Origin of the sequence: Aestuariivivens sediminis, assembly GCF_022662105.1 — a bacterium.
Taxonomy (GTDB): domain Bacteria; phylum Bacteroidota; class Bacteroidia; order Flavobacteriales; family Flavobacteriaceae; genus Aestuariivivens; species Aestuariivivens sediminis.
Genome location: NZ_JAKMCP010000004.1, coordinates 173,014 through 285,551, shown reverse-complemented (window position 1 = coordinate 285,551; position 112,538 = coordinate 173,014). Strand labels below are relative to the sequence as shown.

The window sequence follows — 112,538 nt, the reverse complement described above, 5'->3', positions numbered from 1 at the left end:
GGTTGTTGTCCAATAGAGGCTCAGCATAAAACTCGCCCATATATTTCTTCCATATCAACTTGCCCGTTTTAGTACTTTTACAGGCAAGGCTGTCAAAGGGAAAATCTTCTCTTATCTTTCTGTACTCAATCTGATTGACATAGAGCTTCTGCTTTCCCTGCACTACCGGCTGGATGCCCTGGGGGTAAACAAGATATTCTTCATTTCCATCAAATGGTGCATAGCCAGAACTGGAATTCAAAAACTCATTGTTTTTTATGCCCTTTTGCTGAACCCCCGTTTCTTTATTAATATAAACAAAATGCTCGTCGCCTAATCTTGCTTGTGTACGTCTGCTAATCATATTGGCGCCGGCAATGAGAACCGGTGAGGAGGAACGTGGCCCGTAATAACGCGTTCTAAGCCCATTGCCTTTTGGTATGGATTTCCAAATATAATCTCCTGTTTCTGTATCTATACAGTATGCCAGATAGGATACTCCCGGTGAACCTACATAGGCTCTACCCTTATCGAATGCAGGACGGGTGAGCCACATATGTGGAGTTGGATACTTCCAGTGAACTTCTCCCTTCATTGGTCCAGGTTCGGTGGTTGCTGCGGTTAATTGGGGATCTCCTCGAAGAGAAGACCAGTTTATAATCTCGCCATTATTGTCTGACAGATCACGGTTCAGTTCAACAATATATTGATCCTTGTCTTTTGAGAAATCCGTCCACATCTCTTCCAGCATATTGTAGCGGTAATCAATTTCTACAGCTGTTTCAGGGCTATATTCACTTGCTTTCAGTATATATCTACCATTCTCATCAACATCGTTGTAAAAGTAGTGAGCTTTTTCCTTATACTTTTGTGGATCAATAACAACATCCGCTCCGTAAAACATCATGAACCGCATCCATAAAGATAATGTATTAACACGTACATCAAAATTTTCAGAATCAGTTGGTGATACCATGACTTCCTTTCTAACACGGTCTATGTCAGGTTCTCCAAACGGAATAAACTCCTTGTCGAAAGAACATGATAATAGTGCCATCAATAATGCAATAAAAGTCAAGTAATAAAGTGGTTTTAGGTTTTTCATTATTTCTGTTTAATTATAATGTGTGTTTTATTAATTTAATATGATACCTATAAAGGGTTGATTTAGGTTAATTAGTAGTTCCGTTTTAATAAGTTATGCTAATTGTCTATTCTCGGATCATTCAATAGCATATAAATATCCTCCTCCACTCAAAATATAAGCCCGGCCTCTATAAAGAGCAGGTGTTGCTTCTAACAAGCCGCCGGCCATTTTAACCCTGAATAGACAGTCTGTTGTTCCGTCACCATTCCCTTTCTCTTTAAATGCAAAAAAGTAAGGGTTTACACCTGATCCACAGTAAACGTAGCCATTATTTCCAACGACTGGTCCAGTAATACCGGAGGCACCTTTAACAGTCCAATTTTTCTTCCCTGTTTTATCATCTAATGCTATTAATTGTCCATCCCAAATTGAAACAAACCATTGCCCATTATGATATGCTGGTGTACCATTGGTATGACCTATAATTTCAGGTCTCCACAATACTTCAGAAGTTTCTGCATCTATAACTTTAATACCTGTGCCTCCGCTACCACCCCCCGGACAGAGTATTTTGCCATCAAATCCGACGGCCACGCCAGAGTCGGAACCTCCACCCTGAAATTTCCAAACCAGCTTCCCTGTTCTCTTCTCAAATTTATACAAGTGTGAATCCCATCCCCCAAAATATACATATTCCCCCATAACCAAAGGTTCACTGCAAACCGATCGGTCTATGCGGAAACGCCAGATTATATTTCCATTATTAGCATCCAGACAATTAAAATAACCATCAATACCTGGAATGAATACTAAGCCATCAGAAACCGAGGCGGAACCCCAATCCCATCCAATATCCTGCTTCCATATGAGTTCACCTGTTTTAGCATTAAGACAATAAAAATCATCCTCTCCTCCTTGCTGGCCGACATAAATTTTGTCATTATCAAATACTGGAGCTCCTGATATGGCCGCCCCCATCTCGAATTTCCATATCTCTTTACCATTATCGGCATCCATAGCATAAACAAAACGAGAAGGTGTTCCGATGAATACTTTCCCTTCAGCTGCAGTTACTTTAGACTGGTAATAACCCCCGCCTGCTATCTGATCGGTTAGTATTCTGTAACCATCTTTTTGATGAAATCCTTTGAGAATACTAAATCTCCATAAAACATCACCATTTTTGGTGTTAATACAATAACTGTAAAGATCAGAATCATTCAGTATAAGTTTATCCCCTGAAAGGGCAAGATCGGCATAAACCCAGTGGTCTCCAATACGTTTTGTCCATACCTCTTTTGGTTCTTTACCACTGAAATCAATATTATATAAATCGCCGTTCATAGAAGCAAAATAGACGTTGGCTTCTGTTGCCACTGGGCAGGCACGAACCCAATCGCTGGATGCATATTTAAAAATAAGTTTACCACTAGAAGCATCGAGACAATATAGATGCTTATCCGCAGAACCTATAAAAATACGATTACCTGATACTAATGGCGTTGAGAAATGGCGGAATGATTCCGCAATAGGATTTTCAACCGTATATTTCCATACAAGATCTCCGTTCATCTTGTTGAGACAATACACAACTCCATCATTAGCGCCAAAATAAACCTGTTTCGTATCTGTTGCTACTTTTCGGTTTACTGCATCATCTGCTTTAAACTTCCAGTTTATGACCGTCTCCTTTGACATGGCGATCTGATTGCTTCTTTCCTTCTCTAAATCAGACCCATATGCTTTAAAAGAATATACATAACCGTCGTTGGTTCCTACAAACACTTCGTCATCATCCAACAATGGCTCTGCAAATGTTGACCCTATACTGATGTCCCTTAATTGTTTTCCGGTTTTAGTATCTTTACAAATGATACGACTAAATCCTCGTGCTTTAGGAGGTCTAGCTTCAATATCATTATCTGAAAAAGGAAAAACCATGTATTTTTCATTAGCAGCAAGGGGAGCATAACCGGCCCTGTAATCAATTTGACCGGAATATGTTTTTCTTTCCAATTCCCAATTACTTTTATTGATATATGCCACCTCCATTGCATTTGATTTGCTCCCCATTTCGCGCATAAGTACATAATCCTTCAGCACAACAGGTGTTGAAGCATAAGCTGGAGTACCATAAGCTCTGCCTCCAAGTTGTTTCACAGTGTTTATTGCTTCACCAGAATTAATATCAAGAGTAAATAGAATATTATGTATCCCGGGAGATGCTAAGTAAACTTTATTCCCGTTTATAACAGGCTTTGACTCCCATGCAAGACCCACAGGAAACCTCCATGCAATTCTTCCATAAACGGGGCCATCATTTCCGTTAAAACCTTCATTCGTAAGTGTCCCTTGGTAATTAGGCCAAGACTTTTCATTTTTTACCGGTGGAATTACACTTTTATGGTCAGGCACAAGGGGCATTAATCCTTTCCAAGGGTCTTCAATAATTTCATTTTGTATCGAATCGAGAATCAAATATCCCTTGTCAATCAATTTCGAATATCTGTTAATTTCTTGTTGTTTTTCCTTCTCGTTCCTTATTGCTTCAATATTTTTTGGTCTGAAGATTTCAGCAGGAATTCTACCAGTAGTAATAGCGCCTTGTTGCTGTAGGGAACTTCCCCATTGCATTAACATTACTCCTCGCGATTTATAGTTGCTTGCGTCGGTAGGATGAAGTTTAATTTCTTTGCGAATCTGGTCAATTTCGTCGTCCCCACTTTGATATTTAAGGACAACGTTTTCCTGTGCATTTGTTATTGAACTTGTAAGTCCTAAAAAAAAAACAAATGAAAATACGGCTAAAGATATTGAGATTATTTTGTTGAAAATTATCTGAATTTTTAATTCTACATTCATTCAATTCATTTTTTCACTGGTTTTTAATGTCTCTAGGCTAACTTAATGTAACTTTTTTTTAAAAACCATGTTTATTCATTAACATTATTACACGTGTACTGCAAATATATTATTATTATTTTATCATGCAAACTTATTTATAATAATATTATGTTCGATACGGATATTTTTTGCCCAATTTTAGTCCAAACCGTGATAAATCATTCTAATTATTTCGTTCTAAATAGGCATATCTCTGTAGATATCTACTCATTGATGTATTGACATTTATTTTCTATTGAATAGATGCGTTAAAAGAAATTGAGCTTCTGTATTTTAACACTTGAAATTAGTGAAGAACTCCAACAAAAATAATGTATGTAGCAGAACTCAATGAAAAATATTTTATCTATGTTAAATAGTTTAAAAAATGTCAGATCAATCTAAAACTTAGCCAAATAAATGATTCTTAAGGACCACGATTAGTATATTTAAGCAACAAATACCTTTATCTATTTTCAATATACATCGGATAATTCTGATAGACTATCATTATTTAAGATCCCTTTTATTTTAAGTTACCGACGCGTAAAAAAATATAAGGATAAGACTTAATAATGAACATACAGAAATGGATTTATTATTACACGTGTAATTATTGTTGTATGTTTGCAATGATCAATTTAATTATAACATCATGTTAAAAAATATATTTACTGGTATCATTTTAATTCTTACTATAGCATTACAAAAAGGACATTCACAGGAAAAAAGTCCTAATATCATATTTATCCTTGTGGATGATATGGGCTATTATGATTTAACCTGTTATGGAGCCGATGAAATTCAAACCACCCGATTAGACCAATTAGCGGAGGAAGGCATTCGATTGACTGATTATTATGCAGCTGCTCCCATTTGCAGTCCTTCTCGAGCTGGATTACTCACAGGTTGCTATCCAAGAAGAGTAGGTAATAATGTGTGGGTTCATCGTCCAGATTCTAATTATGGATTGAACCCAGATGAACTAACAATGGCTGAATTATTTAAACAAAACGGTTATAAAACAGCTTGTATTGGAAAATGGCATCTTGGATTTGAAGGGCCGCTTTTGCCCAGACAACAGGGTTTTGATCATTATTATGGACTTCTACATAATTTAGATTCCTATGAAACCATATTTTATAAAGATGAAGGGGGTATTCCTATAATCAGTGACGGGGAAGTCGTTGAACGCCCTGCCGATCCTGCAAAATTAACAAGGATGTATACGGAAGAGGCAATTAATTGGATCAAATCCAATGTTAAAGGGGGGAGATCGGGCTTAAAAAAAGAATCTGAACCATTCTTTCTTTATCTTCCACATACGATGCTGCATTCTCCTATTGGTGTTAGTAAGCCTTTTATTGGAACTTCTAATTGGGGAGAATATGGTGATGCCATACATGAGTTAGATTATCATACCGGACGTCTTATGAATACTCTCAAGGATCTTGGTATTGAAAATAATACTATTGTGATTTTTGCATCGGACAATGGCCGTGGACCAGGCAGGAACCAAGGTCAACCCATACGAGGTAGAAAATTAGAAACATTAGAAGGGGGTCTTCGAGTACCATGCATTGTATGGGGACCTGGACTCGGAATTCAAAATGGCGTAAATTCACCTGTCATGACAACTGCTATGGACTGGTACCCAACGCTAGCGTCACTTGCCGGTATCAAAATCCCTGAGAATATTGTCATGGATGGTCGCGATCTTAGCAGTTTGATCACAGGAAAAACCGATAAAATATCTTTTTCGCAAGAAAACTCACTTAATGCAACAATACCTTTAAGGCGGTATTGGAATCCTTCACTTGAATGGGACAAAACCATTGATAAGGAAGAATATTTGAATGCTTTTTTCTATCATGGTGTTTTGGGTGAATTAGCAGCAGTTAGGTCAGGAAAATGGAAACTACAACTCAATCCTGAACCGATTCTCTATAATCTTGAAACAGATCCAGGGGAAAGATCACCTGTACAAGATAAAGTTCTCATTTGGAAATTACGAGGAATGGCTGTGATGTTCCAGGAAGAAATGCGGCTTTTCTCCAGACCTGCGGGCCAGGTTTCGACAAATTCATTTAGATCTCAAGTACCAATTATTAAAAATTAAAATAAAGATTAATTCAAAATGAGTGAAGCTTGAACGAAACATGAGGAATTAGCATTTTTAGTAGATGAAAAAAAACTAATTTCACTCTTGAATTTGTACAATGACTATTAGCATGGTTTAAGATATTACGCAAGATGCATTTATCAAGACTTGGGAATTTCATTTTAGACTAAAAAGTGCACATATTTATTAAACCAAATGATTATTATCTTAAAAAAGGGAAGCTAACCACTCCCCTTTAAGCTACTAATCTCATCGCTGATTTTCCTCTTTACAAACTTACTTTAACTATCAATTACTTGCATTGATTGCATTAACTACATTACTAATTTTTTGCTTTACCACTTTAGCATAGCTATCCTGGGTAATCTTTAAACTAGAATGGCCCCATAATTCACTCACAATCTCCATCGGCACATCATTATAAAGTAACACAGTGCTTGCAAAAGTCCTTCTGGCCATATGGGTGGTTAGCTTTTTATCCAAGCCTATTATAGCACCTATTTCCTTTAGATAAGAATTATATCTTTGGTTACTTATCCTTGGAAAGACATGGCCTTCTTGATTGTAGTGTTCTAAGATTTCCAAAGCTTTAGGTAATATTGGTATTGACAGTCCTTTAGCTGTCTTCTCACGCAACATTTCTATCCACAGATTACCATCAAATCCTTTAATAATATGCTTCCTCTCTAGATTCATAAGCTCTCTATAAGGTAATCCGGTATAACATGAGAAAATAAATAAATCCTGAACCAATTTTAATCTAGGCTGTTTAAACCCATGGTTGTCTAACTTCTCCAATTCCTCTGGTGTTAAATAGGTCATTTCCTTTTTAACATGCTTAGCTCTGAATAACAGAAATGGATCCTTCTCCAAGAAATTTTCAGCAACTGCTACCTTGACCACTTTTCTAAATCGTTGGATCTTTTTATTAATGGTCACCTGCTTAATCTGCTGCTGTGTTTTGAAATAATAGTCCAATTCTGTTAGAAAGTTAGCCTTTAGCTCTTTTAAAGGAATATCATTGGTCTTAAACTTCCATTTAATAAACCTTTTCACATCCTCCTTTATGTAGTAAAACTTATCCCATGTAACCTCCTTGATATCAATTCCTATAAGGGTTTTTAGCCGTTTTAAGTAACGTTCAAAGAACTCCATGACTTTGTACTGTTTCTCTATTTTTTCGCCTTTATAGGTCTTATAAATGTCTTCTACGGTAAAGTCTTTCTCCTGAACTTGCAGCATTAAAAAAGCCTGGCTAAGTTTGGTCTTAATCAGGCTTAATTGTGTGTTCTTTAATTCCGCATCTGGTTCTGGTGGCTCAACATATTGTTGTTTGCTATTCCAGTTTTTAGGATTGATGGATATTCCCGTAGAGAATTGTTTTCTAGACTTATTGAATGTTATTCTACAGATTAAACTTGCATTGTTATCTTTCCTAGTCCTACTAGAAGTAATTACAAATAGTATATTTAGCTTATTCATTTTATTAAATTTTTTAGATTGATTAATTGAAGTTGAAAAACTGCAACCTTTTTAGTTTAGATTGCAACCTTATTTGCAACCTTTTTTAAGAAAAACCTTGGCAAGTTTACCTGCCTTTGGTAGGTTGGCATTTTAAGGACAAAATGCACATAATGCATACAATGCAGTTATTTATAATGTGTAGCTCAGTTTATTGCATAAAAAAAGCACCTACAAATTGTAAGTGCTTCTGTTATTTGCTCCCCGTATTATTGTTTTGTCGAACCTACAACACCTTTATCCGTGACTTCATCAAAATAATTGATTTCGAAAAATCAATACCTTAATAGTTCATCATTTGTCAAGGTGTTAAATGTGTGGGTGGGTGGTAGTAATTAATATTATTAAATAAGTGGAATATTTCTAATTTGTAATGAGCTATTGATTATAGAAGTCATTATTCTATTAATGGTAAAGGTTAATCCCTATTCACTAGTAGTTTCTAATGCGTCATACGTTTGTTCGTAATAGAACGAAAATCAAAACACTAAATTGAACAAAAAAACAATATCAAAAATTTAGATTAAATTAGTTCAAATCCTCTTTTAAATTTTAAATCAAAAAGCTCCAATTTATCTAAAGACTTACATTACCTAAAATAGCAATTGCCTTTATATACATTGGTTCCCACAGCCGATCATACAACATACAAAAAGCTAGCTGATCTGCATTTTTAATTCGTTCCATCAGTACTTTTTTTGATGTTTTGTTGTAAATATTTTTTACAAAAACTTGTTTTCAGCTAGAAAATCTAAACTCCTGATTTACTTATGCCCCCATCAATTAAACGCCATATTACAAATGGATTATTATTTTTTAAGGCATCTGGCAATAAAAATTGAGGATAATTTTGAAAACAAACAGGTCTTACAAAACGTTTCATGGCATTAGTCCCTACAGATGTTGACTGTGGTGCAGTTGTAGCTGGATAAGGCCCTCCATGAACCATAGAATTACACACCTCCACTCCTGTTGGAAATCCATTTATTAAAACACGACCAACTTTTAATTCTAAAATATCGAAAAGTTCTTTGTATTCTTCTAAATCTTTATCCGTTCCATGCACTGTTGCTGTTAAATGACCTTCTAGGTTTCTAGCAATTTCAAATATTTCTTCTTTTGAATTTGCCTCAACCAATATACTTGTTGGTCCAAAATTCTCTTCAGACAATGATTTATTATTTATAAAATTTTCAATAGAGGTTTTAAATACTTTAGAGGTAGCAGTTGTAGTACCTCCATTTAATCCTGAGGCAAAGAGTTCAACCTCACCAATCTGTAATGTGCTTTCTATACCACTATTATATGCTTTTAACATATCTGGTGTTAACATGGTTGCTCCCGGTACTTTACTAATACCATTACCTAATTGACTGTAAAATTTATCTGTGCTTTCAGATTTTTGAATAAATAATAACCCCGGCTTAGTACAAAACTGACCAACTCCAATTGTTATAGATCCTACCATACCTTCAGCAATTTTATCTCCACTTTCTTTAAGGGCAGCTGGTAAAATAAACACTGGATTTGTGCTCCCCATTTCTGCAAATACAGGAATTGGCTCTAGCCTTGCGTTAGCATAATTAAACAATGCTTTACCTCCTCCATATGACCCTGTAAATCCAACAGCTTTTATCTCTGGGTGCTTTACTAAATCTTCCCCTACCTTTCTTGAGTTTCCATGTATTAATGAAAAAGTTCCGTCTGGCATTCTACATTTTTTTACTGCTTTTAAAATGGCAGTAGCAACTAACTCAGCAGTCCCGGGGTGTGCTTTATGTCCTTTAACCACAACCGGACATCCTGCTGCTAATGCTGAAGCTGTATCTCCACCTGCTGTTGAGAATGCAAGAGGAAAATTACTGGCTCCAAAAACTGCTATTGGCCCAAGTGGAATAAGCATATGCCTAATATCGGCCTTAGGAATTGGTATACGGTCTGGTATTGCCGTATCAATCCTAGCATCAACCCATGAACCTTCACGAACAACAGTTGCAAATAATTTTAACTGATTTACTGTTCTTACTCTTTCACCTTGTAAACGAGCCATTGGCAATGCGGTTTCTAAATGACATCTTTCAAGTAATGAATCTCCAAGATTCATTATCTCTTCTGCTATCTGATCCAAAAAATCAGCAATGCTGTTTTTGTCTTTTTTTCTGTAAATTTCAAATGCTTCAGTAGCCTTTTTCACGACTTCATTAATTTTCCCTATAGACGCATTTTGGAACGCGCCTTCTAAAGGTTTTTCAGTAGTGGCATTAATTGCATAAAAGGTATTATTCGTATTCATCTTTAAATTTTTTATCTATAATTTATTTTAATTCAGAAATTATTACATTCTTGAATCTAATGTCTCCTAAACCTACTACTTGTAATCCTATATATCTATCAAATCGCGAATCACTATGGGTATCATTGTTAGTAATTATAAATCCTGTTCTTCTTCAATACTTCCAACGAGTTCATTATTCGAAAAACCCCAATTAGCTGTCCCAATAGCGTACCAATCTTCTAAATTTTGTTAAAATAATCCTTCCTTATTCATGCAATAAGCAAGTATTAAAAACATAATTAAAACAAGGGATAAGTACTCAATTCTGTTTATTATTTTTATATTATTAAACAATTATATTTTCTATTAATACTATATCAACCTATTCTTCATCATCAACTCGTTTAACGCGCCAATAATTTGCTAAGGCTGAACCAGAAATATTCATCCATTTTCCAAAAACAATTGGAGCCAAAGCGGCATTTGCACTCCCTAATGCTTCTAGTGCTAGCCCCATACCCAATCCACCATTTTTCAATGCTACTTCTATAGAGAGCGTTCTACTATCTCTTTTTGAGAGACCAACTAGTCTACTGCATGAATAGCCCAAAATAAATCCAAATAAATTGTGAATAGCCGATGCTGCTACTAGAAATAAACCAACAACTAATAATTTATCCCGATTTAGAGCTACAACGATTGTAACAAAAAGAACAATTGAAAACATTGATAATGAGGGTAATATCTTATCCATCCAATTTTGAGGTCCATTAAAATATTTTACAATTAATTTAGTTAAAGAAACTATTGAGATAAGTGAAAGACCTAGTATCAACCCAGGCTTTATAACAGTTAATGATGTTAAAAATGGAACAGCCAATATTAAAAATACCATTAAGCCTGCCAATATAGCAACCGTCAATACATTGTGCTTCTTTTTAATCCAATCTGAATTTCCGTATAATATTTTATTACAAATTAATCCTGCAGCAATAGGTACAATGATTAGGTTAAAACTTGACAACATCATTTTAATAAACGAAATTTCAATCATTTCATTTGCTAAAAGTTTCATCAAGGCCGGAGTAACTATTGGTGTTACGAGTGTTGTAACCGTAGTCACACTAACAGACAACGCAACATTCCCTTTTGCCAAAAAGGCCATAACATTTGAAGAAGCCCCTCCAGGGCAACACCCAATTAAAATAACACCTATAGCGATATCAGGTGGGAAATTAAACAATTTGACTACGAATACACCTAATAATGGCATAATTCCAAAAGCCATTACAGTACCTGTTATTACCCCTTTAGGCTTAGACAATTCTTCTTTAAAATCACCAAAACTCAATTTAGTCCCCATTCCAAACATTATCAATTGAAGCATTGGAATAACAAGTATTTTAGTATTAAACCCCCAATCTGTAAACAAAAAAGGATAATACATAGCTGCAATTAAAAAGGCAAATACCCAAAAAGTAAACGACATACTTTTTAGCCTTTTATGTACATACCCATAAAGTGCCAAAACAATAAACAGTCCTAACATTGGGATTCCTGCGTTCTGAATACTTCCGATAAATAATTGATATACTGTCGTTATGAGAAAAACAAACAGAACAACTAAGATTAACTTTGACTTCATAAATATAACAGCAATATTTTTAATACAGTTAGGACAAATATATTGAAATAGTAAACTTAAAACCTAATAACTTGTTATATTTATTTACATGTTTAATTTATTAAATGCATTATTTGTGTTTTATTTCAATATATTTGCCTATAATATCAATTTTAAGGTTAATATAATTCATTATAACAATATGATGTAATGTAATTTTACATGATAAATTGAATTTCAAACTAATAATATATAATGCTGGAATCAACAAGAGAAAGATTAAAAAGGACAAGTACTCCTACTATTGCAACCTTACTTTATAAAATGGGGTTAAAAAATCAATTCATACAGGGTGTAAAACCTTTACGCACAGGAAAACCAAATATGGTGGGAGAAGCTTACACTTTGCGCTATATACCTGCAAGGGAAGATTTAAACCCAATCAACATATTTAGAGATCCAAAACATCCTCAACGAATAGCTGTAGAAGAATGTCCAGAAGGCTCTGTTTTAATAATGGATAGCAGAAAATCCGCCAGAGCAGCTTCTGCTGGATCTATCTTAGTTACTAGACTAATGGTTCGCGGTGCTGCTGGAATCGTTACAGATGGCGGGTTCAGAGATTCTGGTATAATTGCTAACTTACCGTTTCCTTCTTTTCACAAAACTCCTTCGGCTCCAACAAACTTAACACTGAATCAAGCCTTAGACATTAATGTCCCTATAGGATGTGGTGATGTTGCTGTTTTTCCAGGAGATATAATTGTTGGTGATGATGACGGAGTTATGGTAATACCAGCAAACGTTGCTGACCAAGTGGCTGAAGAAGCAAGTAAAATGGAATTATATGAGGCTTTTGTAACCGAAAAGGTAATGGAAGGTCGACCAGTTATTGGTTTATATCCTTTAACTTCGGAAGACAATATTAAAGATTTTGAAAGTTGGAAAGCATTGAAAGAGAAATAAATTCCTGCTTAAATTCACGATCAATGTCCATCTTTAAATATTATATTTTACTCTGTTTTAACACTCATGATTCGTTGCTTTATTTTTAACATGTGATATCGCATAGCAAATCGAGCTGCCTCTTGGTCTTGAATTTCAATAGCATCTATTATCCTTTGGTGCTCTTCTAATACTTGCTTATTTCTATTTGGAGAGATTTTACTTAAAACACTTTTTCTGGATAATTCTTGACCAATAGCCATAGTTTTACGTAATCCTATATGAAGGTTCTTTAATAATTGCACAAATAATTCATTATTTGTTGATTGGGCTATTCCAATATGAAACTCATAATCAGCTTGAATCGATAGATTTGACTCTTCAAAATCTTTCTGCATAGCTAACTGCGCTTTTTTAATTACCAATAACTGCTCCTGAGTTCTTCGTAACGCTGCAAGAGCAGCTGACTCTGCCTCTAGGGCAATCCTAACTTCATGGCTTTCTAATATATTTGAAACATCTTGATAAGACACAAACTTACTAAGATCCTTTAAATGGCTGTCTAAAACAAAGGTTCCTATACCTTTTTTTGTAATTACTAAATCTTCTTTTTGCAGTTTTAAAACTGCCTCTCTAACAACAGGTCTGGACACCTGAAAGGATTGACATAGTTCATTTTCTGAAGGAATTTTATCACCTTCTTTTAAGATTCCAGAAATAATCCAATCTATAAGTTGATCATGGAGTTGATCCGCAAGTTTAACATTATTTTTTGGATTTAGCTTTAAATCCATTTCTTATATAACATTATTAATCTAGTGTCTGCAATATACTAAAAGAATGAAAAGTAAAGCTAACCTTGAACATGTAATTATTAATTCATTCGAAATATAAACCTTTTAATACGTACTAGCTAGGTTATTTTTTAGCAATTGAGTGATTTTTGGATAATTGAAAGTGTCCTTGCTGATTCTTCTTTAAAACTTCCTATTTCATGAAACTGATTGGTAAAACCAGGGGAAGCCCATCCACCAATATCCTGACAATCTTTTACATCAAAATTAAGCGATTGTTTACCCTCTAAAAAAATTCCATCGTCTATAACAATTTTGAAATTTGAATCAGGAACTGTAATTGATGTATACATTAACTAGTTTACAGTTAAACAATTTTGAACTATTTCAAATCCGCCATTTGAAAATTGGTTAATTTCCTTTTACCCGCCATTAATACTCTGTCAACAGTAGTAGAATTGATCATCAGATCATTCTGATTTCCTTGCAATACTACCAATTCTACATTTGAGGTCTTCCACTCTTCAATCCAATTATTAACTTGAAATGCCAGTAATATCACGACCATGACTAATACAATCTCTCAAGTGGCATATAATATATTACTTGCCAAACTTAAATTTTGATAATAGTGGTTGGCGTATTTTACGAAAGAATGTAATCAAGGGTTGGCTGTATAGCGAATATCACTAAAGATTATAAAAAAACAGTCCAGATTATTGAAGAAAAAAACCACCCAATTTCTTGAGTGGTTTTCTATTTTGCTCCCCCTAATATTGTTTTATCGAACCATTTTAATGAGGAACTAATGAGGTTTGCTTCATTATAAGGTAATCATTTGTAGACATAATCTACCTGTCCTTTATAGAAAAACATACCACCCTCCATTTAGAAAGGTAGATTGTATGCTTTAATTTAAGTTTCTTATAATTCAACAGATACATACCTAATCGGAAATTCTGCGCCAACCCACAGCTAAACCATCCTTAACTTCCATTCCTACACCTTTAGCTTCAACTTTCTCATTGATTATCCAAGATACATCATAAAAGTCCCCAGCTTTTTCTATTACAAGGTCATACTCATCTGAAAACTTACCATTTTCATAAAAGTATCGTACGTGGTATTTGCCAGCATAACCTGTTGTTCGTGGCCCACCAGTGGCTAGTCCTGGTCCACTATATTTATTAGCATAGTTCCATCTTGCAAACAATGTACCTGGTGTATTTCCCTTTGTATACAGTACGAAACCAATATTTAAAGTCTCCTTGGCATTTGTGTTTGTGTCGTTTTGAGAATTAATCAAAGATGGAATTGCAAAGACTATTATCAGCAAATTAATTTGCAGTGAAATTTTAAAATGTTGTTTTCTCATTTGATTTGACATTTAGTTGGCCTTCTAAAGATAAGAAAATTAAATGCAGCCCGAATACAAAAAAAGACCTACATTTTCATGTAAGTCTTCAGTGAGTTGCTCCCCCTAATATTGTTTTGTCGAACCAATTTAATGAAGAACTATTGAAGTTTGCTTTATTTTCTGAAGAACTTAATCATAAGAAACTGGTTAGTAAACAAATGCGACTGCCCTTACAGGGGAACCATTGCCATTTTTAAATTTTAGAGGAAAACCTATAAAAATAATGTTCTCTTTATCTAGTAAAGCACCAACATTTTCTAAAGCTTCATAAAGAGGTATTTCGTTCTTAAAAATGTTATAATGATTGGGTATTAAATTTTCATTGCCCGTCAAACCTGCATTTATACCTTTATCAAATTGGCTCAAACTCTCTATGGACCATGCATCCGTTGCAATTGCTTTAACAGGTATCGATGTCAAATAATTGCAAGCTTCTACCGATAGATAGGGATAGGAAGGCAAGTCAATATCATTTTGAGGAGGTTTATAATTCGTATACAGAATAAAAATATCCTCTTTGGTCAATTCAAAATCTTTTAGAGAATCTAATGGAATGGGGACATTATTTTCATACTTTGAAGCATCAAAAATTTTAACAGGTCCTAATAATTTTGATAATTCATAATCTTCTATTGACTTCCCTAATGAATCAGTATGATTGGGGGCATCTAAATGAGCTCCACCATGATTGAATACTTCTATATATGAGTTTCTTATAAATGCTGGACTATCCATACCAACATCTCTAAATTCTGTTTCTCCCTTAAATCCCATTAACTCTATAGCAGCCTTCCCCCATAACTTAGTAGGTAAATCACTCGATATAACTGAACTTAAATCAATTATTTCTTTTGGTAAAACATTATCTGGGTTAAATTCCTTTTTTTCTTTTTTTGAGCATGCAATGAGTAATAAACCTAAAAAAATTAAAATGTATTTCATGACTTAATTTTTTAAGAAGTAGATACAATAAGTACGGTGATGATGGGGAATAATATCAATAAAATTAAGAATTTATAAACTAAAAATCCTTACTATTTCTAGTAAGGATTTTGATGGATTGCTCCCCCTAATATTATTTTGTCGAACCAATTTAGTGAGGAACTAATGAGATTTGCCTTATTTTATGGAGGCAAGGTGACAAGTCATTTTCTCCATAGGGAAGACATCAATTCTCGAACCAAATTTTAATTGAGTTTAAGATAGATTTATTGTACGTGCTTGCGTTCTGTCAATATTTAAATTTGCTATTCTTTCCTTATTTCATGTTCTAAGGCCATTATAATTTCATTGTTTAATTCATCCATCTGTTGAAAATTATTAATTAAATAGGACAGATGCAATTTTAATGCAACAAGTATTGATTTAAATTCGTCAGAGATATAATGTTCTTCGAGTTTGTGACTATTTATGATTTCAAACGAATGCAATTGATTATGAATATTTTGCTCATCATCAAATACATTCTCAAAATTATAAAGACCGTTTCTTTCTAAAAATGGACGTGTAAACCCTGTTTTATAATCATTATATTCTTCAATAGCAGAAATTATAAAGCCTCCCCTTAAACGATATCTCGTCATCAAGTCTCGGATATTTTTATTGGATATATGATTAAATGATTCTTGATAAATATCATTTATTTTAGGACGATAACCAATTGTAAATTGCAGATAATTATAAGATATGAGAGAATCATTATTGAATTTTCCTTTTATTTTCTTAGAGATTGCATAATTTATATCATGATTCTCCTTAGTGAAGTCAGTCCAGAATTTTAAAAATTCCGATTCTTTAGTAAAATCAGTAACCAACTTTTTGTAGAATTCGTGCTCGTTAACGAGGAATTTTCTTTGCTCATTCCAATTATTAATACTCAAAGCAATTAAAATACCAACAACCACCAGTACAATCTCACCAATAGCATAAAGTAAATACTTACTAAACCTATTCTGTGAGATTAGTTGTTGACGTATGTTGCGAAAGAATTTAATCATTGATTGTTGGTTAATCTTCTAAAGATACTGAAAATCTGAAGGAAACTTTTGGATACAAAAAAAGACCTACATTTTCATGTAAGTCTTCAGTGAGTTGCTCCCCCTAATATTGTTTTGTCGAACCATTTTAATGAGGAACTGAAGCGTTTTGCCTTACTTTATGAAGGCAAATATAAAAATAATAGTATCTTTCCCTAGCGGGAAAACTTGAATTATCGAACCAAAAAGCTATTATCAGTGACTTCTTAAAAATTATTGATTTTGAAAAATCAATGAGCAATTAAACCGTTTTCTGTGAAAGTAAACAATGTAGGGGTAATAAATACTATTAATATAATATACCGCATATATAGAATTATTTAATTAGTAATGGATTATAGCTATTATCATACTAAGTGCTTTTGTCATTAGGTTTTTGGTGTTGGCATTATATTCTTCTATTGCTGTTCGTTCCCAAAAGGTCTTATAATAACACCTAGGCTAAAAATAAAACCATCCGTTGGAGCATATATCTCTGGAAATTCAGGATTTTCGTGAGGCGGTAAAACCAATGGAGAAAACCTACTTTGTCTTCTGTCCGTAAAATTTTCAAAATTAACGAAAGCACTCCCAAATTTAAAGTTTCTTAGTAAAAGCAATCCCATTGTTACGAAGTCGGTGGTTTCGGTACCGTTCGATAAAAATTGTGTTCCTGTATAAAATGTTTCATATCCTATTCGCCATTTTTCAGATTCGTACATCAGCACACTTCCAGCATTGTGTTTTGCAGTCAGAGGCTTTTGGGGGTTACCTACTAAATAGTTCAATCGTGTGTCGATGAAGGCGTAATTTAAGAACCACCTGAAATCTTTGTATGTAAACTTAATATTGGTTTCCGCTCCCTTGCTTAAAATTTTGTCTGTGGCGTTTTCAAATTTATATAGCCCATTATTCGTGGAGTTTAACAAAAGTGCATTGTCAATAGCTGTGACATAGAACAATTGATTGATTGTAAATCCAATATTCTCAAATAATCGTGTTTGATAATTTATGTCAAAATTAACTCCAAAAGAGCGTTCAGCGTTTGTGGTTTCCTTATCTATTGGAAGCACATTTTCAAAGTTTATGTATTCTGCTTCTTCTGTAAAAATATCAGGGATTTTATATCCCCAACCACCACCTATTCTACTGGAAAACCCTTTATCGTTTTTATAAAGTAGTGAAATTCTTGGAAGTGGAAAAAAGCCAAAGTCATTATTATAATCAACTCTTAATCCTGTTTCTAAAATCCATTTATCTGAAATGTCATAAATATTATTAATAAATGCACCAAAGGTTACATCTTTTTGGTCACGTTGGAGAATGGCATTATCACTTTCATCAAATTTTGACGTATATAGGTTGGCCCCAAAAAGCCAATCTGCTTTTGAAGATTCTTTTTGATAAGTAACTTCTGTAAATGTATTTGTTTGTGTACCATCAAAAAGGAAATCTGAAATCGTTAGATTTCTATCGAAAAAAGAAATGCTATTCTTAATGTTCAAAGAGCTTATGGAATTTATTTCCGTTTTATAAAAGGCTTGACTACTGATTCTTTTTGATATATTCTCTTCTGTATATTGGTGCATTCCATTTTCACCATTTTCAATTTTTGTAATATCTCCACCAATTCTGTCGTCATAGGTTCCGTTTAAACCAATCCAAATCGTGGTTTTTTCAGATGGATAATAAAATAGTTTTGGGTTAATAGAAATGGATTTAGTTTTAGGCAGATTGCTAAATCCATCATCTTCTGGGTCATAAGCTTTTTGATAGTGGCCAGAACCATAAAGAGAAACACCAAATTTTTCTTTTCTTTCACTGTAGAATACATTTGCTGTACTTCCCAATGCATGTGTTTGGGTTAACATGATATCCAAAGCTGGTTCTTCATTTGGTGTTTTTGATACCATATTTACTAGTCCTGCAATCGCTCCACCACCATACAATGTTGAGGCACTTCCTTTGATAATTTCAAATTGTTTCAAATCCAAAGGAGGAATTTGCAGAATACTTAAACCACTCGAAAAACCTCCATAAAGCGGGAATCCGTCTCTTAAAAGTTGCGTATAACGCCCATCAAGACCTTGTATTCTAATGTTTGTATTACCACTACTCAATGAAGTTTGTTGCATTTGTATTCCAGTACTTTCACGAAGTACCATAGAAATATTGGTTGGGTTCATCATTGCTTTTTCGCTCAATTCCTCTACTCCAATAAATTCTATTCTTGTTGGGATTTTCTTAACGGTTCGAGTGCTTCTTGATGATTGTATTACAACTTCATCCAATTCGTTTTCTACACTTTGTAATTTGATAATCATGGCCGAACTACTTGGAATTTGAATAAATGTTTTTAAGGTTTCAAAACCCAAATATGAAATGACGACATAATGTCGTCCATCTGGAATTTCGGTAAAGGTCACAGTTCCATCAAAATCGGTTACTGCTCCTCTTCCTAATGCTTCAAAATAGACTGTCGCTCCTATTAAAGGTTCACTTTCAGATGCTGAAACCACTTGTATTTGTATATCAGATATTTGTGCTTTTGCATAAAAGCACATTGTAATTGTGAGCATTACGCTCAAAATGTATTTATTCATTGAAAATATATAATTGATTAACTAAATAATTCTTTGAAATTTTCTTCTTTTATTAGCTAATCAATTGTGGCGGTTGCCAGATATTGTATTGAAAATTAAATCTATAGATTGATATATGAACAGATACCATTTCTCTTAAAATTTGGTTTTTTAAACCTAAATTGAAAGTTGCAAGAGGTTGGTATGTAATAACTGTACCACAACAATTACAAATGCAAGTTAAAGCACAAGTATCATCACTATCATTTTGGTGATTGTGATTAGTGCTTATTTCGTCTCGGTATTGGTCTTCGGTATTATTTCCGTCAGAACAAGGTATTATTGTTAAAACAAGAACTATCAGCGATAATATTATTGCTATTCCTTTCATAAGTTATTTCAAAGTTACTAAAATGCAATTTATCTACAATTATAATTATTATTGTACTTGTAAAAGCATGGCCATTTATATTTCAGTATTTCTTTTTAGCACTTTTCTGACCTTCAACACGGTTGTTGTGGACTTACCAGTGATTTCAGCCACTTCTCTAACTGTAAGCCCTTTATTTAGCTTTTTAACGATAACGGGGTGACGTTCTAAGAGCCTTGAAGTTGATTGAACAGAGCCAAGCTTACGTCCTCTAAATTTTCCAGAGGCACGGGCAATTTGAATTCCTTCAGCGGTGCGCTCTTTAATTATGTTACGTTGCATCTCTGCAATGGACCCCATTAATGATACCACAATCTTGGCAGTTGGATTTTCTTTACCATCCTTGGTCAAGGTCTCAAATCCTTCCTTAATAGACTTCAGGTTAACGCCATTAGCTGTAAATCGCTCAATAGTCCTCAAAATATCAATGAGATTCCGTCCCAATCTATCAATACTATCAACAACTATTGTTGGTCTTCCGTCACGGTTCTCGGTAACACTATCAAAAAGCTTAGACGCTTCAGGACGCTCAAGAAACGGAACGTTACCTTGAATCTTATCTACATATAAATTTTCAGGATTGAATCCTGTATGCTGTTTGAAATTTGAAACCTGTCTGCTGGTGTTCTGCGATACCGTTGAAACTCTTGAATAAAAATAATACATGGTCTTAAACTTATATCATCAAAGATAATGTATTATTTTTAGACTCACAATTATTTTAATACATTACCTGGTATTTTATTGCGTTATAATGAAGATTAATGTGACATTTTTTGAGTATAGTCTAATTTTAACACAAACAACAACGGTAACGGTCTAATTAGAAAATTTATTAGCTCAATATTATTTACTGACCCACTTGAAGAACTTCACAAGAAGATATCCTAGCAACCAAATAAGATTGAATCCCAGTGATAACAACAAACCAATTACTCCTATGGTATCTTGAAATGATGGTCTATTAGATTCACGCTGCGCTTCATTTACTGCTTTGACCCAGTGACGTGCTTCTTGTGAATACCTGGTAAGGGTCGTGGAACTGTTATCATTTGGTCGCCAGATAAATTGGGCTTCTCTTTCTGCTTGCGTTGGCATAATTATTAGATTTATTGTTTACAACAAGATACGATAATTACATGCCACAACCTCATAAATTCCTGGTTTTCCAGGTGTTAGGAGATAAATCTATCCCAATCAATCTTAGACCATTGAAGCCTATCTGACTTTCGTGGCGGTGGTGTTACAGTTGGTTTCAGGCTCGGTTTTGATTTCTTTGGTGGCTCAGATGGTGAAGGTTTGAGAGATGGCAGAACTGGAGTGTTCTTGGCCCCTTTCATAAACGCCACGACCAGACCTTCCCTATCCCTAAACGCACTCTGTCTAAGAGTGCCGCAGTACTTAGATTTCATATTATAGACCCCATGACCTTTGATGAAACCGATATAGGTCCCAGAAAGGTCATATAGGTCTCGGAAGCTTAACCAACCAACTGTTTTGCCTTGGTTGTTATAAATTGATTGCATTTTTTATATTTTTTAATTAGTTCACCATCTTCCTCTAAGTTATTGCCTAGTAGGTCCCAATACAATCCATTCTGATTATTTTTTACTTCTTTGCATATGTAGAATATGGCCGCCAATTCCATATCATATCGTTGAATATCAATGATGCCGACTGACTCCAGTTCTTTCATCAAATCTCTAATTTGATAGAGTTTCATATCAGACTTGAGGACGAAGTGATTATGGTTCCCATTGCTAACGGAAAAATTCTCGGTTGTGTAGAACATTCTAGTATCACCAGAACTTCTGGATTCTATTTCTTCATAAAGTTCATTCATTAGAATACGGCACTCTTCTTTGTCTTTGGGATTTTTATAGGTAATTGTGCTGAAAAATTCCCAGCTCAGAAAAGATAGATGATGTTCTAATGTATCGTAGCGTTGCATACATTCAATAGTATTGGACAAGCTTCTATTACGCTGAATCAGTTCAAATAGTTGTGGTGACGTAAACTCAGACATCATCTTAAAACTGTACTTATACGGTTTGCTCTTCATCTTAAACCAATCAAGGTAGGGGTATTCATTTAATAGCTTATCACGTCTTCTCTCTAAGGTTCGTGTTGATATCTTGCAGATATCGCTAAATTCTTTGGCAGTATACCAGTTCTTTAATTTCATATCAATTCTAATTTTACTTTAGGGCGCAATGACCCAATACAAGAATTCTTGTAGTTATCATCTTAACCATACGACATAAGTCAATAAAATCAAGTCTTTTAGAGATATTTTCAAGATTATTTTATGGCGACATTTGTCGTAATAATTTTGGAAGTGAAAATCTCCTTTCTAAATAAATATCACTCCGATAGGCAAAAAGTTGACAAATGTTACTCATAGAGGACGGAGAATACGTTAGCAACGTCCAATAACATCATCAAATCACTGATGGATAGTGCAAAAGGGAGGAAATGAGAATGAGAAAAAAATTATAAAAAAGTTGACGGACGGGTCGGACCCAATGGCTAACCATGAACTTTGGTTGTCGTTACGGTGTAAATCTCTCAACACTTCATTTTAATATCAAAATATAAATAAATAAAAACGCCACCAGGATCCTGGTGGCGTTTTCTGTCGGTTGAAAGTCTAATAGCTAATGCTTGTCGTTTAAGATTAATATTCTACCTGTCAGCAAGCAATTCAAGCTGTTTTTGAGTCGTATTTAACATGTGCGTTTCGGTTATTTTTTCTACTCCAAACTTGCCCAAAGCGTAGATATATGCCATGTTTAAATTAAAAATTTCTTCTTGTGTAGCATTATCCTTTTCAGCAATAAGAACTAATTTATCAATATATTCATTACCGATTAATAGAGCAAAGTCTTCTTTAATAATTTCATAACGCCTCATCTCGTTATGACCAATTACTCCACGTTCCGTTACTTCCCAATTTCCGAATCTCATATTCTAAGTTTTTAATTATTATTAACTCGCCTCTCCACCATACAGGTGTCCTTGGAACCCAATAAAGGTATCCCTTATAGATTTGATATCACCAAGCTCACGCTTAGCATCGGTGATGGCTTTATATTTAAGTTCTAAAAGGTCGGGAAGCTTCGCATCATCTAATTCATCCACCCCTTCCTTTACGTATTGTTCAAGTACGAAGTTGAGAAACTCTTGCTGCTTCTGGTTGTAATCTCCGAGCTTAATCTTTGCTTTGTCTGCTCGGTCCAATCTTGGCACCAAATCTTTATGATACGCCACATAATTTAGTACATCATACAGGTCACTATCTTCTCCATGAACCAGTTTACGTAAATCTTCAAGCTGCGCATGCGTATAACCTTTTTCGTTTAGCTCTTCCAATAGCTTTTTTCTGGTTGACGGTAAGCTCCAGAGCTTTCGGAGTTCGTCTTCACTTTGAAAGAGAGCTGGTAAATCTCCAAACAACTGGTCTAGGAATTCTTGAGCAGACATTGGAGCACCAGTTACTGGATTATAAAAGGAAGTCTTAATCATGCTGTCAATTTCTCTGACCTTGTTATCCGCCAGCTTAACCTTTATCATCTTCTTTGGAGGCTCATCACAAACACATGGGTCGTTGTTGCAAACTTCACATGTTGGTTCTGGTTCTTCTATACATTGACATGGTTTTGGCTGACCGCATTTTTTGCAATTTCTTTTTTTCCTTTCACCATTGCCGTATGGTTCTGGTTCCAATGGCTCTCCATCCCATTCGGGGTCTTTAAAATGGTCATGGGCATTAACAAAATCATAAACCGTAAAATACTCCTTACCATCAAACAAGCGAGTGCCTCGACCTACTATTTGTTTGAACTCCACCATCGATTTTACTGGTCTTAATAATACAATGTTTCTTATCTCAGGTGCATCCACTCCCGTACTTAACTTCCTAGAAGTAGTTAATATGGTTGGAATGCTCTTTTCGTTATCCTGAAAATCACGTAGGTGTTTTTCTCCTATTTTGCTATCATCAGCGGTGACACGATGGCAATAGTTTGGATTTTTACTATCTGCATATTGATTGATTAAATCCCTAATGGCTGCCGCATGAACTTGGGTAGCACAGAACACCAATGATTTTTGACTCTGATTAATGATATTCATAAAGGTCTTTACCCTATACTCTTCACGAGCCTTAATTTCAATGATGCGATTGAAATCTTCCTCCTTATATGTACGCCCAACCTCAACCTCTCCAGTTTCCACATCATCATCCTCGGTATACTCATATTCGTCAATAGTAGTTGATATTTCTTTTACCTTGAATGGTGTTAAGAATCCATCGTTAATACCTTCTTTAAGGGAATAGATATACACTGGGTCTCCAAAGTATTTATAAGTATCGCCATTAACATCTCGTTTTGGAGTCGCTGTAAGGCCTAATTGAACCGCTGGTTTAAAATATTCCATTATAGCCCTCCAAGAACTTTCATCATTAGCTCCACCACGATGGCACTCATCAATTATAATGAAGTCGAAAAAGTCTTTTGGATACTCACCGAAGTTTGGGGAATCATTTGGACCAGACATAAAGGTCTGGAAAATGGTAAAGAAAATATTGCCATTTTTTGGAACCTTTCCACGTTTTCTAATCTCATCTGGAGCAATGCGCACCAAAGCATTTTCCTCGAAGGCATTGAAAGCATTAAAAGCCTGGTCTGCTAATATGTTTCTATCAGCTAAGAATAAGATTCTAGGACTTCGTTGGCCATCACGCCTGATATTCCATTTGGCATGAAACAACTTCCAAGCAATTTGGAAAGATATCGCTGTTTTTCCCGTGCCCGTGGCCAGAGTTAATAAGATTCTATCCTTTTTATCTGCTATAGCTTCTAACACCTTCGTAATGGCATTATTCTGGTAATACCGAGGTTGCCAAGTACCTCCTCGGTCCTCAAACGGCACTTCAAATAAACGCTCCTTCCAGTTGGCTATTTCTACCTTATAATCTTCTTTTGGTGCTGGATAGGTCATTTCCCAAAGCTCGTCTGGTGAAGGATATTTGCTTACATCACCTTCAACCGCATAATCCATATCCACTCCGTAAATTTGAAGCCCGTTGGTGGCATAGGTATAACGTATATTTAAACGGTCTGCATAATCTTTAGCTTGTCCTAAACCAGCAGTGTAGTAGGCATCTCGCTTCTTAGCCTCAATTACCGCAAGATTTCTATTTTTATAGATAAGCACATAATCTGCACGTAGCTGGGAATAATTACGCACACCAGGTTTTTCTTTATTAGTTATTGGGAATTGCTTGAATACACGAGACCCTTCCACAACGCCCCATCCAGCTTCACGCAATGCTGGGTCTATATATTGAAATTCGGTTTGTGCTTCGTTCATTATAAAAAATTAAGCATCTGGGTTTTCTTCTAATATTCTATTGAAATCTGCCGCCACATATTTTTCATATTGTGGTTTAACATGTTCTAAGTTTAATTTAGTGTTTTTGCCACTAAACCAAACCGTTCTTTTTCCTTTGTTTTTACCAGATTGATTTTGTCTTGATTCAGTGATGAATTCTTTAGAAGACATTATCCAAATGGTGTCCATACGCTGTGAGTAAAATACAAACCAATAATTGGGCCTATACTCATGTTTTAATGCTGCAAACAAACCAGCAGAACCAAATTTAACGTCATTCGACCTTGCTTTTATCTGAACCTCTACATAACTACCATCTGGTCGTTTTACTACAGCATCAATAGCATCATCGTCAACCAAAGGCAAATAAACATCCAAACCTTCCTTTAGCATCAAACCTACTATATAAAATTCGATTCTTTTACCAAAAGCCGCTGTATGTCTAAATGATGTACTCATACAGCAACCGCTTTATTAGTTAACTCCCCAGCAAAGGCTTTTTGTAGAATTGCTTTTTTGAGTTCTTCTAAGCAATTCAATTCTTCAATATAATTTGATTCTACATTATTTAGCTTTTGCAATAGCGTATCTAACTGAATTTCTATTCTATTTTGATTTTCAATGCTGGTAAAAGGAACTGGAAAAGCTCTTAATTTTCCTAAACCAATAAACCCTTGGGCACTTCCGCTTGAATTATTAGAAACATAATCTTTTGCCTGTGGGCTTTTCAAATAATACAAGAGAAACTTTGACCTATAATTTTCATTGGTCTTGATTAAGCCTACGTTCTTAATGCTAAAAACCCTTTCATCATCAACTATACAAGCCATACCCCTGTTAGCTCCAATCATCGCAAAAAGAATATCATTAAAGGCAACATTTGACCTTCTATAAAAATCATCATGGTCCTCTTTTCTAATAAATTTTGTGTTTTCAAATGAAAGACCTTCATCAAGAATGTTCTTCTGTGTAACGAAAGGTATTCCATTTTCAGCATTAACATATTTTGGTGAATCGTGAGTGCCATCTTTAACCTCACATATTTGATTTAATTTCTTCTCTTCCCAACCCTCACCCTTTTGGCTAAAAATTTGGTTAAGCTTAGATTGAAACAGCTCTTTAGCATTCTCGATATTTTTCTCAATATTGGCTTTGGCTTGGTCTATGGCTTCAAAGGCTTCATCTAAAATAGCAACGATTTGTTGTTGTTCTTGCAGTGGTGGGATTGGGATTTCGACTGAACTTAAAGCCCTAGTTGATAATTCTCTAAATGTAGTACCCGTACCCAAATCGTTTAGTAAATCTACGTTCGATTTTAAAAAGTAAAACAAGTACTTAACCTTCACCATTTCACTTGGAACTATCCCACGGCAACCTTGGTTGGTAGACATTGGTTCCTTATTGATAGCCAGATGACCTATTGGCGCCCTAGTGGATAAAATAATTGAGTTTTCTGGGAATAGCTTAGCAGAAGATTTTTGCAAACCTGCTTCAGTTATTTTCCTTGGTGTAACATATGCATAAATTCCTTCTAGTTGACCTAAATCTTTTGGTGTAATCCAATTAATATCACCATCCCAGAACTCCATAACATTCGTCTTTGGTGTCCCACCACTGATAATATCAGCAACTTCAGCTATTCTAAATTTGCTCCATCCTTTTTTAATCATGGATTTTTGTTTTCCAATTTTCTAATGACAAGCAATAAATTTTTTATTGACCTTTTTAATTCCGTTTGTGTATACTTTTCATTTTTGTTATTCTCTGGATGATGGATTAAATGCCTAACATATGTAGGTAAAGTACAATCAAATTTTTTGCCCTTTAAGGAAACATAATCCTTTTTAATGGTTACAGTAGGATGTAATTCTGAAATTTTTTTATCAAAGTCAGTGCCATTATCTATTCCGCTTAAAACAAAAGCTCTTCCATACAACTCATTGTGATAGTCTGCACTTATAATGTTGAACACATCATAATTAACACTTGCGTAGCTTGATGACTTTTTATCATAAAACGATACTGTTGTGTTTTCTTCAGGCTTTGTTACCTTAATATTTCTATTTAAATAATTTTTATCAATCATATAATTTGAATGAGTAGCAAAAAACACGGTATTATTATTCTTTGATTTAGTAATCTTTATTAATTCATCCAAAAGGTTCTCTTGAGCAGTAGGGTGTAAGTGTGTTTCAGGTTCATCCAATAACAATAAAGTATTCTCTAGTTCATTATTCCTGTTTTCTGCTGAAACCGTTAATAAAAAAGAGATAAACTGTTTAAATCCATCACTCCTTTGGTCCGCAGTTTTAGCTCTTCCTGATGCATTTTCATCTTTTACATGAAAATTTACGTTTCCATCTGAAATGTTAAACGTAATTTTTACAGGGTGTTCTTTCCAAACATTTTTTATATGCTCAGTAACTTTTTTACCTAGTTCTTCAGCCAAATATTCCCTTTCTGTCGATTCCGTCAAAAGTGCTATTTGCCCTTTAATATCTTCAACACCCGCTAAATAAAAACAATTTTTTAAAGGAATTGAAGAATTGGGATTTTGTGAAAAAGCCGCCAATGCGATAGGCTTTGAAATTAAAAATTTGTCATCTGCCTTCCAAAAAATTGTGCGAAAGACATCCACACTAAAAAAAGATACTAAATGCTTATTAATCTGTTCTTTTTCGGAATCTTCAGCTTCAATATTCAAACATGTTACTGTCCTTGTAAAAGCATTTAGATTTGCTACTTGAATTGTTATATTTAGCATTACTTCAGACAAATCTAATTTTGCAAAATCAGTACTGGGCATTTTTGTTTTTAGTAATTCTTTTGCAGATTTAACATCTTTTGAGGACCAAAGGAATTTGTAATTTACTTCGATAGGTTTATTCCTATCATTAAAATCTTTAAGTGTAGGGGTGAAGGAATCAAAATTATCCTTAAATGATAATGCCCTTAAGATTGAAGATTTACCCGCCTCATTTATTCCTATTAATCCATAGGTAAATGAATTATCCTCTAAAGATTTTACTTCTATTGTTAAATCATTTATACTTCTAAAGTTTTTAATATTAACGGTTGTTAAATTCATAAAGCAAATTTTACAGCATTTTTTTTATTTGTTTGATAATTGTTACAGTTTCGTTATCCAAGGCTTCCATTTCAGTTAAAATTTCTTCTGGACTCCGCAGGGGTTCTTCTTCTGGTGTATTGGGATTTTTAACGCTAAGGTCGTAAGTGTCTTTGTTTACATCTACTATCTTAATACTCCAAGATTTCTCGGTTTCAGGTTTGGTGTCCTGTAGTTTAACAAATTCTTCTAAATCGGAATCATTTAGCGGGTTGGTCTTCCCCATATTTCGCCCTGGATCCATTTGGTAAAACCAAATGGACCCAGTTGGCGTTCCTTTTTGAAAGAACAACACCACGGTTTTAACCCCAGCACCCAAAAAGGTGCCACTTGGCATATCGAGTACGGTGTGGAGGTTACAGCTCTCTAATAAATACTGTCGCAAGGCCACCGAGGCATTATCCGTATTACTTAAAAATGTATTTTTTATTACTATAGCGGCACGGCCTCCCGTTTTTAAACTTTTTATAAAATGCTGTAAAAACAAAAAGGCGGTTTCCCCAGTTTTTATACCGAAGTTCTGCTGTACTTCTTTACGTTCCTTTCCTCCAAATGGTGGATTGGCAAGAATTACATGGTAACGATTTTTCTCTTGGATATCTCGTATGCTTTCGGCCAAGGTATTGGTGTGGATAATATTTGGAGCCTCAATACCATGTAGAATCATGTTCATGATTCCAATCACATAGGCCAAATTCTTTTTCTCCTTGCCGTAAAAGGTTTTTTCTTCTAAAGTTGAAAGATTGTCCGTGGTTTTATCCATGCGTTCATACATGTACTCATAAGCCTCGCACAAGAAGCCACAGGACCCCGCTGCGCCATCATAAACGGTTTCACCAATCTTTGGGTCCACTACGTTTATCATGGTCCTAATAAGCGGTCTAGGGGTGTAATACTGGCCCCCGTTACGACCCGCATTACCCATGTTTTTTATCTTGGTTTCGTAAAGCTCACTCAACTCATGTTTATCGGTTGAGGACCTGAATGGAAGCTCATCGGCATACTCTAGAATATCACGTAGTATATACCCGCTTTGAATCTTGTTTTTAAGCTCCGAGAAGATTTCGCCTATTTTGTATTCAATGGTTTGAGGGCTTTCAGCTGTTATTTTAAATCCCGCTAGATACGGAAATAGTTTCTGGTCTACAAATTGGATAAGGTCTGGACCTGTCATGGCTTTGTGATGGTCCAATTTACCATCTGGACCCTTTGGCATCGCCCACTGGGGCCATCGGTACTCAGGCAATAAAATGTATTGGTATTCCTGACCTTTGAGTTCCGCTTCATCGTTCTTATCCTGTTCAAGGTCATCCAGATACTTCAGGAACATGACCCAAGATGTCTGACCGATATAATCTAATTCGCTGTCCGCACCAGCATCTTTATATAAAAGGTCATCTATGTTTTTAAAAGTGTTTTCGAACATTTATTTAATATTATCTCGGTTCAAATTTGCCCCTGGCAAATTGAAGGCCATTAATTGGTTAAACTTAAGGGGAATATAGAAGGTTAAAGGTAAAATAAAGTAAGTTATTTCCGAAAATTTTGGTGCAGAAATAAATTTTTTTGAAAAAAATCGCAAAAACACTTCTAATCTGCTCGATTTCTTAGTATGTTTGACCGTAACGGTACGATTTAGTACCAACACCAATAACTTACTTCTCCCCATAAACCAAGACGAAGACTGGGGTTTTAACACGATGACAAACTAGCGCAATAGCTAAATGTCACTTTTCTGTTTGATATTATCAAAATTTTTTTAACCTGGTGACAGGTGCAGTCAATTTTTGGCTTTTAGTTATTAGGATTCCGACCTGGGCGTAAACGGAAGTATCAATTGCTGATGCAAGTTGATAGACTATAAAAAATAACACACCTCCCGCTCCATCAAAAAAAGAGAGGAATAGAGCGGTAGATTAACATGTTAAGTTTAACAAAATGCAAGAAGACATTAAATAAAAATGGAATAAAATACACTGATGCAGAGATAGAGAAAATACGTCTCTTCCTTTATAACATCGCTGAAATACAACAATCAATTAATAATTAAAAAAGACAAATATGAAAGACACAATAATATACTGTAGAGTTAGTACAGACGACCAAGCTGACAATGGTTACGGAAGGAATTATCAATTAGAAAAACTTCAAATGACCTGTGAAGCAAAAAAGTATGACATTGCCAAAGAGTTTTTAGAAGACCACTCTGCCAAAGATTTTAATCGACCAGAATGGAAAAAGCTTGAAGAATATATAAAAGCAAATCGTAAAACAATAAAAAGAGTAATATTTACTAAATGGGATAGGTTTTCAAGAAACCAGCCCGAAGCTTTGAAAGTAATTGAAAAGTTTAACTCTTGGGGCATAGAACTTAATGCGATTGAGCAGCCACTAGATTTATCAGACCCTAATAGTAAAATTCTACTTGCAATGTATTTGGTTCTCCCTGAAGTAGAAAATGATTATATCTCTATCAGAACAAAAGCTGGGATGTATAGTGCTTCAAAGGAAGGTGCGTTTCTTGGCACACCACCTTTTGGTTTTAAAAGGATGCGAATTGATAAACATGCGACAATGGAACCTGATGAAAATGTTCAGCTAGTAAAAGATATTTTCTATAAAGTTTCCCAAGGCGCAGAATCAGTTGAAGGAATCCGAAAAGAGTTTATTAAAAAAGGATATACAAGGTGTAAACAGAGCTTTTACAACATGCTAAGGAATCAGGCTTATATAGGTAAAGTAAAAGTACCTAAGCACAACAATCAAGAATCCTATTGGGCAAATGGTTTGCATAATAGTATAATTGAAATTTCTATTTTTAATAAGGTCCAAAATGTTTTAGAAGGAAGAAATAGGAACGCAAAACCACCATCAAAAAAAAAAGAATCATTGCCTCTTAGAGGCTTCCTTGAATGTGAATATTGCGGAGGCAATTTAACTGGAAGTGTATCTAAAGGGAATGGTGGCCAATATGGTTACTACCATTGCCGTGGCAACTGTAAAAATAGAGTCTCATCAATTAAAGCTGACAAAATGATTGGTGAGATTTTAGCTGATATAAATTTCAATGAAAATGTTCTAAAGCTATATAGGGATATTATCATCGATATACAAAAAGGCAAACGTTCTAACAAAGCAGTAAAAATTAAAGAAATTCAATCTAATATTGATGGGACACGCCATTTATGGGAAAGTGCCGAGGATAAGTTCAATAGAGATTTAATAAATCCTGAAGATTTTCATCGCATGTCAAATAGGTATGAGGAAAATTTGAGAACATGGAAATTGGAACTGCAAGATTTAAAAGAAGCTATAGAATTACCAGTAAAAATGATTGAAAAGGCAGTAAATGCACTAAGAAACATCCCCCAACTTTATATGGATGGAGATTATGAACAAAAGACTGGTTTGATTGGTTTATTATTTCCAGAAAAAATGATATTTTCAAAAAACGGATGTCGAACCAAAAAGAGAAATATAGTCATTGAGCTTTTGACTAGAGTTAACAAGGCTTCGCAAGAATTAGGCACAAAAAAAGCCATCACTTCTGATGGCTTGTCTAATCTGGCTCCCCCTCTTGGGCTCGAACCAAGGACCCTTTGATTAACAGTCAAATGCTCTAACCAACTGAGCTAAGGAGGAATGTTTTCGCGTTTTGCGAGCGCAAATATATGTTAATTTTTATTTACTACAAATTTAATAATTAAAAATATTAATTAAAAATAGCTTTAAATATATCATTGCCATTGGCAAATAAAACCAAAGCAATTAAAATAAAGAAGCCTATCATTTGGGCATATTCCATAAACTTATCCCCCGGCTTTCTACCCGATACCATCTCATAAAGTAAAAACATGACATGTCCGCCATCTAAAGCCGGAATGGGCAATAAATTGAGGACGCCTAACATGATGGATAAAAATGCCGTTAAATACCAAAAGGCCTCCCAATTCCACTGGGCAGGAAACATATTCCCAATGGCAGCAAACCCTCCAATTTGAGTTGCTCCTTTTTTCGTGAAAATGTATTGAAACTGGCCCAGATAATCCTTTACTTCCCAATAGCCATGACTCAAACCCCCGGTAATACTTTCAGAAAAATTATAATCCCTTTGATTAAACGTAATATAATCCAGGTCTGAAGGTGAGGTAACGATACCCATCACCCTATCTTCACCTAAGGTAATTGTAGTATGCTTTAATTCGTTATCCCTTTCATAAGCAACATCAAAACTGTTCGCTTCCAGATTTTTAATTTCATAGGTCAAATCCGAATAAAACGCAATCGGTTTATCGTTTACAGCCACGATTTTGTCTCCTGCCCTAAGCCCTGCTTTCCCCGCCGGTGCAGTGTCTACCACAGAATCCAATTTAAACGGATATCGCGGTGATAACCCCGGGATATCACCTGCTTCAAACAGCTGAGTGCCAATGTCTTCCGGTAATGCTATGTCTTCAACCACTCCGTTATCATGCTCAACCCTGACATTTTCGACCGTCCTGAACATTAAAATTTTATTGATATCCACCGTAAGCTCCTCAAAGGGCTCTCCATTTACCGAAACAATCTTATCCCCTTGTTGAAAACCATAGTTCTCTAATGTTTTGGAAACGCCATATCCGTACTTTATATCATCTGTATTTGAATAATTCGTTCCCCAGGTAAAAAGCAACATGATAAATAAAAAGAAGGCTAAAATAAAATTCATGATAACCCCGCCCAACATGATGATTAAACGCTGCCAGGTGGGCTTGGATCGAAATTCCCATGGTTGGGGTGGTTGGGCCATTTGTTCGGTATCCATACTTTCGTCAATCATCCCTGCTATTTTAACATAGCCCCCTAAAGGCAACCAACCTATACCATATACCGTTTCACCAATTTTCTTTTTAAACAGTGAAAACTTTACATCGAAAAACAAATAAAATTTCTCAACTCGCGTCTTAAAAGCCTTTGCTGGAATAAAATGTCCCAGTTCGTGTAAAACAACCAATATCGAAAGACTCAATAATAATTGAGCCGCTTTTACTAAAAATACAGACATCTAACTTTTTTTATAATCGCACAAAAGTAAGGTTTTAAACCAAGTTTAAAAAGATATTTATGGCGTGCTCACCGATTTAACATGAATTTAAGTTTATATAAATTTTCAGAGCCTTAACTTTCCTTGTATTTTTGCAGGAAATTTAATGTCTTAAATCACTATAATGCTGTCGTTTTTCAAGGTGTACAAAAAGTTTGCCATTGTTTTTGCAATCCTATCGATTATTATAATTTCAGTTATTTATAACACCCTAAATGTCTATCAGCCACTGCCCATCTATCAACCTGCCCATGTGAGTTCAGAATTAGTGGACAGTACCATTCAATACAAAAAAAAGTATCATAAAATAGGCCATTTCTCACTAATAAACCAAAACGGTCAAACCATTACTGAAGCCCATTATAGCGATAAAATATATGTAGCGGATTTCTTTTTTACCACCTGCCAAACGATCTGTCCCATTATGACAGACCATATGGTTGCCATTCAAAAAGAAATTTTAAATGACGACGAGGTCATGCTCTTATCCCATACGGTAACTCCTGAAATTGATACCGTGGCACAATTAAAACGCTACGCCATAGGGAAAGGCGTTGTGGATAAAAAATGGAACCTGGTTACTGGCGATAAAAAACAGATTTATGACCTGGCCAGAAAAAGCTATTTAGCAGTCAAGGACCACGGGAATGGCGGGCCGTTTGATATGATCCATACCGAAAACTTCATGCTTATTGATAAAAAAGGGCAGATTAGAGGATTTTATGACGGTACCAATCCAGAAGACATACACCAACTCCTTGAGGATATTAAACACTTAAAAAAAGAACCCTAAATGGTCCTTAGGATTGTCCGTTAGCAGACTGCTCCAAGGGTACTTTGATGGCACTAAATGTGCCACTTCTTCGAGGCGGTCACATGCTTTTTCGAAACTTCCGGGACTAAACTTTGAACGAGAAATTTTTTTAGCTTACTTTTGCTTCTTTAAAATCAATCTAAATAAGCTTGAAATATTCTATAGCACATCTTAAACGTGGTGAACGCGGAATCATTACGGATGTTTCTTCCAAGTTGATCCCATTAAAACTCCTGGAAATGGGCTGCTTACCGGGGAATATGGTTGAACTCGTTCAAGTCGCTCCGTTTCAAGACCCCATGTATCTCAATATTAATGGATCGCACCTTGCCATTCGTAAAGAAACGGCTATGCATATTTTAATTGAAAAAGTAACCCATGGGTAAACAAATTAACGTTGCTTTAATTGGTAATCCCAATACTGGAAAAACATCCGTCTTTAATGCCCTTACCGGTTTAAACCAAAAGGTGGGGAATTACCCCGGTATAACCGTAGAAAAAAAGGAGGGGATCTGTAAATTACCCCGTGGTGTTAAAGCCCATATTCTTGATTTACCCGGAACTTATAGTTTGAATGCTTCCTCTCTCGATGAAAATGTTGTTATAGAGTTACTGCTAAATAAAAATGATAAAGATTTTCCCGATATAGCTGTTGTTGTGAGTGATGTGGAAAATTTAAAACGCAATCTGTTGTTGTTTACGCAAATTAAGGATTTGGAAATCCCGACCATATTAGTCATAAATATGGCAGACCGTATGGACTATAAGGGCATTTCACTGGATATTGACTATTTAGAAGAACGTCTTAACACCAAAATCGCCTTGGTTAGTACCAGAAAAAAGGAAGGTATAGAAAAACTAAAAGAGTTAATTGGCGCTTACAAGGACATTTCCGTCAAACCCTGTTTAAATGCTTCTGAAATTGACAAGGCGTATTTTGATAATTTGCGTCAGGCCTTCCCGAATCAATTACTCTACAAGCTTTGGCTCGTTATTACTCAGGATGTTAATTTTGGGAAAACCTCCAGAAAGGAAATCGAAGATGTCTCCAATTTTAAAACAAAAAGTAAAGCCGATTTAAAACGCCTGCAACAAAAGGAAACGATTAAACGGTATCAGTTTATCAACAATGTTCTTAAAGTTGGTCAAACCATTGATCTCAACAACGCCAAGGACTTACGCATTAAACTCGATAGAATCGTGACTCACAAAATTTGGGGCTATCTTATTTTCGGTATTATTCTACTTACCATATTCCAGGCCATTTATGATTGGTCCAGTGTTCCTATGGATTTCATTGACAGTGCCTTTGCCTCATTGAGCGAATGGACCAAAAGGCAACTCCCCGTTGGTTCGTTTACCAATTTGCTCGCGGAAGGTATTATCCCGGGGCTTGGTGGTATCGTAATTTTTATTCCTCAAATAGCCTTTCTTTTTTTGTTCATTTCGGTGTTGGAAGAAAGTGGTTATATGAGTCGTGTGGTGTTTTTAATGGATCGTATCATGCGCCGGTTTGGGTTAAGCGGAAAAAGTGTTGTCCCCTTAATTTCCGGTACCGCCTGTGCCATTCCCGCCATTATGGCAACGCGAAATATTGAAAGCTGGAAAGAACGTCTCATCACCATTTTGGTAACGCCTTTCACGACCTGTTCGGCAAGACTTCCCGTCTATCTCATCATTATTGCCCTGGTGATCCCTGAAGGACGTATTTTTGGATTGGGTTACCAGGCCTTAACTCTCATGCTCTTGTACCTAATTGGTTTTGGCATTGCTGTATTTTCTGCGTATCTCCTAAATAAGATTCTTAAAATTAAAAGCCGCACCTTTTTTGTCGTAGAAATGCCCAATTATAAACTTCCCCTTTTTAAAAATGTGGCCTTAACAGTAGTTGAAAAAACCAAATCTTTTGTATTTGGTGCCGGTAAAATTATTCTAGCCATTTCCATCATTCTTTGGTTTCTGGCGTCCTTTGGTCCGGGTGAAAACTTTAATAATGCAGAACGTATCATTAAAACCGAGTTTGTTGACCAAAATTTACCCCAAGACGACATACAGCAAAAAATTGCTTCCCATAAATTGGAACATTCCTTTATCGGTATTATCGGTCGTACTATAGAACCCGCCATAAGACCCTTAGGCTACGACTGGAAAATTGGCATCGCCATCGTAAGTTCCTTTGCCGCACGCGAAGTATTTGTTGGTACCTTAGCGACCATTTATAGTGTGGGGAGTGACGAAGAAGAAACCATAAAAAACAGAATGGCAGGCGAGGTCAATCCCATTTTGGGCGGCCCCCTGTTTAATTTTGCTTCCGGGATTTCCCTGCTGCTTTTTTATGCCTTTGCCATGCAATGCATGAGTACCCTGGCCATCGTAAAACGTGAAACCAATAGCTGGAAATGGCCCATATTACAATTGGTAATTATGAGTAGCTTTGCTTATATTGTGGCATTAATGGCCTTCCAAATATTGAAATGATAATAATTAATTTACGACATAACTAGTATATGACCCACATTATACAAAACATATTAGTCGCTATTTGTATCGTATTAGCCCTTTTGTTTTTGGTAAAAAAATTCTTCTGGAAAACCAAGTCCAAAAAATCATGTCATGGTAATGATGATTGTGGCTGTCATTAACCCTTTCTAAACATTTTAAAGCACCATTTAGTTTATCTCAAACTTGCATTGCATTAATTTTTTTTGTTACATTTGAAAAATTTTTAAGTCTCCTTAAATTTATTTTAAAGTAACAATAAATGTCTATAGCAATAGAAAATTTCGTAAAAACAATTTACAAAAACGGCAAACGCGACAAGAATGATACAAAGCCAGGGAATATTGCCAAAGAACTTGGCATATCGAATGCTGCAGCCACTGACATGGCACAAAAGCTAGCGGCCAAAGACTTGTTGCATTACGAAAAATACCAGGCACTAAAACTCACGGAAAAAGGCACGAAAATGGCCCTTGCTGTGGTCCGCAAACATCGCCTTTGGGAGTCGTTCTTATTCAAAACCTTCGATATGTCCTTACACGATATTCATCGCGAGGCCGAACTCCTGGAACATCAGACCTCTAATTTTTTAGCCGATACGATAAGTGCCTATTTAGGGAATCCTAAATTTGATCCCCATGGAGACCCCATCCCTAACGCCCAGGGGGAAATCACAACAGTAGATACATCCATAACCTTATCGCAGGCCCTCGAGGGGAAAAGTTATGTCATTTCCCGACTCATGAGCGACGACAAGGAGTTTTTCGATTTTTGTGCGCATCATGGTCTGAAATATGGCAATACCCTGTTAGTATCGAAACAGTTTCTTAAAAACAAAATGACTCAAATTTTAATTAATAATAACACCATTATTCTCAATGAAGATTTCACCTCAATCATTTATGTCAATGCCAATGAATAGAACAGCCATACTGGTTTTATGGTGCGCCTTTTCCCTTTCTGTATTTGCTCAAGATGCAGAAAACACTCCGGGCACGCTCATTACCGACCGCCCAGACGCCACAGAATCTCCAAATACGGTCCCTGTCGGTTATATACAAGTGGAAACCGGAGCCTTCTATGAAAGCTTTAAGGAAAATGGAGTGACATCTGAAACCTATACCTACAATACGACTTTGGTCCGGCTAGGTCTTCTTGAGAACCTTGAATTGAGATTGGGATGGGATTTTTCTGAAGTCAAATTAAGTGATCAAAATACGGTTTTAAGTGGTTTTAATCCGCTTTTGCTCGGAATTAAAACGGCCATTGCCAAAGAAAAAGGAGCACTGCCCGACATTGGACTTATTGGGCATGTTTTCTTGCCTTTTAGTGCCGGAAAGGATTATAAACCTGAAACCACAGGAGTTGATTTTCGTTTTTCTTTTGCACATACCCTAAGTGAAACCTCGAGTTTATCCTACAACATCGGTGCTCAGTGGGGCGACGATTCTCCGGAGGCGGCCTATATATATACCCTGGCCTATGGTTTGGGAATTACGAAAAAACTCGGTGCTTATGCTGAACTCTACGGCGATCTGCCGGAAAACCACAGTGCCAATCATTATTGGGATGCCGGACTTACTTATTTAATGTCCGACAGTGTACAACTGGACGCAACCATTGGATCAAGCATTACAGACGGGCAAGATATTTTAATAAGTGGAGGCCTTAGTTTTAGATTGCCTACAAAAAAGAATTCATTATGAAAAACATTATTTTAGCATTAGCCATAACCATAGCCTTATTTAGCTGTAAAAACAACAAAAAAACCAACTCCAAATTACATGTTGTTACCACAACCACCATGATTACCGATCTGGTTTCAAACATTGGTGGTGACCTCATAGAAATACAAGGTTTAATGGGCAGTGGTGTAGACCCACATTTATACAAAGCGAGCGAAGGAGATGTGGCAAAACTATCTAACGCCGATATTATTTTTTACAATGGATTGCACTTGGAAGGCAAACTCGTTGAGGTTTTTGAAAAAATGAAAACCCAAAAAACCGTGGCGATTTCTGACGCTTTGGACCAAAGCACATTAATTGGTTCTGAATATTTTGCTTCTAATTATGACCCCCATATATGGTTCAATATAGACTATTGGAAACAAGCCACTCAATTTGTGGTTAAAACCCTCTCTGAAGCCATACCGGAACAAAAGGACGTCTTTCAAACTAATGGCCAAAGTTACATCAGCCAACTGGAGGTCTTAAAAGCGAAGTTAATAAGCACCATAGAGACCTTACCTAAGGAAAAGCGTATTTTAGTCACTGCACACGATGCCTTTAACTATTTTGGTAAATCCTTCGATTTTGAAGTGGTAGGCCTTCAAGGACTTTCCACAGCAACAGAAGCAGGGGTTCAGGATGTGCAAAACCTGGCAGCTTTTATCATTGAACATCAAGTAAAAGCTATTTTTGTGGAGAGCTCCGTGCCCAGGCGTACTATTGAAGCCTTGCAGGCTGCTGTTCAATCTAAAGGACATCAAGTGGGTATTGGAGGCACCTTATATTCGGATGCCCTAGGAGACCGAGGAACGCGTGAAGGCACCTATATTGGTATGTTTGAATATAATGTGAGTACTATTGTAAAGGCGCTCCAATAAAATGGCCTTAGGTCATTGAACAGATTCTGATCATCTTTTAACTAAAAAAAGCTCTGCATGAGCAGCGATGCAAAAAAAATGAATCATAAAATTGCCGTACAAGTAGATGATTTAACGGTAGCTTATAACTACAAACCTGTGCTTTGGGACATTGACTTGGAAATCCCCGAAGGGGTATTGATGGCTATTGTCGGACCCAATGGAGCAGGTAAATCAACGCTTATTAAATCCATTTTAGGGATACTAAACCCCATTGCGGGAAGTGTTAGCATTTATGGAAAACCCTATGATAAACAACGCGCTCTTGTGGCATATGTACCCCAGAAAGGAAGTGTAGATTGGGATTTCCCAACAACGGCTCTTGACGTGGTTATGATGGGTACCTACGGAAGTCTGGGATGGATAAAACGCCCCGGGCAAAAAGAAAAGAAAGCGGCACTTGAAGCCCTGGAAAAAGTGGGGATGTTGCCGTTTAAAAATAGGCAGATTAGTCAATTATCGGGAGGACAGCAACAGCGTATATTTTTGGCTCGGGCTTTAGTGCAAAATGCCGCTATCTATTTTATGGATGAACCGTTCCAAGGTGTTGATGCCACGACGGAAATTGCCATAATCAATATTTTAAAAGAATTGCGGAAAGCGAATAAAACGGTGGTAGTGGTGCACCACGATTTGCAAACCGTCCCTGAGTATTTCGATTGGGTCACTTTTTTAAATGTGAAAAAGATCGCCACCGGACCGGTAAAGGACATTTTTAATGACGACAATTTAACGAAAACCTATGGTATAAACTATAAGGTCAGTATACAGGAGTAGCCCCGTAAACCGTTACCCGTTACACGGTCATGTAATGATGAGAACCAAAAACCACAATAGACGTCAACCTGACTTGGACCATAAAGGGTCACATAATCAGTGATGTATTATTCGGATCAACAATATAAAAACCGAGGCGTGGAAAGCATCTCAGCAACAGGGCCCGATTTATTATAAGGATATAGAACATGGATATTACAGAATACATAAGACTTGTTTTTAGTGACTATACCTTACGAACCATTACCCTGGGCACAGCTGTGCTGGGAGCCGTCACTGGTATGTTGGGGAGTTTCGCTGTGTTGCGCAAACAAAGTCTTCTAGGGGATGCCATTTCACATGCAGCATTACCCGGTATTGCCATTGCCTTTCTAATTACAGGTACAAAAGACGGTAATGTGCTGCTTCTTGGGGCTTTGGTAAGCGGGCTTATCGGTACCTTTTGGATCAGGAGCATCGTTAAAAAAACCCATTTAAAATCCGACACGGCATTAGGGCTCATTCTATCCTTGTTTTTTGGGTTGGGCATGCTCTTGCTTACCTTTATTCAGAAACAACCCAACGCCAATCAAGCGGGACTCGACAAATATTTATTTGGACAAGCCGCCACATTGATCGAAAGTGACGTATGGATGATGACCTGGGTAACTGGTATTTGTTTGGTTGTATTGCTACTGTTCTGGAAAGAATTTAAAATCCTGTTATTCGATGCCGATTACACCAAAACATTGGGCTTTAATACTAAATTTATTGATATTTTAATAACCACATTTATTGTAGTGGCTATTGTATTAGGCTTACAAACTGTAGGTGTTGTTCTAATGAGTGCCATGTTATTGGCCCCTGCTGCCGGAGCTCGGCAATGGACCAATAGTCTGGGTTATATGGTCATTATCGCTTCCTTTTTTGGAGCCCTGTCAGGTGTTGTAGGTACGGCCATTAGCGCCAGTCAAAATAACCTCTCTACAGGTCCTGTTATCGTTATTATTGCCGGCATTTTTGTTTTGATTTCCTTTGTGTTTTCACCAAGCAGAGGCTTATTATTTAAACAAATTCGGTTTATCAAAAACAGGCGGGATCTCCAATTGCACAAAACACTGTCGTTTATGTATAACATTGCGAAAACACACGAAGACATAGCACACCCGCATGCGATAAAAATCCTAAATAACTTTCAAGGCTATACCAGGGGAACCCTTCAAAAGTTAGTGAAAAAAAATTATGTGAACCTGGATGGAAGTCTGTGGAGTTTAACAGAAGAAGGCTATAAAACTGCTTCCAATTTATATAATCAGCAAACTAAGAACGATGAGTAATGCCCAATTAGAAATACAAATTATTGCAAGTTTGGTTGCCATCGCTTGTGCCATTCCGGGCACCTTTTTAGTACTCCGTAAAATGGCCATGATTAGCGATGCCATCAGCCATTCTATATTACCGGGAATTGTTATCGGATTTTTTATTACCCAGGATTTAAACTCCCCACTGCTTATCCTCCTGGCCGCCATTACAGGTATCATAACGGTTATTCTCGTAGAGTACATCCAAAAAACGGGTTTGGTTAAAGAAGATACCGCTATTGGTCTGGTCTTTCCAATACTATTCAGTATTGGGGTTATTTTAATTGCCAAACATGCCAATGATGTTCACTTAGACGTCGATGCTGTTCTTTTGGGTGAACTGGCCTTTGCCCCTTTTGACAGATTGATTATTAATGGCGTCGATATTGGTCCAAAATCACTTTGGATTATAGGAGGAATATTATTAACTACCTTAGGCCTTTTATTTGCCTTTTTCAAAGAACTAAAAGTGAGTACCTTCGACATGGGTCTGGCCGCATCTCTGGGGTTTTCGCCGGCAGTCATACATTATGGGTTAATGACGGTATCGTCGGTAACTACAGTAGGGGCTTTCGACGCGGTGGGAGCTATTTTAGTCGTTGCCTTAATGATTGCACCGGCAGCCACTGCATATTTATTGACCAACAACTTAAAACGTATGCTGGTATACGCGATATGTTTTGGCGTCTTTAGTGCCATCTCCGGCTATTGGCTTGCACATGGATTAGATGCCTCAATTGCCGGTTCCATAACAACAATGCTTGGCTTTCTGTTTCTCATCGTGTATTTGTTTGCCCCCAATCGAGGGGTTATAGCCGTTTTATACCGTGAAAAACAACAACGTACCGAAGTGTCATTACTAACCTTTCTACTCCATTTAAAAAATCATGATGAAAAAGCTGAGCGTCATGTTAATCACTTAAATGAGCATATAAACTGGCAAAAAGTACGCAGTAAAACGGTGTTGGACTTGGCTCTAAAAAACAATATGATAGCAATTGACAACCATATTGTGTCACTAACCGATAAAGGGAACGATTTTACTACCCAGGCGATCGACTATATCATAACCAATGAAGATGCCCAAATTGAACACATGAAAGACGATTTCTTCTTATTTAGGGGCTAATGCCCTTAAGAGGGACATCCCATGTAACCAAGAATCCATATTTTAGTATCTTAATTGAATTAAAATTAGATTCTTCAGTCATCCATATATGAATTCGGACTGGGAATCCTTGAAAAAGATCACACACCCTATGGCCCATCACAACCAACTTGGTCAAAAAGGCGAACAGCTTGCTATTGATTTTCTGATTAAAAAAGGCTACACTATTCTTGAACGCAACTACCGTTTCGATAAAGCTGAAGTCGATATTATGGCTCTATTTAAGGATATCCTCGCTGTTGTTGAAGTTAAAACCCGATCTACGGCCGACTTTGGTAACCCCCAGGATTTTGTTAAACCCAAACAAATTAAAAATTTGGTGAAAGCTGTTGATGAATACGTTAATGCAAATCATTTAGATGTGGAGGTTCGCTTTGATATTATTGCCATTGTTGGAACAGACAAGTCCTTCGATATCGTACATCTGGAAGACGCCTTTTATCATTTTTGACGTTTCAGGTGTTTATGGCACCGTTCACAAGATTGAGAGGCTTCCTCTCAACTACTTTTTCCCAAACCATTCTTTTAAAGCATCTACATCTTCCGGTTTGGAAATAATATGCTTATTGGTGTCCAGAATATAATAAGTAGGTGTTGATACAACAGCATAACGCCCAACAATGTCATTATCCCATTTTCCTTTTCCATAAACATGAATAAATTCCGGATAATTTAATTTTAACGCTTTCCATTGAGATTCTTCTTCTTCCAGAGCTATGGCAATAATTTGCGTACTGCCCGAAGCAAGAGTTTTATAATAGGCATACAATTGAGGAATTTCGTCCAAACAATGAGTGCAGGTCGTACTCCAAAAGACAATAATGTAATTCTTATATCCCTTTAATTCACTTAATTTCCGGGTTTTTGTCTTTCCATTCTCAACAATTTGAAATGAAAAGTCCGGCGCTTCATTACCCATAGAGAGGTCCTTGTAAAGAATGAGCTTGTGCAATAGCTTTTGGTCATTCAGGGATACCGCTATGTCCATTAAATAGGTTTCTGAAATATAATTGGCCACTTCTTCTTTACCTAAATCTGCCATTTGTTGCCATAAATCCACAAGCAGAATACGTTTGACTTCAGGTGAAGTAGACTTCATAGCCATACAAAAAGCATCAATATTGTCCTTGTAATTAGTAATTTCATCCTTCGTTTTCGATGTTACTCCAAAGACATAATTCAACATTTTCTCTTCCAAAAGATTCGAACTTTGAAGGGTCTTATTATTAAAATCCATGGAATCGAAATAGTGTGTCTTCAACCCCTCCAGGTATACCTCGGCGGTCACAAAGGTTTTTGGAATATAGGGTTTATTCGCTTTAATGAATTCTAATACAATGGTCCCTTTAGCCGCATTTTCAAAACTGTTCTGGGTTTCTCTTTGTATCTTAAAAATAGTTTTCAAAGCTGTTGTATCGGGACTTTCCTTGCTGTAGAAGTTTCTAATACTTTGCGTGACCTTAGACATGCTTTTGGAATAGGAGGACAACAATTTATTCTCAAAGGATTTTAAAAATACCACCCCTCTCTCCGGGTTAAAATCGAGTTCTATGTCTTCTTTTCCATTATAAATAACATCAAAATTGTAATCTTCCTGAGGAATGGCATAAACAATTTTATATATGCCTTTGGTTAATGTTGAATCCAGCTGAAACTGAAAGCTGCCATCATTTTTTATCTCTGCATTTTTAATATACTTTGACATGGTGGGAGTGGCTTTGTATAACAATACTACCTTATAATCCTTGGCCGGTGAAAAGACCCCATTTATTGTATGCTGAGCTAATAGCAAGCTGGGTAATACAAACACTATGGCAATTAAACGTTTCAATTTTATATGATATTAAATTTTAAAAAAATCATGGCGTCACAATAGGCTGTAACACCTTTAAGGCCTGTTCCACCGTTTTAATATGTTCAAAAGATAGCATTAAGCGCAATCCATTTCTTGTTGTTTTTTCCTTCATTCTGCACAGGTTGGGATGTGATTGTACAAACTGTAAAACCTTTGTAAACGCCTTACTTTGATAAAAATTACTCTGTTGATCGTTCAGAAAATAACCAATAAGCTTGCCTTTCTTCATGACTATCTTTTCAAAGCCTATTTTTGTCGCCAACCACTTTATTTGTACACTTTGCAGCAAATCGATAACTTGAGGTGGTAAAGCTCCAAATCGATCTACTAATGCTGTTTCAAAAGTATGTAATTCTTCTTGGTTTTTAATATTATTAAGTTGTGTATATAAATTTAATCGTTCAGTTATATTATTGACATAATTATCCGGAAATAGTAACTCGAAATCCGAATCAATGGTCACATCCTTAATATATGTTTTTTCTTCTTCGTTATCCTGGTACAGCGCTTTAAATTCATTTTCTTTGAGTTCTTCTATGGCTTCATTTAAAATTTTCTGATAGGTATCGAAACCTATTTCATTTATAAAGCCACTTTGTTCTCCTCCCAATAGATCGCCTGCACCCCGTATTTCCAGGTCCTTCATGGCAATGTTGAATCCGCTCCCTAATTCTGTAAATTGTTCCAAGGCCGTAATGCGTTTTCTGGCATCGTCGGTCATAGCAGAATATTCCGGGGTTATAAAATAGCAAAATGCCTTTTTGTTACTTCGCCCAACGCGACCACGCATTTGGTGCAGATCACTCAACCCAAAATTATTGGCGTTGTTAATAAAAATGGTATTGGCATTGGGGACGTCAAGTCCGCTTTCTACAATGGTTGTACTCACCAATACATCAAAGGTTCCATTCATGAAGGCCAGCATTAGCTGTTCTAATTTTTTACCTTCCATTTGACCGTGTCCAATACTTATTTTCGCATCGGGCACTAAACGCTGCAACAAACCGGCCACTTCTTTTATGTTTTCAATGCGATTATGGATAAAGAAAATCTGACCCCCTCTTTGGATTTCATAACTTATGGCATCCCTGATGGTATCTTCATTAAAACGAATCACGTGGCTTTCAATAGGGTAGCGGTTTGGAGGTGGTGTGGTGATGACCGATAAATCACGGGCAGCCATTAAACTAAACTGAAGTGTTCTGGGGATAGGGGTTGCTGTCAAGGTCAATACGTCAACATTGTCTTTTAGGGTTTTTAATTTTTCCTTTACTGCAACACCAAACTTTTGTTCTTCATCGACAATAAGTAACCCTAAGTCCTTAAACGTTACATTTTTATTTACTAGTTGATGCGTTCCAATAATAATATCAACACTCCCCTTTTCCAATCCTTCAAGGGTCATGCGTTTCTCCTTTGCCGTTCTAAATCTGTTTAAATAATCGACACGAACAGGAAAGTCCTCCAAACGCTGGGTAAATGTTCTAAAATGCTGATAGGCTAATATCGTTGTAGGCACCAATACGGCCACTTGTTTGCCATTATCCACTGCCTTAAACGCCGCTCGAATAGCAACTTCAGTTTTTCCAAAACCAACATCACCGCACACCAACCTATCCATGGGGCGGTCACTTTCCATGTCGGCTTTAATATCTGCCGTCGCGGTACTTTGATCAGGGGTATCCTCATAAATAAATGAGGCCTCCAACTCGTGCTGCATATAGCTATCCGGATGGTATTTGTATCCATTTTCGGTTTTTCGCTTGGCATAAAGTTTTATCAAGTTAAAAGCAATATCTTTTACTCGCGCCTTGGTTTTTTGCTTAAGAGTCTTCCAGGCATTGCTTCCCAGTTTGTAAATCTTGGGAGCTTTTCCATCCTTTCCATTAAACTTTGTGATTTTATGCAGCGAATGGATGCTTAAATACAAAATATCGCGATCGCCATAAATGAGTTTAATGGCCTCCTGTTTTTTCCCCTCAACATCAATTTTTTGAAGGCCCCCAAAGCGACCAATACCGTGGTCAATATGGGTAACATAATCGCCAATATTCAGATTGGTAAGCTCCTTTAAGGTTATAGCCTGCTTTTTAGCATACCCATTTTTTATATGAAATTTATGGTAGCGTTCAAAGATTTCATGATCGGTATAGCAGACCAATTTATTATCGTGATCCACAAATCCTTGATGCAATGATAAAATGACTGTTGTGTACTGTTTAACATTTAAATGGGCATCATCAAAAATATCATGGAACCGTTTTGCCTGTTGTTCGCTAATGCAGGTAATATAATTGTGATAGCCTTTATCGAAATTGGCATTTAAATGTTCAATGAGTAAGTCAAATTGTTTGTTAAAAGACGGTTGGGGTGAAGTGTTAAAGATGATGCGTGAATCTCCATGCTTACGGATTTCCGTTGGACTCCGATTTTCGGTCTCCAGTTCATTTTTCAAATCATCTGTTGCAGGCTGGTTGGTGAGTTTTGCATGGGTTCCAAACTCAATTATTGAAAAATCCTTTAACTGCTCCTCCAATACGCTGGAATTACAAAACAGTTCACTGGGCTTGACATGGGTTATTTCTGATGACAAACTCCTGAATGTTTCCTCTGCTTTATTATAAAAATCATCTATTCTAGAAAACAAGAGATCGGCATTTTTTATAAAGACCATTGTTTTCTGAGCAATATAACTGAGGAAACTCTGCCGCTTCTCTTCTAAAAACTTGTTGGCTACGTTGGGAATGATATTGATTTTAGTTATCTGGTTTAGAGACAACTGTGTTTCTACGTCGAATGTTCTTATACTGTCTACCTCATCGCCGAAAAACTCAATACGATAAGGCTCATCGTTTGAAAAGGAAAACACATCAACAATACCTCCCCTAACCGAAAACTCACCAGGTTCTGTTACAAAATCAACACGTTTAAATTGGTATTCAAAAAGCACCTCGTTAATAAAATCGAGGGATAACTTATCTCCTACCTTTACTCGTAATGTGTTTCGTTCCAGTTCCTTTCTCGTAACCACTTTTTCAAAAAGGGCATCGGGGTAGGTAATAATTAGCGCTGGTTTTTTCTGGGAGTTTATGCGATTTAAAACTTCGGCTCGCAACAAGACATTGGCGTTATCGGTCTCCTCAATTTCATATGGTCTCCTGTAGCTTCCGGGATAAAAAAGTACATCGTTATCGTTTAGAAGCTGCTCCAGATCGTTCAGGTAGTGAGCCGCTTCTTCCTTATCGCTAAAAATCAATAAAAATGGTTTTTTAGCCTCTTTAAAGATATTGGAAACCACAAAGGAAAATGATGATCCGACAAGCCCCTTTAAATGTATTTTTTGTCCGTTTTGGGCAATACGGGTTTGAAGATTTTGCGATTGCAAAGTCTGTAAATAGGAATGAGAGATAAGGGATTTACTCACCTAATTCTGTTTTGGGATGCAAAGATAAGATTTAGAACTAATTATATAACACTTATGATTACCTTATCCTCTTACAATCCTTAAAATGGAGTGCATAATTAGCCGTCTTATTTATGCCACTTTTTTCAGGAAGTCAAAACACGGGCATTTTTTGCAACGCTTAGTTTCGCATTTTTTATATTTTTTGCAACAACTGGATTTTACTTTAGCGTCCGGCAGCAAACCCAATTCCTGCAATTTTTTAATTTTCTTTTTGTGCTTTTTCTTGCCCAAACCTCAACTTAGATTATTGAAATATTAGGCTAAAATAGTTTATTTTTATTAAATCTAAATAAAATTAACTGTTAAAAATTGAGGTAACCCGTCTATATTTTATTCGGGATTGTCATTTGTTGCCGAACTAACGGATAAGTTAACGATATCTCGGTCAAATAAGTACAACCCTCCTTTATCGTTACCAATAAGGTTAATTTTGTCCAAAATGGTTCTAGCCATCGCTTCTTCTTCAATCTGTTCAGACACGTACCACTGCAAAAAGTTATGGGTTGCATAATCCTTCTCCTTTAAGGTTATGTCTACAAGATTATTTATACTTTCCGAAACATAAACTTCATGTTCAAAAAGTTTTTCAAACATTTCTTTAAAGGATTCGAACGTCACGTTGGGTGCTTTTAATTCGGAAATTTTGGCATGTCCCCCACGTTCATTCACAAACTTGATCAATTTGAGCATATGGTCCCGTTCCTCACCGGATTGATCGTACATAAACCCTGCAATTCCTTCTAATCCCTTTACCTCCGCCCAACAGGCCATGGCCAAATATATCTGGGAAGATTCTGCTTCAATTCTTATTTGATCGTTTAAAACTTTTTCTATTGATTTTGATAACATAATACTGATTTTATACAAAGTTAAACAATTATTTAGCTTATTTAAAGCTATTTGACACTCGATATTCACCAAAACCGATAAAACATTTTATCCTAAGGCTATTTTTTAAATTATTAAGGATGACTATCATTGTATCACCGCTGGATAGGCCCATGGAGAGCCGGCCCAAAGGCCTCCAAAAAATTACATTTTCGGTTTAGTTTATTAAAAAAAATATGTACGTTTGCAGCACTATATAAGAATGAAAAAACATGTCTATATCAGATTTATTTGACAGTGGTTTTAAAAAGCGTAATGAAGATCATTTTGCAGCAATTGTGCGTGTGGCTATGGAGGATGGTGTCATTAGTGATGAAGAAAAAGCGTTTTTAGATCGGTTAGCACGTAATTTAGATATTAGCGAATCGGACTATAAGTCTATTTTAAAAGACTACAAGAACCATCCTATCAACCCTCCGGTATCCTACGATCAACGATTGGAACGTTTATACGATTTGGCTCGCATGGTTTATGTTGACCATATCAAAGGAGACCACGAGGAGATTTTACTTAGAAAAATTGCTGTTGGCCTGGGATTTCACGCGGTGAATGCCAAATATATTGTCGATAAAGCATTAACGTTGGTTAGTAATGGTGTTGACCTTGATACTTTTACCGATCAAATAAAACATATGAATAGATAATCTCATAAAACATAGAAAAAAAAAGCGTCCAAAGTTATGGACGCTTTTTTTATGAATCTGGCTGAGACCCATTCATGGGTATACTATTATTTTACATCTTTAACTTGCTCTAAAGTGGATTTACATGATGGTCTTCTGGATCGCTCCTATACATTGGAATGAGCAATGACCCTAAATTACAGGACCAGTATTTTTTTTAATCCCTTATTTCTTCAGTTGAAGCTGAATGCGTTTTCGCGAGACATCCACATCCAATACCCTTACAATAATTTGCTCATGCAGATGTACATGGTCATTTACATCTCTTACAAAACCGTCGGACAGATTGGATACATGGATCAGGCCACTTTCCTTGATCCCAATATCTACAAAACAACCAAAATTGGTGATGTTATTAACAATACCAGGAAGTAATTGCCCTTCTCGTAAATCGGTAATGGTTTTTATAGTTTGGTCGAAGGTAAATACCTTGGCACGCTCTCGAATATCCAACCCTGGTTTTTCCAGTTCTGCAATAATATCCTGAAGTGTTGGGAGACCCACCGCTTCTGAACAGTATTTTTTTAAATCGATGGTTTTCAGTAAAGGGTTATTGCCAATCAAGGATAGAACCGACTGCCCTAAATCTTCCGCCATTTTATTGACTAAGTTATAGCGTTCGGGGTGAACTGCTGAATCATCCAATGGGTTGTCTGCCCCTTTTATTCTTAAAAAGGCAGCACTTTGTTCAAAAGCCTTGTCTCCAATACGGGGTACTTTCTTTATATCTTCCCTGGACGAAAACGGCCCTTTTACACTTCTGTAATTCACCAAATTTTCAGCCAGTTTCGAACCAATCCCGGAGACATAAGCCAACAGGCTTTTACTGGCGGTATTGACATTTACACCAACGGCATTTACACAATGCTCAACAACCGAGTCCAGTGCTTTCTGAAGTTTGGTTTGATCGACATCATGCTGGTATTGTCCCACACCAATAGATTTGGGTTCTATTTTAACCAGTTCGGCTAAAGGGTCCTGTAAACGCCTTCCTATGGATACCGCTCCACGAACCGTAACATCATAGTTTGGAAACTCTTCACGAGCTATTTTTGATGCCGAATAAATACTTGCTCCCGCCTCACTTACTACAAATACCTGAATTTCATTTTTAAATCGTACTTTTTTTATCAATGCTTCCGTTTCTCTGGATGCCGTGCCATTTCCAATAGCGATTGCTTCAATCTTATAGGCATCGGTAAGGGAGCTTATTTTTTTAATGGCAGCAATACTATCATTTTTTGGGGGGTGCGGGTAAATTGTTTCGTTATACATTAGGCCTCCCTGGGCATCCAAACATACCACTTTACATCCCGTTCGAAACCCAGGATCGATGGCCAATACCCGCTTTTCACCTAATGGGGCACCTAATAGCAACTGCTTTAGGTTTTTAGCAAAAACGGCAATAGCCGAATCATCAGCCTTTTCCTTAGCTTGTTGCAAAGCTTCATTTCTTAAGGCAGGCCATAGTAAACGTTTATAGGCATCTTTTATGGCCAACCGAATCTGTATGGCGCATTCACCCTGGGAGCGTATTAAACGGCTTTCCATCTTATCGAGAGACTTATCGACATCAATGGTTATTTTAGTTTTTATAAACCCTTCGGATTCACCTCGTAATAAGGCCAACAGGCGATGGGAAGGAATTCGATTTAAAGACTCGCTCCAACCGAAATAGTCTTTATACTTTTGCGCACCCTCTTCGGTTTCTTTAGCTTTCACTATTTCGGCAGAAATCGTCGCAAAACGCTCTAATTGATAACGGATATTGTTTCTTAGATCCGTGCGCTCATTAATCCATTCGGCTATAATATGACGGGCCCCTTCCAAAACCTCCTCGGTTGAATTCAAGTCCCCTTTCACATACTTTGAAGCAATGGATTCAATAGCATCAGTGTTTTGAGCCATGATCATTTTTGCCAAAGGCTCCAACCCATTCTGTCGTGCTCGCTCTGCTTTGGTTTGTCGGTTTTTCTTAAAGGGAAGATAAAGGTCTTCCAACAGCCTTAAATCCTTTGCATCTCTAATCTTTTGTTCCAATTCCGAAGTCCATACATTTTGCTCGACCAAGGCCTTTAAGATGGCTTTCTTTCTTTTTTCTAATACTTCATATTGCTCCTTGAATTTTACAATATCCCCAATTTGGACCTCATCTAAATTGCCAGTAAGCTCCTTTCTATAACGTGATATAAAAGGAATGGTACAGTCTTCCTTAAGCAAAGCAATGGTATTTTTAACCGATAATCTGGGTAATTGACTGTTGGAAACAATATAGGAAACTATTGAAGACATGGAATTAAATTAGAAAACGAAAATAACAAAAACAAAAAAGGTTACTTTGAAAAGCAACCTTTTTATTATCATTCAAACTAAAGCAAATTATTGCCCTGCTTCTTTTTTAGCCTCCTCCACCATTTTATCATTAGGTAAAATGGCCACATTAACCCGTCTGTTCTTAGCACGACCTTCTACCGTTGTATTATCGTACAAGGGTTGTGTTTCTCCAAACCAGTTGGTTGTTAAACGTGTTGCGCTAACTCCGTTTTGTATGAAATAATTGGAAACAGCAAAAGCCCTGTTTTTAGAAAGTGACATATTATAATCGGCATCACCTGTACTATCGGTGTGTCCCACAACCACTATATTGGTATCTGGAAATTCCTTAAACACCCCTATTAATTTATCTAAAGTCTTTTGCGATGCGCCATTAATGTTATATTTGTTGGTGTCAAAATACACGCCACTACCCTCATCAAAAGTAACGACTATACCATCATCTACCCGCTCCACCTGAGCTCCTGGTATTTCTTCCTCTATCTTCTGAGCTTGCTTATCCATTTTAGCACCAATTAGTACACCGGCCGTACCACCAACTACACCTCCAATAACTGCACCTAATTCACCATTGCCCCCTTTCCCTACATTATTCCCAATAATGGCACCAATTATGGCCCCTCCAGTTGCTCCTATTACGGCGCCTTTTTGTTTGTTATTAGCATTTTGTACGGCTTTACAATGAGTAAAACTGATAACCAATATACCTGCTAATAGTAATATCCCTGACTTTTTAAAAAATGTACTCATATCTTATTGTTTTGTGAAATTCATGTTAATCATGAATGGCTTCCCATCTACAGATACGGTTTGTTGCCATTGCATAGCTGTATCCGACAACCTGGTCAACTTTAATCGGAATCCCTGATTGGTTTCTGATTTTCCTTTAGCGTCCGTTGGTTTCAATAGAAAATCATAAAGCCCGGTTTGTTCATCAATTTCTTGAATAGTAAAGCTGAAATAGCGCATTCCTGTCGAGCATCCTGATTTATCAATACGATAAGTCCCTGTATTATTATTAGGAATAAAACGCCACGAACTCCCTTCAAAACACACTTTTGAGGCATCATTTAACAGGGTCACCTCATATGCCCCTAAAGCACTATATTTAATGGTATTTAGGGCCCAATCCCCTTTGATTACCTTTTTGGATTCCCGTATTGTTTTTGTAGACCCACAAGACAACAGGGCAACGGCTAGAACTAGAAGAAAAAGTGGTCGCATAGTGTTCATTAATTAATTGCTGTGTTTATATACGGATTTTGTTAGGACACAGATGTTACTGTGGGCCCGTTAACCAATAATAAAGGTACTATCATTCCTTTAATAATCCCCATACTTATGCCATAAACATCCGATTATGAGTTCTATCTTGTTTGATGGCTTTAAAATATGTTATGCGACGTTAACTTATAGGTAATCCATTTACCACTTCAGCATTACTATCAGGATTAACAAAAACCAACTTACCATCCGTTGTTTCAGTCATTAAAATCATTCCCTGACTTTCTACACCCCGTAATGCCCTTGGCATAAGGTTTACTAAAACTGTAACCTGTTTCCCCACCACTTCCTCGGCAGTAAAACTTTCAGCAATTCCGGAAACAATGGTACGCACATCAATACCTGTATCTACTTTAAGCTTTAGCAATTTTTTGGTTTTGGGCATTTTTTCAGCTTCTAAAATGGTCCCTACCCGAATATCCAATTTTTTAAAGTCTTCAAAAGCAATCACCTCTTTAAGCGGTTCAACGGTGTTATGAGTAGCCTCATTGGCCTTCTTACTAGCTTCCAGTTTATCTAGCTGTTTTTGGATGGTTTCATCTTCAATTTTAGCAAACAGCAGTTCGGATTCTCCTATTTGATGTCCGTAAGGTAATAATACCTCTTTTGAAGGGATGTCATTCCATGAATTCTCCACTCCCCCAGAACCGATCCTAAGTATGTGCTTTAACTTTACCGAGGTAAAGGGTAAAAACGGCTCACATAAGGTTGCCAACGCCGTAGCAATTTGAAGCGCCACATACATAATGGTCTGCGTACGGGATTCATCTTTCTTAATTACCTTCCAGGGCTCTTCATCGGCCAAATATTTATTTCCCAATCGAGCCAAATTCATCAATTCCTGTCCTGCTTCCCTAAAACGATAACGCTCAATGGAGCTTGCTATAACATTTGGATAGGCTTTTACCGCTAACAAAGTCTCATAATCTACTTGTGAAAACTCAAAAGGTTCTGGTACAATGCCGTTATAATATTTATTGGCCAAGACCACCACACGATTTATAAAATTTCCAAAGATGGCCACTAATTCGTTGTTGTTTCTGGCTTGAAAGTCCTTCCAGGTGAAATCGTTATCTTTCGTTTCAGGGGCATTGGCATTTAAGACATAACGCAATACATCCTGTTGTCCCGGAAATTCCTCCAAATAATCCGGTAACCAAACCGCCCAGTTTTTAGAAGTAGATAGCTTATTCCCTTCCAGATTTAAAAATTCATTGGCTGGCACATTATCAGGTAAAATGTAGCTCCCCTCTGCTTTTAACATCGCAGGGAAAATGATACAGTGAAATACAATATTATCCTTTCCAATAAAATGCACGAGCTTGGTATATTCATCTTTCCAATAGGGCTCCCAATCCTTTTCTTCACGTTCTGCCCATTCTATGGTTGATGAAATGTACCCTATAGGGGCGTCGAACCATACGTAAAGCACCTTCCCTTCTCCCCCTTTTACAGGCACAGGAATACCCCAATCCAGGTCTCGTGTTACTGCACGAGGGCGTAACCCATCATCAATCCATGATTTTACTTGGCCATAAACATTAGGTTTCCAATCTTTTTTGTGTCCTATTAAAATCCACTTCTTTAAAAAGTCTTCATGCTTATCTAAAGGTAAAAACCAATGCTTCGTTTCTTTTAAAGTTGGGGTGTTACCGGTTAAAGTGGATTTTGGATTAATTAAATCCGTAGCATTATGACTTGTTCCACAGTTTTCGCATTGATCTCCATAACTTTCTTCATTTCCACATTTTGGGCATGTTCCTACTACAAAACGATCGGCTAGAAATTGATGGGCCTGTTCATCGTAAAGTTGCTCAGTAATCTCTTCAATAAATTCACCTTTGTTATAAAGTGTTTTAAAAAATTCTGATGCCGTTTTATGGTGTATCGGTGCCGAAGTCCGGGAATAATTATCATATGAAATCCCAAATTCTTCAAAAGATTTTTTAATAATGGCATGATATTTATCGACTATGTCCTGTGGTGACACCCCTTCATTCTTAGCCTTGATCGTAATGGGAACCCCATGTTCGTCACTTCCTCCAATAAAGGCAACGTCATGTCCTGTAAGCCTTAAATAACGTGCATATATATCGGCTGGCACATATACCCCTGCTAAATGCCCAATATGAATAGGTCCATTAGTATATGGCAATGCGGTGGTAATGGTATATCGTTTTGGTTTATTCATATTCAATAATGCTATATTAGGTCCAGACTGCGCCTGAAACGTCAAAACAGGTCAAATTTAATTCTTATAAGGCTGTAAAAGTAAACATTTTAAGAAGGATTTAGAAAAAAATAGAACTTCAAATCACTAAAAAGAGTTCGTCGCATAAAACCAAATAAAGAAACAGATCACACCAAAAATGGGGAGGCATTCAACTACTAAATGACAAGGCCATTAGTTAGCTTCCTTTAAATTGAGATTCATTAAAAAAATGTACATTTACATTATGTCTAGAATCTCATTAACAACTATCTTTTGTTGCGTCATCTTATTATTTGGAAAAGAACTTATTTTAGCACAAGCATTAACACCTAAAAAATTGATTCAACCACCATATTTAAAAGCAGGCGATACCGTTGCCATTGTGGCCCCTTCAGGGATTTTAAAAAACAGAACTCGGGAAATAGAACAGGCCAAAGCTTTATTAATAAGTTGGGGGTTACGACCTATTCTTGGCCAACATGTATTCAATCAAGCCAACCATTTCGCAGGGACGGACGATGAACGTTGTGAGGATCTGCAAAAGGCCATAGATGACCCTAAAATTAAAGCCATTTGGTGTGCCCGAGGTGGTTATGGTACAGTAAGGATTTTAGATAGGCTAAATTGGACTGAATTTAAAGAAAATCCCAAATGGATTATTGGTTATTCAGATATTACTGCACTTCATAACCAAATCCACAATGAGGGGATAGAAAGCATACATGCCATGATGTGTACGAGCTTAGAAGACGATCCAGAAACCATTAAAGAAACGATATCAACTTTTAAGGATGCGCTTTTTGGAAATTCCCTTAACTATTCCTTGAAAGGATCTCGTTACAACCGAATCGGTAAGGCCTCTGGAGAATTGGTTGGTGGCAACCTAACTATGCTCCACACCATGCTAGGCTCTAAAAGCAGTATAGATACCTCGAACAAAATTCTATTTATTGAGGAAATAGGCGAATATAAATATCATATAGACCGTATGTTACAAAGTTTTAAACGTGCTGGGTATTTTGATAATTGTAATGGGCTGATTGTAGGTGATATGACCAAACTAAGAAAAAACACAACCGTTTGGGGAACCTCCATAGAACAGCTTATTTTAGATGCCCTATCGGACTTCGATTTCCCGATTGCTTTTAACATGCCTGCGGGCCATGAAAAAGATAATAGGGCCCTCATTTTGGGAAGAACCATTCATTTGTCGGTTAGCATTGAGGAATCGAAAGTGGTCTTCGAGAATTAATTTTGCTCTTTACCAACGTTAACTCCTTATTTTTCAGTTCCTTTCATCCGATAAAATATTCCGTTTATAGAACATTCGTTGATTGAACGGCATAATCGTGAAATTCAACTACTTTTTTTAAAAGTTGAACCTATATGCTATAATCTTGTAGTGTAATCATTTATAAAAACCCAAATCGTTATGAAAAAATTACAAACTTTAGTAGCAGCAGTTCTTCTTTTACTTTCTTTTAATGTGAAAGCAGACGACATGACCCTTAACACCAACTTAAACTTGTTCAATCCAGATGTCCGTAAATGCTTAGTAGAAACTTCTAAGGCAGATGGATGGGAGTTAAAATCTGTATATTTAAATACCAAAAATGAAATCATTATGATTTTTGATAAAGGTGAAGAAACTAGGATTTATAAAAGTAGATAATTAAATACCGCATAAATAAAAAAATCCAACTGGCGCTTTGCAAAGTTGGATTTTTTTATGGGTTTTACTCTTAAAGATATGTATACCCGATAAATTTAAATCTATACTCACATAATCGAAGTTAAAAGTCGGATTGAGGCTATTAAAACCCGCGTTCCTTCTGCAACTGTTCGTAAGCAGCTTGTACCTTTCTAAATTTTTCCTCTGCCCCATTTCGATGTTCTTCACCTAAGTGAATGACCTTATCCGGATGGTATTTTTTAGCCATTTTGCGATACGCTTTTTTAATATCATCGATCCCGGCATTCTTATCTAATTCCAAAATCTTATACGCATTGTCACTGCTATTATAAAACATCGCTTTAATACTTTCATAATCAGGCATACTAATGCCCAGATACCCGGAAATAATATGAATTTGGTGTTCCTCATCGTCGGTTACGACCCCATCGGCCTTTGCAATGCCGAATAAAAAGTGAATCAGTTGCAAACGCGAAGGGTGCTGCATCATTTGGCGTATTTGCAAACATACCTCACGGGTAGAAATCCGATTTTGTTTGCTTATTTCCTTGAACAACCTGAAGGCATGATTGGCACGTTCTTTTCCATACATACTAACAAATTGTTGCCTCACAAAATCCAATTCGCGTTGGTCTTGCTTTCCGTCCGATTTGATAACTATAGATGCTAAAATGAGCAAGCTCACTTCAAAATCGCCAGGTTTTGTAATAGGATGTTGTTTGTAATCTCTTTGTGATGGCTGCCCAACATAAGTGTCTCCCGAAATAGCATCTGCCATACTCCCTAAAGCGAGCCCAATTATCGCTCCAATTGGCCCACCAAAAGACCATCCCAATGCCGCTCCAATCCATTTTGAAAAACTCATGTAATTATTTCAATTGTTAAACGTCAAACCTACATATAAATTAATTCTCTTAAAAGAAGTAATTTCAATAATTTAAACGATATCATATTTGTTAGTGGATAACCCTACTTATTTGTTACACAATTGATATCTTTGCAGTTTTAAAATGTTAATTATTAAAATTTAAAAATATGTACCCAGAAGAATTAGTAAAACCAATGCGTGAAGATTTAACAAGAGTTGGATTCGAAGAATTACAAACCGCCGATCAAGTTGATGATGCCTTAGCAAAGGAAGGTACAACATTAGTAGTGGTTAATTCGGTCTGTGGTTGTGCCGCAGCCAATGCGCGTCCGGGAGCCAGATTAAGTCTACAGAATATTAAACGCCCGGATCACATAGTAACGGTATTCGCAGGTGTAGACCGGGAAGCTGTAGAAAAAGCAAGAGAATACATGATTCCTTTTCCACCTAGCTCACCAAGTATGGCTTTGTTTAAAGATGGTGAATTGGTTCACATGTTAGAGCGGCATCATATTGAAGGTCGCCCAGCCGAACTTATAGCTGATAATTTAATGGATGCTTATAACGAGTACTGTTAAAAACAAAGACTATTCATTTAATCATTTACCACGCTATTTTTAGACGCAGTCTGGGAACCAGCGTGGTTTTTTTATGTTCTTTACGCAACCTTTATCCGTTATATCCATCATGTTAAAAAATACATAATGAAATCGTCATTAATAAGGATACTTTTTCTTTTAACAGGTCTGGGGTTGGCCGCTTTTCGATGTAATGACAACGAGGATCAAACCTATAATACCGAATTAGCCGAGTTGAATGAACTAAAAACACAAATCCAAAATCTTGCTGAAAGTGCTGTATGCAACAATGATACAACCTGTAAATTTATTGCTTTTGGGAGTAAACCTTGTGGTGGTCCATGGTCCTATCTGGTATACTCAACATCCATAGATACAGATCAAATTGAAAATTTAGTGGCCGCCTTCAATGAGAAAGAAAACCTGTTTAATGCCAAATGGGGCGTGGCTTCAGACTGTGCTTTAACCCAACCCCCGAGGGATGTTATTTGTGAAAATAACAGATGTGTGGCTGTGTACTCACAGTAAGTTTAATTATTTTTAGGGCATGCTAAAACTCTTATCATATCCCTTAACCTGTATTTACTATCTGTTATTTGGATTAACATTAGTTATTTTTCATCCCATACAATGGTTTTGTTTTAATGTTTTTGGCTATCAGGCGCATAAAATAAGTGTTGATGCCTTGCAGTTTTGTGCATTGCGATGTGCTAATGTTTTAGGGACAAGATTTAGTTTTAATAACCCACATACCATATCCACAGAGCAACCACTGATTATCGTGGCCAACCATCAAAGTATGTATGATATATCACCAATTATGTGGTATATGAGAAAACATCATACAAAATTTATTAGCAAAATGGAATTGGGTAAAGGCATCCCCAGCGTATCCTATAATTTACGTCATGGTGGTTCCGTTTTAATCGATCGGAAAAATCCACGTCAGTCCTTACCGGCCATTAGGGATTTTGCAAAATATATTGAGACCACAAATCGTGCCGCGGTTATCTTTCCGGAGGGGACACGCAGTAAAAATGGTGCCCCAAAACCATTCCAGACCAAAGGTCTTGAAATCTTATTTAAATATGTTCCTTCGGCCCTGGTAGTCCCTATCTCAATTAACAATTCATGGAAAATGCTACGTTATGGAACCTTCCCCATGGGGTTGGGTACACATATAAAATTTAAGGTGCACAAACCAATTGCAGTTTCAGAATTTGACCATGTTTTGGACTTAATAGCTCATGTTGAAACCACAATCAAAAAGGATGTTTATATAGAGGATGATTAATAAAGCGGATCAGGACATTATTAAGAGAACAAAGGATTTTGTAAAAAAGAGTTTAACTGATGCTGAAGGCGGTCACGATTGGTACCATACCATGCGGGTATATAATAATGCCTTACTTATTTCCAAAACCGAAAAAGTTAACCTATTTGTGGTACAATTGGCCGCTTTACTTCATGATATTGCGGATAGTAAATTTTATGATGGAGATGACACCGTAGGTCCAAAAATTGCACGTGATTTTCTTTTTAAGCATAATGTGGATTCCTCAATTATTGAGCATGTAGTGAAGATTATTGAAAACCTGTCATTCAATAAATCGTTGGATAACGAGAACCTATTTGTCTCTAAAGAACTCGAGGTGGTTCAGGATGCAGATAGGCTTGACGCCATAGGCGCCATAGGTATTGCGCGCGCATTCAATTATGGAGGATTTAAAAACAGACCTCTCTACCATCCTGAAATTCCTCCGAACCTCAATATGAGTACATCTGAATATAAAACCTCAACAGCCCCAACGATAAATCATTTTTACGAAAAACTTCTTTTGCTAAAGGATCAAATGAATACGCCTTCAGGAAAACATCTGGCAGAAGGCAGGCATGCATTTATGGAAACGTATCTAAAAAAGTTTTATGACGAGTGGAACGGTTTGATGTAATACTTTTAATTTTCCTTAGCCACTTCCAATGCCGTCAATTTGTAGTCTAATACCGCTAATTGTTCGCCGTGTTTTATTATCTCCTCTACCGTAAGATCGTTTTTTGAATTTACAAAATTCACAAGACCATTAACTTTAATGGTATAATATTCTATTGTTTTGTCGATCTTAGTCTTCTTCATAATGGTAAATGGCATATGTTATTGAATGATCTGTTTTATTTCCTTTCTATACTGAGACGCGCTTTTCCCTGTAATATCATTAAACTGCTTGTTGAAATGTGAAAAATTATTAAAGCCGCATTCAAAACAAACGTCGGCAACACTCATCTGACTTTCATTCAAAAGCTTGGTAGCATGAACCACACGATATTCATTGACCAATTGAGTAAATGTTTTACCTGTCGTTTTTTTAAAATACCTGCAAAATGCAGGAACAGTCATGCTTACTTTATCGGCAATTTCATCGAGCGTAATGTGTCTTTGAAAATTGGCGTTGACATATTTATATATGGTGTTGATCTTAACACTATCCTGCGGGTTCGTTTCAAGAGCAATGCCATCGGCATTTAACAAGGAATAATCTTCGGTATTGGCCAAATAATGTAATATTTCTAAAAATTTTAAAACACGCTCAAGACCGTCATACTTGATAAGGTCATTAATTTTAGGGCCAATTACCTCTTTCGTTTCAATTTTAAAACGTATCCCCTTTTTAGCACGATCAAATAAAGCCACCACATTGGCCATTTCTGGAATCTTTATAAAATCTTCTCCAAGAAAATCCTGCTTAAATTGTACCGTGGTTTCCGAACCATTGGCGGTAAGCCTATCAGCAAATCCATTATGAGGTAAATTCGCTCCAATTAAAATGAGTTGGCTATTGTTGAAATACGATAAGTGATTCCCGATATGTGTTTTTCCCTGACCTTTATTAATATAAACCAGCTCCAACTCCGGATGAAAATGCCAAAAGGCATTAATTTTATCAACCTTTTCCAAGTGCTGCCTTATAAGCAACGAACTTCCAAAACTTGGGCTAAGTTTTTCTAAAGTAGGTTTTTTAGTAATCATAACAGATTCATTTTATAACAAAATTACAATTAAATCCGCATTAATTATATATACAATTACCTCAAATATATGTTATTTTAACTTTACATTTAATTAACGTTTATTTAACAGATAAAATAGCATATAAATTAGTAAAATTAGATGTTTTTGAGACCTGTATTTCGTCATATCTTTGTACTGTAATCATTAATTGATCCCAAATCATTAAAAATGATTCAAAAATGGATATAATATTTATTCCAAAGTGAATAGATCTTAAAACACATTCATTAATAATTAGTTTAATGTCTTATTTAGTTTAGTTTAGTTTGAAAGTGGGCTGTGGTGGCCCACTTTTTTTGTTTACAAACGAAGCTGGAACCGAAAATTCGCCGGTCCATAACTCAATACTCCTTTTGACTTTTGTATGTTGAATTGATTAGGATATGTGCTATTTTAACTTAACATTTTATTAATACAGAGATAACGGTTAATTTAGAACATAAATTGACCAAAATCAATGTTTTACAAGGCATAATCCTATCATAAATTTGTGGTGTAGAACGTTAAAAAATCCAAATCATGAAAAATGTATTAACACACACCAAAAAAGTAATCCTTATGGCTGCAGTGTTTGCTGTCACTATAGGTTACGCTAATGAGAATTCTTTAAACACTAACAAAAACAATCTGAGAGCCACAGCATTAACTATTAATAATGTTAAAGAAGGCAACCTACTTTCTATTAAAAGTGAAAATGGTATTATACTGTATAAAGAATCCATAGAAGAAAGCGGGAAATATTCTAAACATTTCGATTTAACGGAATTGCCGGATGGGAACTATTATTTTGAATTGGACAAGGATGTCGCCATTAAAGTCATTCCGTTTACAGTAAAGTTAAACGAAGTAAGCTTCAGCAAAGAAGAAGAAACCACAATTTTCAAACCTTTTTTAAGGGAAAAGGGCGATTTGGTTTATATAACCAAACTGGCCATTAGATCCGAACCCTTAAAGATTACTGTATTTCGCATTGATCATAGCGGTTCTGACCTCTTGCATACTGAAACCATAAAAGGGGTTCAAAATATTGGAAGGGTTTACAAACTTAAAGAAGGTAATTATAAAATTGTATGCCATTCAAACAATAAGGAGTTTACAAAATACATAACTATTTAGCTAAGTTGTCCCTGTCTTATTTTAATTATGTATTTCGGCGGGTTTTCACAACCCGCCTTTTTTATTAAAAGAGGTTTAATTGACCATGCTTATAGTGTTTATGCAATTCGCAATTTAATTTAGGCATGGTCTTGTCCTTAAAATACTTGTGTTTGGCAAGTGTTACGAGTGTATTCATGTGTTCCGCTAATTTACCTTCCCCGTGCATGCGCTTTCCAAATCGACTATCGTTAAGAGCTCCTCCATGACAGCTTTTAATTTGATTTAATACTTTGTCCGAGCGTTCGGGCATAGCTTTTTTAATCCAATCGGTAAAAATCTCACCAATCACACCATTTAATCTCACCATAGTATGGGCCATAGACAGAGCTCCATTTTCTGATGCATGTTTTGCCATAGCTAAAATTTCATGACTATTAATTGAGGGTATTAAGGGGGCTAACATCACAATGACAGGAATGCCATGGGCACTGAGTGATTTAACCGTTTCCAGGCGCTTTTTAATACTTGCCGTTCTGGGTTCTAAAATACGTCTGGTCTTTTCTGATAGTGAGGTTATGGAGATGCTAACATGAACCAAATGGTCTTTACTTAATGCTTTAATGATTTCTAAATCCCTCAAAATTAAAGGGTTCTTTGTAATTATGGCGACAGGGTGTTTATATTTTAAAAATACTTCTAAGCATTTTTTGGTAATTTGAAACTGTCGCTCAGCGGGTTGATAACAATCCGTATTACCCGACAGGACAATGGGATGCGTCTTCCAACTTCCCTTTTGCAACCGTGTTTCCAATAGTTTTGCAGCTTCTTTTTTAACCAAGATTCGCCGTTCAAAATCCAGTCCGGCACCATACCCCCAATATTCATGACTGTTTCTTGCGTAGCAATAAATACACCCGTGTTCACAACCCTGATAAGGATTCATACTGTAACTAAGTCCTAAATCGGGACTATTCACTTTATTGACAATTGTTTTAGGAAAAACAGCTAAGAATTGTGTTTTATTTTTATCCGGAATTTCACCTTCACTATTGCAGAATTCCAGAAAATCATTGCGAATTTCATGCTTTAATTCAGAGAAACGGTTAGGGACATTAAGCTGCGCCCCCTGTCCTTTTATCAGGGTCTTTCGGGTCATTTGATGTAAAATGTTTGTTGAAACGTATGACTGGCTTTCTAAAATTAGGTATTAATTATATTGAAAATTGTTAAAATAGCATCGGGTTATTAACAAATGAATTTTAAAGGTGTTCTTCATTAAGTAAAAAATGTCGAACTTAGTGAGCGTTTGATTAAAAATCCTTCTATTCAAAATTTGACATTGAAAATATTATGAAAAAAATAGCGCTCTTGTTTCTTGTAACATTGGTTTCGTTATTATCCTGTAACGACACTGTTAAAAAAGATGATCCCGTTCAACCTCCAAACATCATATTGGTTTATATGGACGACATGGGATACGGTGATCTGGAATGCTATGGAAACCCCATTATTAAAACTCCCAACCTCAATAAAATGGCCAGAGAAGGCATAAAATTCACCTCATTTTATGCCCCCAGTTCGGTTTGTACACCATCCAGAGCCGGATTACTTACGGGACGATATCCTGTTAGAAATGCACCAAATAACTTCGGGCCAGAATCAACAACGGGTTTGCCTTTAAGTGAAGTTACTATTGCCGATGTTTTAAAAGAATCCGGTTATGCCACAGGAATAATTGGAAAATGGCACTTGGGGCATTTACCAAAATACTTGCCGACCTCTCGAGGGTTTGATTATTTTTATGGCTTACCATACAGTAATGATATGATATTGCCCTGGTGCCCCTGGCTTACCGAAAACGACAGGCTCTTTTTATATGAAAATGACAACCCTATTAAGGAAATAGGAAAGCAACAGGACAGATTGATGTTAGATTACTCCAGTAAAGCCATATCCTTTATAAAGGAACATAAAGATCAACCCTTTTTTCTTTATCTGGCTCATGCGATGCCTCACCTACCGGTAAGTGCACCAAAGGAATTTTTAAATACATCCAAAGGAGGTCTTTATGGTGATGTTATAGAAACCATAGACTGGACCATAGGTGAGCTACTTAAAACCTTAAAACAAGAGGGTTTAGAGGAGCAAACTCTTGTTGTATTTACAAGTGACAATGGCCCCTGGCACAACCTTCCGGAACGCATGCTTGCCGATGGCGTTGAGCGTTGGCATACAGGATCTGCCGGACCATTTAGAGGTGCAAAAATGACTACTTACGAAGGAGGATCGAGAGTACCGGCCATTATGTATTGGCCCAACACCATCCAAGAAAACCAAATTAACAGTGATATTATATCGGGGCTGGACTTATATCCGACATTCGCAGCTCTTGCAGGAGGCAAATTACCTAACCATTACCCTATAGATGGGAAAAACCTGGTAGGCCTGTTGAAAGAACATCACCATTCACCCCGTCATTCATTTATGTATTGCAATGGGAAAACCATTGAAGCCATTCGAGAATATGAGTGGAAACTGCGAATAACAGAAAAGGATGGTATTCAACTTTTTAACCTTTATGAAGATCCTAGCGAATTATATAACAGGGCTACAGAATTTCCGGAAAAAGTAGCCCAACTTAAAGTAAAAATGAATGTTTTTGCCTCTGGAACAGAGTCTTCGATTTATGGTATTCCCAAATAGGGTGAAACACATAGAACCCTTTCTAAAAAGGCACTTAACATAAAAAACACTAACCGGGAAATACGGCTCTGCGTTTTTCTAAAAAGGCCGTAGTACCTTCCTTAAAGTCTTTTGTGCTAAACGCATTTCCAAAGGCATTGATTTCCACTTTAAAGCCATCAATTCCATCTTTATAATTTGCATTAACCGCCTTAATGGCAGCAGCAATGGCCACCGTAGAATTTTGAGCAATCTTATTGGCTAGTTTATGGCAAAAAGACAGTAACTCTTCCTGAGAGGTCACATGATTAACCAAGCCGAAATTTAGTGCCTGACCGGCATCAATCATCCCTGCAGTCATTATAAGTTCCATGGCGCGGCCCTTACCTATCAATTGCGGCAACCGCTGTGTGCCACCATAGCCCGGTATAACGCCTAAGGACACTTCAGGCAGACCCATCTTAGCAGTATCACAAGCCACTCTGAAATGACAGCACATCGCAAGTTCTAGTCCACCGCCAAGGGCAAATCCATTGACAGCTGCTATTACAGGTGTAGCCAAATTTTCAACAAAATCGAACAATAACTTTTGTCCATTTGCTGACAATTGAGTACCCTTTTCAGCATCAAAATGCGCAAATTCACTAATGTCGGCCCCTGCTACAAAAGCTTTATTGCCACTACCGGTCACCAAAATTACTTTAATGGCTTTATTCCGGTTAGCCTTATCAAAAGCATCATGAAGCTCCTTAATAGTCTCTATATTTAATGCATTTAACTTATTTGGCCGATTTATAGTAATGGTTGCAATACCATTACTATGCTCTAAAATAATATTGTTATAACTCATACCCTATGCTTTTGGAAATACAACTTTAAATACGGTGCCATTTTCCTTTTTGGATTCGAAAGAAATGTTGCCCCCGTAAGTTTCTACAATGTTCTTAACCATGGCCAATCCTAATCCCATACCACTGGACTTAGTCGTGAATTTAGGTTCGAACACTTTGTTTTTATTCTCTTCCGATACCCCTATGCCATTGTCGGCTACCGTCACAACCACGTTATCTTGTAACTCACTTACATGGACGATAATTTGAGGGGATTCAATTTTTGAAATGGCCTGAATCGCATTCTTAACCAGATTAGTCACTACTCGAATAAGTTGAGTTCTATCAAATTTAGCAATAATGTCTTCTTTTTCAGTGGTAAAAATGATAAATTCTTCATTAAAAATGTCTAATGCCAGTTTCACAATTTCAACCACATTTAAATTTTCATTTTGTTGCGCAGGCATTTTAGCAAAAGTTGAAAACGCAGAAGCTATGGAGCTCATCGTATCAATTTGTTGAATGAGTGTTTTACTGTATTCATCCACTTTCGAAATGATATTTGGATCTTTTGGATCGAACTTACGTTGAAAGTTTTGAACCGTTAAACGCATGGGGGTTAATGGATTCTTGATCTCATGGGCAACCTGCTTTGCCATTTCTCTCCAGGCCTGTTCCCGCTCACTGGTTGCCAATTTAACTGCGCTTTCTTGCAATTCATCTATCATGCTGTTGTATGAGCTTACCAAGGTAAAGATCTCTTCACTCATATCGTCAATAATGATTTTTTCGTTTCTTTTTTCCAATCGCGTTTCATTGATTTTATCACTAATGGCCTGCAATGATTTGGTAATGTATTTGGATAACCACAGGGCTATACCAATGGCAATAATAAGAACTAACAAATAGGCATATCCCAATCGGACCAAAAATTCATCAAGTTCTCGAGCTAAAAAATCATCCTTCTCCAAATAAGGTAAATTTAAAATGGCAATCGGTTTAAATTTATTATCCGTTAAATACGTATAGGAGGATTGATATGTTTCCCCATTCTCTTCGTGTTTATCTACATACCTGTGAGACGCTGTATTGGATATGCCATTTAAAATTTCGGCACTGAGACATTGGTGTAAGGTGTCTTGTGCCAATACCGCCCTGGAAGATTTTAAAAGGGAGCCCTCCAAATCATAAAGGTTAATTTGCAAGGAATGAATATCTACAATTTTATTCAACTCATCCCTAAAAATTAAGGGAATTTTTTCTGTCGAAACAGGATAGGACGTTTCTTTTATGACATTCATTAAATGACGCTGAATCGCCTTTTCCTTTCGCTCCAACCGTTGCTCATGATAGTCCCTGGTTTCTTCGTTATATTGAAAAATGGATATGAAGGCGATGATTATCGACGCAAATAATACGAGCAATATCATGGCAATAAAAATTCGGGTTCGTAAGGATAGATTTTTTAGCTTCATCTGTTCATAGTTATGTTTTAAAACAGCCAGATGCCGCTTTTAAAAGCCGTTTCATTCAGTACTTATAAAGCATTAACAGGTTCAGTTCAATGGGTTACAGATAACAATAATCACACCAAATCCTTTTGGGTAAATTTTAATTTCACGCTTTATTCAAAACGCTGCTTTTCTCTGATATCCAATTTTACATTCGAGTTACCCAGAGGTATGTTTCTCCCTGATCGATTTGTACATTTTGAAACCCAACATTATTAGAATGCCCAAAACAAGAATCCCTACAATACCATAAATCCAATTAAGGGCATTTTTAAGAATGGCCAAAAATACCACTGCAAATAAAATAAATGTGGCCCCTTCATTCCATACACGCATAAAATTGGATGATTTAGAAATAATGTCCTTTTGCAACTGTTTAAAATACTGATGTGTTTTTAAATGATATATAATAAGTAATACTACAAATGCCAGTTTAACCTGCATCCAGGTTTGTTCTACCCAATAAGGTTGCAATATCAATAACCATATAGCAAAAAAGGTAGCTAATATCGCCGATGGCCAGGTTATAATGTACCATAAGCGATTTGCCATAAGTTTTAATTGTTTCCCTAAAATTTCCTTTTCGGTGGTTGGTTTATAAAAGGCCTCTATTTGATAGACAAAAAGTCGTGGAATATAAAATAATCCTGCAAACCAAGTAATTACGAAAATGAGGTGAAATGACTTTATGTATTGATAATATTCCAAGGCTTAATCAGTAAATCCATGACGGTTAGTTTCCGGCTTCAAGTTCTTAAAAATTTCTCTATTTAAAAAATATCCTGTGACTATTGTGGCCAATATATCGGCCGTTGGGAAAGAAATCCATACCCCAAGTTCCCCATAAAACAATGGTAAAATAAAAATTAGCGGTATAAAGAAAAACCCTTGTCTGGTCAGCGTCAGCAGTAAGGCTTGTTTCGCCTTTCCAATAGCTTGAAAATATGCAGCCCCTATTAATTGAATGGCAATTATGGGCGTTGCCGCAAATACCCATCGCATAGCCGGTGGGGTTTCTAAAATAACGACGCTATCTTTGGTGAAGAGTCGGGTAATGGATTCGGGAAATAACATCAGTAAAATAAATACGATTGTCGCCAAACCAGCAGCATATTTAATGGCCGTAAAAATAGTTTCTTTCACCCGAGTGTATTGTTGAGCTCCATAATTATAGCCTGCAATGGGTAAAAATCCTTGTGTAATACCATAGACCGGAAATAGGGCAAACATAAGCATCCTCCCCACAATAGCATATGCAGTTACCGAGGATTCACCGCCTAGTTCGTACAGGATATTATTCATAAAAAGATAGGTAATACTTACAACAGCTTGTCTTGAAAGCGTTACAAAGCCCAAAGAACCTATCTCCTTAACTATCGGTTTATTAAGTCCAAAATGACATTTATTCAATGTCAGTTCTGAATTTTTCGACATAAAGAACCACACTATGAAACCAAAACACAATAAATAGGATCCGGTTGTCGCCCATGCGGCACCTTCCATCCCCCAATCAAAAAGATTGATGAACACATAATCTAATAACAAATTCCCCAAGGATGGAATCATCATGGCATACATGGCGAATTTTGGTTTTCCTTCAGCCCGTATTACGGTATTTCCCATCATGCAAAGTGCCAAAAAAGGCACCCCATAAAGTACAATGATATAGTAAGTTTTTGCCGGTTCGAAAATAGCCCCCTTGCCCCCAAATGATGGGATGATATCATCAACATAAGCCAAACCAAATACAACCATGGTTATGGTCAATCCCAGGGTTAATGTTAATTGGTTCCCAAAAGTCTTTAAGGCTTTGTCTTTTTGGTTTGCTCCCAATGCCCGAGAGATAATGGACGATCCGCCAACTCCAATTGACATTCCCAGTGCCGCGATAAAAAACGATACAGGGAGCACAACATTAATGGCCGCTATAGCAACCGATCCAATCCAATTACCAACAAATATAGTGTCTACCAATATATTTAAGGACATGACCAAAATACCAATTGATGCCGGGATGGCTTGCTTTACAAGAAGTTTATTAATGGGTAATGTCCCTAAATCTTGAGATGAAATCTTCGTCATTCTGCAACTGTCGTTTCAGTGGAAACCCAAGTGTTAATCCAATTCGACAATAAATTTACAAACTCCTGATCATCATTCAGGCACGGAATAGTGGTAAAGATTTTGCCTCCCATTTCATGAAATATTTCTTGTCCTTCCATCGCAATTTCTTCAAGGGTTTCCAGACAATCGCTAACAAAAGCCGGGGTTACAATAGCCATGTTTTTTATGCCTTGTTTCCCTAATCGCTCAATGGTCCTGTCTGTATAAGGCTGTAACCATGGGTCGAATCCCAATCGGGATTGAAATGAGGTCGAAAAGGTGCCTTCTTTTAATTGCAATTGTTGGGCAACCAAACGGGTGACTTCCAAACACTGATGTCTATAACAAAATTTATGCGCCTCACTGGGTTGCACGCAGCACCTATTGTCAATTTTACAATGCGATTTTGTTACGTCACTTTTTCTAATATGGCGCTCCGGTACCCCGTGGTATGAGAATAATAGGTGTTCGTATGGTTTATTTTCCAAATGGGTCTTGATGGAATTTGAAAGGACATGGATATAATCGGATTTGTTGTAAAATGCCGGAACCGATTCCATTTTTAATTGTGGAAAATGAGTTTGTTTAATTTTTTCTGCTAAAACCAATATGGTTTCGGTTGTTGCCATAGCAAATTGGGGGTACAGTGGGAAGAGTAAGACTTCTTCCACCCCGGCATTAACCAATTCACGTAAGCCTTTCTCCATGGTCATACTGCCATAACGCATAGCTAATGCCACAGGTATTTCAACCTGCTTCTGTATTTTATTTTGCAACCGCTCCGAAATAACGATGAGTGGAGAGCCTTGCTCCCACCAAATTTTTTTATAGGCCGCCGCAGAAGCTTTAGGTCTGGTTTTTAATATAATGCCCCTTACCAGTAATGCCCTAGCGGTATAAGGGATGTCAATAACCCTTTCGTCCATTAAAAACTCACCTAAATATTTTTTGACGTCCTTAGGGTTCGGACTATCCGGGGAACCCAGGTTTACTAATAAAACTCCTTTTTTCATTTCCTATTCCTTTTCAACATCAATTATTCATAATTAAATTTTTGGATATGACTTGATTAATGATTTTTGAATTCTTTCAATCTCTTCTTGATGGTAAAGTTTTGGTCTTTCTTCATTGTAATCACAATCTTGAAAAATTCCACAGGATACCGTTGGTCGCAAGAGCGATTTTCCAGGCTGTTCTTTGGATAAAGCCTCAATTTCTGGGGTTAAAAATTTCATCGTTAAATATAAATAAATTGAACATTTTTATGGGGGTTCCCCCTGAGGATTTCAATCCCTCAGGAATGGAACACGTTATGTCAAGGACATAATATATTTTTTCGGTGTGGTGCCGTACTTCTTTTTAAAAGCGGCTATAAAATGGCTGGCCGTGCTATAACCTATTTTATGTCCCACTTCATTCACATTGTTCTCGCCAGATTCCAATAACTTTCGAGCAACCTCCATTTTATAGTCAAACAGAAAGCTAAACACAGAATCGCCATAAATTTGTTTAAACCCTGCTTTCAGCTTTTTTAAATTCAGTCCGATTTCATCAGACAACTCTTGAAGCGTTGGTGGTTCTGCCATACGGGCAACAATGATATCCTTTGCCTTCCTGATTTTAATGACGTTCGTTTCATCAACCAGAAATGGACATTGCTCTATATTAGCATCTTCACTCCGATTAAAATATAAACTCAAAAGCTCATATGCTTTTCCCTTAAAATACAAACTCTTAATGGACAAATTAAGATTGAAATTAATCAATTGATTTAATACAATGGCCATGGACGGAGAAATAATACCGTCCTTATAATACTTTTTATCTTTGTTGTCCTCATTCAAAAACGAAATATAATCGGCTTCTTGCGAAAATAATCCGTGAAAGGTTTTAATAGAAATTAAAATGGAAACAATCCATGTATTCGGAGTCAATTGCAGATTAAGGGGTAATTCACGTTGTGGGTTGTAAAGCAAAAGGGAATTCTCTTCTTGAATATCCAGCGCATAACGTCCCTGATTAAAAATAAACTTTGCATTACCCTTTACACAGAAATGAAACTGAATAAAATCACTATGTATTTCTTTTACAAGACTTTGAACGACATTTTCTTCATTCTTAAAGGTTAAAACTAAAAAGTCATTATCAATTTTAGTCTCCTCAAAAGTACCTTCAGCGACATTTTTATTTTCCCCGATTTCATTCATTTTTAAAATTTATTTAGATTTGTTCTAAATTAAAATACCTGAAAACTGCTATTTTAAAGGCAAAAATATGACATTTATCATGTTTTTAATAAAAAAAAGTTTAAAAAACTATGAGCGACACTAAAAGTTCTTCCAGCGTTATTTTTTTTAAGGCTATACTTCTACATTTGTTATGGATTATCAGGTATTATTAGCATGCAAAAGTACAATATTTCAAGGAGTAACTACTTTTATGCCATTGGATTAAGCTACAAGAAAGCCGATGCACATATAAGGGGTCATTTTAGTTTGGATGAGGAATCGAAATACAAACTTCTGAACCAGGCTAAAGAAAATGGGATTGAAAGCCTAATAGTCACATCGACATGTAATCGTACAGAAATATACGGATTTGCCCAACACCCTTATCAACTTATACAACTGTTATGTGATAACACCGAAGGTACAGTTGAAGAGTTTCAAAAAGTAGCGTATATTCATAAAAACAAAGATGCCATTTCTCATATGTTTCGCGTTGGCTCTGGACTGGATAGCCAGATTCTTGGTGATTTCGAAATTATAAGTCAGCTCAAAGCTTCTACCAGAATATCAAAAAAACATGGATTACTAAATCATTTTAGCGAGCGTCTGGTTAATGCCGTCATTCAAGCCAGTAAACGCATTAAGACAGAAACCGATATTTCTTCGGGAGCTACTTCAGTATCTTTTGCATCGGTACAGTATATTTTTCAAAATGTAGACGACATATCCAATAAAAATATACTGTTGTTCGGCACGGGAAAAATAGGCAGAAATACCTGCGAAAATTTAGTAAAACATACGAAAAACGAACATATAACACTCATTAACCGGACCAAAAATAAGGCTGAACAAGTTGCCGGAAAATTTAATTTGCTTGTTAAGGATTATGCCAATTTACAGGAAGAAATAAGTAAGTCGGACATATTAATCGTTGCCACAGGTGCACACCGACCAACCATTGATAAACACCTTCTACAGCTTAAAAAACCCCTACTCATATTGGATTTATCGATTCCTAAGAACGTTAATGAAAATGTCGAGGATTTAGAGGAGGTTGCTTTGGTTCACCTTGATCATCTATCGCAAATTACTGATGAAACACTGGAAAAACGTCGTGCCCATATCCCGTTAGCTGAAACCATAATTGAAGAGGTTAAAGACGAGTTTAACAGTTGGTTGGAGACTCGAAAATTTGCACCTACCATTAAAGCCCTAAAGCATAAGTTAAGTGATTTTGCTGCTTTAGAATTGGAAATCCAACGTAAAAAATTGATAGATTTTAATGAGGCCCAAGCCGAATTAATCAGTAATAATATCATTCAAAAAATAACCAACCACTTTGCGCATCATTTAAAAGATGATAACGTATCTACAGACGAAAGTCTTGAGCTTATTAAAAAAGTGTTTCAGTTGGAAGAACTTTCAAAAACCAATGTCTAAAACCATAAGAATTGGTACTCGTGATAGTGAATTAGCATTATGGCAGGCCAAAATTGTACAACAGCAACTTGATCGTTTAGGGTATAATACCCTACTCATACCTGTTAAATCCACCGGAGATATTGTACTGGACAAACCCCTTTATGAATTAGGCATAACAGGAATATTTACGCGTACCTTAGATATTGCCATGTTGAACCACGACATTGATATTGCCGTGCATTCCTTAAAGGATGTTCCTACTATGTTACCTAAGGATATCATCCAAGCTGCAGTATTAAAACGCGGTAACGTTAACGACACCTTAGTCTTTAAAACAAATGAAGAATTTTTGGCTTCCGAACATGCTGTTATCGCTACAGGAAGCTTGCGTCGCAAAGCACAATGGTTAAACCGTTATCCAACTCATACTATCGAAAACCTGAGAGGCAATGTCAATTCAAGATTACAAAAACTCGCGGATAATGCGCAATGGGATGGGGCCATATTTGCAGCTGCCGGAATTGGAAGGATTGGTATCCGCCCGGAACAATCCATCAATTTAAACTGGATGGTTCCTGCACCAGCCCAGGGTGCCATTATGATCACGGCTTTAGAAGAAGATGACTATGTGAGGGAGGCCTGCGCCAAACTAAACCATGAAGAAACTGAGATATGCACGACCATAGAACGTAAATTCTTAAATAAATTAGAAGGTGGATGTACTGCTCCTATTGGTGCTTTAGCACAGATAAAAAACGACGAGGTTTCCTTTAAAGGGGTCCTGTTAAGTAAAGATGGCTCAAAAAAAATAGAAGTTACCAGAGTTGAAAAACTGGGTAAGCATCATGATATTGGCGACTTTTGCGCCAATTATATTATCGAACGCGGAGGCAAACGGTTAATGGATAGCATTAAGCAATCCCATAAGAAAGCCAACGTGTATTCAACCAAATCATTAACCGAAAACCAACGTTTTTTGTTGAATGAAAAGGTGACCATAGAAAGTAGCGATTTTATAAAAATAAGTTTAAATCGTATTCCCCCTCAGATTTTAAAACATCGCATTCAGAATGTTATTATTACGAGTAAAAATGCCGTAGAAGCTCTCATAACAAACTATTCTGCAGCAGAATTACAATTCAAAAACATTTATTGCGTAGGTCGTAGGACCAAACGACTGATTGAAAACAAAATTGGGAAAGTAAAGCACGCCGAAAAGAATGCTAAAAAGCTGGCTGAATATTTGGTTGAATTTATAGATGGTACCGAAGTGACTTATTTCTGTAGTGATATCCGTCTGGATGATTTGCCAAATATACTAGAAAATCATAATATACGGGTTAAAGAAGTGGAGGCGTATCAAACCAAATACGATGGTGTAAAAGTGGATGATGCCGTGGAAAGTGTCATGTTTTACAGCCCATCAACTGTAGAAAGTTATGTTCGTTTTAACAGTAAAGAAATCACTGCCTTTTGCATAGGAGAGACTACAGCAAAAGAAGCTCGAAAACATTTTAGAGACGTGAGGGTTGCCAAAGTACCTACCATAGAAAGTGTAATTGAGTTGGTTAACGAGCATTACATCTAATAGGAGTCATTTCGGCGAAAGTCGGAATTCAATAAAAATTATTAAGTTTCAATACTAAAACAACTTCCTGTATAGAAAGGGATACTAAATATGATTAAAAACGATTTATTTTTAAGAGCACTAAAAGGAGAAACAGTTAACAGACCTCCGGTATGGATGATGCGTCAAGCGGGTCGATATTTACCTGAATTTATGTCTATTCGAGAGAAGTACGATTTTTTCACCCGTTGCCGCACTCCTGAATTGGCCAGTGAAATTACTGTGCAACCCATTCGCCGCTATGGGATGGATGCTGCAATTTTGTTTAGTGATATTCTTGTTATTCCACAAGCTATGAATATTGAGGTACAAATGAAACCTAATTTTGGCCCTTATTTGCCTAATCCCGTGCGAAGTGCTGACGACGTGAAAAATGTTATTGTGCCCGATGTCACCGTAGAATTGGATTATGTTTATAAAGCTATAAAGGCGACAAAGGAATTGCTCAATAATGATATTCCACTCATTGGTTTTGCAGGTTCTCCGTGGACCATATTATGCTATTGCGTGCAAGGTCAAGGAAGCAAAACATTCGATCAAGCTAAAGCGTTTTGCTTTACCAATCCGGCAGCCGCTCATAAACTCCTCCAAAAAATAACAGATACAACTATAGCCTATTTAAAAGAAAAAGTGAAAGCCGGTTGCAATGCCGTACAAATTTTTGATTCCTGGGGCGGTATGTTGGGCCCGGAAGATTATCTGGAATTTTCATGGCAGTACATCAATCAAATTATTGAGGCCCTAAAAGATGATGCCCCTGTAATTGCATTTGGAAAGGGTTGTTGGTTTGCACTTCACACCATGGCTCAATCCAATGCTTCGGCTTTGGGTATAGACTGGACCTGTTCTGCCAGAAACGCGCGTTATTTAACAGGGGGCAACATAACCCTTCAGGGAAATTTCGATCCGGCACGTTTACTATCTCCCCCTTCAGAAATTAAAAAAATGGTGCATCGAATGATTAATGAATTTGGCAAGGACAAATACATAGTGAATTTAGGACATGGCATTTTGCCCAACATTCCATTAGACCATGCCAAGGCCTTTATTGATGCCGTAAAAGAATACAATGCTTAAAGGTATATCCAGAGGAATAAAAGCCTATTTTGGCGCTTTTAATTTAATTTCAAAATTAAAGCTCTGGAAATATTTTGTAGCCCCAATGGGCATTAGCCTAATAACGGCTATTGCCATTTTTGGAGCGGCCTATGGCTTATCCGATAATGTGGGGGATATCATTTCAAAAATTTGGATATGGGAATGGGGAAAAGATACGTTTACGACCATTAGTAAAGTTATTGGCGGACTCATCATAATTATTTTAGGCCTCATTCTCTTCAAACATATCATTATGGCCTTATCGGCCCCATTTATGAGCCCGGTGTCTGAAAAAATTGAAACGCATTTTACAGGCCCCCCATCAGGCGCCCGTAGAGATACTTCATTTATGCATCAACTCTTTCGAGGTATCCGTATTAATGGCAGGAATCTTATTATGGAATTACTTTTAACCCTCCCCATACTAGTATTAAAATTTATTCCCATAATAAATATATTTTCAACCATTTTGTTATTTATGGTACAGGCTTATTATGCGGGTTTTGGAAATATGGATTATACCCTGGAACGCCATTTTAAATACAAACAAAGCATCCGTTTTGTCCAACATCATAAAGGGATAGCCATTGGCAATGGAATGGTATTTTTATTCATTTTATTGATTCCCATTATAGGGGTTATTCTGGTACTGCCGCTTTCGGTTACGGCAGCTTCAAAAAACACTGTAGAAGCTTTAAATTTAAAAAACTTATCCCATGAAACTTCTACTTGATTCCTGTTATATAGGTCCTATTCAAAATTTAGATGCGAATAATCTTTGCGCTTTTGTAGTGGCAAACAAAGATCGTTTAAAACGGTATTTCCCCATAACCTTAAAGGAAAATTTAACCCCGGATCTATCGAAACTATTTGTAGAGCAAAAAAGAAAGGCATTCCAACTAAAAGAAGAATTTTTGTATACCATAAAGGTTTTAAAGACGTCACAATTAATTGGGTTAATTTATTTAAAGGCGATTAACTGGACGGATAAACATGGCGAATTAGCCTATTGTATTGATCGTAAATTTGAAGGCCGGGGCATTACAACAACCGTGGTAAACGCATTATGTGATTATGCCTTTAATTCTCTCAGGTTAAAGACGCTTAAAATTATAGTCCACAAAACTAATTTTGCCAGTATAAAAATTGCTAAAAAATGTAATTTCACTTGGATTAAAACACTTAAAAATGAGCATACCCCTCCTGGAGAATCTGCATTGGATATGGAATTATATGAATTGTATAAGGTTTTAGAATAATGATAAAAGACAAGTTTTACCAATATATACAAGAGCTACAAAACACCATTACATCAAAATTGGAAGCTATAGACGGTATTGCCAGGTTTCGAGAAGATCTTTGGGAACGACCAGAGGGTGGAGGGGGCCGCACACGAGTTATCGAAAACGGCCATGTGTTTGAAAAAGGTGGTGTTAACATTTCTGCCGTGCATGGCAAGCTTCCCAAATCCATGCAAGCCTATTTTAAAGTTGGGGATGTCGATTTTTTTGCATGTGGACTTAGTTTGGTAATCCATCCCAAAAATCCGATGGTCCCTACAGTGCATGCCAACTGGCGCTATTTTGAGATGTATAATGACTCCGGAGATATCGTCGATAGCTGGTTTGGTGGCGGCCAGGATCTTACACCATACTACCTGTTCGAAGAAGACGCCATACATTTCCATTCCGTTTGTAAAGTGGCTTGCGATAGGCATGATATCCATTTTTACCCCGACTTCAAAGCGCATTGTGATGCGTACTTTTATAACACACATCGGAATGAAGCGCGCGGTATTGGAGGGTTGTTTTTCGACTATTGTAAAGCGACGGAGGACATGTCTATGGAAGATTGGTATAACTATGTTACTAGCGTGGGTAACAGTTTCTTAGAGGCTTATATTCCGATTGTTGAAAAACGAAAAGAATTGCACTATACAAAGGCCAACAAGGATTGGCAGGAAATTCGTCGTGGACGCTATGTGGAATTTAATTTAGTCCATGATAAAGGCACTTTGTTTGGATTAAAAACAAATGGTCGTATAGAAAGTATTTTAATGAGCCTACCTCCCCGTGTGCAATGGGTTTATGATCACCATCCCAAATCGGAAAGTGAAGAAGAAAAATTAATAAAGGTGTTAAAAAATCCCATAGATTGGGTGTAACTTTGTCATTCTAAACGAGGCGAAGCATATAAGAAGATGATCTTTAAGATTATCGGCTGCGTTTTGAATGACCCTATAAAAACACATCGTATGTATCCATTAAGAAGAAATAGACGTCTTAGGAGCAGTGAAACCCTTCGTTCTCTGGTTCGTGAATCCATTGTTACTCCAAATGACTTTTTAGTGCCCCTGTTTGTGGTTGAGGGCCATGGGATAAAAGATGAAATACCATCTATGCCTAATTATTTTCGATATAGTCTGGATTTACTGGAGCAGGAAGTCAAAACCCTTAATAGTTTAGGTTTGAAATCTGTATTGCTATTTGTAAAGGTCCCTGATAATTTAAAGGACAACAAAGGAACCGAAGCGTTAAACGCCAATGGACTGATGCAACGCGCCATTAAAACTGTTAAAAATGCATGTCCTGAAATGTTGGTCATGACTGATGTTGCTTTGGACCCATACTCCATTTACGGTCATGACGGTATTGTTCAAAATGGTGAGATACTGAATGACGAAACCGTTAAGGTATTGGCAGAAATAAGTCTTTCACATGCACGAGCTGGCGCCAGTTTTGTAGCTCCAAGTGATATGATGGACGGCCGTGTTTTGAGTATTCGAGAGGCCTTGGACAAGGACGGGTTTATGAATACCGGAATAATGAGCTACTCCGCAAAATATGCCTCAGCCTATTACGGACCCTTTCGTGATGCTTTGGATTCTGCTCCTGTAGATTTGGCAGATGTCCCCAAAACCAAAAACACCTACCAGATGGATCCTGCGAATAGATTAGAAGCCCTGCGGGAAACGGAGATGGATGTTGATGAGGGAGCCGATATAGTGATGGTAAAACCGGGATTATGTTATTTAGATATTGTACGGGATATTAAAAACCTCGTAGAAGTGCCCGTAGCAGTGTACCAAGTCTCTGGCGAATATGCCATGCTTAAAGCTGCAGCTGAAAAAGGCTGGCTGGATCACGATGCGGTGATGATGGAACAGATTATTGCCATTAAACGTGCCGGGGCAGATGTCATTGCATCTTACTTTGCCAAGGATGTTATTCGGATATTGAATAGGTAAGCTCAAGTCTGCCAGGAGCAGCCTTATAGAACTCTATATGGTGGAACAATACATTAGGATCTTGCGAAAGTAACATGAACAGTATTGCACGGCTGTGGGTTAGATCCTAATCAATGTAAACCTAAAAAGGGTGAAATGTATATCTCCATTTGGCGTTGTATGTAAAAAATACTGCTCTAAAACGAAATGGAAGACTCCCCGATGTATTGAATGTGGTTTCCAAATGTTCCCCAAAATAAATTGATTTCAATTTTGTATTTTTCAATACCTTATTTTTGAGCTTATGCGAATCATTGTATTATTATTCTTGTTAGGTTTTGGTGTTGTAAATGCCCAATTGCAATATGCAACGCCAGAATCGGTTGGCTTGAATTCAACATACATTAAACATAAGGTTGACTCCATTATGTATGAGGGTATTCGGGAACAGGCCTTTCCGGGCGCACAACTCTTAGTCGCTAAACAAGGTCATATAATTTTTCATCAGGCCTATGGATTTCACACCTATGATAGCATTCAAAAAGTTCAATTGAACGATGTTTACGATTTGGCTTCGGTAACCAAAATCACAGGTCCATTACCTGCTTTAATGAAACTCTACGAAGAAGGTAAATTAGACCTCGATAAGCCCTTTAGTTACTATTGGCCTTCCTGGAAACACAGAAAAGATAAAAAATTAATTACCCTTCGTGAATTGTTGGCACATCAAGCAGGAATGCAACCCTATATTATTTTTTTAAATGACGTCCTTCGTAAAGGACATCCTAAAAAGCGATTTGTCCGATCCGAAAAACACAAACGGTTTTCACACCAAGCGTATTCAAACCTATACATTAAAGACAGATTCAGTCATAAGATATTCAGAACCATAAAGCGCTCAAAAGTGAGTGCAGACCAATCTTATGTTTATTCAGGGCTCCCTTCATTAATTTACCCACAACTTATTGAAAATATAACAGGGCAAGATTATGTAAGTTATCTTCAAAGAAACTTCTACACCCCATTGGGTTGCGAAACACTTGGTTACCTCCCTTCCACGAAATCGTTTAAAAATACCATTGTTCCAACGGAGTATGATTCCATATTCAGAAAAACACTTACACGGGGTTGGGTCCATGATGAAAATGCCGCCCTGTTTGGTGGAATATCCGGAAACGCAGGCTTATTTGCCACGGCAAAAGATTTGGCTATTTATATGCAGATGTTACTGCAAAAGGGCAGCTATTCAGGCAAGCGCTATTTCAAGGAGGCCACGATAGAAGAATTTACCCGAATTCAATATCCTGAAAACGACAATCGCCGTGGACTGGGTTTTGATAAACCATTGATAGGGAACGACACCCTAAGCCTTAAAGAGGCCTATCCCGCACCTCAGGTAAGCCCTAAAAGTTTCGGGCATTCAGGATTTACGGGAACTTTTATTTGGGCAGATCCAGAAAATGAGCTCGTTTTTATCTTTTTGTCCAACCGCGTTTACCCAAATAGGACACATAGAAATATTTACAACCTAAATATCAGGCCCACGCTGCAGCAAGTATTCTACACAGCAAATAAAACTAGCACCAATTCGCAAAATAATTAGTATTTTAGACCTTTAAACAAGTTATGAGCGCATTAATTATTTGGGCAACAGTGTCTATTTTCTTTTCTTTTTTATGTTCCATACTTGAAGCCGTTTTACTCAGTGTAACCCCCACCTTCATAAACATTAAAAAAAAGGAAAAAAAAGACTATGCATTAACTCTTGAAACCTTAAAAAAAGATGTCGACCAACCTTTAATCGCCATTCTTACCCTTAATACGATTGCCCACACTTTGGGAGCCATGATGGTTGGTATTGAAGCCGAGAAATTACCTTATAAAGTTGAGGTTTTTGGTATTAATACGGTGGGTATTGTATCTGCAATTATGACCTTTTTAATTTTAGTGGCCTCTGAAATAATACCAAAAACCATTGGGGCTACTTATTGGAAAAACTTAGCACATTTCGCCGCCAATTCTTTAATAGTTTTAATATTTCCATTACGATGGACGGGGTTGCTGTGGTTACTGCAACTCACCACAAAACTTATTGGAGGCAAAGGGCATCATGGCAGTATATTAAGCCGTGAAAGCTTTATGGCCATGACCGATATGGCTCATGAAGAAGGGGTGTTCCAGGAAAATGAAAGTGTTATCATTAAAAATCTACTTAATTTTAAACAAGTTTTTGCCAAGGATGTTATGACCCCCAGAACGGTAATGAAAACTGAAAATGAATCCACCACAGTGGAAGCTTTTTTTAAAAAAAATTTAAACCTTCGTTTTTCCAGAATTCCCATTTACAGGGACGATTTAGATAATATCACGGGCCTGGTTTTAAAAGATGAAGTGTTTAAGGAAATGGCTCTGGATAATAGTGCCAAAAAACTGTCTGACATTAAAAGAAGCATTATTGTAGTCAGTCGAAACCTTCCAATTCCAACACTTTTTGATAAATTAGTGGAAAGTCGAAACCATATGGCTTTAGTGGTCGATGAGTATGGCAGCGTAAGTGGATTGGTTACCATGGAAGACGTTATTGAAACCCTATTGGGTCTGGAAATTATGGACGAGAGTGATAACGTTTCGGATCTACAACATTTAGCCAGAAAAAGTTGGGAAATCCGTGCTAAAAAATTAGGTATTTTCATGGGTGAAAATACCAAGGATTAATGCTTAATGTACGTCATGGATTCGCCATTTGGATTCAGTGAAACTACTCAGTTAAACGCATCGATAACTTTCCTTTATCAACAGGAGTCTGAGGTATTGGTCGTGACGGTATGTTAATGCCATACAGGAGCAACTTCTGCATAACACTTTGGTTATTGCCAAAAGATTAACCTTGTACACAGAGCCCATTTTATGGGGTATGCTTATCACTCCATTTTTTTAAAAGAATGAATTAATTTTCCTATATTTAATTCGAGATTATATGCTGCATGTCATTGATTAAAAAAATATTAAAAGGACTGGTACTCCTATTAGTGTTACTTCTTATTACATTATATTTAACCGATACGGATTACCTTATCAAGGCGATAAAAACCATTTACCTGAATGGGTATACGACGGCGTTTTTGGAAGACTATAAGTATTTCGATAATGAAACCGTTAATTACGGTAAACCTCAACCCTGGCCCAATCATAAAAACTATAATGCCATTAGTGAAACAGAACAGCTCAATATTACAAACGAGACTTATGGCACCATTGCATTTTTAATTGTTAAAAACGACAGTATCTGGTTTGAAAACTATTACAATGGATTTGATGAAGACTCACCAACCAATTCCTTTTCCATGGCTAAAAGTTATGTGTCCGGACTTTTGGGAAAGGCCATTATGGAAGGTTATATAAAAAGTCTGGACCAACCTGTTTGTGATTTTATCCCGGAATATTGTGATGGTCTGAGTGCTAAACTCACCGTAGGCGATTTAGCGAGTATGGCTTCCGGAACAAATTGGGATGAAGCGTATTATTCCCCATTTTCCATCACTACCAGGGCTTATTTTGATGACGATTTAAGAACCATGATGCTCCAGAAGGTCAAGGTTGTTGAAGAACCGGGAAAACGCTTTAAGTATGCCAGTGGTGACACACAATTATTAGGCATGGCTATAGAAAACGCTACGCAAAAGAAACTCTACCAATATTTGGAGGACTGCTTTTGGAAACCTTTGGGATGTGAAAATGAGACCTTTTGGCAGATAGACAGTAAACCCAACGATATGGTTAAGGCCTATTGCTGTATTGCAAGTAATGCTAAAGATTTTGCGCGTTTTGGAAAACTTTATAAAGATTATGGCCAATGGAACGGCACACAAGTATTGGACTCAACCTTTGTAGAACAATCGGTTACCCCTCGCTTTACCGAAAGTCCGCAATACGGTTATGGCTGGTGGTTATATGAAAAAGATGGCAAATCCTTTTTTATAATGAGGGGGCATCTGGGGCAAATGGTGATTGTAGATAGAGCGAACAATATCATTGTTGTAAGGTTGGGTCACCGGCGTACACCACAAACTTTTATAGGTGAATTTTCCGAAGATGTTGATATATATATAGAAGAAGCTTACAAAATGTTGGCCCATGTTACACAAACTTAAGCTCGAAAACATACTTTTTATAGACATAGAAACCGTTCCAGAAACTCAGCATTATTCAGATTTGGATGAGACCAAACAGGTCCTTTGGGAACTCAAATCACAATACCAGCGTAAGGAGGAATTTACAGCTGAAGAATTTTATGAACGTGCAGGTATTTGGGCAGAATTTGGAAAAATTATTTGCATTTCTGTGGGATACTTTAGTCATCAGGATAAAACAAGAACGTTTCGGGTGACTTCCTTTCATGGCGATGAAATTTCAATTTTAAAAGAGTTCAAAACACTTTTGATTTCACATTTCAGCCAGGCCAACCATTTGTTATGTGCCCATAATGGAAAGGAATTTGATTTCCCGTATATTGCGCGCCGTATGATTATCCATAATATGGCATTACCGTATAAATTGAATCTTTTTGGTAAGAAACCCTGGGAAGTGCCCCATTTGGACACTATGGAACTTTGGAAGTTTGGAGATTATAAAACATACACGTCCTTAAAACTTTTAACGCATGTCCTTGGCATTCCATCTCCAAAAGATGATATTGATGGCAGCGAAGTTTACCGTGTGTACTATGAGGACAAGGACATAAATCGTATTATCGCGTATTGCGAAAAAGACACCATTGCGGTCGCTCAAATATTTTTAAGACTTAGAGGTGATGCGCTTTTAAATGAGAATGAAATTATTCATGTTTAAATAAAAATATATGAATTATCCTCAGACCGGCTCTCGAGATAATAGTTTAAAGCCCATTACATGTATTACAGGTATCCTAAATTCATCCCTATGAAGAACCCCTTATTAAATATTGAAAACCTGAGTATTTCATTCGGAAACAAAGAGGTTATCCACCATATTTCGTATTCGCTTGAACGCAATGAGATACTTGGGATTGTTGGGGAATCTGGTTCAGGAAAATCAGTATCATCACTGGCCATTTTGGGTTTATTACCCAATAAACTCTCCAGCATCACTTCGGGATCCATTCTTTACGACAATAAAGACTTAACCCAACTATCAAATAAAGGGTTTCGGGGTATTCGCGGTAAAAAAATTGCTATGGTGTTTCAAGAGCCCATGAGTTCCTTGAATCCATCCATGACCTGTGGGAATCAAGTTCAGGAAATACTATTACAACACACCAATTTATCTAAATCAAACGCTAAGGAAGAAACATTGGCATTATTTGAAAAGGTGAAGTTACCCAATCCATCACGAATTTTTGGGGCATATCCCCATGAAATTTCAGGAGGTCAAAAACAACGCGTAATGATAGCCATGTCCATTGCCTGTAAACCCGATATTTTAATAGCCGACGAACCTACAACGGCACTCGATGTCACCGTACAGAAAGACATAATCCATCTTTTATATACCTTACAAAAAGAAACCAGGATGAGTATCATTTTTATTACCCACGATTTGACCTTAATCTCAGAGATTGCCGATCGAGTCCTGGTGATGTATCGCGGCGAAATTGTAGAACAAGGTAAGGTTGAAACCATTTTTAAAAAGCCCAAACACAATTACACAAAAGCACTTTTGAATTCTCGCCCCTCATTAGATACCAGATTAAAGAAATTACCGTCCATTCAAGATTATCTCAATGATAATTTTTCCAAAGAAATTATAACCTCCGAAGAACGCCAGATAAAACATAAAACCCTTTATAGTAAACCGCCTCTTTTAGAGGTTATTAATATTGAAAAAGAATATTTCTCAAAATCAGGTTGGTTTTCCAAAACATCTGCATTCAAAGCAGTAGACCAAGTAAGTTTTAAACTTTACGAAGGTGAGACTTTAGGATTGGTGGGCGAATCCGGGTGTGGGAAATCAACATTGGGTAATGCCATTTTACAACTTGACAAGGCAACTGCCGGAACTATTTTATATAGAGGGGAAGACATTACCCATCTTTCAAACGCCGCCATAAGAACATTAAGAAAAGAAATGCAAATCATTTTTCAGGATCCCTTTTCGTCCTTAAATCCCAGAATACCTGTTGGTAATGCCATTATTGAACCCATGAAAGTTCATGGTATTTATAATTCCTATACCGAACGGAAGGCAAAAGTATTGGCTATTTTAAATCGTGTCGGGCTATCTGAAAACGTATTTAACCGTTACCCTCATGAGTTTTCAGGAGGACAACGACAGCGTATTGGTATTGCAAGAACTATTGCACTGCAACCCAAATTGATTGTATGTGACGAATCGGTTTCAGCTTTAGATATATCGGTTCAAGCTCAGGTTTTAAATCTTTTAAATGAGCTTAAAGAAGATTTTGGTTTTACCTATATTTTTATATCGCATGATCTAGCGGTAGTAAAATATATGAGCGACCAGCTATTGGTAATGAATAATGGTAAAATTGAAGAATTGGCTGATGCTGATGCGATCTACAACAATCCCCAAAAGGCGTATACCAAAAAATTAATTCATGCTATTCCAAAAGGGTTATAGCATGAATACTTTTTTAGTAATGTACAATAATCCTTTAATAAACTGTAGGTATTCGCGAAGCGTTTCCTTGAGCTTACTATCCCTAAATTCTATTTGCTCAGTTAAATTCGGTTCCATGTTTAAAGTAGGTTAAGTTTAATGGTAGCCTTGAGGCAAATCTATAATTCAATTGGTTTATTTGGGGACTGTAAATATGCACATTTTTATGATTAAATCAGACTAAAAACATATATAATCGTTAAAATGCATGTTTTTTTAACATTAGAGTCCTATTCCGGTATTTTAAGAAAGCGAAAACACTTCCTTTATTCCTGGAAGAATACGTATCTTTATACTTCATAAATCAGAATAAAAATGCGCAATAAAAAATTATGGGAGGGTTCGGATGCCTTTAAAGAAAACAGCCATTTATATGAATACAGCAAGTGGTTGTCTTCTACACATGGTCTACAGCTTAATTCCTATAATGCGCTTTGGCAATGGTCTGTCGATCATATTGAAGATTTCTGGAAAAGTATCTGGGATTATTTTAAAGTGATTAGCCACAAGCCTTATAACCGCATTTTAACTCAGGGCAACATGCCGGATGTGGCATGGTTTCCAGGCTCAAAACTAAATTATGCTGAACATATTTTTAGGCACTCGCATTTAATAGAAGAAACCGCCATTATTTTTAAGAATGAACAAGGGGATTATCTCGAACTATCCTGGAATGCCCTTAGAACAAAAGTGGCCTCCATGGCCACCTATTTAAAATCAATAGGCGTAAGAAAAGGCGATTGTGTTGTCGCCTTTCTACCCAATGTCCCGGAAGCTACCATTTCCTTTTTAGCTGTAAATTCCATTGGTGGCATTTGGTCCAGTACCTCCCCGGACTTTGGAAGCGAAAGTGTGATCGATCGGTTTGCCCAAATAAAACCTAAAGTCTTTATTACGGTTGACGGCTATTATTATAATGGTAAACCTTACGATAAATCCAAGGTCTCTAAAACCATTGCCGATGCTCTCCCTACTTTGGAGAAAGTTATTATGTTACCGTATCTCCATAAAAATGCAACATTTAAATTTCCAAAAGAGGTTATAAACATATATGATATTTTCAAGATACCGGGTAATGCCTTAGTTTTTGAACCGGTAGACTTCAGCCATCCTATTTGGGTATTATACTCATCTGGCACAACCGGTTTACCCAAAGCTATTGTGCACTCTCATGGGGGCATTTTATTGGAACATTTAAAGTATTTGGCCTTTCATAACGATGTCCATGAAGGTGAACGTTATTTTTGGTTTACAACAACAGGCTGGATGATGTGGAATTTTCTGCAATCCCCATTATTAATGGGGGCGACTATTGTCCTTTATGACGGATCTCCAACTTATCCGGATTTCTATAAGCTTTGGCAGTTCTCAGAAGATGTAAAAATCACCCATTTTGGCACTAGTGCTCCATTTTTAGTTGCCGGCATGAAGCGTCATATTATTCCAAAAAACAACTGTAACTTAACTTCAATACGGTCTATCAGTTCTACCGGGGCCCCTTTACCTCTGGAAGCGTTCGAATACGTGTATAACAGCATAAAATCTGATGTTTGGTTGTGTTCCATGGCCGGGGGTACGGATGTTTGTACAGCCTTTGTGGGCGGCACTCCTTTTTATGGCGTTCATGCCGGAGAAATACAATGTCGTGCCCTAGGGGTATCGCTTTATGCATATGACGATCATGAGCAATCTGTTGTAGATGAACTGGGTGAAATGGTCATAGATAAACCCATGCCTTCCATGCCTATTTATTTTTGGAATGATCCGGATAATAGTCGCTATAAGGCCAGCTATTTTGAACATTTCCCCGGAAAATGGCGGCATGGTGATTTTATAAAAATTAACTCACAAACACAGGGCATTATCATTTATGGAAGGTCCGACGCTACGCTCAACCGCCATGGTATTCGTATTGGTACCAGTGAAATTTACAGAAGTATCAACAAAATTGAAGCCGTTGAAGACGCTCTTATTGTGAATCTGGAAATGGAAGACGGGAAACACTTTATGCCTTTGTTTGTGAAAATGAGACCGAATATAGAACTGTCAGAGGATGTTAAACAAAGGATTAACGAACAGCTTAAAAAGGAATATTCACCAAGACATGTCCCCGATACAATTATTGAGGTACCAGACATTCCTTATACCATAAGTGGCAAAAAAATGGAAGCTCCGGTTAAAAAAATTTTAATGCACATGCCATTAGAAAAATCCATTAACATAGATTCCATGAAAAACCCAGAATCCGTTGAATTTTTCATCGCATTTGCAAAAAGCATTTAATTGCTATCCCCTTTGGTTTAGGAAACGTATCCCAGGAGTTAATGCCTGCTCTACTTAAGCAAGGAGTTCATAAATGATGGTGGGTATGTGGATTTAGTTAAAATCTAATTCTTCCGGGATACGTTCTTCTTGATCATCATCAACAATAACATTTTGCCCTTCTTCAGAACAATCCACATTTATGGATAGTTCTGAGGGGGCTTCAAATTCTTCCTGGGATACGTTCAAGGTGTCATCCGCATAACAACTCTTCATATACAGGGCCCAAATAGGAAGTGCCATGGCTGCCCCCTGACCATAAGTAATGGAAGCAAAGTGAGCCGCTCGGTCTTCGGCTCCTACCCATACCCCTGTAACTAAGTTTGGCACCATACCCATAAACCATCCGTCACTTTGATTTTGAGTTGTCCCCGTCTTTCCCGCAATAGGGTTCGTAAATTCATAGGGATAACCTGTCACGATTTCCCTGTAGTCTGCCCGGTAGGCATCAGCGCCTTTGGTTCTTAAACGGGCCCCGGATCCATATTGAGTAACCCCTTCCAAAAGTTTCACCGTTACAAAAGCTGTCTCCTCATTTAACACATCACGGGTTTCCGGTTTAAACTGATATAATATAGTTCCGTTTTTATCTTCAATTTGCGTTACCATAACAGGTTTGGTATACACGCCTTTATTAGCAAACGTTGAATAGGCTCCCACCATTTCGTAAACACTTAATTCCGTTACTCCTAAAGCAATAGCCGGCACCGGAAGAATATTGGATTCAACCCCTAACTTTTCAACCAGATCTTTTACAGGTTGCGGCCCAACTTTATCAATTAACCTGGCGGTTACTGTGTTTACCGAATTGGCCAAAGCATTCTTTAAAGTACGCACACCACCATAGTCGTCATCTGAATTTTTCGGACACCATTCATCAGGGTTCCCATACTTGTTCTTTTCTATACAAAACGGGGTGTCCGGAATTTCATCGCAGGGCGATAAATGCAATTGATCAATCGCTGCCGTATATACAAAGGGCTTAAACGTGGATCCTGTTTGGCGTTTACCCTGTTTTACCATATCGTATTGGAAATGCCTATAATTAATGCCACCAACCCATGCTTTAACATGACCTGTTTGCGGATCCATGGACATCATCCCGGTTCTTAAAAACGATTTGTAGTAACGCATGGAATCAATAGGTTTCATGATGGTATCTTTCTCCGATGGTATCCCATCCTTCCATTCAAAAACCGACATTTGAATAGGCTTGTAAAAGGACTCCACGATTTCTTTAGTATCTTTCCTCAGGTCGTATTTCATGTGTCTCCATCGTTCAGATTGTCGAATAGAATTACGCATAAGGGTATCTATGGCTCCTAAGGTTAAATCTAAAAATGGTGCAGTCGGATTACGCCTTGGCGTGTTTTGATGGAAAAATTCGGCTTGTAATCTTGGCATATGTTGTTGAATGGCATCTTCGGCATGCTGTTGCATGCGCGAATCAATAGTGGTATACACCTTGAGTCCATCACTGTTAATATTGTATTTGGTACCATCCGGTTTCGGATTTTCTGCTATCCATTCCTTCATAAAAGCCCTTAAATATTCCCTAAAATAAGTAGCAATACCTTCTCTATGTGATTCTGGAGTATAACGTAAATCCAATTCTGTTTTTTGCAAAGAATCCATGACCTGTTCGGATATATAGCCATATTTTTCCATTTGGGCCAATACGACATTACGTCTGTTTTTTACGCCTACAGGATTTCTTCTTGGATCGTATAATGCCGCATTTTTAAACATGCCTACCAACATGGCAGATTCCTTTAATTCCAGGTCCCGGGGTTCTTTTCCAAAGTAAATGCGTGACGCACTTCGTATCCCATCCGCATTATTTAAGAAATCATAAATATTAAAATATTGAGCTATGATTTCCTCTTTGGTATATTGACGCTCTAAACGGATTGCAATAACCCACTCTTTAATTTTTTGTGTTATGGTTTCAAACAAATTTTTAGATCGAACCCCTACAAATAATTGTCTGGCCAATTGTTGTGAAATGGTACTGGCCCCCCCTTTTTTTCCAAGAAATACGAAAGCTCTTAAAGTTCCTCTACCATCTATCCCTGAATGCTCATGGAACCTGGCATCTTCAGTTGCGATTAGAGCGTCTACAAGATGCTTGGGTAACTCCTCGAAATCTACCGGGGTTCTGTTGTCATTAAAGTAGAATTTACCCAGTGTAACCCCGTCTGAAGAAATAATTTCGGTCGCCAAATTGGTTTTCGGGTTTTCCAATTGCGTGTGATCCGGCATCTCCCCAAACCATCCCCAGGATGCCGCTAAAAAAATAAGGGTAACTGCAAGTGCCCCGGCTACAAACAATATCCAAAACCATCGAATGTATTTTGAAAAGTCCTGAACTTTTTTAGGGGTTGTCTTTTTCTTTTTTGCCATTTAATTTCTTAGATGTTAATTCTTATTTCTGGAGCACCCTAGGGCTTGAATCAATTTAAGTGTCCGTTTTCTGTGTTTGGTTTTTCTATCCTAAAACCAACATCGGTAACCCCTTCCAATTCTACAACCCCATTAACCTTTCCATTTTCACGCATGGCGTGTTGTATATTCACCAGATATTCGCCTGCTTCCTTAAATACGACTTGTTCTTTATACCACAGTTTATTTTCTTTAACACCCATGAGCCCTGTGCCCAACAATTTCCCGCTCGGGTCGGCCATTCTGTATTCTAAGGTATCCTTAACGGTCTTACCATGCGGGAACACGATTTCCACAATTAAAAAGAGATTATTGTATTTGTAAGCATTGGTGTTTCTTATATTAATAAAGAGGTTATAGGGGTTAATAGAATCCGGTGGGTGAACTTTAAAACGGGTTATAGAATCTTTATGCCATGTGTTTGGCACGGATTTATAAACATCGAAAACAAGATTGGAATCGCAAGAAACGACCGTTATAGCAAGCCAAAAAAAACATAAGAATACACTATTTAGACGCATTTTTATTGTTTTGGGGTTTCTTTCTTTTATTTTTGTTTCTACTGTTCCTGCTCCTGTTATTTTTACGTTTACTTTTACGTTTTGGATGATCAAAACGTGTTAAACTATCTTGCCCTACAACGTTTTCAAACTCTGCTTTAGTATCTTCTATGTAATCTGAGGCGTATTCCTCCAAACTGGTTACCGGTTTGTTCTTCTTGTTAAAATCTATAATTTCGTTAGCCTGATCCACTGTAATTTTATGCCAATTCATCCATTCCCCTTCATAGGCATACCACATATGACCCTTAAAAATGTCTATTTTTTGACAAACGGCAATACCCTTTGCGGTGTGCAGCTTTATATCGGTCTTAGGAAATTCTTGCAATGCGTCTAAATAGGTGTCCAGCTCGTAATTCAAACAGCACTTTAATTTTCCGCACTGACCGGCCAATTTTAGCGGATTTAATGACAGCTGCTGATAACGAGCAGCAGAAGTGCTTACAGACCTGAAGTCGGTTAACCAGGTAGAACAGCACAATTCACGGCCACAGGAACCTATACCCCCTAGTCTGGATGCCTCCTGGCGAAAACCAACTTGTTTCATTTCAATTCGGGTTCTAAACTCACGGGCAAATACCTTTATAAGTTCCCGAAAATCAACACGCTCTTCCGCTGTATAATAAAATGTTGCTTTACTGGCATCGCCCTGATATTCAATGTCAGAAATTTTCATTTGCAGGTTTAAGTCTATCGCAAACTGTCTGGCCTTAACCTTCATAGGTTCTTCCTTATCCCTAGCCGCCGACCACACATCAATATCTTTTTGTGTGGCCTTCCGGTATATCTTCAGGGCCTCATCGTCATTGGCATTAATGTTTTTACGTTTCATTTGAACACGCACCAGTTCACCGGTAAGTGTAACCATTCCAACATCATGACCGGTCTGTGCCTGGGTAGCTACAATATCCCCAATGTGTAAGGTTAAATTTTCAGGATTTTTATAATAGTCCTTTCTCCCGTTTTTATAGCGTACTTCTACCCAATTAAATGGTTTATCACCATTTGGAAGCGACATATTCGCCAGCCAATCGAATACCGTTAGTTTGTTACAACTATCCGTACCACAAGTCCCATTGTTTTTACACCCTTTCGGCAGACCATCCTTACCAGTTGAACAACTGTTACAAGCCATATGTTTTATATAATGAATTCGATAATAATTATCTTATTTCGAACTGAAGGTTAATAATTCATTTTCATTTGTAAATATATAATTATTCTCAGTACTTAAAAAAGACCCAACCAATTACTTAAATCTGTTTTACAGAAATGATTTTAACAGGGCAGGCATTTGATGCATTTTCACAGGATTCCAAAATAGTATCCTCTGAAGACTTTAAAGTGAAAAACCCTTTCTTTTCTATGGCATGCAACAAAACGGACTTCCCGTCCTTTTTTGACATCTGAAACTGTCCTGGTGCCAATTCCACACAATAGTTACACCCTATACATTTTTGCCTTTGTAAGGTCACTACAACCATTACTTCTCCACTTTATGATCAACCATTTTGTACAACTTGTCCGATGGTCGAATTCTAAATGGAAGTTTTATGGTAACTGAATCTCCTTTCGTAGCGCTTTCCAGGCGCCGATCGTTCACTAACATCTCTTCCAGTACCATTTCCTTTGCTCCGGTGGTGGGTCCTGTAATCAATAGGGTATCGCCAATGGCAAGGTCATAAGCTTCAATTTTAAACTCTCCTATTTCAGGTTTTGGGTAATAATGTATGCCTTTACCCAAGTACACTTTTTTCTGTGTTGCATGAGAGCCCGATCCCTTACTCCACTCCCCCAATTTTTGTCCTAAATAATACCCACTCCAAAATCCGCGATTGTAAACTTTTTCAAGGTCTTGCATCCAGATCTTCACCTTGCTTTGGTGATATGTCCCGTTGTATAAACTATCGATAGCTTCCCGATAGCATTTAACCACGTGAGCGACATATTCCGGTGCCCGACCCCGGCCTTCTATCTTTAAAACTTTAATACCGGTATCCGCAACCTGATCTAAAAAATCGATGGTACACAAGTCCTTAGGAGACATAATGTACTCGTTATCCAATTCCATTTCAAAACCCGTTTCCTGATCGATTACGGTGTATTTTTTTCTGCAATTTTGTTTGCAAGCTCCCCGGTTTGCCGAAGCGTTTTGCGAATGCAAACTCATGTAACATTTACCGGATATGGCCATACAAAGTGCGCCATGACCAAATATTTCAATTTCCACAAGTCTTCCCGATGGCCCCTTAATTTTTTCCTTTTCAATCTGCTCTGTGATTTTTTTCACCTGGCGCAAACTCAACTCACGACTTAACACCATGGTATCGGCAAATAATGCATAAAACTTTACCGTTTCAATATTGGTAATATTAATCTGGGTAGAAATATGCACTTCCATACCGGCTTCCCTCGCAGCCATAATTACCGCCTGATCCATGGCAATAATAGCACTAATTTGAGCTTCTTTAGCCTTGGTAATTAAGGTCTTTACGATGGATAAATCGTGATCGTATACAATGGTATTCAGGGCTAAATAGGTCTTGACATTATTGGCATGACACCTTCTCGAAATTTCCTGAAGGTCCTCTAAGGTGAAGTTCATGGAGGCTCTCGCACGCATGTTTAATTGCTCAACCCCAAAATACACCGAATCGGCACCATGATCCAAAGCGGCTTGCAGAGATTCAAAATTACCTGCAGGCGCCATTAATTCTATTTTCTGCATGGCCTGCTACGTTTTATGGGGTTTGAAAACTTCGAAAATATTCCTCAAATCCTTTTTATAGGGTAAATGATCTGTACGTCCTTTTTTAAAAATATCGTTACTATTGCCCTGTCCTTTTCGTAAGGCCTTCTGTTCTTCATAAGGCAATTCATGAATTTCTTTACAGGTAGCAGAACAGCAATTGTTCATTTCCTCCTTGCATTGATCACATTGAATGAATAATAAATGGCAGGCTTCATTTGCACAATTAGTATGGACATCAAATGGTTTGCCGCATTGGTGGCAATTGGCAATAACATCGGGGCTAATCCGCTCGGCACGCCTGTCATCAAATACAAAGTTTTGTCCTAAAAACTTGTTTTCAATCCCTTGTTCTTTTACCTGTCTGGTGTAATCAATAATACCGCCTTCCAATTGATACACATTTTTAAACCCTTTGTGTTTAAAGTAAGCACTGGCCTTTTCGCAGCGGATTCCTCCGGTACAATACATTACCAGCTTTTTATCTTCTTTGTGTTCCCTTAAATCGTTTTCAATAATATCCAAAGATTCCCTAAACGTGTCTACATCCGGGGTTATGGCATTTTTAAAATGACCGATTTCACTCTCGTAATGATTACGCATATCCACCACAACAGTGTCGCGATCTTCAATAAGGGTGTTGAATGTCACGGCATCTACATGAACCCCTTTATTGGTAACATCGAAGGTGTCATCATTTAAGCCGTCGGCAACAATTTTGTGCCTTACCTTAACCTTAAGCTTTAAAAATGATTTGTTGTCTTGCTCGACTGCAATATTCAAACGGATTCCTTTTAAAAAATCAATAGCATCCAAATGCGCCTTAAATGCGTTAAAACGGTCTGCAGGAAGCGACAGTTGCGCATTAATTCCTTCGTGTGCGACATAAATCCTGCCCAAGACGTCCAGGGAGTCCCAGGTAATGAACAGATGATCTCTAAACTCCTGGGGGTGAGTAATTTTGGCATATTTATAAAAAGAAAGCGTTAACCGATGTTTTCCTGCACTATCGATTAATGCTGCTCTTTCTTTAGCGCTTAATGTATTGTACAGTTGCATGCTATACTAATGTTTTAAGATTAAAGAAATGATTTTAGACTGCAAAAGTACAACTTTTAACTTGATCCAATAAAAAAGCACTTTATAAAACTTAAAGTGCTTCTTTTGGCTCATTAGTATTAAAGTCGCCTATTGTGGTTAGTCACCATCAGATTATCAGCTGCCATTGGAATAAGGCTAGCGGCTAAACCAAATATTAACAGGTAAAAGTGGTTTAAATGGTTCTTCTTCACAGCAAAAATTTTCCCACTTTAGTAGTTAGATACAAAATGTTTAAAAAGGTTGCGTTATAAAATTGTATTCTGAAAAAACTTGTATTACTTTAGCATGCATAACAAGAGAATTTCAAATAAATGAGTGAAAAAGAAGCAAAATTAAAAGCCCTCAAGCTTACTTTAGATAAGTTAGACAAAGCTTATGGCAAAGGAACTGTAATGAAAATGAGTGATGCCGCAGTTGTCGATGTCGATGCGATCTCCTCAGGGTCTTTGGGATTGGACATTGCATTAGGTGTAGGAGGTTATCCAAGAGGTAGAGTTATTGAAATCTATGGTCCTGAATCGTCCGGTAAAACGACTTTGACCCTGCATGCCATTGCAGAAGCACAAAAAAATGGTGGTATTGCCGCTTTTATTGATGCTGAACATGCTTTTGACAGGTTTTATGCTGAAAAACTAGGTGTTGATATTGACAATTTAATCATTTCACAACCCGACAATGGGGAACAGGCTCTCGAGATTGCCGACAATCTCATCCGCTCGGGTGCTATTGACATTGTCATTATTGACTCTGTTGCAGCTCTAACTCCTAAAAGTGAAATTGAAGGTGAAATGGGAGATTCTAAAATGGGTCTTCATGCGCGTTTAATGTCTCAGGCTCTGAGAAAACTAACCGCTTCCATTAGTAAAACCAATTGTACGGTTATATTTATTAATCAGTTACGCGAAAAAATTGGTGTCATGTTTGGCAATCCCGAAACAACCACCGGAGGTAACGCCCTTAAATTTTATGCTTCTGTTAGGTTGGACATTAGGCGGTCCACCCAAATAAAAAACAGCAACGGGGACGTTTTAGGAAATAAAACTCGTGTTAAAGTGGTTAAAAACAAAGTAGCCCCACCTTTTAAAGCAGCAGAATTTGACATTATGTACGGCGAAGGTATTTCTAAAGTAGGTGAAGTTTTAGATCTCGCGGTCGACTACGAAATCATTAATAAAAGTGGATCCTGGTTTAGCTATGGAGAAACAAAGTTAGGACAAGGCCGGGATGCAGTTAAAACGATAATAAAGGATAATCCGGAACTTTTAGATGAACTGGAGGATAAAATAAAAGAATTCCTCAAACAAGAATAAAACCAAAAAAATCTCGAAATAATTCGAGATTTTTTTGGTTTTAGGCGCAACCTTTTATTTCTCTATTCATCTAATTGAAAAAGATTAGAAGAGAAATTTATGAAAAACATTTTTATTTTAGGATTTGTATTTATGCTATTGGTGTCCTGTAGTATAAATGATGATTCCGACAGTTATGTATTAGAGATATTACCCGTGGAAAGCGTTGATATGCCCGACGAATTCGTGTTAGGTCAAACCTATCCTATCACCGTCTATTATTACCGGCCAACCACCTGTCATACCTTTAGAAATTTTTATTATGTAAAAGATAATAACATACGTACAGTTGCACCGATTACTTATGTATTTGAAAATCATAACAATTGTTCAGACCTTGCAGATGACTTAGTTGAGGCTACTTTTAATTTTATTGTTACGAGCAATGGTTCGTATATCTTTAAGTTTTGGCAAGGGGAAAACATCGACGGTGAAGACCAATATTTAACCATTGAAGTGCCGGTTATGGATTGACCATATAGAAAAACATTAACAGTAAATGCGTTTTAATTTGAGTTTAGAGCAACTCATAGAACATTGCAAAAACCATGATACTAAAGCACAAGAAGAATTATATAAGCTCTTTTCGAGTAAATTATTCTCAATTTGCTTAAAGTACTCAAATAATTATGAGCAGGCGGAAGACAACTTGCAAGATGCATTTTTAACCATTTTTGATAAAATTGAACAATTTAAGCACAAAGGATCTTTTGAAGGTTGGATAAAACGCATTACCATTAATACCGCCTTACAGCATTACAGGACAGAGAAGGTGTTTAATATTGTCAATGAAAATGAAGTAGAAGATTTTAACATAGAGGTTAACGAAGATGCGGTATCGCTGGATTATCTTCTGAAGGCTATACAAGCGTTGCCCGATCGGTATCGCTTGGTTTTTAACCTTTATGTATTGGACGGCTATTCGCATAAAGAGATTGCCAATATGCTTAACATTAGTATAGGAACTTCAAAATCAAACTTATCCAGAGCACGGCAAATTTTGAAACGGACCGTTGAAAATTATAATTTAAGTGAACATATTCAGTCATTATAATGGGTGAAAAGAAACATATAGACAGATTATTTCAAGAAAAGTTTAAGGACTTTGAGGTTAGTCCTCGTCCCGAAGTTTGGAATTCTATTGAATCCCGATTGAGGGATAAAAAGAAAAAACGGCGCATAATTCCAATTTGGTTGCCATATGGAGGTGTTGCTGCACTATTAGCCGTGTTGCTTACCATGGGGTATTTATATTTTAATTCCAGTAAGGATGCACAAAATCCTTTGCCTCAAGTAGTCGACACAGAAAGCACAATTGAAAACAGTTCCCGCAATGAAGCAACCCCGGCAGGACTTTATAACAAACCAAGTAACGAGGCCATATCGGGTACCGAAGAGCAACTGAATCTCAATCAGGAAAAGGGCACTGAAAATAGCGGGCATTCGGAAAGTACAACTCATCCTTTAAGGGTATTACCTCCTTCACCACATTCTGTTGTGGAATCTCCGGTCACCTCAAATGAACATGTGCTTTTAGAGAAATCGCAAACGCCTCATGGGGGTACCGATAACAGTACTTCTGAAGAAATTCTGGCAAAGGAGAATAGCACAAGGCTCGCCAAGGCCACCCGTTCAACATCGCAACAGGATGGGCTGGATAACTTAGGGAATAATCCCGACAACTCAGGAAATCCTAATACGCTTATCGACAACATCACCACCGCCGATTCAACGGTAGTGGCAAAAAATAATTCCAATACTGCTGCGGAAGAACAGGAGGAACTATCTCTTGAGGATATCATCAATACAGACCTCAAAGAACGCATTGAAGAAGAGAAATTTAACAGGTGGAGTGTTGCCCCAAACGCTGCGCCTGTTTATTTTAATAGTTTGGGTGAAGGTTCCTCAATAGACCCTCAATTGAGCAATAATGCCAAAACAGGTGAATTAAATATGAGCTATGGTATAAGGGCCAGTTATGCTGTTAATAAAAAATTACAGATTCGCTCCGGTATCAACAGGGTCCGATTAGGGTATAACACCAACGACGTTGTCGTTTATCAATCGATAGGATCCCGTGAAACTCCCAATTCGGCTTCTTTTGCAAACATAAAATATGATTCTGGTTACTCCTTAACCACTATAAGTTCTGCGAGTACAACATCATTCGCCGGTGCGGACAATATTAATTTTAAAAGTAGTGCGGGCTTACTATCTTCAGCTACAGACACTTCTATTAATCAGGAATTCGGTTATATAGAAATTCCATTGGAAATTCAATACGCCGTTCTGGATAAAAAGTTCGGACTTAACCTAATAGGTGGATTTAGTTCATTTTTCTTAAATGAAAATAAGATTTACTCCGAGAACAATAGTTCTAAAACATTTTTAGGGCGAGCGAACAATATCAATAAAGTGAGTTACAGTGCCAATTTCGGGCTTGGCCTCAACTATAAAATGTCTAAAAGATTAGATTTTAATTTAGAGCCCCTATTTAAATATCAAATAAACACATTTAGCAATACTTCCGGTAATTTTAAGCCTTATTTTATAGGGGTTTATACAGGATTTGCTATTAAATTTTAGGTTTTTGGTTAGATCTGGATATTGATTTTCTATGGTTAAGTCCGAAAATCAATATCAAACAAAACTGCTCTTTTAAAGGGCAGTTTTTTTATTGGCTTTTCAGGGCATTCAAAATAACAGTCCTGGCTTGATGATTTAAGAATTTAGTATCCTCAATAGTTAAATGATCTGTCGATAAAAACTTGTGGACCTTTACTCGCATCAATCCGGGGCCTCCGCTAAAAAGCGAATAAGAAAAGCGTTTTTTGTTGTCAAAAAACGTTATTGGAACTATAGGAATCTTATGGTTTATGGCCAATCTGAATGCCCCATCTTTAAATTCGTCCAAAATAATACGCTCTTCAGGCACCCCGCCCTCCGGAAAGATACAAATGCTAAGCCCTTGCTTTAACCGACGCTGGGCCCTTAAAAACACCCCTTTTCTACTCTTTTCCGAACTTCTATCGACCATGATGCAAGTCCGCTTATAAAAAAACCCAAATAAGGGCAGTCTGGCCAATTCTTTCTTACCGACAAATACAAATGGGCTTTTAACCGAAATCAGCATCAACATAATATCGGCCATAGAGGTGTGGTTGGCAATAAACATATAGCTCCTCCCGGGTTCTGGTTTTTGCTGATACCTGATCTTCACCTTGAAGCCCATCCCAAATAAAATGAATCGCGCCCACAATCGCGCCAGCTTAAAAAAGAAAGGGTACCAGGATTCTTTTGAAATAGAAATGAGAAGTATAGGAAACAATAGGATTATCGGCAATGCTACTAAAACGTAAAACCAAACCCGGTAAAGAATCCAAAACACATATTTAAATGCCCTCATAGATTCCAAAAATACATAATTGTATTGAGCAATTTTATCAAAACAGTTACCTTTGCGCATGGTTTAATCATTTAAAACAATTCCTTTTAACTATTTATTGGGATTCGAGGATACATTATGGCAAGAATTCTTACGGGTATACAAAGTACGGGCACCCCACATCTTGGGAATATATTAGGGGCTATTCTACCCGCCATTAAAATGGCAGAAAAGCCGGAGAACGATTCTTATTTGTTTATTGCCAATTTACATACATTAACGCAAATTAAAGAGGCCCAAACACTTAGAATGAATACCTATTCTACCGCCGCAACCTGGTTGGCTTTTGGCCTGGATATAGAAAAAACGGTGTTTTACAGACAAAGTGATATTCCTCAGGTTACGGAATTATCCTGGTATTTAAGCTGTTTTTTTCCGTATCAGCGACTCACCTTAGCACATAGCTTCAAGGATAAGGCGGACCGACTGGAAGATGTTAACTCGGGTTTATTTACCTATCCCATGCTCATGGCTGCCGATATTTTGTTGTATGATGCCCATATTATTCCAGTAGGAAAAGACCAATTACAGCACATAGAAATGACCCGGGACGTCGCGTCTCGTTTTCATGCCAAAATGGGAGAAACCTTCGTGATGCCCGAAGGTAAAATTCAGGAAAACACCATGCTTGTCCCCGGGACTGATGGAGAAAAAATGAGCAAAAGCAGGGACAATATTATTAATATCTTTTTGGATGATAAAAAACTGCGTAAGCAAATTATGTCTATCCAAACGGACAGTACCCCGCTTGAAGATCCTAAGGATTGGAAAACCTGCAACTGTTTTGCCATTTACAGATTATTAGCAAGTGAGACAGAGGTTGCCCAAATGAAGGCCAATTATGAAAAAGGGGGATATGGTTACGGCCATGCCAAACAGGCCTTATTTGAACTTATGATAACCCGTTTTGCCGAACAACGGGAACGATACCATTACTATATGGCCAATCTCGATGAGATAGATAAGGCCCTCGCCTTTGGTGCAGAAAAGGCCAAGTTAGTGGCTAATGAGGTATTACAAAGGGTAAGGAAAAAAGTGGGTTATTAATGCCCTAGGCCACCTCAAACAATTTTCCCGGTAACGGCCTAACAACGCCTTTCAATTCCATATTTAATAAGGTACTGCTCACTTTAAATATAGGTAGCTTACAGTCTAAAGCAATACGGTCCAATTGTTGTTTTTCCTCTGTCTTAAGGTAATTGTAAATAACCTCTTCCGTCTCATCCAATTCAACAAATAATTGTTTTTGAACGGATCGCTTCGTATCCTCCTCTAATTTCCAACTTAACATATATGGCAGATCCAAAGGTGTTGTTAACATATGTGCCTTATGAAATTTAATCAAATTATTACATCCCACACTTTGTAAATCTGACGTTCTTCCCGGTACGGCAAACACGTCCCGGTTGTATGAATTGGCAATATCGGCCGTAACTAAACTTCCTCCCTTTTCAGCCGATTCTATAACAATCGTGGCTTCACTTAAACCTGCGATAATCCGGTTTCGCTTTAAAAAATTATTCCTATCGAAGGTCGCCGTACTCCAAAAGTCAGTATAAAATCCACCATGCTTTTCTACCTCATAAACATATTTTTTATGGGCTTTCGGATAAATTTGATTGAATCCATGCGCTAAACACCCAATGGTTTGTAAGCCATTTTTAATGGCGGCCTTATGGGCCGTAATATCTGTTCCATAGGCAAAACCAGAAACTATTACGGGGTTATAAGGCTTTATGGTGTTTATTAAATCTTCGCAAAATGCTATCCCATTGGTGGTAATCTTTCGTGTCCCGACAATACTTATAATGGGTTGGTTCATCAGGTTTATGGTTCCGGTTTGGAACAATAAGATAGGGGCATCAATACAATGTTTTAATCGATATGGATAATGGTCCTCTTCAAAATAAGACGTTTTAATATGGTGGTCTTTAATAAAAATCAATTCCTTTTCCGCCTCAATTAAATGCTTGACTTTGTATAAATCGGAAATGGTGGTCTCCCCGATTCCAGAAATCTTAAGCAGATTTTGTCTTTTCTCTTTTAGCACGGCTTCGGCCGAACCGCAATATGCGATGAGGCGCTTAGCGATAATGTCTCCAATATTAGAGACGTGTTGTAAAGCCAGGATGTAATGTAATTCGCTGTCGGACATAAATTTTTATTTATGATGCAAGTAAAGAAATTTTTTAAACTGTTGATAAATACTTCATGTCAAAATTATTCTATATTTATAATTTTTTAACTTTGTTTTCATGCAACTAGAAACCTACATCAGCGATTTACTTTATAGATACGACTGTGTGACGATCCCTGATTTTGGATCGTTTTTAACACAACGCGTATCTGCGACCATAGATGAGTCGTCGCAGGCTTTTTTCCCACCAAAAAAAGTGTTATCCTTTAATGAGCAAATTCAAAAGAATGATGGCTTGTTGGCCCATTATATTGCTGAGGTGGAAAAAGTACCATTTGATGTCGCCAATAAAAAAATAGCCAAACGGGTAAAACTCTTAAAATCATATCTCACCGAAGGAGAGACGCTGACGTTTAAAAATATCGGGGAAATTGTTTTTAACCAGGAAGGCAAAATCCTGTTTGAACCGACCTATCGCCTGAACTATTTAACTGATGCATTTGGGCTGTCTGATTTTGAGTCCCCTGCTATTATTCGAGAAGTGTATAAGGACACTGCAGAAGCCGTTGAACGCGTTGTCCCCATAGGTTTTACTCCGGCAAGGCGCAAAACCAAGTCCTATTTAAAATACGCTGCAGTTGCCTTGATCGCTTTAACTTTAGGTGGCTTTACTGCTTCCAACTATTACGTCAACACCATTGAAACCCACAATCAATTAGCACAGGAACAAGCTAATCAGCAACTTGAAACGAAGATCCAAGAAGCCACTTTTAGTTTAAATCCCCTTCCTGCCATTACCCTGAATGCCATCAAGCAAACAGGAAACTATCACATTGTTGCGGGTGCGTTTCGAGTAAAGGAAAACTCAACTAAAATGGTGCGTCAACTTCGATTACTGGGTTATCCGGCCAGATACATCGGTGTAAACAAATATGGTTTACATGAGGTCATCTATGCGAGTTATGAAACAGGTTCTGATGCGCTTAGTGCGGTTCGAGAAATAAGGAAAACCCACAACAAGGATGCCTGGATCAATATCATTCGAAATCTGGACCAAACGGTGAACGCGAGTCATTCAAATACCAGTACTACACCACCCATTACAAGTTCTCCGGAACCTCAACTGATATCAGCCAAAGGGGATGATAAGGCCGTACGCGAAGATGATCTGACGTTTAGAAAAAGTCCTAATATCATTCAAATTATAAAGGGTGCTGATAACGTAAATAGTGGCTTTTATCTCATTTTAGATGCTTTTAAGGATGCTTTAGAAAAAGATACTTTTATAAAAAGATTAAAATCTGAAGGCTATTCGAACATCCGTTTCTTCTTCGATAACATTAGCGACTATTATTTTGTATATAACGAAGCATTCAGTGATTTAGAATTAGCTTCTAAAGCCATGAAATTGAAGGCAAACAGCCCGCACCATGAAAAAATGTTCATTGTTAGGGTGGCACCTTAAATTAGGGTGTTGTTGTCCCCGTAACCTTACCGCATTGATTTCATAGTTATAAAATTGAGTTGCTTTTTACTTCCTAAAAACTTAAAAGCATAGTACCTTTGCGGTCATCAAATCCTTGACAAAAGATGCAAGTAAAAACGCCAGAACAATCTAAAACCATTCTTACCGATATGGTTTTACCGGGGGAAACCAATCCTTTAAACAATTTATTCGGAGGCGAATTATTGGCCCGTATGGATCGTGCAGCCAGTATTGCCGCCAGAAGACATAGCAGACGCATTGTTGTGACCGCCTCTGTTAACCACGTGGCTTTTACTAAAGCCGTTCCCTTAGGGAGTGTGGTTACAGTTGAAGCTAAAGTTTCCCGAGCGTTTAAAACCTCTATGGAAGTATTTATAGACGTTTGGATTGAAGACCGCGAATCCGGCGAACGCACCAAAGCCAATGAGGCCATTTATACCTTTGTGGCCGTAGATGATACCGGTCGACCCGTTGCCGTACCTCAGGTTGCCCCGGAATCTTCCATAGAGAAAGAGCGCTTTGCTGCCGCGTTACGACGTAAACAACTCAGTCTTTTGCTAGCCGGAAAAATTAAACCCAACGATGCTACAGAGTTAAAGGCTTTGTTTGAATAGTTCTTACACCGTGCTTAAGGGCCCAAAACCCGATGCCGGTTAGCCTCGGCAATTCACATCTTGTAAATCCATGCCGAAGGATCTTGTGTATTGCTTTCCTTGGAAACTACAAAACTTAGGATGGTTTCTCCGGTGGATCTATTGGTTGCCACCTCACCAATAACCTGTTTTGTAGATACATTATCTCCTTCTTTTACATATACTTTTGATAGGTTTTTGTAAGTCGTTATATAATTACCATGACGGACCATCACCAAAGGATTGACATTTTTAAGTGTAATAACACCTATAACCTCACCATTAAAAACGGTTCGAACCTGAGCGCCTTTTTCGGTGGCAATACGAACCCCGTTACTTTTAATAATAAGCGACCTGTTAATGGGATGTGGCTGGGCGCCATAGCGCACTTTTACAAAGCCCTTTTCCACGGGCCATGGTAATTTCCCTTTATTGGCCACAAAATTCGATGCCAGAAGTTTTTCTTCAGCCGTTAAAGCAAAACTGGATGATGATTCGGATTTCCCGGCCCGTTTATTGGACCGTGCGATGGCTTCTTTAATTATTTTTTCAATTTCCCTGTCAATGCGATCTGCTTCCTGTTGTTTTGCCTTTATTTGTGCCGTATATCTGTTAATATTTTTCTTAATGGATTGCATTAAGGTTACATGTTGTTTTTTGGCGGCCTCCAATGACTTCTGGGTAGCCTTATTTTCTGAAATAAGCGCTTCTTTTTCCTCTCTTTGCTTTAACAAATTCTTGTTAATTTCTTGAAGCTCCCGGGTCTTGGATGTAATGGTTTCTCCTTGTTGCTTTTGATGATTGGCATATTGCTTTATATATTGCAGGCGTTTATAGGCTTGTTTAAAATCGTTTGAAGACAGCAAAAACATCACTTTACTTTGCTTGTTTTTACTTTTATAGGACTTTACCACCATATCGGCATAATCCGCCTTGAGCTGCTTTAATTCTTCCCTGAGCACGCTTATCTTTTTTTGATTGTCATTAATTTCCCGGGTTAAATAATTGGCTTGCTGGTTGGTAACCTTAATTAAGTTGTTGAGCACCGTAATTTTATAATTGAAGTCTTCAATCAATGACAATTGCGATTTAGCCTTAGATTTGTTCTCCGCTTGTAATTCATTGATTTTTTGAATTTCCCGACGTAATTCCTGTCGACGCGTTTCCAGTTCTTGCTTTCTATTTTGAGAAAAAGCATGGCTGGTTAGCAAGACCAAAATATACAAGGTCACTCTAAAAATGTATTTTTTGTTTATCATTACAGCTCTATTTCATGATATCCCGAAGGAATTCTAAAAGGAAATCTTAAATCTTCATTTAAGGACATCCCTTTGAATTCCAATCCAACAATGAGCTCTTCATTGGCTTCAAGAGCAATCACTTTTATCCGTTCCGGAAGCCTTTGTTTATCGACTTCCTGATATTGCAAATAGTCAATTTGTAAATGTCTTAACAGTTTCGGCTGTGAGATCTGTTGGGAGTCTATTTTAAAATGTGAAGGATTTAATAGATAAAAAATTTCAATAAGTTCCTGGTCCCTTTTTGGTTGTAGCGCATACTTATTCTGATGGATAAAGGATTTATAGGAATCCCCCTTGAGGTTATATAATGCCTCCCCCAACAGCAGGTTTTGAACCTTTACAAAGTCCAAATGGGTTCCCAATAACTTACTTAAATAAATATAATCCCCATCAAAGTAGGTTTTGTCCAACTTATTATAAAAACTTACTCTGTCCGGCGTAATTAGGGCCTTTACTACCGAAATTGGTGACGAGGTCAACAAAATCCGCTTGTCTTTTTCTATCCGTAGATTCACCGTATAACCCTTGGAGCTATGACCGTCTTCGATATCAATTTTAACGCGGGAAGCCAAGGTTCTAAACTCCGGGGTTTGCTTAAGGTTCTCCCTTATAATTTGCTTTGTCGACAAATTTAAGTTCGCTTTTCCAAGGCTTAAGCTCTTAGACGATTTACATTGAAACACCAGCAGGGCCAGGATTAAGAGTAGAATGTAGGAATGCTTTTTCAAGTCTGTTATGTTTAATTAGAGATTTGTAGTTGTTTCACTTTATCGTTTAACGTTTTAGCTTTTTCAAAATTGCTTTGTAAGGTATAAGCCTTACTGAGCTGGGTGTAAAAATCGATTTCCATTTTTGTGTCATCGATGATGTAGTCCACCCCTTCTTCCAAAACCTCTATCGCCTTATCCAGATCATTTAGTGCCAATGAGGCCGTACCATTGATTAAATAGAACAACGGTTGGGAAGGATATTTTAAAAGGGCCTGAGCACTTTGCTCCCGAACCTGCTCAAACTGTTTTAAATCTAATTTCAGCAATAGCACATTTTGCAGAACGTGGTAATTATCATGGTCTAAATTTAAGACCGATTCAAAGTAACTCAGTGCTTTTTCCTTATTGCCCTTAGCCAGGTAATACTGTCCCAATTCCTCTAAGGTTTTTTGGTCACTATGGTTTTCCGCTAAGGTTATGGCCTCCACCAATTCCGTTTCAAATTCCGGGTGTTTATTTACAAATTTCACAAAATCCGATAACACCTTTAATTTAGCGTCAGGTTTAATCTGAGTACTTTTTAAAACGATCTTCATGGATTCGATAGCCCGTTCCGGATCGTCATCGTCTAAATAAAATTTATAAAGTGCCAAATGAACCAATTGGGAATTCGGGTTCATGTCCAGTAACTCCTTTGCGGTTTCAAACGCTTTTTCTTTTTGATTGTTTTCACTATACCGATAAATAAGGGCGAGGTAGTTTGCTTCCTTATTAGGGTTATCCTCAACACGCTGTTCCAAATTTTCGATTTGGTCCTTTTTTTGGCCTGTGGCCTTATAAATCTTATTCCGTAAAACATCGCGACTCGAAGAAATGCCATAGGCCTTATCCAATTCGTCTAAAAGTTTTATGGCTTCTTTGTAATCTTTAGTCCTGAAGTACAAAGCCGCCAGATCTTCTTTATAATCAGGATGATATTTGACCAATTGTTTTATGGTTTTAATGGCGCCATCATAATTATTTTGAGCGGCATAAAATCCATACAGCTCATCTAAAAACCATTCGTTATCCGGATCCTTATCAACGGCCTTCTTTAAGGACTCCTCGGCTAAACCAAAGTTTTTAAGTTTATTGTAGTTCTTGCCCAGTTCAAAATATAAAACCGCAGGTTCATCATTTAACTCAATACACTTCAAAAGGGCTTCATTGGATCGTTCATAATTTTCAATCCCTTTTTGCTTTAAGGCCTCATAAAAATAGTCCTGAAATTGATCTTCCACATTGCCTAAGTCATCATCCGGCGTTTTGTTAAAATCGACCTGAGCATAGTTCCATTGAGGAAGGAAAACCAATCCAAAAAACAAAAAGAATATGTGTCCTATTTTCTTCATAAAAGTCTCGACTTTTCGGCCTTAACTTGACCTGCTCCTTAAGCCGGTCCTAAGGTGACCTAATCCATTTCAAAAGTCATTCCAAAACCGAATAATCTCCTATGCTAACTGAAATATGATCGCCATTATAGGAGACGTGATTACCAATCATAGCACGGTCTAAATTAGCATTTTTAATAATGGTATGGGTTTGGATTAAGCTATTTTTAACGTTGGCATTTTCTATAATAGAATACGCCCCCACAGACACATGGGGTCCAATGGTGGCATTACTGAGTTTAACGTGCTTGCCAATAAAACAAGGTTCAATAATCTCAGCGTTTTCCAATTGAACGGTTGGGTCTATCAATTGCTCTTTACCATCCTGTTGTAAGAACCCCAACATTTTAGCATTGGTTTCGACCGTAATGGCCTTATTCCCGCAGTCCATCCACTCGTCTACAGTTCCTGTTTTAAAAATAAAGCCTTCAGCCATCATGCGTTTTATACCATCATTGATTTGGTACTCCCCTCCATTGGTAATATTTTCATCTAAAACCTCCTGCAATTTATGCTTTAAAACACCGATATCCTTAAAATAATATATCCCTATTACGGCTTGATTGCTTACAAAGTTTTCGGGCTTCTCTACCAACTCAATAATTTGGTTATTAGGGTTCAATTTCACCACCCCATAGGCTTCCGGGTTGCTTACCTCCTTAGTCCAAATCACACTGTCCGCATGAGGATCCAAATCAAATTCCGCACGGATTAAGGTGTCGGCATAAGCAATTACGGCAGGACCATCCAGGGAGGGTTCTGCACACATAATGGCGTGACCGGTCCCTAAAGGTTTATCTTGATAGTAAATAGACGATTTGGCTCCTAAACGTTCTGCCAATTCCTCTAAACTGGTAACCACATCATCGCCAAACCATGCAGGATCCCCTAAAACAAAGGCCACTTCCTCGATAGGCTGTTTTAAAACCTTGGCGATATCGGTTACCAATCGGTGAACAATTGGTTTTCCGGCAACCGGTATTAAAGGTTTTGGAGTGGTTAAGCTGTGTGGGCGCAATCGGGAACCCCGACCGGCCATGGGGACTATTATTTTCATATTCATTCCCAGCGAAAGCAGGGATCTTTTTTAAATTAAACTTTTTATCTTCTTAATCTTCTATAATTTAGATTCCAATTCATACGCAAATCCATCCAACCCGGGTTCATCTCTTCAATTAACTTTATTTCCAATCTCTTTTCCATTTTTTAAACTGTTTTTCTCTTTTTGACAGCTTTATCACCATTTTCAAATTCTTCAGAATAAATCAATTTATCACAATTGTATTTTGCTGTAAATGATTTTGGATAAATCTTTAGCTTTTGCTCTTTACCCGCCCTTCTATGTTATCCGTTATACCAATATACAAAACATCACTGGGCTTATTTGACATGATGTAAACATACCAAAGTTCCATGTTTATCTTCTCTTCTGTAATGTTATAGGCTCTCCCATATTCTGTATTCATTGACTGTGAGATTCCTGCTTTCCTGCCCGACTGCAGGCGGGTGCAGGAATGCTACTTCACCCCTGTGCTTCCAAAGCCTCCTGCTCCTCTGGAGGTTTCAGATAAAGCGTCGACTTCAATCCATTCGGCACGTTCGTGTTTGGTTATGACCAGCTGTGCTATACGTTCGCCATTTTGTACTGTAAAATCTTCGTTCGACAAATTGACCAGAATCACCCCAACTTCACCCCTGTAATCCGCGTCAATGGTACCTGGTGCATTTAAGACTGTAATGCCTTTTTTGGCAGACAATCCACTGCGCGGACGTACCTGGGCTTCGTAACCCAAGGGCAACTCTATAAATAAGCCCGTCCCGACAATACTTCTTTCTAAAGGTTTTAAGGTTCTTGATTCCGATAAATTAGCTCGTAAATCCATCCCTGCTGAAGCTATGGTCTCATACTTCGGAATATCATGATTGGATTTGTTGATGATTTTAATTTTCATTTTATCTTTTTAACAATTGTTTGATTTGATCTTTTTCCGAAAAAAAAGCAATCCCCAAAAATACTAAAACAAATATGGTATTTAGGTAATAATTACCATGAGTATGGAGTGATAGGACAGAAAGTCCTATGGCAAGAATTAAAAAGAACCCCAATTTCGTGATGTTATATGGTACAGGATAGTGTTTTTGACCCCAAAAGTAGGATAATAACATCATGACTCCATAGGCGGCAAGTGTGGCCCAGGCGGATGCCATAAAACCTATTTTGGGGATCATGACATAATTAAATACGATAGTAATCAATGCGCCAGCCACCGATAAATACATGCCATAACGCGTTTTATCCGTGAGTTTATACCAAATGGCCAAATTAAAATAAACCCCCAGGCATAAGTTCGCAAGAAGTACCACAGGGACAATGTCTATGGCTATCCAATAACTTTCGTCCTTCACTAAAAGCTGTTTAAAAAAATCGAGATAAGCGACAATAAATACCAGCATAAAACTACCAAAAATGACAAAATAATCCATGATTAAGGCATAGGTGCGTTTGGCATTAATTTCCTTTGAGTGATTGAAGAAAAATGGTTCTGCTCCCAGTCTGAATCCTTGAATAAAAATGGTCATAAAAACGGCTATTTTATAACATCCGCTATAGGCCCCGTTAATCGCTTTACCAAGCATTTCCGGCAACAACCATTTATCAAAATTTTCATTAACCACATAAGCTAGACCGGCAACCATTATCGGCCATCCATAGCCCAACAATTGTTTAAAAATTAAAGGGTCGAACTGTAGTTTGGTCTTTAAAAAATAAGGCAATAACAGAAGTAAAGTTACCACACTTGCCATGAGATTTGCTATAAAGATATACTTCACCAAATCGGTGCTGTCATAGTCCAAAAAGGGAATTCCAAATTGGGGTATGGCCCAAAGAAAAAAGAAATTCAATAGCACATAAAGGCCTATATTAGATAGTTTAATTAAGGCGAATTTGACGGGTTTTCCCGTTGCCCGTAAATAGGCAAATGGTGCAACCACGAGGGTATCTAAAACCAATACCCCTAATAATAAATTAAAGTAATTAAGATGGAGATTGACCAGAGAGGCCAGTGTATCGTTAAATTTAAAGACTACTGCAAAAAAGAGTATTGCTGTTGCCGACAAACTTATAAGTGCCGTTGAAAACACCTTATCCTTGTCCTCACTTTTACTAAAAAACCTAAAAAAAGCGGTTTCCATACCATAGGTGAGCAATACATTAAAAAAGGCCGCGTAAATATAGAAGGTGGTATTATCTGAATAACTTGTGGTTTCTAAAGTGCCCGTATGGAGAGGCACCAAAATAAAATTCATTAACCTTGGTAAAACTGTTGCCAGACCATAAATTATGGTGTCTTTAAAAAACGTTCTTAATGCGCCCAAGATTATCGGTTTATATGGCTAAAAATACACTTTTAGAACACACAAAACAAAGATATGTTATGGCTTCTTTGGTGGAGTGCCGGGATAATATAAGGGCTCTTTTTTTATAACCCCGGAAATTTTAAAGTATTTTTTCCTGTGATGTTCTCTATACCCTAAAATGCATTCGTTGTCTTTTAATTCAAACGGAAGGGGTTTTGGGTGTTTTGGCAGTGTATTCCCGTATTCGGCATAAGGGGCGTTGCTCATAATGATATCTGACTTGTTTAAGCTTGAATCCAACCTTCCCCTGAAGAGACCCGGCTGGATTTCTTCCAATTTAGTGCCTCGGTCCCTAAAGTACACACTGTCGAGTATTATGTGATTCGGATTGTTCTTAATTGGAATATATACATCGAATCCAGAGCCCCCTCCCTTTACCCCTGCAATCCAGCTCTGGTAATACGGCTCACCAAGGTCCAAAGCGATGCTGTCTTGCAATTTAGGCGAAGAGGCACACTGGGACATGTGGACTGCCACAAATAACAAGGCACCAAAAAACAAAAACGGTCTTACTATTTTCATCATTCCTTATGTTGTTATAAAAATAGTGAATCAAATAGTATTCCAATACAAAAACCTCACCATCCTGCAGTTGTATTTAGGATCCGTGAGGTTTAAAATCTATGGATTCAAATGGGCCTTGACTACATTGAGGTCCCCTTGAGCCTAATTGTTCAATGCTTCTGCTCCACCAACAATTTCCAGGATTTCGTTGGTAATTGCGGCCTGTCTTGCTTTGTTATAAGATAGGGTGAGTTGATCTTTCAATTCTTTGGCATTATCAGTGGCTTTGTGCATGGCGGTCATACGGGCCCCGTGCTCGCTTGCAAAAGAATCTCGTACCCCCTTGTATAATTGGGTTTTTAAGGACTTGGGGATTAACTGTTCCACAATCTCTGCTTTTCCGGGTTCAAAAATGTAATCGGCCTTCGCAGTGGCAGTCCCTTCCACCGGTACAATGGGTAAAAACTGTTCGGTCATTACAATTTGCGTTGCCGCATTTTTGAATTTGTTATACACCATATCAATTTTATCAAATTCCCCGGCAACAAATTTATCCATGAGCAGTTGCGCAATGTCGGCCACATTATCAAAGGTCAAATCATCAAAAACTTCACTTTTGTTGGCAATAACCTTATTCGTTTTCTTGAAGGCATCGTTGGCTTTCTTTCCAATGACCAAATAGGATACCTTCTTACCGGCATAGGTTTGTGAAGTCATTTTGTTAACTTCTTTAATGATATTGGAATTAAATGCCCCAGCCAGACCTCTGTTAGAGGTTATCGCAACAATTAAAACGTTGTTTACCTCACGTTGTGTTGAAAATTTGCTTCCCGAATCCGCATCGAGTGTAGCGCTTAAATTTTGCAAAAGTTCGGTGAGCTTATCTGCATACGGACGCATTGCTGTAATAGCATCCTGCGCCTTCTTTAACTTGGCAGCCGATACCATTTTCATGGCACTGGTGATCTGCATCGTTGAAGACACCGATGATATTCTGTTGCGTATTTCTTTTAGATT

The 112,538-nt window shown here is 37.3% G+C and carries 102 protein-coding genes and 1 tRNA gene (1 of these 103 running past the window's edge); 43 read left to right on the top strand and 60 right to left on the bottom strand.

Annotated elements, in window-relative coordinates:
- The coding region (locus MR054_RS12820) for a hypothetical protein (RefSeq protein WP_242158226.1) at positions 1-1,084 on the bottom strand (1,084 nt) is incomplete at its 3' end.
- 117 nt (positions 1,085-1,201) lie between these two features.
- Positions 1,202-3,928 (bottom strand): outer membrane protein assembly factor BamB family protein, encoded by a 2,727-nt coding sequence (locus MR054_RS12815; RefSeq protein ID WP_242158224.1) that lies wholly within the window; start codon positions 3,926-3,928, stop codon positions 1,202-1,204.
- A 676-nt stretch (positions 3,929-4,604) separates the two neighbouring features.
- Here MR054_RS12815 and MR054_RS12810 point away from each other — a divergent pair.
- Positions 4,605-6,068, top strand: a complete 1,464-nt coding sequence (locus tag MR054_RS12810; protein WP_242158223.1) for a sulfatase family protein — start codon at positions 4,605-4,607, stop codon at positions 6,066-6,068.
- A 291-nt stretch (positions 6,069-6,359) separates the two neighbouring features.
- Here MR054_RS12810 and MR054_RS12805 read toward each other — a convergent pair whose 3' ends face one another.
- The 3 genes from MR054_RS12805 to MR054_RS12795 form a co-directional block, all read right to left on the bottom strand.
- Positions 6,360-7,553 carry a site-specific integrase gene (locus tag MR054_RS12805; RefSeq protein WP_242158222.1) on the bottom strand — a complete coding sequence of 398 codons (1,194 nt, stop codon included), beginning with the start codon at positions 7,551-7,553 and terminating at the stop codon, positions 6,360-6,362.
- Between the two features lie 790 nt (positions 7,554-8,343).
- Positions 8,344-9,885, bottom strand: coding sequence for an aldehyde dehydrogenase (NADP(+)) (locus tag MR054_RS12800; RefSeq protein WP_242158221.1), 1,542 nt, complete (start codon positions 9,883-9,885; stop codon positions 8,344-8,346).
- A 364-nt stretch (positions 9,886-10,249) separates the two neighbouring features.
- A complete protein-coding gene (locus tag MR054_RS12795; protein ID WP_242158220.1) occupies positions 10,250-11,512 on the bottom strand; it encodes a bile acid:sodium symporter family protein in 1,263 nt (420 codons plus the stop codon).
- Positions 11,513-11,746: 234 nt separating this feature from the next.
- On the opposite strand from MR054_RS12795, the gene MR054_RS12790 reads away from it, so the two are divergent.
- On the top strand, positions 11,747-12,457 hold the full coding sequence (locus tag MR054_RS12790; RefSeq protein ID WP_242158219.1) for a ribonuclease activity regulator RraA: 711 nt from the start codon (positions 11,747-11,749) through the stop codon (positions 12,455-12,457).
- Between the two features lie 47 nt (positions 12,458-12,504).
- Here MR054_RS12790 and MR054_RS12785 read toward each other — a convergent pair whose 3' ends face one another.
- From MR054_RS12785 to MR054_RS12710, 18 genes are all read right to left on the bottom strand, one after another.
- Positions 12,505-13,230 carry a FadR/GntR family transcriptional regulator gene (locus MR054_RS12785; RefSeq protein ID WP_242158218.1) on the bottom strand — a complete coding sequence of 242 codons (726 nt, stop codon included), beginning with the start codon at positions 13,228-13,230 and terminating at the stop codon, positions 12,505-12,507.
- 131 nt (positions 13,231-13,361) lie between these two features.
- Positions 13,362-13,583 (bottom strand): hypothetical protein, encoded by a 222-nt coding sequence (locus tag MR054_RS12780; RefSeq protein ID WP_242158217.1) that lies wholly within the window; start codon positions 13,581-13,583, stop codon positions 13,362-13,364.
- 29 nt (positions 13,584-13,612) lie between these two features.
- Entirely contained in the window at positions 13,613-13,810 is a 198-nt protein-coding gene (locus MR054_RS12775) for a DUF6090 family protein (protein WP_338081526.1), read from the bottom strand.
- A 366-nt stretch (positions 13,811-14,176) separates the two neighbouring features.
- Positions 14,177-14,605, bottom strand: coding sequence for a hypothetical protein (locus MR054_RS12770; RefSeq protein ID WP_242158213.1), 429 nt, complete (start codon positions 14,603-14,605; stop codon positions 14,177-14,179).
- Between the two features lie 189 nt (positions 14,606-14,794).
- Positions 14,795-15,589, bottom strand: a complete 795-nt coding sequence (locus tag MR054_RS12765; protein ID WP_242158211.1) for a cyclase family protein — start codon at positions 15,587-15,589, stop codon at positions 14,795-14,797.
- 305 nt (positions 15,590-15,894) lie between these two features.
- Positions 15,895-16,644 (bottom strand): DUF6090 family protein, encoded by a 750-nt coding sequence (locus MR054_RS12760; RefSeq protein WP_242158210.1) that lies wholly within the window; start codon positions 16,642-16,644, stop codon positions 15,895-15,897.
- A 437-nt stretch (positions 16,645-17,081) separates the two neighbouring features.
- Positions 17,082-19,241 carry a TonB-dependent receptor gene (locus MR054_RS12755; protein WP_242158209.1) on the bottom strand — a complete coding sequence of 720 codons (2,160 nt, stop codon included), beginning with the start codon at positions 19,239-19,241 and terminating at the stop codon, positions 17,082-17,084.
- Between the two features lie 76 nt (positions 19,242-19,317).
- Positions 19,318-19,635 (bottom strand): DUF6660 family protein, encoded by a 318-nt coding sequence (locus tag MR054_RS16745; RefSeq protein WP_338081525.1) that lies wholly within the window; start codon positions 19,633-19,635, stop codon positions 19,318-19,320.
- A gap of 75 nt (positions 19,636-19,710) precedes the next feature.
- A complete protein-coding gene (locus tag MR054_RS12750; protein ID WP_242158208.1) occupies positions 19,711-20,340 on the bottom strand; it encodes a recombinase family protein in 630 nt (209 codons plus the stop codon).
- A gap of 180 nt (positions 20,341-20,520) precedes the next feature.
- Positions 20,521-20,772, bottom strand: coding sequence for a hypothetical protein (locus MR054_RS12745; RefSeq protein ID WP_242158207.1), 252 nt, complete (start codon positions 20,770-20,772; stop codon positions 20,521-20,523).
- 77 nt (positions 20,773-20,849) lie between these two features.
- Entirely contained in the window at positions 20,850-21,200 is a 351-nt protein-coding gene (locus MR054_RS16820; protein WP_420868344.1) for a 4-fold beta flower protein, read from the bottom strand.
- On the bottom strand, positions 21,155-21,736 hold the full coding sequence (locus tag MR054_RS12740) for a hypothetical protein (protein WP_242158206.1): 582 nt from the start codon (positions 21,734-21,736) through the stop codon (positions 21,155-21,157). Before MR054_RS12740 ends, MR054_RS16820 begins: the two co-directional genes overlap by 46 nt.
- A 623-nt stretch (positions 21,737-22,359) precedes the next feature.
- The gene (locus MR054_RS12735; protein WP_242158205.1) at positions 22,360-22,641 is read right to left on the bottom strand and encodes a hypothetical protein; all 282 of its coding nucleotides are present in this window, start codon (positions 22,639-22,641) and stop codon (positions 22,360-22,362) included.
- Positions 22,642-22,662: 21 nt separating this feature from the next.
- Positions 22,663-25,050, bottom strand: coding sequence for an EcoAI/FtnUII family type I restriction enzme subunit R (hsdR, locus tag MR054_RS12730; protein ID WP_242158204.1), 2,388 nt, complete (start codon positions 25,048-25,050; stop codon positions 22,663-22,665).
- A gap of 9 nt (positions 25,051-25,059) precedes the next feature.
- Positions 25,060-25,530: a hypothetical protein gene (locus MR054_RS12725; protein WP_242158203.1), complete on the bottom strand. Its 471-nt coding sequence runs from the start codon at positions 25,528-25,530 to the stop codon at positions 25,060-25,062.
- On the bottom strand, positions 25,527-26,741 hold the full coding sequence (locus tag MR054_RS12720; RefSeq protein ID WP_242158201.1) for a restriction endonuclease subunit S: 1,215 nt from the start codon (positions 26,739-26,741) through the stop codon (positions 25,527-25,529). The genes MR054_RS12725 and MR054_RS12720 overlap by 4 nt, the downstream gene beginning before the upstream one ends.
- Positions 26,738-28,159, bottom strand: a complete 1,422-nt coding sequence (locus MR054_RS12715; protein ID WP_242158199.1) for an ATP-dependent nuclease — start codon at positions 28,157-28,159, stop codon at positions 26,738-26,740. Before MR054_RS12715 ends, MR054_RS12720 begins: the two co-directional genes overlap by 4 nt.
- 10 nt (positions 28,160-28,169) lie before the next feature.
- A complete protein-coding gene (locus tag MR054_RS12710) occupies positions 28,170-29,624 on the bottom strand; it encodes a class I SAM-dependent DNA methyltransferase (RefSeq protein ID WP_242158197.1) in 1,455 nt (484 codons plus the stop codon).
- 635 nt (positions 29,625-30,259) lie between these two features.
- Between MR054_RS12710 and MR054_RS12705 the strand changes: the two genes are divergently transcribed.
- Positions 30,260-31,801 carry a recombinase family protein gene (locus MR054_RS12705; RefSeq protein WP_242158195.1) on the top strand — a complete coding sequence of 514 codons (1,542 nt, stop codon included), beginning with the start codon at positions 30,260-30,262 and terminating at the stop codon, positions 31,799-31,801.
- Here the strand turns inward: MR054_RS12705 and MR054_RS12700 are convergent.
- Positions 31,764-31,840, bottom strand: a tRNA-Asn gene (locus tag MR054_RS12700). The two genes, MR054_RS12705 and MR054_RS12700, sit on opposite strands and share 38 nt — an antisense overlap.
- A 70-nt stretch (positions 31,841-31,910) precedes the next feature.
- On the bottom strand, positions 31,911-33,242 hold the full coding sequence (rseP, locus tag MR054_RS12695; protein WP_242158194.1) for an RIP metalloprotease RseP: 1,332 nt from the start codon (positions 33,240-33,242) through the stop codon (positions 31,911-31,913).
- 163 nt (positions 33,243-33,405) lie between these two features.
- Here rseP and MR054_RS12690 point away from each other — a divergent pair, with 163 nt between their 5' ends.
- The 11 genes from MR054_RS12690 to MR054_RS12640 all read left to right on the top strand — a co-directional run bounded on the left by MR054_RS12690 (position 33,406) and on the right by MR054_RS12640 (position 42,977).
- Entirely contained in the window at positions 33,406-34,074 is a 669-nt protein-coding gene (locus MR054_RS12690) for an SCO family protein (RefSeq protein ID WP_242158193.1), read from the top strand.
- Between the two features lie 170 nt (positions 34,075-34,244).
- Positions 34,245-34,481, top strand: a complete 237-nt coding sequence (locus MR054_RS12685) for a FeoA family protein (RefSeq protein WP_242083849.1) — start codon at positions 34,245-34,247, stop codon at positions 34,479-34,481.
- Positions 34,474-36,573 (top strand): ferrous iron transport protein B, encoded by a 2,100-nt coding sequence (gene feoB, locus MR054_RS12680; RefSeq protein WP_242158192.1) that lies wholly within the window; start codon positions 34,474-34,476, stop codon positions 36,571-36,573. Before MR054_RS12685 ends, feoB begins: the two co-directional genes overlap by 8 nt.
- 29 nt (positions 36,574-36,602) lie before the next feature.
- Entirely contained in the window at positions 36,603-36,737 is a 135-nt protein-coding gene (locus MR054_RS12675) for a FeoB-associated Cys-rich membrane protein (RefSeq protein ID WP_242158191.1), read from the top strand.
- Positions 36,738-36,856: 119 nt separating this feature from the next.
- Positions 36,857-37,516 carry a metal-dependent transcriptional regulator gene (locus MR054_RS12670; RefSeq protein WP_242083846.1) on the top strand — a complete coding sequence of 220 codons (660 nt, stop codon included), beginning with the start codon at positions 36,857-36,859 and terminating at the stop codon, positions 37,514-37,516.
- Positions 37,509-38,300, top strand: a complete 792-nt coding sequence (locus tag MR054_RS12665) for a transporter (protein WP_242158190.1) — start codon at positions 37,509-37,511, stop codon at positions 38,298-38,300. The genes MR054_RS12670 and MR054_RS12665 overlap by 8 nt, the downstream gene beginning before the upstream one ends.
- Positions 38,297-39,202, top strand: coding sequence for a metal ABC transporter solute-binding protein, Zn/Mn family (locus tag MR054_RS12660; protein ID WP_242158189.1), 906 nt, complete (start codon positions 38,297-38,299; stop codon positions 39,200-39,202). The genes MR054_RS12665 and MR054_RS12660 overlap by 4 nt, the downstream gene beginning before the upstream one ends.
- 78 nt (positions 39,203-39,280) lie before the next feature.
- A complete protein-coding gene (locus MR054_RS12655) occupies positions 39,281-40,018 on the top strand; it encodes a metal ABC transporter ATP-binding protein (RefSeq protein WP_242083843.1) in 738 nt (245 codons plus the stop codon).
- A 188-nt stretch (positions 40,019-40,206) separates the two neighbouring features.
- Complete coding sequence (locus MR054_RS12650; protein WP_242158188.1) at positions 40,207-41,334, top strand: metal ABC transporter permease; 1,128 nt, start codon at positions 40,207-40,209, stop codon at positions 41,332-41,334.
- Positions 41,327-42,487, top strand: a complete 1,161-nt coding sequence (locus MR054_RS12645; protein WP_242083839.1) for a metal ABC transporter permease — start codon at positions 41,327-41,329, stop codon at positions 42,485-42,487. Before MR054_RS12650 ends, MR054_RS12645 begins: the two co-directional genes overlap by 8 nt.
- A 130-nt stretch (positions 42,488-42,617) precedes the next feature.
- A complete protein-coding gene (locus MR054_RS12640) occupies positions 42,618-42,977 on the top strand; it encodes a YraN family protein (protein ID WP_242158235.1) in 360 nt (119 codons plus the stop codon).
- A 51-nt stretch (positions 42,978-43,028) separates the two neighbouring features.
- Here the strand turns inward: MR054_RS12640 and MR054_RS12635 are convergent, their stop codons facing one another.
- The 3 genes from MR054_RS12635 to MR054_RS12625 form a co-directional block, all read right to left on the bottom strand.
- Complete coding sequence (locus tag MR054_RS12635; RefSeq protein WP_242158186.1) at positions 43,029-44,357, bottom strand: TlpA family protein disulfide reductase; 1,329 nt, start codon at positions 44,355-44,357, stop codon at positions 43,029-43,031.
- Between the two features lie 28 nt (positions 44,358-44,385).
- Positions 44,386-47,805, bottom strand: coding sequence for a transcription-repair coupling factor (gene mfd, locus MR054_RS12630; protein WP_242158185.1), 3,420 nt, complete (start codon positions 47,803-47,805; stop codon positions 44,386-44,388).
- Between the two features lie 372 nt (positions 47,806-48,177).
- Entirely contained in the window at positions 48,178-48,696 is a 519-nt protein-coding gene (locus MR054_RS12625; RefSeq protein ID WP_242158183.1) for a ferritin, read from the bottom strand.
- A 251-nt stretch (positions 48,697-48,947) separates the two neighbouring features.
- Here MR054_RS12625 and MR054_RS12620 point away from each other — a divergent pair, with 251 nt between their 5' ends.
- Entirely contained in the window at positions 48,948-49,379 is a 432-nt protein-coding gene (locus MR054_RS12620) for a TerB family tellurite resistance protein (RefSeq protein ID WP_242083833.1), read from the top strand.
- A gap of 204 nt (positions 49,380-49,583) precedes the next feature.
- On the opposite strand, the gene MR054_RS12615 is transcribed toward MR054_RS12620, so the two are convergent.
- The 4 genes from MR054_RS12615 to metG all read right to left on the bottom strand — a co-directional run bounded on the left by MR054_RS12615 (position 49,584) and on the right by metG (position 55,227).
- Positions 49,584-51,710 (bottom strand): Tex family protein, encoded by a 2,127-nt coding sequence (locus MR054_RS12615; protein WP_242158181.1) that lies wholly within the window; start codon positions 51,708-51,710, stop codon positions 49,584-49,586.
- An 87-nt stretch (positions 51,711-51,797) separates the two neighbouring features.
- Positions 51,798-52,502 (bottom strand): YiaD family glycine zipper/OmpA-like lipoprotein, encoded by a 705-nt coding sequence (locus tag MR054_RS12610; RefSeq protein ID WP_242158179.1) that lies wholly within the window; start codon positions 52,500-52,502, stop codon positions 51,798-51,800.
- Positions 52,503-52,505: 3 nt separating this feature from the next.
- Positions 52,506-52,976: a lipocalin family protein gene (locus MR054_RS12605; RefSeq protein ID WP_242158178.1), complete on the bottom strand. Its 471-nt coding sequence runs from the start codon at positions 52,974-52,976 to the stop codon at positions 52,506-52,508.
- 181 nt (positions 52,977-53,157) lie between these two features.
- Positions 53,158-55,227, bottom strand: a complete 2,070-nt coding sequence (gene metG, locus MR054_RS12600) for a methionine--tRNA ligase (protein WP_242158176.1) — start codon at positions 55,225-55,227, stop codon at positions 53,158-53,160.
- Between the two features lie 265 nt (positions 55,228-55,492).
- Here metG and MR054_RS12595 point away from each other — a divergent pair, with 265 nt between their 5' ends.
- Both MR054_RS12595 and MR054_RS12590 read left to right on the top strand, forming a co-directional pair.
- Entirely contained in the window at positions 55,493-56,500 is a 1,008-nt protein-coding gene (locus MR054_RS12595) for a S66 peptidase family protein (protein WP_242158174.1), read from the top strand.
- A 180-nt stretch (positions 56,501-56,680) separates the two neighbouring features.
- Positions 56,681-56,920 carry a hypothetical protein gene (locus tag MR054_RS12590; protein WP_242083821.1) on the top strand — a complete coding sequence of 80 codons (240 nt, stop codon included), beginning with the start codon at positions 56,681-56,683 and terminating at the stop codon, positions 56,918-56,920.
- Positions 56,921-57,062: 142 nt separating this feature from the next.
- Here the strand turns inward: MR054_RS12590 and MR054_RS12585 are convergent, their stop codons facing one another.
- Positions 57,063-57,806, bottom strand: a complete 744-nt coding sequence (locus MR054_RS12585) for a TerB family tellurite resistance protein (RefSeq protein WP_242083818.1) — start codon at positions 57,804-57,806, stop codon at positions 57,063-57,065.
- A 170-nt stretch (positions 57,807-57,976) separates the two neighbouring features.
- Here MR054_RS12585 and MR054_RS12580 point away from each other — a divergent pair, with 170 nt between their 5' ends.
- The 4 genes from MR054_RS12580 to MR054_RS12565 all read left to right on the top strand — a co-directional run bounded on the left by MR054_RS12580 (position 57,977) and on the right by MR054_RS12565 (position 60,339).
- The gene (locus MR054_RS12580; RefSeq protein ID WP_242158172.1) at positions 57,977-58,387 is read left to right on the top strand and encodes a BrxA/BrxB family bacilliredoxin; all 411 of its coding nucleotides are present in this window, start codon (positions 57,977-57,979) and stop codon (positions 58,385-58,387) included.
- A 126-nt stretch (positions 58,388-58,513) separates the two neighbouring features.
- A complete protein-coding gene (locus tag MR054_RS12575) occupies positions 58,514-58,915 on the top strand; it encodes a hypothetical protein (protein ID WP_242158170.1) in 402 nt (133 codons plus the stop codon).
- A 19-nt stretch (positions 58,916-58,934) separates the two neighbouring features.
- A complete protein-coding gene (locus tag MR054_RS12570; RefSeq protein WP_242083812.1) occupies positions 58,935-59,681 on the top strand; it encodes a lysophospholipid acyltransferase family protein in 747 nt (248 codons plus the stop codon).
- The gene (locus MR054_RS12565; protein ID WP_242158168.1) at positions 59,674-60,339 is read left to right on the top strand and encodes an HD domain-containing protein; all 666 of its coding nucleotides are present in this window, start codon (positions 59,674-59,676) and stop codon (positions 60,337-60,339) included. The genes MR054_RS12570 and MR054_RS12565 overlap by 8 nt, the downstream gene beginning before the upstream one ends.
- 5 nt (positions 60,340-60,344) lie before the next feature.
- On the opposite strand, the gene MR054_RS12560 is transcribed toward MR054_RS12565, so the two are convergent.
- Positions 60,345-60,521: a hypothetical protein gene (locus MR054_RS12560; RefSeq protein ID WP_242083807.1), complete on the bottom strand. Its 177-nt coding sequence runs from the start codon at positions 60,519-60,521 to the stop codon at positions 60,345-60,347.
- A gap of 18 nt (positions 60,522-60,539) precedes the next feature.
- Positions 60,540-61,412: an AraC family transcriptional regulator gene (locus MR054_RS12555; RefSeq protein WP_242083806.1), complete on the bottom strand. Its 873-nt coding sequence runs from the start codon at positions 61,410-61,412 to the stop codon at positions 60,540-60,542.
- A 561-nt stretch (positions 61,413-61,973) separates the two neighbouring features.
- On the opposite strand from MR054_RS12555, the gene MR054_RS12550 reads away from it, so the two are divergent.
- Positions 61,974-62,570 carry a hypothetical protein gene (locus MR054_RS12550; protein WP_242158166.1) on the top strand — a complete coding sequence of 199 codons (597 nt, stop codon included), beginning with the start codon at positions 61,974-61,976 and terminating at the stop codon, positions 62,568-62,570.
- A gap of 64 nt (positions 62,571-62,634) precedes the next feature.
- Here the strand turns inward: MR054_RS12550 and MR054_RS12545 are convergent, their stop codons facing one another.
- Positions 62,635-63,708, bottom strand: a complete 1,074-nt coding sequence (locus MR054_RS12545) for a PA0069 family radical SAM protein (RefSeq protein WP_242158164.1) — start codon at positions 63,706-63,708, stop codon at positions 62,635-62,637.
- A gap of 194 nt (positions 63,709-63,902) precedes the next feature.
- On the opposite strand from MR054_RS12545, the gene MR054_RS12540 reads away from it, so the two are divergent.
- A complete protein-coding gene (locus tag MR054_RS12540; protein ID WP_242158162.1) occupies positions 63,903-65,255 on the top strand; it encodes a sulfatase family protein in 1,353 nt (450 codons plus the stop codon).
- Positions 65,256-65,304: 49 nt separating this feature from the next.
- Here MR054_RS12540 and MR054_RS12535 read toward each other — a convergent pair whose 3' ends face one another.
- The 7 genes from MR054_RS12535 to MR054_RS12505 all read right to left on the bottom strand — a co-directional run bounded on the left by MR054_RS12535 (position 65,305) and on the right by MR054_RS12505 (position 71,885).
- A complete protein-coding gene (locus tag MR054_RS12535; protein ID WP_242158161.1) occupies positions 65,305-66,084 on the bottom strand; it encodes an enoyl-CoA hydratase/isomerase family protein in 780 nt (259 codons plus the stop codon).
- A 3-nt stretch (positions 66,085-66,087) separates the two neighbouring features.
- The gene (locus MR054_RS12530; protein ID WP_242158160.1) at positions 66,088-67,539 is read right to left on the bottom strand and encodes a sensor histidine kinase; all 1,452 of its coding nucleotides are present in this window, start codon (positions 67,537-67,539) and stop codon (positions 66,088-66,090) included.
- A gap of 195 nt (positions 67,540-67,734) precedes the next feature.
- Positions 67,735-68,283, bottom strand: a complete 549-nt coding sequence (locus MR054_RS12525) for a CopD family protein (RefSeq protein ID WP_242158159.1) — start codon at positions 68,281-68,283, stop codon at positions 67,735-67,737.
- 3 nt (positions 68,284-68,286) lie between these two features.
- Positions 68,287-69,657, bottom strand: coding sequence for an MATE family efflux transporter (locus tag MR054_RS12520; protein ID WP_242083791.1), 1,371 nt, complete (start codon positions 69,655-69,657; stop codon positions 68,287-68,289).
- Positions 69,654-70,691: a ferrochelatase gene (gene hemH / locus MR054_RS12515; RefSeq protein ID WP_242158158.1), complete on the bottom strand. Its 1,038-nt coding sequence runs from the start codon at positions 70,689-70,691 to the stop codon at positions 69,654-69,656. The genes MR054_RS12520 and hemH overlap by 4 nt, the downstream gene beginning before the upstream one ends.
- Before the next feature lie 33 nt (positions 70,692-70,724).
- Positions 70,725-70,913 carry a hypothetical protein gene (locus MR054_RS12510; protein ID WP_242083786.1) on the bottom strand — a complete coding sequence of 63 codons (189 nt, stop codon included), beginning with the start codon at positions 70,911-70,913 and terminating at the stop codon, positions 70,725-70,727.
- Positions 70,914-70,988: 75 nt separating this feature from the next.
- Positions 70,989-71,885 carry a helix-turn-helix transcriptional regulator gene (locus MR054_RS12505; protein WP_242158157.1) on the bottom strand — a complete coding sequence of 299 codons (897 nt, stop codon included), beginning with the start codon at positions 71,883-71,885 and terminating at the stop codon, positions 70,989-70,991.
- Between the two features lie 195 nt (positions 71,886-72,080).
- On the opposite strand from MR054_RS12505, the gene hemA reads away from it, so the two are divergent.
- The 13 genes from hemA (at position 72,081) to MR054_RS12440 (ending at position 88,216) form a co-directional block, all read left to right on the top strand.
- Positions 72,081-73,346: a glutamyl-tRNA reductase gene (hemA, locus tag MR054_RS12500; RefSeq protein WP_242083781.1), complete on the top strand. Its 1,266-nt coding sequence runs from the start codon at positions 72,081-72,083 to the stop codon at positions 73,344-73,346.
- A complete protein-coding gene (hemC, locus tag MR054_RS12495) occupies positions 73,339-74,916 on the top strand; it encodes a hydroxymethylbilane synthase (RefSeq protein WP_242158156.1) in 1,578 nt (525 codons plus the stop codon). Before hemA ends, hemC begins: the two co-directional genes overlap by 8 nt.
- Before the next feature lie 90 nt (positions 74,917-75,006).
- Positions 75,007-76,032 (top strand): uroporphyrinogen decarboxylase, encoded by a 1,026-nt coding sequence (gene hemE / locus MR054_RS12490; RefSeq protein WP_242083777.1) that lies wholly within the window; start codon positions 75,007-75,009, stop codon positions 76,030-76,032.
- Positions 76,025-76,786 carry an EI24 domain-containing protein gene (locus tag MR054_RS12485; protein WP_242158155.1) on the top strand — a complete coding sequence of 254 codons (762 nt, stop codon included), beginning with the start codon at positions 76,025-76,027 and terminating at the stop codon, positions 76,784-76,786. Before hemE ends, MR054_RS12485 begins: the two co-directional genes overlap by 8 nt.
- Positions 76,770-77,312 (top strand): GNAT family N-acetyltransferase, encoded by a 543-nt coding sequence (locus MR054_RS12480; protein ID WP_242158154.1) that lies wholly within the window; start codon positions 76,770-76,772, stop codon positions 77,310-77,312. Before MR054_RS12485 ends, MR054_RS12480 begins: the two co-directional genes overlap by 17 nt.
- Positions 77,313-77,314: 2 nt before the next feature.
- Positions 77,315-78,217, top strand: a complete 903-nt coding sequence (gene hemF / locus MR054_RS12475) for an oxygen-dependent coproporphyrinogen oxidase (RefSeq protein WP_242084484.1) — start codon at positions 77,315-77,317, stop codon at positions 78,215-78,217.
- Positions 78,218-78,307: 90 nt separating this feature from the next.
- Positions 78,308-79,300: a porphobilinogen synthase gene (hemB, locus tag MR054_RS12470; RefSeq protein ID WP_242158153.1), complete on the top strand. Its 993-nt coding sequence runs from the start codon at positions 78,308-78,310 to the stop codon at positions 79,298-79,300.
- Between the two features lie 283 nt (positions 79,301-79,583).
- Positions 79,584-80,882 (top strand): serine hydrolase domain-containing protein, encoded by a 1,299-nt coding sequence (locus tag MR054_RS12465; protein ID WP_242158150.1) that lies wholly within the window; start codon positions 79,584-79,586, stop codon positions 80,880-80,882.
- Between the two features lie 23 nt (positions 80,883-80,905).
- The gene (locus tag MR054_RS12460; protein ID WP_242158149.1) at positions 80,906-81,994 is read left to right on the top strand and encodes a CNNM domain-containing protein; all 1,089 of its coding nucleotides are present in this window, start codon (positions 80,906-80,908) and stop codon (positions 81,992-81,994) included.
- 269 nt (positions 81,995-82,263) lie between these two features.
- Positions 82,264-83,430 carry a serine hydrolase domain-containing protein gene (locus MR054_RS12455; RefSeq protein WP_242158148.1) on the top strand — a complete coding sequence of 389 codons (1,167 nt, stop codon included), beginning with the start codon at positions 82,264-82,266 and terminating at the stop codon, positions 83,428-83,430.
- Complete coding sequence (locus tag MR054_RS12450; RefSeq protein ID WP_242083761.1) at positions 83,414-84,127, top strand: 3'-5' exonuclease; 714 nt, start codon at positions 83,414-83,416, stop codon at positions 84,125-84,127. Before MR054_RS12455 ends, MR054_RS12450 begins: the two co-directional genes overlap by 17 nt.
- A 90-nt stretch (positions 84,128-84,217) precedes the next feature.
- Positions 84,218-85,894, top strand: a complete 1,677-nt coding sequence (locus tag MR054_RS12445; protein WP_242158147.1) for an ABC transporter ATP-binding protein — start codon at positions 84,218-84,220, stop codon at positions 85,892-85,894.
- A 354-nt stretch (positions 85,895-86,248) separates the two neighbouring features.
- Positions 86,249-88,216: an acetoacetate--CoA ligase gene (locus tag MR054_RS12440; RefSeq protein WP_242158146.1), complete on the top strand. Its 1,968-nt coding sequence runs from the start codon at positions 86,249-86,251 to the stop codon at positions 88,214-88,216.
- A 93-nt stretch (positions 88,217-88,309) separates the two neighbouring features.
- Here the strand turns inward: MR054_RS12440 and MR054_RS12435 are convergent, their stop codons facing one another.
- The 6 genes from MR054_RS12435 to trhO form a co-directional block, all read right to left on the bottom strand.
- On the bottom strand, positions 88,310-90,658 hold the full coding sequence (locus MR054_RS12435; RefSeq protein WP_242158145.1) for a penicillin-binding protein 1A: 2,349 nt from the start codon (positions 90,656-90,658) through the stop codon (positions 88,310-88,312).
- Between the two features lie 50 nt (positions 90,659-90,708).
- Positions 90,709-91,218: a gliding motility lipoprotein GldH gene (locus tag MR054_RS12430; RefSeq protein WP_242158144.1), complete on the bottom strand. Its 510-nt coding sequence runs from the start codon at positions 91,216-91,218 to the stop codon at positions 90,709-90,711.
- A complete protein-coding gene (locus MR054_RS12425; RefSeq protein WP_242083752.1) occupies positions 91,205-92,392 on the bottom strand; it encodes a PSP1 domain-containing protein in 1,188 nt (395 codons plus the stop codon). The genes MR054_RS12430 and MR054_RS12425 overlap by 14 nt, the downstream gene beginning before the upstream one ends.
- Before the next feature lie 118 nt (positions 92,393-92,510).
- Positions 92,511-92,741, bottom strand: coding sequence for a ferredoxin (locus MR054_RS12420; RefSeq protein WP_242158143.1), 231 nt, complete (start codon positions 92,739-92,741; stop codon positions 92,511-92,513).
- Positions 92,741-93,985 carry a peptidase U32 family protein gene (locus tag MR054_RS12415; RefSeq protein WP_242158142.1) on the bottom strand — a complete coding sequence of 415 codons (1,245 nt, stop codon included), beginning with the start codon at positions 93,983-93,985 and terminating at the stop codon, positions 92,741-92,743. The genes MR054_RS12420 and MR054_RS12415 overlap by 1 nt, the downstream gene beginning before the upstream one ends.
- Positions 93,986-93,991: 6 nt before the next feature.
- On the bottom strand, positions 93,992-95,065 hold the full coding sequence (gene trhO, locus MR054_RS12410; protein ID WP_242158141.1) for an oxygen-dependent tRNA uridine(34) hydroxylase TrhO: 1,074 nt from the start codon (positions 95,063-95,065) through the stop codon (positions 93,992-93,994).
- Between the two features lie 353 nt (positions 95,066-95,418).
- Between trhO and recA the strand changes: the two genes are divergently transcribed.
- The 4 genes from recA to MR054_RS12390 all read left to right on the top strand — a co-directional run bounded on the left by recA (position 95,419) and on the right by MR054_RS12390 (position 99,042).
- Complete coding sequence (gene recA, locus MR054_RS12405; RefSeq protein ID WP_242083743.1) at positions 95,419-96,417, top strand: recombinase RecA; 999 nt, start codon at positions 95,419-95,421, stop codon at positions 96,415-96,417.
- 99 nt (positions 96,418-96,516) lie between these two features.
- Positions 96,517-96,930, top strand: coding sequence for a hypothetical protein (locus MR054_RS12400; RefSeq protein ID WP_242083742.1), 414 nt, complete (start codon positions 96,517-96,519; stop codon positions 96,928-96,930).
- Between the two features lie 37 nt (positions 96,931-96,967).
- Positions 96,968-97,510 carry an RNA polymerase sigma factor gene (locus tag MR054_RS12395; protein WP_242158233.1) on the top strand — a complete coding sequence of 181 codons (543 nt, stop codon included), beginning with the start codon at positions 96,968-96,970 and terminating at the stop codon, positions 97,508-97,510.
- Complete coding sequence (locus tag MR054_RS12390; protein ID WP_242158140.1) at positions 97,510-99,042, top strand: porin family protein; 1,533 nt, start codon at positions 97,510-97,512, stop codon at positions 99,040-99,042. The genes MR054_RS12395 and MR054_RS12390 overlap by 1 nt, the downstream gene beginning before the upstream one ends.
- Before the next feature lie 88 nt (positions 99,043-99,130).
- Here the strand turns inward: MR054_RS12390 and MR054_RS12385 are convergent, their stop codons facing one another.
- Positions 99,131-99,862 (bottom strand): lysophospholipid acyltransferase family protein, encoded by a 732-nt coding sequence (locus MR054_RS12385; RefSeq protein ID WP_242084481.1) that lies wholly within the window; start codon positions 99,860-99,862, stop codon positions 99,131-99,133.
- Positions 99,863-99,979: 117 nt separating this feature from the next.
- Here MR054_RS12385 and trpS point away from each other — a divergent pair, with 117 nt between their 5' ends.
- Positions 99,980-100,948, top strand: coding sequence for a tryptophan--tRNA ligase (gene trpS / locus MR054_RS12380; protein ID WP_242158139.1), 969 nt, complete (start codon positions 99,980-99,982; stop codon positions 100,946-100,948).
- A gap of 4 nt (positions 100,949-100,952) precedes the next feature.
- Here trpS and dprA read toward each other — a convergent pair whose 3' ends face one another.
- Entirely contained in the window at positions 100,953-102,056 is a 1,104-nt protein-coding gene (dprA, locus tag MR054_RS12375; protein ID WP_242158138.1) for a DNA-processing protein DprA, read from the bottom strand.
- 100 nt (positions 102,057-102,156) lie between these two features.
- Between dprA and MR054_RS12370 the strand changes: the two genes are divergently transcribed.
- A complete protein-coding gene (locus tag MR054_RS12370; protein ID WP_338081524.1) occupies positions 102,157-103,503 on the top strand; it encodes an HU domain-containing protein in 1,347 nt (448 codons plus the stop codon).
- A gap of 125 nt (positions 103,504-103,628) precedes the next feature.
- Positions 103,629-104,138, top strand: a complete 510-nt coding sequence (locus tag MR054_RS12365) for an acyl-CoA thioesterase (RefSeq protein WP_242083738.1) — start codon at positions 103,629-103,631, stop codon at positions 104,136-104,138.
- 53 nt (positions 104,139-104,191) lie between these two features.
- Here the strand turns inward: MR054_RS12365 and MR054_RS12360 are convergent, their stop codons facing one another.
- The 9 genes from MR054_RS12360 to atpG form a co-directional block, all read right to left on the bottom strand.
- A complete protein-coding gene (locus MR054_RS12360) occupies positions 104,192-105,415 on the bottom strand; it encodes a murein hydrolase activator EnvC family protein (protein ID WP_242083737.1) in 1,224 nt (407 codons plus the stop codon).
- Positions 105,415-106,185 carry a lipoprotein insertase outer membrane protein LolB1 gene (gene lolB1 / locus MR054_RS12355; protein ID WP_242158137.1) on the bottom strand — a complete coding sequence of 257 codons (771 nt, stop codon included), beginning with the start codon at positions 106,183-106,185 and terminating at the stop codon, positions 105,415-105,417. Before lolB1 ends, MR054_RS12360 begins: the two co-directional genes overlap by 1 nt.
- An 11-nt stretch (positions 106,186-106,196) precedes the next feature.
- Positions 106,197-107,558 (bottom strand): tetratricopeptide repeat protein, encoded by a 1,362-nt coding sequence (locus tag MR054_RS12350; protein ID WP_242083735.1) that lies wholly within the window; start codon positions 107,556-107,558, stop codon positions 106,197-106,199.
- Between the two features lie 76 nt (positions 107,559-107,634).
- Positions 107,635-108,654, bottom strand: a complete 1,020-nt coding sequence (locus tag MR054_RS12345) for a sugar phosphate nucleotidyltransferase (protein ID WP_242158136.1) — start codon at positions 108,652-108,654, stop codon at positions 107,635-107,637.
- A gap of 256 nt (positions 108,655-108,910) precedes the next feature.
- Positions 108,911-109,063 (bottom strand): GIY-YIG nuclease family protein, encoded by a 153-nt coding sequence (locus MR054_RS12340; protein WP_242158134.1) that lies wholly within the window; start codon positions 109,061-109,063, stop codon positions 108,911-108,913.
- 51 nt (positions 109,064-109,114) lie between these two features.
- Positions 109,115-109,549, bottom strand: coding sequence for a dUTP diphosphatase (gene dut / locus MR054_RS12335; protein ID WP_242083733.1), 435 nt, complete (start codon positions 109,547-109,549; stop codon positions 109,115-109,117).
- 1 nt (position 109,550) lies between these two features.
- Positions 109,551-110,975: an oligosaccharide flippase family protein gene (locus MR054_RS12330; protein WP_242158133.1), complete on the bottom strand. Its 1,425-nt coding sequence runs from the start codon at positions 110,973-110,975 to the stop codon at positions 109,551-109,553.
- Between the two features lie 57 nt (positions 110,976-111,032).
- A complete protein-coding gene (locus MR054_RS12325) occupies positions 111,033-111,542 on the bottom strand; it encodes a hypothetical protein (protein ID WP_242158131.1) in 510 nt (169 codons plus the stop codon).
- Positions 111,543-111,683: 141 nt separating this feature from the next.
- Positions 111,684-112,538: the 3' portion of an ATP synthase F1 subunit gamma gene (gene atpG, locus MR054_RS12320; protein ID WP_242158130.1), read on the bottom strand. 6 nt of this gene lie beyond the right edge of the window; the window shows 855 of its 861 coding nt (coding positions 7-861); its start codon lies beyond the right edge, outside the window — the gene reads right to left on this strand; its stop codon occupies positions 111,684-111,686.

Coding starts and splice junctions, on each gene's coding strand:
- MR054_RS12325 (WP_242158131.1), bottom strand. CDS start 111,542: ATGATGAAAATAGTAAGACCGTTTTTGTTTTTTGGTGCCTTGTTATTT.
- MR054_RS12455 (WP_242158148.1), top strand. CDS start 82,264: ATGTCATTGATTAAAAAAATATTAAAAGGACTGGTACTCCTATTAGTG.
- MR054_RS12425 (WP_242083752.1), bottom strand. CDS start 92,392: ATGGCTTGTAACAGTTGTTCAACTGGTAAGGATGGTCTGCCGAAAGGG.
- hemE (WP_242083777.1), top strand. CDS start 75,007: ATGATTAAAAACGATTTATTTTTAAGAGCACTAAAAGGAGAAACAGTT.
- MR054_RS12540 (WP_242158162.1), top strand. CDS start 63,903: ATGAAAAAAATAGCGCTCTTGTTTCTTGTAACATTGGTTTCGTTATTA.
- MR054_RS12810 (WP_242158223.1), top strand. CDS start 4,605: ATGTTAAAAAATATATTTACTGGTATCATTTTAATTCTTACTATAGCA.
- hemA (WP_242083781.1), top strand. CDS start 72,081: ATGCAAAAGTACAATATTTCAAGGAGTAACTACTTTTATGCCATTGGA.
- hemB (WP_242158153.1), top strand. CDS start 78,308: ATGTATCCATTAAGAAGAAATAGACGTCTTAGGAGCAGTGAAACCCTT.
- dprA (WP_242158138.1), bottom strand. CDS start 102,056: ATGTCCGACAGCGAATTACATTACATCCTGGCTTTACAACACGTCTCT.
- MR054_RS12745 (WP_242158207.1), bottom strand. CDS start 20,772: ATGCCAACGCAAGCAGAAAGAGAAGCCCAATTTATCTGGCGACCAAAT.
- MR054_RS12805 (WP_242158222.1), bottom strand. CDS start 7,553: ATGAATAAGCTAAATATACTATTTGTAATTACTTCTAGTAGGACTAGG.
- MR054_RS12735 (WP_242158205.1), bottom strand. CDS start 22,641: ATGAGATTCGGAAATTGGGAAGTAACGGAACGTGGAGTAATTGGTCAT.
- MR054_RS12610 (WP_242158179.1), bottom strand. CDS start 52,502: ATGAGTACATTTTTTAAAAAGTCAGGGATATTACTATTAGCAGGTATA.
- MR054_RS12795 (WP_242158220.1), bottom strand. CDS start 11,512: ATGAAGTCAAAGTTAATCTTAGTTGTTCTGTTTGTTTTTCTCATAACG.
- MR054_RS12780 (WP_242158217.1), bottom strand. CDS start 13,583: ATGTATACATCAATTACAGTTCCTGATTCAAATTTCAAAATTGTTATA.
- MR054_RS12565 (WP_242158168.1), top strand. CDS start 59,674: ATGATTAATAAAGCGGATCAGGACATTATTAAGAGAACAAAGGATTTT.
- MR054_RS12485 (WP_242158155.1), top strand. CDS start 76,025: ATGCTTAAAGGTATATCCAGAGGAATAAAAGCCTATTTTGGCGCTTTT.
- MR054_RS12450 (WP_242083761.1), top strand. CDS start 83,414: ATGTTACACAAACTTAAGCTCGAAAACATACTTTTTATAGACATAGAA.
- MR054_RS12620 (WP_242083833.1), top strand. CDS start 48,948: ATGTCTATATCAGATTTATTTGACAGTGGTTTTAAAAAGCGTAATGAA.
- MR054_RS12545 (WP_242158164.1), bottom strand. CDS start 63,708: ATGACCCGAAAGACCCTGATAAAAGGACAGGGGGCGCAGCTTAATGTC.
- MR054_RS12670 (WP_242083846.1), top strand. CDS start 36,857: ATGTCTATAGCAATAGAAAATTTCGTAAAAACAATTTACAAAAACGGC.
- MR054_RS12580 (WP_242158172.1), top strand. CDS start 57,977: ATGTACCCAGAAGAATTAGTAAAACCAATGCGTGAAGATTTAACAAGA.
- MR054_RS12390 (WP_242158140.1), top strand. CDS start 97,510: ATGGGTGAAAAGAAACATATAGACAGATTATTTCAAGAAAAGTTTAAG.
- MR054_RS12420 (WP_242158143.1), bottom strand. CDS start 92,741: ATGGTTGTAGTGACCTTACAAAGGCAAAAATGTATAGGGTGTAACTAT.
- MR054_RS12595 (WP_242158174.1), top strand. CDS start 55,493: ATGTCTAGAATCTCATTAACAACTATCTTTTGTTGCGTCATCTTATTA.
- MR054_RS12645 (WP_242083839.1), top strand. CDS start 41,327: ATGAGTAATGCCCAATTAGAAATACAAATTATTGCAAGTTTGGTTGCC.
- MR054_RS12800 (WP_242158221.1), bottom strand. CDS start 9,885: ATGAATACGAATAATACCTTTTATGCAATTAATGCCACTACTGAAAAA.
- MR054_RS12675 (WP_242158191.1), top strand. CDS start 36,603: ATGACCCACATTATACAAAACATATTAGTCGCTATTTGTATCGTATTA.
- MR054_RS12660 (WP_242158189.1), top strand. CDS start 38,297: ATGAAAAACATTATTTTAGCATTAGCCATAACCATAGCCTTATTTAGC.
- MR054_RS12575 (WP_242158170.1), top strand. CDS start 58,514: ATGAAATCGTCATTAATAAGGATACTTTTTCTTTTAACAGGTCTGGGG.
- trhO (WP_242158141.1), bottom strand. CDS start 95,065: ATGCAACTGTACAATACATTAAGCGCTAAAGAAAGAGCAGCATTAATC.
- MR054_RS12655 (WP_242083843.1), top strand. CDS start 39,281: ATGAATCATAAAATTGCCGTACAAGTAGATGATTTAACGGTAGCTTAT.
- MR054_RS12440 (WP_242158146.1), top strand. CDS start 86,249: ATGCGCAATAAAAAATTATGGGAGGGTTCGGATGCCTTTAAAGAAAAC.
- MR054_RS12385 (WP_242084481.1), bottom strand. CDS start 99,862: ATGAGGGCATTTAAATATGTGTTTTGGATTCTTTACCGGGTTTGGTTT.
- MR054_RS12605 (WP_242158178.1), bottom strand. CDS start 52,976: ATGCGACCACTTTTTCTTCTAGTTCTAGCCGTTGCCCTGTTGTCTTGT.
- MR054_RS12555 (WP_242083806.1), bottom strand. CDS start 61,412: ATGATTACTAAAAAACCTACTTTAGAAAAACTTAGCCCAAGTTTTGGA.
- MR054_RS12640 (WP_242158235.1), top strand. CDS start 42,618: ATGGCCCATCACAACCAACTTGGTCAAAAAGGCGAACAGCTTGCTATT.
- MR054_RS12815 (WP_242158224.1), bottom strand. CDS start 3,928: ATGAATGTAGAATTAAAAATTCAGATAATTTTCAACAAAATAATCTCA.
- MR054_RS12530 (WP_242158160.1), bottom strand. CDS start 67,539: ATGAAGCTAAAAAATCTATCCTTACGAACCCGAATTTTTATTGCCATG.
- MR054_RS12360 (WP_242083737.1), bottom strand. CDS start 105,415: ATGATAAACAAAAAATACATTTTTAGAGTGACCTTGTATATTTTGGTC.
- MR054_RS12445 (WP_242158147.1), top strand. CDS start 84,218: ATGAAGAACCCCTTATTAAATATTGAAAACCTGAGTATTTCATTCGGA.
- MR054_RS12615 (WP_242158181.1), bottom strand. CDS start 51,710: ATGTCTTCAATAGTTTCCTATATTGTTTCCAACAGTCAATTACCCAGA.
- MR054_RS12705 (WP_242158195.1), top strand. CDS start 30,260: ATGAAAGACACAATAATATACTGTAGAGTTAGTACAGACGACCAAGCT.
- dut (WP_242083733.1), bottom strand. CDS start 109,549: ATGAAAATTAAAATCATCAACAAATCCAATCATGATATTCCGAAGTAT.
- MR054_RS12585 (WP_242083818.1), bottom strand. CDS start 57,806: ATGAGTTTTTCAAAATGGATTGGAGCGGCATTGGGATGGTCTTTTGGT.
- trpS (WP_242158139.1), top strand. CDS start 99,980: ATGGCAAGAATTCTTACGGGTATACAAAGTACGGGCACCCCACATCTT.
- metG (WP_242158176.1), bottom strand. CDS start 55,227: ATGAATAAACCAAAACGATATACCATTACCACCGCATTGCCATATACT.
- MR054_RS12650 (WP_242158188.1), top strand. CDS start 40,207: ATGGATATTACAGAATACATAAGACTTGTTTTTAGTGACTATACCTTA.
- MR054_RS12350 (WP_242083735.1), bottom strand. CDS start 107,558: ATGAAGAAAATAGGACACATATTCTTTTTGTTTTTTGGATTGGTTTTC.
- MR054_RS12590 (WP_242083821.1), top strand. CDS start 56,681: ATGAAAAAATTACAAACTTTAGTAGCAGCAGTTCTTCTTTTACTTTCT.
- MR054_RS12715 (WP_242158199.1), bottom strand. CDS start 28,159: ATGAATTTAACAACCGTTAATATTAAAAACTTTAGAAGTATAAATGAT.
- MR054_RS12505 (WP_242158157.1), bottom strand. CDS start 71,885: ATGAATGAAATCGGGGAAAATAAAAATGTCGCTGAAGGTACTTTTGAG.
- MR054_RS12570 (WP_242083812.1), top strand. CDS start 58,935: ATGCTAAAACTCTTATCATATCCCTTAACCTGTATTTACTATCTGTTA.
- MR054_RS12785 (WP_242158218.1), bottom strand. CDS start 13,230: ATGGATTTAAAGCTAAATCCAAAAAATAATGTTAAACTTGCGGATCAA.
- MR054_RS12400 (WP_242083742.1), top strand. CDS start 96,517: ATGAAAAACATTTTTATTTTAGGATTTGTATTTATGCTATTGGTGTCC.
- MR054_RS12480 (WP_242158154.1), top strand. CDS start 76,770: ATGAAACTTCTACTTGATTCCTGTTATATAGGTCCTATTCAAAATTTA.
- MR054_RS12720 (WP_242158201.1), bottom strand. CDS start 26,741: ATGATTAAAAAAGGATGGAGCAAATTTAGAATAGCTGAAGTTGCTGAT.
- MR054_RS12725 (WP_242158203.1), bottom strand. CDS start 25,530: ATGAGTACATCATTTAGACATACAGCGGCTTTTGGTAAAAGAATCGAA.
- MR054_RS12435 (WP_242158145.1), bottom strand. CDS start 90,658: ATGGCAAAAAAGAAAAAGACAACCCCTAAAAAAGTTCAGGACTTTTCA.
- MR054_RS16820 (WP_420868344.1), bottom strand. CDS start 21,200: ATGCAATCAATTTATAACAACCAAGGCAAAACAGTTGGTTGGTTAAGC.
- MR054_RS12535 (WP_242158161.1), bottom strand. CDS start 66,084: ATGAGTTATAACAATATTATTTTAGAGCATAGTAATGGTATTGCAACC.
- MR054_RS12365 (WP_242083738.1), top strand. CDS start 103,629: ATGCAAGTAAAAACGCCAGAACAATCTAAAACCATTCTTACCGATATG.
- MR054_RS12765 (WP_242158211.1), bottom strand. CDS start 15,589: ATGAAATACATTTTAATTTTTTTAGGTTTATTACTCATTGCATGCTCA.
- MR054_RS12755 (WP_242158209.1), bottom strand. CDS start 19,241: ATGCTCACAATTACAATGTGCTTTTATGCAAAAGCACAAATATCTGAT.
- MR054_RS12625 (WP_242158183.1), bottom strand. CDS start 48,696: ATGTTATCAAAATCAATAGAAAAAGTTTTAAACGATCAAATAAGAATT.
- MR054_RS12760 (WP_242158210.1), bottom strand. CDS start 16,644: ATGATTAAATTCTTTCGCAACATACGTCAACAACTAATCTCACAGAAT.
- MR054_RS12550 (WP_242158166.1), top strand. CDS start 61,974: ATGAAAAATGTATTAACACACACCAAAAAAGTAATCCTTATGGCTGCA.
- MR054_RS12740 (WP_242158206.1), bottom strand. CDS start 21,736: ATGAAGAGCAAACCGTATAAGTACAGTTTTAAGATGATGTCTGAGTTT.
- MR054_RS12415 (WP_242158142.1), bottom strand. CDS start 93,985: ATGCAGAAAATAGAATTAATGGCGCCTGCAGGTAATTTTGAATCTCTG.
- recA (WP_242083743.1), top strand. CDS start 95,419: ATGAGTGAAAAAGAAGCAAAATTAAAAGCCCTCAAGCTTACTTTAGAT.
- MR054_RS16745 (WP_338081525.1), bottom strand. CDS start 19,635: ATGAAAGGAATAGCAATAATATTATCGCTGATAGTTCTTGTTTTAACA.
- hsdR (WP_242158204.1), bottom strand. CDS start 25,050: ATGAACGAAGCACAAACCGAATTTCAATATATAGACCCAGCATTGCGT.
- MR054_RS12370 (WP_338081524.1), top strand. CDS start 102,157: ATGCAACTAGAAACCTACATCAGCGATTTACTTTATAGATACGACTGT.
- MR054_RS12560 (WP_242083807.1), bottom strand. CDS start 60,521: ATGAAGAAGACTAAGATCGACAAAACAATAGAATATTATACCATTAAA.
- feoB (WP_242158192.1), top strand. CDS start 34,474: ATGGGTAAACAAATTAACGTTGCTTTAATTGGTAATCCCAATACTGGA.
- MR054_RS12665 (WP_242158190.1), top strand. CDS start 37,509: ATGAATAGAACAGCCATACTGGTTTTATGGTGCGCCTTTTCCCTTTCT.
- MR054_RS12520 (WP_242083791.1), bottom strand. CDS start 69,657: ATGACGAAGATTTCATCTCAAGATTTAGGGACATTACCCATTAATAAA.
- MR054_RS12750 (WP_242158208.1), bottom strand. CDS start 20,340: ATGTATTATTTTTATTCAAGAGTTTCAACGGTATCGCAGAACACCAGC.
- MR054_RS12790 (WP_242158219.1), top strand. CDS start 11,747: ATGCTGGAATCAACAAGAGAAAGATTAAAAAGGACAAGTACTCCTACT.
- hemH (WP_242158158.1), bottom strand. CDS start 70,691: ATGAAAAAAGGAGTTTTATTAGTAAACCTGGGTTCCCCGGATAGTCCG.
- MR054_RS12770 (WP_242158213.1), bottom strand. CDS start 14,605: ATGAGAAAACAACATTTTAAAATTTCACTGCAAATTAATTTGCTGATA.
- MR054_RS12430 (WP_242158144.1), bottom strand. CDS start 91,218: ATGCGTCTAAATAGTGTATTCTTATGTTTTTTTTGGCTTGCTATAACG.
- MR054_RS12460 (WP_242158149.1), top strand. CDS start 80,906: ATGAGCGCATTAATTATTTGGGCAACAGTGTCTATTTTCTTTTCTTTT.
- MR054_RS12340 (WP_242158134.1), bottom strand. CDS start 109,063: ATGAATACAGAATATGGGAGAGCCTATAACATTACAGAAGAGAAGATA.
- rseP (WP_242158194.1), bottom strand. CDS start 33,242: ATGTCTGTATTTTTAGTAAAAGCGGCTCAATTATTATTGAGTCTTTCG.
- MR054_RS12690 (WP_242158193.1), top strand. CDS start 33,406: ATGCTGTCGTTTTTCAAGGTGTACAAAAAGTTTGCCATTGTTTTTGCA.
- MR054_RS12465 (WP_242158150.1), top strand. CDS start 79,584: ATGCGAATCATTGTATTATTATTCTTGTTAGGTTTTGGTGTTGTAAAT.
- hemC (WP_242158156.1), top strand. CDS start 73,339: ATGTCTAAAACCATAAGAATTGGTACTCGTGATAGTGAATTAGCATTA.
- MR054_RS12345 (WP_242158136.1), bottom strand. CDS start 108,654: ATGAAAATAATAGTCCCCATGGCCGGTCGGGGTTCCCGATTGCGCCCA.
- MR054_RS12710 (WP_242158197.1), bottom strand. CDS start 29,624: ATGTTCGAAAACACTTTTAAAAACATAGATGACCTTTTATATAAAGAT.
- MR054_RS12510 (WP_242083786.1), bottom strand. CDS start 70,913: ATGAAATTTTTAACCCCAGAAATTGAGGCTTTATCCAAAGAACAGCCT.